Here is a 110,501-nt window from a genome sequence, read left to right as displayed (position 1 = left end):
GTCAGGGTGACGAGCGCGGAGGCCGCCGCCAGCTTCGCGCCCCGGGACGCGCCGCCGATCAGGCCCGGCGCGAACAGCAGGCCCGCCGCGGCCACGAAGCCGAGGCCGCCGGTGGCCTGGCTTTCCTGCAGGTCGAGCGCCAGCGCCCCGGCGGCGACCGCAAGCGGCGTGGCGAGCGCCTCCGCCGCGCCCCAAAGCGTCAGCTTCCGCGCCCGCGCATCGCTGAAACGCTCCCAGAGGCTCGCCGCGATCAGCAGGCCGAGCAGGGCCTGCGCGAAGAAGGTCTTGAAGATGAAGGACGCGAAGAAATAGATCGCGCGGCCGGAATTGACCGCGCTCATCTCCCGGATGTCGCCGACGTAAGCCGAGACGATTCCGGTCGACGCCTCCAGCGCCGCCAGCGCCACGGCTGCGAGCGCGAGCCCCAGCGCCGCGATCTTGCGCCAGTCCGCTCGGAACACGGCCAGCGCCAGAACCGGCGCGAGGATCACGCCGAGCGTCACGATCTTCAGGAAGAAGCCCAGCAGCAGCGCATAGGCCATAAGGCCGCCGTCCACCGCCGCCGACCGCGTCCCCCGGCCGAAGACGAGCGCGAACCAGACCAGCGCCAGCCCGCTCGCCAGCCGGTTGTAGCTGGCGTGGAACGAGATCCCGTAGAAGTCCGACATGAACAGGTCGATGGGCGCCAGCGTCACGAGCGCGGTCAGCCCCAGCAGGGCGAGCGCGGCGACGCGGCCCGGCGCCCGCGCCATTGCGGCGATCAGCAGCGGCGCCAGCAGCAGAAAGCCGACCAGCTGCGCGCCCATGAGCGGCGGCAGGCCCGGCCAAAGCCGCGTGGCCCACAGATAGCCGAGATAGGGCTGGACCCCGGTCGGAAGGTGAAACTCCGCGTGGGGCGCTAGGCCGGCGGCGAGGCGGCGGGCGCCGTCCTCCAGAAACAGCAGATCGTTCGCGACCGCGCCGGCGGAGATGTGCGGGAAGAGGCTCCAGACCGCGCCGTAGACGACAGCGACCAGGGCGACCGCCAGCGCCGCCCATGGCGCGCGCGCGCCGTTCGAGATGTCACGCATGGTCCACGCCGTCCGGCCTCCGGGGAGCCCGAGTGGCGCGCTCCTCATGGGCGCCATCGTAACGGTCCCGAATGGCCGGACCGTAAACGGACCGGTTCAGGCCGACGGCGGCTTGCGCACGTCCTTGATGTCGGTGAAGGCGACGTTGCCCCAGCGCTCCTGCGCCCGGTTCATCTGGAAGGCCGAGCCCGCCAGCAGCACCGGATCGCCGTCGAGGTCCTCCGCGAGGCTGGAGCGGTTTCCGGCCAGGAACTCGTCCAGATCGCTCTTCTTCGCCGCCGAAACCCAGCGCGCCAGCGCGAACTGGCTCTGCTCGAACCCGACCTCCACGCCGTATTCGCTTTTCAGCCGGTCGGTCAGCACGTCGAGCTGCAGCGGGCCGACCACGCCCACCAGCGCCGGCGAGCCGTCGAACGGACGGAACACCTGCACCACGCCCTCCTCCGCCAGCTCCTGCAGCGCCTGCTTCAGCTTCTTGGCCTTCATGGCGTCCTCGAGCCGAACCCGGCGCAGGATCTCCGGCGCGAAGCTCGGCACGCCCAGGAAGGCGATGTCCTCGCCCTCGGTCAGCGTGTCGCCGATGCGCAGCAGGCCGTGGTTGGGGATGCCCACCACGTCGCCGGCGAAGGCCTCCTCGGCCAGCTGCCGGTCCTGGGCGAAGAAGAACTGCGGCGCGTGCAGGCCGATGGTCTTGGCGGTGCGCGTCAGCCGGGCCTTCATGCCGCGGGTGAGCTTGCCCGAGCACAGCCGGGCGAAGGCGATGCGGTCGCGGTGGTTCGGGTCCATGTTGGCCTGAACCTTGAAGACGAAGGCGGTCATGCGCTCCTCCTCCGGCTTCACCGCCCGCTTGTCCGCCTCAAGCCCCTGCGGAGCGGGCGCGAGATCGGCGAGGCCGTCCAGCAGGTCGCGCACGCCGAAATTGCGCAGCGCGGAGCCGAAGAACACCGGCGTCAGATGGCCCTCCCGGAACGAGTCCAGTTCGAACGGCTTCAGCGCCCCGCGCGCCAGCTCCAGCTCCTCCTGCGTCTCCGCGGCCCGCTCCGGCGACACGAGGCCCGCGAGCGAATCCTCGCCGGTGCCCGCCACGTCGCCGCCGCCATCCACCAGCCGGATGCGGCCGGTGGCGAGCTCGTAGGTGCCGGCGAAGTCGCGGCCGCGGCCGATCGGCCAGGTCAGCGGCGTGGCGTCGAGCGCCAGCGTCTTCTCGATCTCGTCGAGGATCTCGAACGGATCGCGGCTCTCGCGGTCCATCTTGTTGATGAAGGTGACGATCGGGATGTCGCGCAGGCGGCAGACCTCGAACAGCTTGCGGGTGCGCGCCTCGATGCCCTTGGCGGCGTCGATCACCATCACCGCGGAGTCGACCGCGGTCAGCGTGCGGTAGGTGTCCTCCGAGAAGTCCTCGTGGCCCGGCGTGTCGAGCAGGTTGAACACGCAGTCGCGGTACTCGAACGTCATCACAGAGGTGACGACCGAGATGCCGCGCTCGCGCTCGATGCCCATCCAGTCGGACTTGGTGCGGCGGCGTTCGCCCTTGGCCTTGACCTGCCCCGCGAGCTGGATCGCGCCGCCGAACATCAGCAGCTTCTCGGTCAGCGTGGTCTTGCCCGCGTCCGGATGGCTGATGATGGCGAAGGTGCGCCGCCGCGCGACCTCGCGGGCGAGCGGGGTCGAGGGGGCGGACAAGGCGGCGTCGGTCATGGAGGGATCGTCAAGCGCTCGGCGGCTGGGTGTCGGGGCGCGGCGACTGAGGCCCCCTCGCGCCGGTCTCAAGCCGCCGTCGCGCCGGGCCGGACCGCGCCGGCCGGGGCCGATGCCTCGCATGCGCGGGCGCGGGACGCAAGCCGCGCATGGCCTCTAGAGCGCGCAGCTTGTTTTCCAACCCTGTCCCGGAACGAAACATAGGCGTGGACGTTTTAACCCCCGAGAACAGTGAATTCGGGGTCTTCAAAATGTTGTCCTATCTCGACGGAGACGACGGCGACGTCGTCACCGTATACTCCCGTCTTGTGGCCATCGGAGGACTATGCGTCGGAGAAAACGGCCACTGGCACTGGGCGTTGTTCGCTCTCCGGCGCATGGACTTCGACGACGGAGCGCATGTTGACCCTTTGGGCGGCATGGCCACGTCTCGCGAACACGCGCTCGCCGCTCTGGTGGCGCGCTGGAATCTCTGGCTGAACGACTCCGGCCTCGTCATCGCGGAACCGCTCCCAAGCTAGGTCCGTCGCCGTCGTCCCCCTCGCTTTCGGCGAGCGCCGACAGTTCGCTGTCACCCACGGCGTCCAGCCGAAACACGAACACGGTTCGCGGCTCTTTTCTCCCCTGCAGGTTGGCCTTGAGCGCCAGCGCTTCGGACGCCCGCTCCACCGTGTGGCAGGACCGTGAGCCGCCGGGCTCCATGACGATGAAGGGCATCGGGCTCCCGCTCCAGCCAGACGTATGCGGGACCACAATTAGAGCGCTTTTTAAGTTTGGCAGAGGCCGGATCTGAAACTTTAGCCGCAACCCGCACGAAAATCAGATCGATCGCCTCGTGCGGGACGCGGCCCGGCCGTCAGTTTTTCTCGCCGGCCACCTTGTCGAGACGCGCGCGCATCTCCGCCATTTCCCGGCGCAGTTCGTCCAGGTCGCCCGCCTTGTCTTCGGCGCGGGCCGGGGTCTCGGCCGCGGCGGGCTCCGCCTGTCCGGGGAACGCCGTGAACATGCGGAACGCGCGCTCCATCATGGCGGCGTTGACGCGCATCTGCTCCTCGACCGCGCTCTGGAACGACGCGCCGCCGAAGGCGCCGAGGGTCGCGCGCATCTTGTCCTGGTCGCGGGTCAGAGCGCCCATGGACAGCTCCAGATACTTCGGCACGAAGCTCTGCACGCTGTCGCCGTAGAAGCGGATCAACTGGCGCAGGAAGGTGATGGGGAGAAGGTTCTGCCCCTTGTTTTCCTGCTCGAAGATGATCTGCGTCAGGACCTGATGGGTGATGTCGTCGCCGCTCTTGGCGTCGACCACATGAAAGTCCTCGCCCTTCTTGACCATAGCGGCGAGGTCTTCGAGCGTGACGTAGGTGCTCGTGCCCGTGTTGTAGAGTCGCCGGTTGGCGTATTTCTTGATGGTGATCGGATCCGACGTACTCGACATGTTGGCGCCTTGCTTGAGGCTTCTGGCGCCGGCGTTCTTGGCCGGCGTTCTCGGCCTGTCCTCCCGCGCCGCGGCGCATGCTGTCATGGCCGGGGCCATTCAAGGGTAAGGCGAAAATCGGGCGGCCGCCAGATTTTTGTGCAGTGCGGAGGACTCTTAGACCTGTGTCGCATGGGTTTCCGCCGCTCCGGCTAGGCCTTTGGGCGAGGTCTCGCGCAAATCGACATAGGTTGTCTTGACGCCGTCAAGCCCCGGTTCCGATAACTCGACCACCCCGCCGCGATCTTGCGGCGCAGCGACCTGACATGAAGCCCGGAGGACTGAGCATGGCCGAGACCGACGTCGTCATCGTGGGAGCCGCGCGCACCCCGGTCGGCTCCTTCAACGGCGCCTTCGCCACCGTCCCCGCCCATGAGCTCGGCAAGGTCGCGATCCAGGCCGCGCTGGAGCGCGCCGGCGTCGAGGCCGGCCAGATTTCCGAGACCATCCTCGGCCAGGTGCTGACCGCCGGACAGGGCCAGAACCCGGCCCGGCAGGCGTCGATCGCCGCCGGCATCCCGATCGCGGCTTCGGCCTGGGGCCTCAATCAGGTCTGCGGCTCGGGCCTTCGCGCCGTGGCGCTCGCCGCCCAGGCGATCCGCAACGGCGACAGCGAATTCGTCGTCGCCGGCGGCCAGGAGAGCATGAGCCTGTCCAACCACGCCGCGCATCTGCGCTCCGGCACGAAGATGGGCGACCTGAAGTTCATCGACACCATGATCAAGGACGGCCTGTGGGACGCCTTCAACGGCTACCACATGGGCACCACCGCCGAGAACGTGGCCCAGCAGTGGCAGATCACCCGCGAGCAGCAGGACGAGTTCGCCGTCGCCTCGCAGAACAAGGCGGAAGCCGCCCAGAAGGCCGGCCGCTTCGCGGATGAGATCGCCCCGGTCACCGTGGCCTCCCGCAAGGGCGACGTGGTGGTGGACCAGGACGAGTACATCCGCCACGGCGCGACCCTCGACGCCATGACCAAGCTGCGTCCCGCCTTCTCCAAGGACGGCACCGTCACCGCCGGCAACGCCTCCGGCCTCAACGACGGCGCCGCGGCGCTGGTCGTCACCTCCGCCGCCAAGGCTGCGGCCCAGGGCCTGAAGCCGCTCGCCCGCATCGCGAGCTGGGCCCAGGCCGGCGTCGACCCGTCGGTGATGGGCTCCGGCCCGATCCCGGCCTCGCGCCTCGCGCTGCAGAAGGCCGGCTGGTCCATCGACGACCTCGACCTGATCGAGGCCAACGAGGCCTTCGCCGCGCAGGCCTGCGCGGTGAACAAGGACCTCGGCTGGGACGTCGCCAAGGTGAACGTGAACGGCGGCGCCATCGCCATCGGCCATCCGATCGGCGCCTCGGGCGCGCGCGTGCTGGTCACGCTGCTGCACGAGATGATCAAGCGCGACGCCAAGAAGGGCCTCGCGACGCTGTGCATCGGCGGCGGCATGGGCATCGCCCTCACCGTGGCGCGCGACTGACGCCTTGCACGCTTCGGCCGGCCGCGACGCGGCCGGCGCTGGTCCGGACGCTTCAACGGGCGGCGACGACGGCGCCCGAACGATCACATATGTTTCTGGGAGGATAGAATGGCTCGAACGGCGCTCGTCACCGGCGGCACCCGCGGCATCGGAGAGGCGATCTCGATCGCGCTGAAGAAGGCCGGCTACAACGTGGCCGCCACCTACGCCGGCAACGACGAGAAGGCGAACGCCTTCAAGGCCGAGCACGGCATCGCCGTGTTCAAGTGGGACGTGGCCGATCCGGAAGCCTCCGCCGCCGGCGTCGCCAAGGTCGAGGCCGAGGTGGGCCCGATCGACGTGCTGGTGAACAACGCCGGCATCACCCGCGACGGCATGTTCCACAAGATGACGTTCGAGCAGTGGCGCGACGTGCTCAGCACCAACCTCGACTCCATGTTCACCGTCACCCGTCCGGTGATCGACGGCATGCGCGAGCGCGGCTTCGGCCGCATCATCAACATCTCGTCCATCAACGGCCAGAAGGGCCAGATGGGCCAGGCGAACTACTCCGCCGCCAAGGCGGGCGTGATCGGCTTCACCAAGGCGCTGGCGCAGGAGAACGCCAAGAAGGGCGTCACCGTCAACGTGATCGCGCCGGGCTACATCGCCACCGACATGGTGATGGCGGTGCCGGAGAAGGTGCGCGAGAGCATCATCGCCACCATCCCGGCAGGCCGTCTGGGCGAAGCGGACGAGATCGCGGAAGCCGTGGTCTATCTGGCGAGCGACAAGGCCGGCTTCATCACCGGCTCCACGCTGACCATCAACGGCGGCCAGTACATCGCCGGCTGACGCCGCGCGGGATCTGACGACCGACGAAAAAGCCGCGGCGCCTCATGGACGCCGCGGCTTTTTCATATTCCAAGAGTCCGTATGGAAGAGCGCGCCAGCGTCATGCCCAAGCGTGTCTCAGGCATGACGGGAGCTTCAATCCCGCGCTGCGGCGATGTCCGAACAGGCTCCGAGCCGGCGCGGCGCCGGCGGGATCGCCTTACTTGGCGATCAGGACCACCACGCCGCGGCCGGCCTTGGAGTCGAGTTCGGCGGCGGTGAGCTTGCCGTCCTTGTTCTTGTCCGCGGCGGCGAAGCGCTTGCGGGCGATCGACAGCCACTCGTCGACCTCGAGGGTCTTGTCGCCGTCCTTGTTGGCCTTCTTCCAGTCGGAGGCGGTCAGGCGGCCCTTGGTCTCGTCCGGCTCGAGGGTCGAATCCCCGTCCGGGTTGATCTCATTGTAGAGCTTGGCGGAGAGGTGGATCACCTCGGCGAGCTCCAGCGTGTCGTCGCCGTCCTTGTTGTAGGTCTTCAGCACATCGGCGCCCGAGGGGATGGTCTGCGCCATGGCGGGAGCCACGGCGAACAGCAGGGCGGCGCCGGCGAGCAGGCTCAGAGTTTTCATGACAGGCTCCAAAAATAATAAGACATTCCGCGCTTTGGCCGACGGCCTCGGTAATCGCTATCTAAGGCAAGCTAAAAAATAAGAAAAGAATAAAAGATCATATGACGCCCGGTCGCTCCTGCGCGCGGCGTCGTTCGGCCGGACGCGCACCGCTATGGCCGGCGCAACGGAAAACGGCGGACGCCATGGTGAGACGCCCGCCGTTCGACCCGCTCAAACAGTCGCTTCAGATCGTCAATCCGCCTCGCCGGCCTCCGCAAGCGCGCTGGCCTGCTCCACCCAGCGTTCGCGGCTGACGCGGCCGGGGGGCGTCATCTTGGCGTCGAGCGCCGCGCGCTCCTCGTCGGTCAGGCGGGCGAGCTGCCAGAAGTGGAAGATGCCCGCCTCGTTCAGCAGCTGCTGCAGCTTCGGGCCGACGCCGTCGATCCGGGTCAGGTCGTCCGCATGCCTGCCGGGCTCGGCGGGCGCGGGTTTCGCGGCCACGGCGGCGGCGGCCGTCTCCGGGAACAGATCCGGCGCCGCCGCGTCCGCGGGCGTCACGGGTTCGGCCGGCTGGGGCGCCGGCTTCGCCGCGGGCTGGGCGCGGGCGAGCCCCGGCTCGTTCGACAGGATGAAGTCGTGGATGCGCGGCGCGATCTCGGCCCGGAAGCGCGAGCCGTTGAACACGCCGTAATGGCCCACCTTTTCCTGCAGGTAATGGGCGCGCTTGTCGTCGGAGAGGCTGGAGCACAGCGTGTGCGCCGCCTTGGTCTGGCCGACGCCGGAGATGTCGTCGCGCTCGCCCTCCACCGTCATCAGCGCGCAGCGGGTGATCTTCGAACAGTCCACCGGCTTGCCGCGATGGGTCATCTCGCCCTTCGGCAGGGCGTGGCGGATAAACACCGTGTCCACCGTCTGCAGGTAGAACTCCGCGGTGAGGTCCATGACGGCGAGATACTCGTCGTAGAACTCGCGGTGCTTCTCGGCGGAGTCGCCGTCGCCCTCCACCAGGTGGTTGAAGAAGTCGTTGTGGGCAGAGAGATGCCGGTCGAGGTTCATGGACACGAAGCCGGTGAGCTGCAGGAAGCCCGGATAGACCTGCCGCATCACGCCCGGATGCGGCCAGGGCACCATGGTGATGACGTTGGAGCGGAACCAGTCGATGCCGCGGTCGATCGCCACCTGGTTAACCGCGGTCGGGTTCTCCCGGGTGTCGATCGGCCCGCCCATCAGCGTCATGGAATGCGGCGTATAGGGGTCGTTCTCCGCCTCCATGCGGGCGATCGCCGCCAGCACTGGCACCGCCGGCTGGCACACCGCCATCACGTGGCAGTCGCCCTTCAGGAAGTGGAAGATGGAGATCAGATAGTCGATGTAGTCGTCCAGATCGAACGCGCCCTCGCTCAGCGGCGTCAGCCGGGCGTCGGTCCAGTCGGTGATGTAGACCTCATGGTCGGGCAGCATGGCCTCCACCGTGCCGCGCAGCAGCGTGGCGTAATGGCCGGACATGGGCGCCACGATCAGCAGGTTCGACTGCTTGCGGGCGCCGCGCGGCAGCGCCCGGTCGAAATGGACCAGATTGCAGAACGGCCGGCTCCACACGGTGCGTTCGGTCACCACCACGCGTTGACCTCGCACCAGCGTGGTGGGCAGGCCGAACTCCGGCTTGCCGTAGCGCCGGGTGGCGCGCTCGAACACCTCGCACAGAGCGCTGACCTTGCGCCCCCACGGTGTCTGCGACAGCGGATTGCCCGGGCTCTTGAAGTAGCTGCGTCCGGCCTCCGCCATGGCGCGGGCGGGCCCGAGCGAACTTTGCACCGCCTCATACATCCAGTAGAGCGGCATGGCGGCGGCTGAGCCGCCCCAGTCGGTGGAGACTGGCGCGCCGCCGAACTGACCGATGCCGCTTTCCGTGGTTCCACGCACCATGGGAGTGATCCTTCGCGATGCTGCGGCGCAATAGCCCTTGCGCCGACGATTCCGCCGATCCGCCGTCGCGTCAATGGTCCCATCGTCTCCCGACGGTGCGCGCGGCGCCCAAGCCCCGTATAGCAAACCCGGTATAGACCGCCGCTTCGCCCCTGCAGAAAGACGTCCCGTGGCCTCGACCGCTTCCTCCCAAGACCCGCGCCTTGTCGTCCGCCACGGCCTGAGGCTCGACACGCTGGTGCGGCTGCGCTGGCTCGCGGTGGCCGGCCAGAGCGCGGCGGTGGTCGTGGTGCATGGCGGGCTCGGCTTCCCGCTGCCGATCGGCGCCTGCTTCGCCGCCATCGCGCTGTCCGCGGCGCTCAACGTGGCGCTGCGGCTGCGCTACCCCACCACCCATCGCCTGACCCCGAACGAGGCGGCGGCGCTGCTTGGCTACGACGTGCTCCAGCTCGCGGCGCTGCTGTTCTTCACCGGCGGGCTGGAGAACCCGTTCGCGGTGCTGTTCCTCGCCCCCGTCATGATCTCCGCCACCGCCCTGCCGCCGGCGACCACCGCCTCGCTCGGCGTCCTCGTCATGGGCGCCGCCACCGTGATCTCGGTCTGGCGCTGGCCTCTGCCCTGGAGCGCGCCGGAGCCGCTGGCGATCCCCGAGCTCTATGTGGCCGGCATCTGGACCGCGCTGCTGCTGGCGCTGTGCTTCATCGGCGTCTACGCGTGGCGGGTGGCCGAGGAGGGCCGCGAGCTGAGCGAGGCCCTGACCGCGACAGAGCTGGTGCTGGCGCGCGAGCAGCACCTGTCGGCGCTCGACGGACTCGCCGCCGCCGCCGCCCACGAACTCGGCACCCCGCTCGCCACCATAGCTCTGGTGTCCAAGGAGCTGGAGCGGGCGCTCACCCCCGGCCCTCACGCCGAGGACATCGCCCTGCTGCGGGAGCAGGTGGCGCGCTGCCGCGACATCCTCAAGAAGCTGACCTCGCTCGACGAGCACGACGCGCCGTTCGACCTTCTGACCATGCGCCATCTGCTCGAGGAGATCGTGGCTCCGCACCGCAACTTCGGCGTCGCGCTGGAGGCGGCGTTCGAGGGCGAACCCGATTCGGCGCCGTCCTGGCGGCGGAACCCGAGCGTGCTCTACGGCCTCGGCAACATCGTGGAGAACGCGGTGGACTTCGCCGAGAGCCGGGTGCGGCTGGCCGTGCGGTGGGACGAGCGCGAAGTGGCGATCGAGGTGGCCGACGACGGGCCGGGATTCGCGCCCGAGGTGCTGTCCCGGCTTGGCGAGCCTTACGTCTCCACCCGCTCCTCCGACCACGGCCACGACGCCGAGGCGGGCGGGCTGGGCCTGGGCTTCTTCATCGCCAAGACCCTGCTGGAGCGCTCGGGCGCGCAGCTCGATCTCGGCAACGCCGCCGCGCCCGAAAACGGCGCGGTGGTGCGCGTGACCTGGCCCCGCGCGCGTTTCGAAGGCGGAGCGGCCAATGGCGACCAAGCCTTCGCCGACGCGCGCCGTTGACGCGGAGGGCCAGTGTTGCTAGGAGACCGGCACTCGCGGCGGGCGGATGAGCTCGCCGCTCGTCGTTTGTTCGAGACGCCGCGCCAGGATCATCCGGCCCGCCGCGTCCGTGACCTGAAGGATCAAGACGCCCATGGCCAACACGCCGTCGGCCAAGAAGGCCGTTCGCAAGATCGCCCGCCGCACCGCCGTCAACGGCGCCCGCCGCAGCCGCATGCGCACCTTCCTGCGCAAGGTCGAGGAGGCGATCGCCTCCGGCGAGTCCGGCGCCGCCCTCACGGCGCTGCGCGCCGCCGAGCCGGAGATCATGCGCGCCGCCCAGAAGGGCGTGCTGCACAAGAACACCGCCTCCCGCAAGGTGTCCCGCCTCGCGGCCCGGGTGCGCGCCCTGAGCGCGTGATCGGCTGAAATCATCGCCCGCTGAAAAGCCCGGCCTCGCGCCGGGCTTTTTGCGTTCGTCCCGCGCGCAGCGCGACCTCGGCGCGCTGCGGCATGCCAGAATCCGGCTTGACTCGGGGAATCCCGCATCACGCCGATCACGGCCGCCGACGCCTTCGGCCCGAACAGAAATACGTTACGTTTCTCAAAGGCTTACTGGCAAGACGTCGGAGAGATGACGGAATCCCGACACCATGAGGACGGATTCCGAAGCGCCCGATAAAGATTCTGCGGGGGGCCCGAGAGCTGCTTCGCGCCGCCCCGTCAATGCGATTTTGCTGGCTATGCAGAGGTTTGAGAGCCGGCCTTGAAACCGCCTCCCTTCCGCCCGCTCCGACCGCGACCGATTCGCTCATCGGCAGCCATTGCGCCCCCCGGACCCCCTGTGTATCTTCCAATCCATGGAGACGCCTTAACTACTTTTTCACTTCGGGAAAGCAGAAAGCGCAGTTCTCACAAGAGAAAACAAAGATAGCGCCTCTAAGACTCAAGCCATCCTCGTTTTCTCACCCACACAATTTGTCTGAATAGCCTGGACGGCGATAAAGATCGGCATCGGTCTTTTGCGCCCGGCGACGCTTTCGCAGTCACCTCGTACGATGGAGCGTCGGACCCTCAGTCCGGCGAGGGCCTTTCATGTCTCAAGCGCGCGGTTCCTACGCTGGCGACGTGTCCCCCCAGGACGCCTGGACGACGATCAGCGCGGAGGCCTCCGCGGCGCTTGTGGACGTGCGCACCAGCGCGGAATGGTCCTTCGTCGGCGTGCCGGACCTGTCGTCGCTCGGCAAGCGCGCCGTGCTGCAGGAGTGGCAGACGTTCCCCACCATGCAGATCGATCCGGACTTCGCGGAGAAGACCGCCGCCGCGCTGAAGGCCGCGGGCCTCGACGAGACCTCGCCGGTGTTCTTCCTGTGCCGCAGCGGCGCCCGCAGCCAGGGGGCGGCGGCGGCCCTGACCGCGCTCGGCTGGACCCGCGCCTACAACGTGGTCAACGGCTTCGAAGGCCCGCTCGACGGCGAGCGCCAGCGCGGCCATGTGGGCGGCTGGAAAGCCGACGGCCTGCCCTGGATCCAGAACTGACGCGGCGCCGACGCGCCGCCGGTTCCCTTTCGCCCTTCCGATCGATCGTCGACCCTTTTACCCCCGGAGAGGTCCGATGCTCCCTGCTTCGTCCGAACGTTTCTCGACCTCCCCGGCCGCCGAGGACGGCGCCCAGCATGAGGCCGCCTGGCGTCGGGCGACCGAGCGGCTGCGCGCCGAATATGGCGAGGACGTCTACACCAGCTGGTTCGGGCGCATCGCGCTCGACCGGGTCGAGGACGGCGTGGCCCATCTGTCGGTGCCGACGCGCTTCCTGAAGAGCTGGATCCAGTCGCATTACGTGGACCGCATCACCACGGTGCTGGCCGAGGAGGCCGCGGAGGTGGCGCGCATCGCGCTCGGCGTGCGGGTGGCCGCGCCGAAGCTCGCGGCGAGCGCCGGCGACGTGGTGGTGGCGCCCGCGCCCCGCTTCGAGCCGGAGGAGCGCGCGTCCTCGCCGGCCGCGGCCGGCTCCGCCGCGCCTTCGGCCGCGCGCGAGGGCCGGCGCCTGGACGGCTCGCCGCTCGACCGCCGCCTGACCCTCGACACCTTCCTGGTCGGCCGCTCCAACCAGCTCGCCCACGCCGCGGCGCTGCAGATCGCCCGCGCCCGGCCCGGCGATCCGGTCACCTTCAACCCGCTGGTGATCCACGCCGCCGTCGGCCTCGGCAAGACCCACCTGCTGCAGGCGACCGCCCATGCGGTGGAGACCTCCGGCCGCCGCGTGACCTATCTCACCGCCGAGAAGTTCATGTTCGACTTCGTGGCGGCGCTGAAGGCCCAGACCGCGCTCACCTTCAAGGAGCGGCTCCGGGCGATCGACCTGCTGATCATCGACGACCTGCAGTTCCTGCAGGGCAAGACGGTGCAGCAGGAGTTCGGCCACACGCTGAACGCCCTGCTCGACGGCCGCCAGCAGGTGATCGTCGCCGCCGACCGCGCTCCGTCCGAACTCGAAAGCGTGGACGAGCGGCTGCGCTCGCGGCTCGCGGGCGGGCTGACGCTGGAGATGGGCTCGCTCGACGAGGAGCTGCGCGCCAAGATCCTGATGGAGCGGGTCGCGGCGGCCAGGGCGCTGCACCCGAAGTTCGACGTGCCGGCGGAGGTGATCGCCTTCGTCGCCCGCACCGTCACCGCCAACGGCCGCGACCTGGACGGCGCCGTCAACCGCCTGCTCGCCCACAACACCCTGACCGGCGCGCCGATCAGCGTGGAGATGGCCGAGATCGCCCTGCGCGACCTGGTGCGGCAGGTGGAGCCGAAGCGGGTCAAGATCGAGGACATCCAGCGCATCGTCGCCAAGCACTACAACGTCAGCCGGGCGGACATCCTGTCCTCGCGCCGCACCCAGACGGTGGTGCGGCCGCGTCAGGTCGCCATGTACCTCTCCAAGCAGATGACGCTGCGCTCGCTGCCGGAGATCGGGCGCCGGTTCGGCGGCCGCGACCACACCACCGTGCTGCACGCGGTGCGCAAGATCGACGGCCTCGTGGCCACGGACCAGACGCTTGCGGACGAGATCGAACTGCTGAAGCGGCTGCTGCTGGACTGATCTCAAGGACGGTCCGCGGGCCTTCGAAAGGCGCGTTCGGACCCGCCTTTCGGCGCGTTGACTTCGCAGGCGCAGCACGCCTACTGTCCGCCGCGTTCCCCGCCGCCGCCCCCCTGATCGGGCGGGTTTTCGGGGCCCGCGCCGGCTGCGGCGCCGCGGCCCCGGGCAGAGCCACACACGTTCCGAGGTCATCGACGCGATGAAGGTACTCGTCCCCGTCAAGAGAGTGGTCGACTACAACGTCAAGATCCGCGTCAAACCGGACGGGTCGGGCGTCGAGCTGGCCAACGTCAAGATGTCGATGAATCCCTTCGACGAGATCGCGGTCGAAGAAGCGCTGCGCCTGAAGGAAGCCGGCAAGGCGACCGAGGTGGTGGTGGTGTCCATCGGCCCGGCCCAGGCCGCCGAGACCATCCGCACCGGCCTCGCCATGGGCGGCGACCGCGGCGTCCTCGTGAAGGTCGACGGGACCGTCGAGCCGCTGGCGGTGGCGAAGATCCTCGCCAAGGTGGTGGAGGAGGAGCAGCCCGGCCTCGTGATCCTCGGCAAGCAGGCGATCGACGACGACTGCAACCAGACCGGCCAGATGCTGGCCGCGCTGCTCGGCTGGCCCCAGGGCACCTTCGCCTCCAAGGTGGCGCCCGAGGGCGACGCCGTGTCCGTCACCCGCGAGGTGGACGGCGGCCTGCAGACCGTGTCGCTCAAGCTGCCGGCGGTGGTGACCACCGACCTGCGCCTCAACGAGCCGCGCTACGCCTCGCTGCCCAACATCATGAAGGCCAAGAAGAAGCCGATCGCCGAAAAGGCGGCGGCCGACTACGGCGTGGACGTGGCGCCGCGCCTCACCGTGCTGAAGACCTCCGAGCCGCCGAAGCGGCAGGCGGGCGTGAAGGTGGGCTCGGTCTCCGAGCTGGTGCAGAAGCTGAAGACCGAAGCGGGAGTGATCTGAACCATGACGACCCTGCTTCTGGCCGATCATCACGAAGACGCGCTCGGCGACGCCACCGCCAAGGCGCTCACCGCCGCCATCGCGCTCGGCGCGCCGGTCCACATCCTCGTGGCCGGCAAGGCCCCCAAGGGCGCGGCGGACGCCGCGGCCAAGCTCTCCGGCGTCGAGAAGGTGCTCGTCGCCTCGGGCGACCAGTACGCCCACGGCCTGGCCGAGCCCTTCGCCGAGCTGATCCTCGGCCTGATGGGCGCCTATGACGCGCTGGTGGCCTCGTCCTCGACCACGGGCAAGAACATCCTGCCCCGCGTGGCGGCCAAGCTCGACGTGATGCAGATCTCCGACATCACCAAGGTCGAGGCGCCGGACACCTTCGAGCGCCCGATCTACGCCGGCAACGCGCTGCAGACGGTGAAGACTTCGGACCCCAAGAAGATCATCACGGTTCGCACCTCCGCCTTCCAGGCGACCGGCGACGGCGGCTCGGCGGCGGTCGAGGACGTGGCCGCGGCCTCCGACCCGGCGCTGTCCGCCTTCGTGGGCGAGGACCTCACCCAGTCGGACCGGCCCGAGCTCGGCTCGGCCAAGGTCATCGTCTCCGGCGGCCGCGCGCTCGGCTCCAAGGCCAAGTTCGAGGAGGTGATCGAGCCGCTCGCCGACGCCTTCGGCGCCGCCATCGGCGCGAGCCGCGCCGCAGTGGACGCAGGCTACGCCCCGAACGACCAGCAGGTGGGCCAGACCGGCAAGATCGTGGCGCCCGACCTCTATGTGGCGCTGGGCATCTCCGGCGCGATCCAGCACCTCGCCGGCATGAAGGACTCCAAGGTCATCGTCGCCATCAACAAGGACGAGGACGCGCCCATCTTCCAGGTGGCGGATTACGGGCTGGTGGCGGACCTTTTCACCGTCGCTCCCGAGCTGCAGGCGGAAATCGCCAAGGCCAAGTGACGCCCGCCTTCCGAGGCGCTAGAACTGGCATGCCTGCGGCGCTGGATTCTTGTGCGCCGCAGCACATAATCAGGTTCCGGCCGCGCTGCGGCCGGAACGGCATGATGGACGGAACGGCCAGGCGGTGAAGATGGCGACGGAGATTCGCAAGATCGGCGTGATCGGGGCCGGACAGATGGGCAGCGGCATCGCCCATGTGTGCGCCCTCGCCGGGGTCGACGTGCATTTCAACGACATCTCGGCCGACCGGCTCGCCGCCGCCCGCGAGGTCATCGACGGCAACCTGAAGCGTCAGGTCTCCAAGGGCGCCATCAGCGACGCCGACCGCGCGGCGGCGCTCGAGCGCATCGTCACGGCGCCCACCTACGCCGATCTCGGCGCCTGCGATCTGGTGATCGAGGCCGCCACCGAGGACGAGCAGATCAAGCGCAAGATCTTCTCGGAGCTGTGCCCGGCGCTGAAGCCGGAGACGATGGTGGCCACCAACACCTCGTCCATCTCCATCACCCGGCTCGCCGCCTCCACCGATCGGCCCGAGCGCTTCATCGGCATCCACTTCATGAATCCGGTGCCGCTGATGCAGCTCGTGGAGCTGATCCGGGGCATCGCGACCGAGGACGAGACCTTCGAGAGCGCCAAGGCGCTGATCGACCGGCTCGGCAAGACCGTGGCGGTGTCCGAGGACTTCCCCGCCTTCATGGTCAACCGCATCCTGCTGCCCATGATCAACGAGGCGATCTACACGCTCTACGAGGGCGTAGGCTCGGTGGACGCCATCGACACCGCCATGCGGCTCGGCGCCAATCATCCCATGGGCCCGCTGCAGCTCGCCGACTTCATCGGCCTCGACACCTGCCTGTCGATCATGCAGGTGCTCTACGAGGGCCTCGCGGACTCCAAGTACCGCCCCTGCCCGCTGCTGGTGAAATACGTCGAGGCCGGCTGGCTCGGCCGCAAGACCCAGCGCGGCTTCTACGACTACCGCGGCGCGGAGCCGGTGCCGACGCGCTGATTCGGGCTTTTGGAATCGGCGGTATTTACGGACCCTTCTTAACGGGGCGTTAAATCCCGAAGGGCCATGGTTCCGGCGTCACGACCGGAGATCGCTCCCATGGACGTCAGCTCGCTCGCCGCCTCGGCCGTCGCCTCGAAGTCGCAGCAGACCCGCGACGGCTTCTCCATCGCCGCGCTGAAGATCGCGAACGAGCAGCAGCAGATGGTCGCGAATCTGGTGGCGCAGGTCGCCGAGACCAGCAAGGCCCAGACGCCGGCCGGCGTCGGGTCGGTCGTCGACGTGATGGCGTGACGGCCGCCCCGAGCGCTTAAGGTCAGGCCACGAACTTGAGGCCAAGCACGCCGGCCACGATCAGCCCGATGCAGGCGAGCCGCAGCGGCTCCACCGGGTCTCCGAACAGGATCATGCCCACGATGGTCGCGCCCGCGGCCCCGATTCCTGTCCACACCGCGTAGCCGAGTCCGATCGGCAGCGTCTTCAGGGCGAGGCCCAGCAGCGTCAGGCTGCAGGCGAGCGCGACCGCCGTCACCACGGTCGGCCCGAGTTTGGTGAAGCCTTCGGAGTATTTCAGGCTGGTGGCCCAGACGATCTCCGTCAGGCCCGCGAGCAGCAGATAGGTCCATCCCATGGGGTGGATCTCCGGTCACGTTGTCTGGGGACGTCCCCGTGAAGAGCAGGAGCCGCGCGGCGCCGTCGCCTGCGCGGAACGCGGGCATCCCCCCAAAAATACGATCTTGCCGAAGACAAGGCTTGTGAAGGGACGTTCGCTTTCGCTAGCGTAGGACATCGTTTCTTCACAAGAAAGCTGGCATGGCACGAAAATCCGCCACCGCCGCCGCGCCGGCCTTCGAGGACGCCGCTCCCGCCGCCCAGGACGACATCTACGTCACGGGCTCGGGCGCGCCGGCCGCCGCCGAACGGCGCACGCTCGAACAGGCGATCGGGCTGCAGATCCGCCACCACCGCAAGCTGATGGGCCTGACGGTGGCGGAGCTCGCCAGCGCCGCCACCGTGTCCACGGGCATGCTGTCCAAGATCGAGAACGGCCAGATCTCGCCGTCGCTGTCGACGCTGCAGACGCTGGCCTCCGCGCTCAACATGCCGATCAGCCTGCTGTTCTCGGAGTTCGAGGAGCGGCGCGACTGCTCCTACGTGCCGTCGGGGCAAGGCGTGGTGATCCAGCGCCGCGGCACCAAGGTGGGGCACAACTACGAGTTGCTCGGCCACATGCTGGGCGGGGCCATCGCCTGCGAGCCCTACCTCATCACCCTCACCGAGGACGCCGCCCCCTACACCGCCTTCCAGCACGAGGGGACGGAGCTGATCTACATGCTGACGGGCGAGGTGATCTACGCCCATGCGGGCAACAGCTACCACCTGAAGCCCGGCGACACGCTGCTGTTCGACTCCGGCGCGCCCCACGGTCCGGAGAAGCTGGTGGTCAAGCCCATGACCTATCTTTCGGTCATCATGTACGACAAGGACTGACGGCGAACCGGATTGGTCCGCCGTTGTCGTCGCCTCCTCCCGAGCGCGGCGCGGAGCAGGTTTGCGGCGCCGACCAAGTTTCCTCTCAAGAATTATTTTTTCACGCAGATTGACGCCGCCACGCGGCGGAGATAGCGTCCTCCCTAACGAGCCCGAGGGGCTGCAGGAGATGGGAGCGCCAGCGTCATGTGCGGCATTGTCGGACTGTTTCTGAAGGACAAGTCGCTTGAGCCGCAGCTCGGCGAACTGCTGAGCGGCATGCTCGGCACCATGTGCGGCCGCGGGCCGGACTCGGCCGGCTTCGCCGTCTACGGCGAAGGCGAGAAGGGCGAGACCAAGCTCACCCTGCGCGCGGCCGAGGGCTACGACTTCAAGGCGCTCGCCGCCAAGCTCGGCGACGGGATCGACGTGGTCGCCCGCGCCACCCACGCGGTGCTGACCGTGCCGGCCGGCCGCGAGGCCGAGATCCGCGCCCAGCTCGCCGAGGTCGCGCCCGACGTGACCGTGGTCGGCGCCGGCGCCCGCATGGAGCTCTACAAGGAGGTGGGCATGCCGACGGACGTGGCCGTCCGCTTCGACCTCGCCAAGATGTCCGGCACCCATGGCGTCGCCCACACCCGCATGGCGACCGAGAGCGCGGTGACCACCAACGGCGCGCATCCGTTCTCCACCGGCCTCGACCAGTGCCTGGTGCACAACGGCTCGCTGTCGAACCACCGCACCGTCCGCCGCAACCTGGAGAAGGCCGGAGTGAAGGTGCAGACCGAGAACGACAGCGAGGTGGCCGCCGGCTACCTGACCTGGCGCATGAAGGAAGGCCGCACGCTCGGCGAGGCGCTCGAGGACTCGCTGAACGACCTCGACGGCTTCTACACCTTCGTGGTGGGCACCGAGAGCGGCTTCGGCGTGCTGCGCGACCCCATCGCCTGCAAGCCCGCCGTCATGGCCGAGACCGACCAGTATGTGGCCTTCGGGTCCGAATACCGGGCGCTCGCCGGCCTGCCGGGCATTGAGAACGCCAAGATCTTCGAGCCGGAGCCGGCCAAGGTCTACTTCTGGGACCGCGCCGCGGCCTGACGACGACAACACCGAACCGGGGGCGCCGCTCATGAACGCGAGCACGCAAAGCCATTCCTTCGATCTCGCCGCGGCCACCGTCCGCGATCTGAACGCCGCCCTGCACGCGCTGAAGGACGGATCCAACGCCTCGCTGTGGCGGGTGTCGAACCCGCGCGGCCTGCACGCCATCGCGGCCGGCCTCGACGCCCCCGTGACCGTCGAGATCGACGGTCCGGTCGGCTACTACTGCGCCGGCATGAACAAGCAGGCGACGGTGATCGTGCGCGGCAACGCCGGCGTCGGCGTGGCCGAGAACATGATGTCCGGCCGCGTCGAGGTCGAGGGCGACGCCAGCCAGGCTGCCGCCGCCACCGCCCATGGCGGCCTGCTGGTGGTGCGCGGCTCCGCCGGCGCCCGCTGCGGCATCTCCATGAAGGGCGTCGACATCGTGGTCGGCGGCTCCATCGGCCACATGTCGGCCTTCATGGCCCAGGCGGGCACGCTCACCGTGCTGGGCGACGCGGGCGAGGCGCTCGGCGACTCCATTTACGAGGCGCGGCTCTACGTGCGCGGCTCGGTGACGAGCCTCGGCGCCGACTGCGTCGAGAAGGAGATGCGCGACGAGCACAAGGCCCAGGTGTTCGAGAAGCTGAAGTCCGCCGGCCTCGACGGCCAGGTCGATCCGTCCGACTTCAAGCGCTACGGCTCGGCCCGCACGCTCTACCACTTCCACGTCGACAACGCGTCCGCCTACTGAGGAGCTGAGGCCATGAACGAGCACGTCAAGGCCCCGGCGGCCCCCCGCACCCTCCCCCGCGAGAGCGCGACCTTCGACGCCTACACCCTGTCCGAGATCCGCCGCGCGGCGGCGACCGGCATCTACGACATCCGCGGCGCCGGCGCGAAGCGGAAGCTGCCCCACTTCGACGACCTGCTGTTCCTCGGCGCGTCCATGTCGCGCTACCCGCTGGAAGGCTATCGCGAGAAGTGCGGCACCGGCGTGGTGCTGGGCGACCGCTTCGCCAAGAAGCCGATCGAGCTGAAGATTCCGGTCACCATCGCCGGCATGAGCTTCGGCTCGCTCTCCGGCCCGGCGAAGGAAGCGCTCGGCCGCGGCGCCAGCGCCGTCGGCACCTCCACCACCACCGGCGACGGCGGCATGACCCAGGAGGAGCGCGGCCACTCGAACAAGCTGGTCTATCAGTACCTGCCGTCGCGCTACGGCATGAACCCCGACGACATCCGCAAGGCGGACGCGATCGAGGTGGTGGTCGGCCAGGGCGCCAAGCCCGGCGGCGGCGGCATGCTGCTCGGCCAGAAGATTTCGCCCCGCGTCGCCAAGATGCGCACCCTGCCCGAAGGCATCGACCAGCGCTCCGCCTGCCGCCATCCCGACTGGACCGGCCCGGACGACCTCGAGATCAAGATCGAGGAGCTGCGCGAGATCACCGACTGGGAGAAGCCGATCTACGTCAAGGTCGGCGCGGCGCGTCCCTATTACGACACCGCGCTTGCGGTGAAGGCCGGCGCCGACGTGGTGGTGGTGGACGGCATGCAGGGCGGCACCGCCGCCACGCAGGAGGTGTTCATCGAGCATGTGGGCATCCCGACGCTGGCCGCCATCCGTCAGGCGGTGAAGGCGCTGCAGGAGCTCGGCATGCACCGCAAGGTGCAGCTCATCGTCTCCGGCGGCATCCGCAACGGCGCGGACGTGGCCAAGGCGCTGGCGCTCGGCGCCGACGCGGTGGCCATCGGCACCGCGGCTCTGGTGGCGCTCGGCGACAACGACCCGAAGTGGGAGAGCGAGTACGAGGCTCTCGGCTCCAAGGCCGGCGCCTATGACGACTGGCACGAGGGCCGCGACCCGGCGGGCATCACCACCCAGGATCCGGAGCTGATGAAGCGTCTGGACCCGATCATCGCCGGCCGCCGCCTCGCCAACTTCCTCTCGGTCATGACGCTTGAGGCGCAGACCATCGCCCGCGCCTGCGGCAAGAGCCACGTCCACAACCTCGAGCCCGAGGATCTGGTGGCGCTGACCATCGAAGCCGCCGCCATGGCGCAGGTGCCGATCGCGGGGACCGACTGGATCCCGGGCCTCACCGGACGCTTCTAAGAACGACAACGATAAAAGGCCCGTCGAATGCAGCCGTCGGGGCCAACCCCGGCGGCGACGGAGCCGCCGGGGATGAAACAGATCAGGAGACGGCTGTGAACTTTCAACATCGACCCCAAAACGGGGCGATCGAGGGGACCGCGATGGCGATCGATCTTCAGGAGGCTGCGCGAGACCGCGGCATCAAGTACTTCCTGATCTCTTACACTGACCTTTTCGGCGCCCAGCGCGCCAAGCTGGTTCCTGCGGGCGCGATCGGCGACATGCAGAAGGCCGGCGCCGGCTTCGCCGGCTTCGCCACGTGGCTCGACATGAGCCCCTCGGACAGCGACCTGTTCGCCAAGCCCGACCCGAACAGCCTGATCCAGCTGCCGTGGAAGCCGGAAGTGGGCTGGCTGGCCTCCGATCTCTGGATGGACGGCAAGGAGGTCGAGCACGCCCCGCGCAACACGCTGAAGCGGCTGATCGCCCGGTCCGGTCACGAGATGAAATCGGGCATCGAGCCCGAGATGTTCCTGGTCAACGCCGACGGCACCCAGATTTCGGACCTCTCCGACACCGCCGAAAAGCCCTGCTACGACCAGCAGGCCCTGATGCGGCGCTACGACGTCATCACCGAAATCTGCGACGCCATGGTCCAGCTCGGCTGGAAGCCCTACCAGAACGACCATGAGGACGCGAACGGCCAGTTCGAGATGAACTGGAACTACGGTCCGGCGCTGCAGACCGCCGACCAGCACGCCTTCTACAAGTTCATGGCGCGGTCGATCGCCGAGAAGCACGGCCTGCGCGCCACCTTCATGCCCAAGCCGTTCGTGAACCTCACCGGCTCCGGCTGCCACGCCCACGTGTCGCTGTGGGACGGCAAGACGAACCTGTTCGAGGATCCGGCCGGCGAGCTCGGCGTCAGCGAACTGGGCTACCACTTCATCGGCGGCCTGATGCACAACACCGACGCCATCTGCGCGCTGACCAACCCGACGGTGAACTCCTACAAGCGCATCAACGCGCCCCGGACGGCCTCCGGCGCGACCTGGGCCCCGAACTCGATCACCTACACCGGCAACAACCGCACCCACATGATCCGCATTCCGGATGCGGGCCGGTTCGAGTTCCGCCTCGGCGACGGCGCGGCGAACCCCTATCTGCTGCAGGCGGCGATCCTGGCGGCCGGCCTCGATGGCATCGAGAACAAGCGCGATCCCGGCAAGCGCCTCGACATCAACATGTACACGGACGGCCACACCGTCACGGACTGCAAGAAGCTGCCGCTCAACCTGCTCGACGCGATCCGGACGTTCGAGTCGTCGCCCGCCACGAAGGCGATGTTCGGCGAGGAGTTCGTCGCCGCCTACGCCAAACTCAAGACGGTGGAGTGGAACAACTACGCCCGCCACCTGACCCAGTGGGAGCGCGACAACACGCTCGACTGCTGACGTTCCGCCCCGAACGTCCGCAGCCTCCGAGGGCGCCGGAGCCGATCCCAGCGGCTCCGGCGCTTTTTTCGCGCGCGAAGCCGTTCGCGAAGCCGTGACGACGCCTGATTCGACTCTTCGCCGCATTGGCGCCACAGTTTCGCCATGGGCCGGGGGGCTTTGCGTCAAGAGGCGTCGTCGTCATGTTCAAGCGTGCTCTCGCCTTCGCCGCCGTGGCTTTGGGCCTCGCCGCCGCAGCCCCGGCGGAAGCCACCGTGGTGGCCCAGATCAGCCTGTCGAAGCAGCGCATGGACGTGGTGGTGAACGGCGCCCGCGCCTACTCGTGGCCGGTCTCCACCGCCCGCCGCGGCTATGTCACCCCGACCGGCTCCTACCGCCCGACGCGCACCGCCCGCATGTGGCATTCCCGCAAGTACGACATGTCGCCGATGCCCTATTCGGTGTTCTTCCGAGGCGGCTACGCCATCCACGGCACCTCCTACGTGCGCTCGCTGGGGCGGCCCGCCAGCCACGGCTGCGTGCGGCTGCACACCGCCAACGCCGCCATCCTCTACAATCTGGTGCAGCAGAAGGGGTTTGGAGCGGCGCGGGTGGTCATCCGGCCCTGACGGGAGCGGGACGGACCCCGTCGTCCCACGCGGGCGTGGAGCGCAGCACGCCGTTCGCCACCAGCCCCGCCGACCCGTTGAAGACGCGCGTATCGTCCGACCGCAACATGCGTCGCTGGTCGGTCTGCAGCGAGCCGTACCGCGAATAGGACTGCGACCCGGAGGCGTACTGGCGCTCGCCGGCGACGCGGACGGCGCGCTCGAACACGTCGGGCCGAAACTTGTAATGCAGCAGCGCCATGCTCACGGACGAGACGGTCGCCGGCGAAGCGAAATGCGACATGTGGACCTGCTCGACGGCGCCGCCGCCCCGCAGGCCGGAACACTTCGTCAAAAGCACGGCCGGGCCGTCCATGAACCTGCGGCGCGGTCCCCCGCGATGCGCCACATAGGGGCAGGACGTCGCGGGCGCCGGCTCGGGCGGAAGATCGTAGAACGTGGACGCCGCGACGAAATCCTCCGCCTGCAATTGATCCGTCGTCTCCGGAAACATGTCGAGCATGAAGCCGGCGAGCACCTCGGAGCCCTCGGCCTGCATATGGCGCCAGAGCATGGCGATCGGCCGGGTCTCATAATGCGGGTAGACCAGGTGCTCGTCCGCATCGACGCGCAGACACAGCGTGCGGACGTAGTCCGGCCGGCCGATCAGGGGGTTGGTCCAAGCATTGCCCGATTCCGCGCGCCGGAAGGGAGCATAGGTGCGATACAGCTCCACATCCGGTTGCGCGAGCAGATGCTCGAAGCTCCCGTCCGTGGAGCCGTTGTCGATCATCACGAACCGTTCGATGCCCAAGGCCCGGTAATGCTGGAAGAAGGCCGGCAGCATCACCCGTTCGTTGCGCAACTGACAGACCACCGCCACCTCCGGCGGAGCCCCGGGCGGCATGCGCACGCAGTCGAGTTCGTCGGTCCTGTCGTTGTGGGCGTGCATCCGCCGCCGCCGCCAGTACGCCCGCCGCGCCGCCTCCACGTCGCCCCTGCGAACGGCCATCCATTCGAGCAGTTCGCCCATGATCGCGGGCGCATGGGGCCAGTCGCGCACGCTGATCGCAAGCTGACCGGCCATCGTCTCCGCTTCGGCCAGAAGGCCCGCCTCGATCAGAGCCGTGGCGAGGCGCACCCGCGCGGCCAGTCCGGCGGGGCTGTCCGGATGGGCCGCAAGCCCATCCATCGCCTTGCGGGCGGCGCTCAGGTTTTCGTCCGGGGAACTGACCTGCCGGCTGAGAACGCCGAGAAGGATCTCCTGCCGTCCGGCGTCGCCTGCGGCGGCGAGGAGCCGGCGACGCAGCTCCTCGGTGAAGAACCACACCCGCGACCGGAACAGGTTGGAGATCAGGCCGCGATAGACGTCGTCCGAAAGGGGTAAAGCCGCCAGTTTCCCGACGAAGACCACGAAAGCGTCGTCGTCGCCATACTGCAGGAGGAGACGCGCTTCGCTCCCGAGCAGCCGCATGTCGTCGGGATGTCGCGCGGCCGCCTCCGCGAGCGCGGCCCGCGCCGACGCCTCGTCGAAGTTCTTCAGATGAACCTGCACCTGCCCGAGCAATCCGCGCGGATTCTGCGGCTGGAGCCGAGCGAGCAGAACATAGTCCGCCAGAGCTTCGGCGAACCGCCCGACAATCGCCGCCCGCCGGGCGCGGACGGCGCGCAGCCTTATCTCGATCTTGCGACTGGGGGCGGTCTGAAGAGCCGCCTCCAGCACGTTCAGGACCGCGGCGTGCTCGCCCAGCAGGCCCTGCAGCCGCGCTTCCTCCCAAGCGCCGAGACAGTCGCCCTCGCGCGTCACCTGCAAACGACGATAGACGGACAAGGCGTCCGGGATGCGGCCGGACTGCTCCAACGCGAGGCCAAAGGCGCCCAGATCCTCTCCCACGAGGCCGAACAGCTCGTCGCAGCGACGCCAGATCCGAACGGCCTCGTCGAAGTCCCCCCGCCCGGCCGCACAGGCGGCTTCGAGCGCGAGGCGTTGCGGGTTCCCTTCCGGCGTGTCCGAAAAGGTTGCAAGGATGTCCTGAGCCCGCGCGAAGTCGCCGTCCCGTACGGCCGCCTCGATCGTGTCCATCCGCGGATCGCGCCCTGCCGTCCCGCTCATTGCGTCCATCCCTCACGTCCCCTTAGCGCAAGCGAAACGGCGATCCGCGCCAGAGGCGCGACGCTCAGCCGAACGCCGCCTCGTAAATCTCGGGCCTGAAGCCCACAAGCAGCCGCCCGGCGCCTTCGACCACGGGGCGCTTGATCAGGGTGGGATGCGCCGCCATCAGCGCCAGCGCCCTGGCCTCGTCGAGGCCCGCCTTGTCGTCGTCCGGGAGCTTGCGGAAGGTGGTCCCGGCGCGGTTCAGCAATGTCTCCCAGCCGACCTCGCCCGCCCATGCGGCGAGCCGCTCCGGCGACGCGCCCTCGGCCTTGAAGTCGTGGAACGTGTAGGCGACGCTGCGCGCGTCGAGCCACGCCCGCGCCTTGCGGACCGTGTCGCATGTCTTGATGCCGTAAAGCTCGACCACCCCGGACCTCCCCTTCCCGCAAAGGAGCGCGACCTTGACCGACGGAGGCCCTGCCGCGCAACCCGGCGATGCGGTCCATCTCGACGCGCTGCTCGTCGGCGCGCTGGCGCCGCTCGGCCCCCGCGCCGCGCCGAGCGGGATCGCCAAGCGCCCGACGGACCGTCCGCTTGCGCTCGGGGCCTGTGGCTTCGAGGGCGACGCGCAGGGCGACCTGCGCGTCCATGGCGGCCCGGACAAGGCCGTGCACCACTATCCGTTCGAGCACTACGCCGCCTGGACCGCGGAGATCGGACCACATCCGCTGCTGACGGCGCCCGGCGCCTTTGGCGAGAACCTGTCCACCCGCGGCCTCACCGAGGCGACCGTCGCGCTCGGCGACGTGTTCCGGCTCGGAACCGCGCTGGTCGAGGCGTCGCAGGGACGGCAGCCGTGCTGGAAGCTCAACGCCCGCTTCGCGCGGCCGCGGCTCGCGGCCGAGGTGCAGGCGAGCGGCCGCACCGGCTGGTACTACCGGGTGCTGGAGCCCGGCGTCGTCGCGCCCGGCGACGCGCTGAGGCTGGTGGAGCGCCGGGCGCCGGACTGGCCGCTCGCCCGGCTATGGCGCATCCTCTACGTGGAGGTCCTGAACCGGGACGAACTCGCCGCCATGGCGGCGCTGCCGGGCCTGCCCGACGGCTGGCGCCGCCACGCCGAACGCCGCCTCGCCTCCGGCCGGGTGGAGGACTGGGGCCCGCGGCTCGACGGCGCGTGAACGGCGTCAGCGGCGATAGTCGTCCTCGAGCCGGACGATGTCGTCCTCGCCGAGGTAGCTGCCGGTCTGCACCTCGATGATCTCGAGCGGGATCACGCCCGGATTGGCGAGACGGTGGGCGACGCCGATCGGCACATAAACCGACTCGTTCTCGTGCAGCATCCGCTCCTCGCCGTTCAGCGTCACCTGAGCGGCGCCCCGCACCACGATCCAGTGCTCGGCGCGGTGGATGTGCCGGTGCAGCGACAGCCGGCGCTTCGGCTTCACGGTGATGTGGTTGACCTGGAAGCGGGGGCCGTCGTCGATCACCTGGAACGAGCCCCAGGGCCGGTGCGACAGCACGCTGCGCACCGCCGTCGGCTCGCCCCGGCGCGTGAGTTCGGCCACCAGCGTCTTGATGCCGTCAGCCCGGTCGCGGGTCGTCACCATCACCGCGTCCTGGGTCGCCACCACCACGGCGTCGGTCATGCCCACCACCGCGGTCATGGGCTTTTCGGAGCGCACGTAGCAGTTGGAGCTGTCGATGGCGGCCGTCGGCCCCACGAGCGCGTTGCCGGCGTGGTCGTGGGGCGCGATCTCCCACAGCGCGGCCCAGCCGCCCACGTCCGACCAGCCGAAGTCGGCGGGCGTCACCGCCGCCAGCGCCGTGCGCTCCATGACCGCGAAGTCGATCGACTTCGCCTCCGCCAGCCCGAAGGCCGCGGCGTCGAGCCGGAGAAAGTCGAGATCCTTGACCGCCTTGTCCGCGGCGAGGCGGGCGGGACCCGCAATCTCCGGCGCATAGCGATCGAGTTCGTTGAGCAGCGTGCGGGCGAGACAGAGGAAGTTGCCGGAGTTCCAGAGGCAGCCGTCGGCGAGCAGCGCTTCCGCGCGCGTCCGGTCCGGCTTCTCCTCGAAGGCCGCGACGTCCCGCACGCCCGGCGCCCCGTCCAGCGGCGCGCCGGGGCGGATGTAGCCGTAGCGGGACGTGGGCTCGGTCGGCGGCGCGCCGAAGGTGACGATGCGCCCGCCCTGCGCCGCGGGACGCCCGGTCTCCACGGCGGCGCGGAACGCCGCGTCGTTCAGGATAACATGGTCTGAGGCGAGCACGAGGATGACCTGATCGTGCCCCTGAAGTTCGGCGAGCCGGGCGGCGGCGGCGATGGCCGCGGCGGAGTCCTTGCGGGCGGGTTCAAGCGCGATGGTGGCCGTGACGCCGATCTGCGCCATCTGCTCCGCCACGATGAAGCGGTGCTCGGCGTTGGCGACGATGATCGGCGGGGCGAAGCGCGCCGGGTCCGCCACCCGCAGCACCGTGTCCTGCAGCAGCGTGCGCTCGCCCGCGAGCGCGAGGAACTGTTTCGGGTAGCTTTCGCGCGAGGCGGGCCACAGCCGGGAGCCGGAGCCGCCACAGAGCACGACCGGAATGATTCGGCTTTCCGACACGACGGCTCCTGGTCTCGATACGGGATCAGGATAGAGCAGGACGGTTCAGCCAACGAGCGTCGGGCGCGGCGACGGCGCCCGCATCTCGTCACATGTTTAATGCGCCGACGCTTCGGCCTTGTCGTCTGGGGACGCGTCCTTCGCGCCCTCGGCCTCCAGCCGCTCGGGCAGAGCAAGGATGATGGCCTTCAGGTCGGGCTCCGGAACCGCCTCCGCCGCCTCGTCGACGGTCATCCAGCGGCGCTCGCGCTCGTCGCGTTCCGGCCAGTTTTCGAGCAGTTCGGTGACCGCCATCGGGAACACCTCGATGCGCAGCGAGGTCGAGCGCCCGAAATTCATGCGCTTGGCGTAACGGAACACGCCGAGCGACGGTTTAAGACCCTGCCCGTAGATGCCCGCCTCTTCGAATCCTTCGCGCACGGCCGCGCCGAGCGCGGTGCGCCCCTTCATCGGCCAGCCCTTCGGGATGATCCAGCGCTTCGACCGGCGCGAGGTGACCATGAGAACCTGCAGCCCGTCGTCGGACACGCGGAAGGGCAGCACCCCGTATTGATCGGGCTCGATCTTCTTGTTTTTCGAGCTCTTGGCCATTCCCGTATCAGACACCTCTCAGCCTACAACGGCGCCGCGCCGCGCCCCGAAGGTCCGCCGCGCCCCCGGCCGTCGCCGCGAGCCCGGTTTCGCGGACGTCCGCATGGAGGAACGTCCATACGTCCCCAACGTTTCATACGAACGACACGGCCGCGCCGTTCCGGCCCCTGGAGACCATATGCAGATTCGCCTTCATGGTCAGATCGCGATCGTCACCGGAGCAAGCTCCGGGATCGGCTGGGCCACAGCCTTGTCGCTCGCGCGCGCAGGCGCTCGCGTGGCCGTGAATTACCATTCCGGCGCCGGAGCCGCCAGCGCTTTGGTCGACCAGATCACCGCGGAGGGCGGGCAGGCCTTCGCCTGCGGCGCGGACGTGTCCGAGCCTTCCGAGGTGGAGCGGCTGTTCGCGGAGACCGTGGAGCGCTGGGGGGCGGTGGACATTCTGGTGGCGAATTCCGGCCTGCAGCGGGACGCCGCGGCCGTGGACCTCACGCTGGACGACTGGCGCAAGGTGATCGACGTGAACCTCACCGGCCAGTTCCTGTGCGCCCAGGCGGCCCTGCGGCGTTTTCGCGCGCAAGGGCGGCGGGACGTGTCGCGGGCGCTCGGCAAGATCGTGTGCGTCAGCTCGGTGCATGACGTGATCCCCTGGGCAGGGCATGTGAACTACGCCGCCTCCAAGGGCGGGGTCGCCATGCTGATGAAGACTCTGGCGCAGGAGACCGCCGGCGAGGGCGTGCGGGTGAACGCGGTGTCGCCGGGCGCCATCGCCACCCCGATCAACGCCGAGGAGACCCAAGGCCCCAACGCCGACAAGCTGCTGGAGCTCATCCCCTACGGCCGCATCGGCGACGTGGAGGATGTGGCCAACGCCGTGACCTGGCTCGTGTCCGATCTCGCGGACTACATGGTCGGCGCCACGCTTTACGTGGATGGCGGCATGACCCTCTATCCCGGCTTCCGCGACAACGGCTGATCGCCCCGCGTCGTCGCTTCCGCCTCATAGGCGCCGCGCTTCCGCCATGCTAAGGGCGATGCCATGGGAACGGCTTCGCGCAGACGAGGGTTCGGGTGGCTGCGGCGCTTCGGCGTCGTCGCGCTGGCCTATCTCGTCGTCGCGCAGGCGGCGCTGGCGAGCGTCGCGCCCCATCACGGCGCCCATGACGCGCTCGATCCGTTCTCGATCCTGTGCTCGGCCGCGGACCATGGCGACGCCGCGAGCGAGCAGCACGCGCCGGCGGAGAAATCCCGCCTCGCCTGCTGCGGCATAGGCTGTCTCGGCTCCGCCCATTTCACGCCGGCCCCAGCCGCGCCGGACACGACGCTGCGCTACCCGTCCGACATCCGGGCCACCTCGCCCACGGCCGCAGTCGAGAGCGCTCCGCGGCGCGACAGGGAACGGGTCCGAAGCCCACGAGGGCCACCGGCGACGGCGTGATCGCGGCCGTTTGCGGCCGCACGCCTGTCTTCGCCCTGTCCTGACCTGTTCCGCGACGCGCGCCGGCTTCTCCGAAGCCCCGGGCGGCGTCGCGCCCCTCCGGGGTTGTTTCTTCCATGCTTCGCACCCTGCTGCTGGCCGGCGTCGCCTCCGTCTGCGCGCCCGCCTTCGCTCACGCCCAGTCCGCCGAACCCGAGATCCCGCTGCCGGAGCTCAACGTGGAGGGCGCGGGCGCCCGCGCCCTAAGCCTCACCTCCCCCGGCCTCGACGCCACCCGGCGGGAGCTTGAGCGCACGCCCGGCGCCGTCGAGGTGATCGACGCCGAGACCTACAAGCGCACCTCCCCCGCCCTCACCGTCAAGGACGCGCTGGACTACACGCCGGGCGTGTTCGCCCAGCCCAAATGGGGCGACGACACGCGGCTCTCGATCCGCGGCTCCGGCCTGTCGCGCAACTTCCACCTGCGCGGCGTCCAGCTCTATCTGGACGGCGTGCCCATCAACACCGCCGACGGCTATGGCGACTTCCAGGAGATCGACCCGTCCGCCTACCGGCTGGTGGAGGTCTACAAGGGCGCCAACGCGCTGCGCTTCGGCGCCAACGCCCTTGGCGGCGCCATCAACTTCGTCACCGCCACGGGCCGCGATCCGATCGCGAGCGTGGCGCAGGGCGGGATCGACGTGGGCTCCTTCGGCCATGTTCGGACGCAGGCGAGCTCCGGCGGCGTGCATGGAAACGCGGACTACTTCATCACCGGCTCCTGGCAGCGGGCGGACGGATTCCGCGACCACAGCGACGGCGACGCCGCCCGGGTGAGCGCCAACATCGGCTACCGGCTGTCGGAGGACGTGGAGACGCGGTTCTATCTCAACGCCAACACGGTGGATCAGAACATCCCCGGGGCTGTGACCCGAGAGCAGGCGCTGAAGAACCCGAAGCGGGCCAACTCCGGCAATGTCGCGCAGGACTACGAGCGCAACATCGACACGCTGCGCTTCGCCAACAAGACCACGTTCCGCCTGAGCGACGCCACCTCGGTCGAGGCCGGCGCCTTCGTGGTCAGCCGCCATCTGGAACACCCGATCTACCAGTGGCTCGACTACAAATATTTCGACTACGGCGGCTTCGCCCGCGTGACCGACGAGCGCGAGATCGCCGGCCACGCCAACCGGCTGGTGGCGGGCCTCAACCTGCACAACGGCGAGAACGACGCCCGGAACTATGTGAACGTCGGCGGGAGCAAAGGCGGCAAGCGTTCAGACGCCGAGCAGACCTCCAGGAACGTCTCGGCCTACGCCGAGAACACCTTCTTCGCGGCGCCGACCGTCGGGCTGGTGACCGGCATCCAGTTCCTCTACGCCAAGCGCAGCCAGAAAGACCGCTTCTTCGACGACGCGCTCTACAACCCGTCCGACACGCGGGCGGACGATTCCGGCTCAAAGAGCTTCTCCGAGTTCAGCCCGAAGATAGGCCTTTTGTGGAACATCGATCCCACATGGCAGGCGTTCGCCAACGTCTCGCGCTCGGTGGAGGCTCCAAGCTACGGCGAGAACAGCTTCGCAAGCGCCGCGCTGGCGAAGCCGCAGAAGGCCTGGACCTACGAGATCGGCACGCGCGGCGCGCGTGAGGACTTCACCTGGGACGTCGCGCTCTATCGCATGGAGATCAAGGACGAGTTGCAGTGCCAGGACGGAACCAATCTCGGCTCCTGCACGGTCGTCAACCTCGATAAGACCGTGCATCAGGGCGTCGAACTCGGCTTCGGCGCCGCGGTGTGGAAGGGTCTGTTCGTGAAGGGCGTCGACGCCAGCCTCGTCGCCAAGGGCGATGCGGGCGCGCCGGCGGAGGTCGACAAGCTCTGGCTGAACGTCGCCTACACGTTCAACGATTTCTACTTCGACGGCGACCAGAAAGTCTCGGCCGGCGGCCCGTCCACCCCCAAGACGTCCATCAAGGGCAACGACCTGCCCGGCGCCCCGCGCCATTACGTGCGCGCGGAGCTGCTCTACAAGCATCCGTCCGGCGTCTACGCCGGGCCGAACGTGGAGTGGGTTCCGGAGGCCTACTACGTCGACAACGCCAACACCCAGAAGACCAAGGCCTACGCGCTTCTCGGAGCGAAGGTGGGCTATGACGCCGGCGGCGCCCTTTCGGCCTATGTTGAAGGCCGAAACCTGACCAACGAAAAATACATTTCGAGCGCCAGCATCACCGAGCGCGCGGCGCTCAACTCGCCGCTCTACGAGCCCGGAACCGGACGCGCCGTCTACGCCGGCGTGAAGTACCGCTGGTGAGCGCCGCCCCCGCCCTCGCCGGCCCCAACCCCGTTCAGGAAAGCCCGACGATCATGACACGGACCTGCGCCCTCGCCGCCCTCGCCTTCGCCGCGCTCGTCGCGGCGGGGGCGCCGCTTTCCGCCCATGAGTACAAGGCCGGGGCGATCGCGATCGACCATCCCTGGTCCCGCGCCACGCCCAAGGGCGCCAACGTGGCCGGCGGCTACCTGACGCTGCGCAACACCGGCGCCGAGGGCGACCGGCTGGTGTCGGTGACCTCCGACATCGCCGGCCGCACGGAGATCCACCAGATGTCCGTCGCCAACGGGACCATGACCATGCGGCCCCTGCCCGACGGCGTGGACGCGCCGGCCCATGGCGAGGTGGCGTTCAAGCCCGGCGGCTATCACGTCATGTTCTTCGACCTGAAGCGCCCGCTCGCGAAGGGCGAGCGCTTCGCCGGCCGCCTCACCTTCGAGAAGGCCGGATCGGTGGACGTGGAGTTCGCCGTGGAGGCCATCGGCGCCACGGCGCCGGGCAAGGATGCGCCCGCGAACGCGGGGGCGAAGGACGGCCATGACCACTGACCGCAGACAGGACATTACGAGCATGACCCGCGCCCTCATCCGCGCCGCCGCCGTGGCGGCCCTGCTGGTCCCCGCCGCCGGCGCCAGCGCCCATGTGACGCTGGAGACCCGCGAGGCGCCGGTGGGCGCCGGCTACAAGGCGGTGTTCAAGACGCCCCACGGCTGCAAGGGCGCGCCCACCACCACGCTCCGGGTGAAGATCCCTGAGGGCGTGATCGCCGTGAAGCCGATGCCCAAGCCCGGCTGGACGCTGAAGACCGTGAAGGGGCCTTACGCCAGGACCTACGACTTCTACCACGGCGCCAAACTCAGCGAAGGCGTGGTCGAGGTGATCTGGAGCGGCGGCGAGCTGCCGGACGAGTTCTACGACGAGTTCGTGGTCTCCGGCTTCCTGGCGCCCGACCTGCCGGCCGGCGAGAAGCTGTACTTCCCTGTGGTGCAGGAGTGTCCCGGCGGCGCGGCCGAGCGCTGGATCGAGATCCCGCAGGCCGGCCAGTCCGGCGCGGAGCTGGACAAGCCGGCTCCCGGCGTGACGCTGCTGCCCAAGCGGTGACCGGACGCCGGCGCCTGACGCTCATCGCCGTCGCGGTTCGCGCCGCGGCGGCGTTCGGCCTGCTGGCGGGGATGATCGGCGCGGCCCACGCCCATGCGGCGCTGATCCGGGCCGACCCCGCCGACGGCGCCGTGCTGGCGCAGGCGCCGGCCCGGCTGACGCTGACCTTCAACGAACCGGTGGCCCCGCTCGCGCTCAGGCTGGTGGGGCCGGACGGCGCGGCGCAGGCGCTTCAGGCGCAGGCGGACGGCGCCAAGGTGACCATCGGCCTGCCGGCTCCGCTCGCCGCGGGCGCGCATCTTCTGAGCTGGCGCGTGGCGTCCGAGGACGGCCATCCGATCGGCGGGACCACGTCGTTCGCCATCGGCGCCGGCGCGGCGTCGCCGCAGGCCTCCCCCACCGCGAAGACCGGCGACGCCGCGCTCGCCGGCGCCATCTGGGCCGCCCGCGCCGCGCTGTGGCTGGCGCTGCTGTTCGGCGCCGGCGCCGCCTTCGCCCGCGTCTGGCTGGCCGACGGCCAAGGCGCGGACCGCATGGTCTTCGGCCTCGCGGCGCTCGGCCTCGTCGCCGCGCCGCTGTCGCTCGGGCTTCAGGGGCTCGACGCGCTGGGGCTTCCGCTCGACGCGCTGCTCCGGCCGGAGGTCTGGGCCGCCGGCGGCGCCACGACTTACGTCCGCACCGCGCTCCTCGCCGGGCTGGCGCTGCTGGCCGCCGCCGGCTCGCTCGTGGTCCGCGGCGGGTCCGCCGCCGGTCTCGCCACGCTCGGCCTTCTCGGCGTCGGCGCGGCGCTCGCCGCCAGCGGCCATGCGGCCACCGCCGCGCCCCGCTGGGCCACCCTGCCCGCCGTGGCGGCGCATGGCGTCGCCGCCGCGGTCTGGGCGGGCGCGCTGCTCGTGCTGGCGACGCGGTTCTCCAGGCCCGCGCTGGCGCGGTTCTCCCGCGCGGCCCCGGCGACGGTGGCGGCGCTGGTGCTCGCCGGGACGCCGCTCGCCGTGATCCAGCTGGGGAGCATGGCGGCGCTGTGGGGCTCGGATTACGGCCGGCTGCTGCTCGCCAAGCTCGGCCTCGTGGGGGTGCTGCTGGCGCTCGCGGGCTGGAACCGCTTCCGGCTGACGGAACCTGCGCTCGCCGGCGAGCCGGCCGCGCAACGGCGCCTCGGCCGGATCGCGCTCGCCGAGGCGGCGCTGGTCGCCGCCATCCTCGGCGTCGCGGCGGGCTGGCGCTTCACCCCGCCGCCCCGCACCTTCGCGGCCGTCGAAGCCGCTCCGGCGCAGGTCACGCTGGCGGCCTCAGGGCTGGAGGCCCTGGTCACGGTGGCGCGGCCGCGCGTCGGCGGTTCGCCCATGACGATCGCCTTGCGCAAGGCGGGCGGGGCGCCGCTCGATCCGAAGGCGGTGACGCTCGTCCTGTCGCGCGCGGACGCCGGGCTGGAGCCGATCCGGCGCGACGCCGCCCGCACGGGCGACGGCGCCTGGGAGGTGGCCGAGGCGCCGCTCGCCGTCGCCGGCCGCTGGCGGCTGCGCCTCGACCTGCTGATCGACGACTTCACCCTGACGCGCCTCGACGGCGAGCTGGTCGTCGCGCCCTGAGGCTCAGAGGCTTTCGAGCAGGCGCTCGGCGCTGGACATGTCGGCCTTGCCCGGCTGGTCCTCAACCGCGAGATAGGTGACGACCATGTCGTCCAGCACCATGGCGTAGCGCTTGGAGCGGATGCCGAGGCCGCCGGCGGTGGCGTCCAGCTCCAGCCCGATCGCCTTGGCGAAATCGGCGCCGCCGTCGGAGAGGAAGACGATTCTGTCCTTGGCGCCGGTGGCCTCGGCCCAGGCGTTCATGACGAACACGTCGTTCACGGCGGTCACCGCCACCACGTCCACGCCCTTGGCCTTCAGCTCGTCGAGCCGGGCCAGATAGCCGGGCAGATGGTTCTTGTGGCAGGTGGGCGTGAAGGCGCCGGGCACCGCGAACAGCACCGCCTTCTTGCCCGCGAAGATCTCGTCCGCCATCACCGTGCCGGGGCCGTCGGCGCCGTAGGTGCGGAAGGTGGTGTTGGGCAGGCGGGAACCGACCTCGATGGCCATGGGCGTGTCTCCTCTGGGCGGCCCCAAGCGGGCGCGGCCGGAGACTTAAGGCGTCCGCACGAGAGCGTCGAGGGGCGCCGCCACCTCGATCGCCCGCCCCTTCACGGCGAGCGTGAGCCGCAGGCCCGATTGCGGCAGCGCCCCCGTGAACGGAATGCGGAACCGCGCTTCGCCGGCGGGCGCGTCCGGCACCGGCTGCGGCGAGGGCGCGAAGCCGCCGTCTCCGGTCTCCGCGAACAGGTTCGCCCCGGGCGCGGGGGCCTTCGCCGTCACCTCGATCTCATCGTTCGCCCGGCGGCGGATGGCGGCGATGGCGAGGCCGTCCGCCTCGGCGCCGAAGGCGACGCGCTTCGGCGCGCTCGCCAGCGCCCGATGCACCGCGGCGGCCGCGGGGCCGGGGAAAAATCCGTCGGGCGCCAGCTCCAGCGCGGCCTGCGCCTGGGCCGGCACGCACACCTTCTCGCACACGCCGTAATCCGCGGTCACCGCCAGCCGCACGGGCGCGCCGGGCGTCTTCGGCCGCACCTTCAGCGGCAGCAGCACCTCGCCGTGGTAGACATTGGCGACGCCGGCCTCGTCGGTCATGCGTTCGGGCGCCGGAAACACCACGGTCACCTCGCCCACGTTCTCGGAGCGGGAGAAATCGAACTGGGGCGGCACGCCGCTGTCGCCGGGCTGGCGCCAGTAGGTCTTCCACCCCGCCTCGAGCCGGATGGCGAGGCCGACGATCCGCGCGCCGCCCTCCCCTTCGCCGGCGTCGACCAGACGCAGCGCGGAGGCGCCGTCCTCGATCCACGGGCTCGCGGGCTCGGCCCCGGCGGACGGGGCGAGCAGGAGCGCGACGGCGAAGAGAACGGAGAAACAAAGACGCGGCATGGCCGGCGGACCCTACTCCCCCCGCCTGCGCACGCCAAACGCAACTCGCCGTGACGCGTCCCGCCGGTCGTCCGCCTGCGGCGAAATTCCAGCGCGGCGCCCGCTTTCAAAATCAGGGCGCCGGCCCTACTCTTTTGTCATGCCGCACATTCTTCGCCAGCCGAAACCGGATCGAAGCGCCAAGTCGGGTTATCTCGACGGGCAGGTTCTGGTGGCGATGCCGGGCATGGAGGACGACCGCTTCTCGCGCACCGTCATCTACGTCTGCGCCCATTCGCCGGAGGGCGCCATGGGCATCGTGGTGAACAAGCCGGCCCCGCACATCACCTTCCCGGACCTGCTGGTGCAGCTCGACATCATCCCGGACGGCGACGAGATCCGCCTGCCCGAGCGGGCCGGCGACGTGCCGGTGATGCGCGGCGGTCCGGTGGAGTCCGGCCGCGGCTTCGTGCTGCACTCGGCCGACTTCATGATCGAGGATTCGACGCTGTCGATCGACGACGGCATCTGCCTGACGGCGACGCTCGACATCCTGAAGGCCATCGCCCGCGGCGACGGGCCGAGCAACGCGCTGCTGGCGCTCGGCTACGCCGGCTGGGCGCCGGGCCAGCTGGAGAACGAGATCCAGGCCAACGGCTGGCTCAACTGCCCGGCCGACAGCGATCTGGTGTTCGACCTCTCGGTGGACACCAAATACGAGCGTGCGCTGGCCAAGATCGGCATCGACCTCGGCAAGCTGTCGGCGGACGCCGGCCACGCCTGAGCGGCCGGGCGCTCACCGCCGCCCCAGCGCGCCCTGCATCACCCGCCGCGCGACGCCTTCGGGCGCGAGGCCCAGCATGCGATCGCAGTCCTCGGCGCTGCGGGCCGGACCGAAGGCGTAGCCCTGCGCGAAGGCGCAGCCGAGATGGAACAGCTCCACCGCGTCGCTGTCGGTCTCCACGCCCTCCGCCACCACCTCCATGCCGAGATCGTGGGCGAGGTGGACGATGGAGCGCAGGATCACAGGCCGCTGTCCGTTGGACGTGGGCCGCACCAGCGACTTGTCGATCTTCAGCACGTCGAACGGGAAGCGCTGCAGATAGGCGAGGCTGGAATGGCCGGTGCCGAAATCGTCCAGCGACAGGCCGGCGCCCAGCTCCCGCAGGCGCAGCAGCATCTGGGCCGCATGCTCCGGGTTCTCCATCACCAGGCTCTCGGTCAGCTCGATCTTGAGCGAGCCGTAAGGCAGCGCGTGTCGGCCGAGCACGTTCTGGATGTCCTGCGCCAGATCCTGCCGCAGGAACTGCCGGCTCGACACGTTGACCGACATGAACAGCGGCGGCTCGCCCGGCACCCGCTCCTGCCAGCGGGCGAGCTGGCGGGCGGCCTCGTCCAGCGCGAACAGGCCGAGATCGACGATCAGCCCGGTCTCCTCGGCGATGGCGATGAACTCGTCCGGCGGCCGGCGGCCGTAGCGGGGATGCTCCCAGCGCAGCAGCGCCTCGAAGCCCGCGATCGAGCGATCCTCCAGCCGCACGATGGGCTGGTAGTGCACCCGCATCTCGCCCCGCTCCAGCGCCCGGTTCAGCTCGCCCGCGATCAGCACCCGGTCGGAGGCCGCCGCCCGCATGGTGGGCTTGAACACCTCGATGTGGTCGCCGCCGAAACGCTTGGCGTGGTACATGGCCACCTCGGCGTTCTTCAGCAGCTCCTCGCCGTTGCCGCCGGCGCGGGCGTCGGCCAGCACCAGCCCGATGGAGGCGGTGAGGAACAGCTCCCGCCCGCCGAAGCTGATGGGCGAGCGCAGCGTGCGCTTCAGCGCGTCGGCGAAGGCGGTGATGGCCTCCACCTCGCGCTCGGACACCAGCAGCACGCCGAACTGGTCGCCGCCGAGGCGCGCCAGCGTGTCCTGCGGCTTCAGCAGCCGGGACAGGCGCCGCACCACGGTGATGAGGATGGTGTCGCCGGTGGCGACGCCGACGCTCTCGTTGATCTTCTTGTAGCGGTCGATGTCCAGCACCATGACCGTGGGCTTGAGCGAGGCGTCGCCCTGCGCGTAGGCCAGCGCTGCATCAAGCCGGTCCACGAACAGCTCGCGGTTGGGCAGCCCGGTCAGGTTGTCGTGGACCGCGTTCTGCAGCAGGCGCTCTTCGGTGGTCTTGGCGTCGGTGACGTCCAGCAGCGTGCCGACGCAGCGGATCACCTCGCCGTCGGCGCCCACCACCGGCCGGGCGCGCAGCGTGAACCAGAGGTAGTGGCCGTCCTGGCTGCGCAGACGGAAGGTCTCCACCAGACGGCCGCGGCGCTCCTCCACCAGCGCGTCGAGCCCGGCGCGGAAGCGGTCCCGGTCGGCCACATGCACCACGTCGAGCCAGTGCGCCGCCGGCGCCTCCAGCGCGCCGCGCTTCAGGCCGAGCAGGTGTTCGAGATCGTGGCCCACATGGATGCGGTCCGCGTCCACGTCCCAGTCCCACACCACGTCGCCCGAGCCGGTGATGGCGAGCGCTCGGCGCTCCACGTCGGAGGCCTGCCCCGGCGCGACCGCCCCGCCCGAAAAGGCGTGCTGCATCACCGTGAACCCGATCAGCAGCACGATCAGCACCAGCCCGCCGAGCAGCGAGGCCGGCGCGAGATCGGTGGCGAGCCCGCCGCCGATGGCCGCCGCCGCCGCCACCGACCAGGCCACGAACAGCGCCCAGGTGGGGGCCAGCATCACCGCGCGGTCGTAGCCCTGCGCCGCGAACCAGACCACGATGCCGAAGCCGATGAAGGCGACCGCGCCCAGCGACATGCGGGCGATGCCGGCCGCGACCGGCGCGTCGTAGGTGGCGAGCCACACCAGCGCCAGCAGGAAGGCGAACCACGCCCCCATGACGTGGCTGTAGCGCACATGCCAGCGGTTGAGGTTGAGATAGGCGAACAGGAACACCAGCATGGTGGCCGCGAGCCCCGCCTCGCTCGCCGCCCGCAGCACCCGGTCGGAGTCGGGGCCAAGCTCGAACACCTTGCGCCAGAAGCCGAAATCGACCCCGAGATGCGCCAGCACCGCCCAGGCGAGCGCGGCGGCGGCCGGGAACATCACCGACCCCTTGACCACGAACAGGATGGTCAGGATCAGCGCCAGCAGGCCGGCGATGCCGAGCATGATGCCGCGATAGAGCGTGTAGGAGTTGACCTTGTCCTTGTAGGCGTCCGGCTCCCACAGGGTGAGCTGCAGCAGCTTAGGGGAGGACAGCTCGACCACGTAGGTCACGGTGGCGCCGGGATCGATCGTCAGCGCGAACACGTCGTCGGCGTCGGCGTGCTGGCGCTCCGGCCGCACGCCCTGGCTCGCGGTGACGTTCTGGATGCGGTCCTCGCCCAGGTCCGGCCAGAACACGCCGGAGCCCACCAGCCGGAAATGCGGCGCCACCAGCAGGCGGTCGAGCTGCTGGTCGCCGTCGTTCCGGAGCGCGAACACCGCCCATTGCCGGCCGTCGCCCGTCCGCTCGGACCGCACCTCGATGCGGCGGACGATGCCGTCCGCGCCGGGGAAGGTGGCGACCTGGATGCGGTCGGCCTGCCCCATGGGGCGCTCGATCGCGCCCAGCAGGTCGACGGCGTCCTGATCCTCCGTCACCGACAGCGGCTGCAGCGCCGCCGCGGGCGACGCCCAGGCCAGACCGAGAACGACGAGGAGAAGCGCCTGAAGGAGGGCGCGGACCATACGCAACGCTTGGGATCTCCCGAACGCCGGCCGCGCCGGCCCGCCCACGGCCAAAGCCGGAGGGGCGGCGTTGTTCCTTGCCGCGCCGCCCCGGAAGGGACCGCGCGGCGGCGACACGTTAGACCAGCCGCGGCCCGCGCAGAAGCGCGTAGAGCAGATGATCCTGCCAGATTCCGTCGATGCAGAGATACTGCCGGGCGCAGCCTTCGCGCTCGAATCCGATCTTCTCCAGCAGCCGGATCGAGGCGGCGTTGCGGGGCAGGCAGGCGGCCTCCAGCCGCCTGAGCTTCAGCCCGTCGAACACGAACGGCGTCAGCGCCCGCATGGCCGCGGTCATCAGGCCGCGGCCCGCATAGGGCTGCCCCATCCAGTAGCCGACCGAGCAGGCCTGCGCCACCCCGCGCCGCACCTGGCTGAGCGTCACCCCGCCCACCAGCGCGCCGTCCGGGCCGAACACGAAGAACGGATAGGCCTGATCCTGCTCCATCTCCCGGGCGTAGCGCTTGAGCCGGCGGCGGAAGGCGTTGCGGGTCAGGTCGTCCGTCGGCCAGATCGGCTCCCACGGCCGCAGGAAGTCCCGGCTGAGCGTGCGCAGATCCGACCAGGCCTGATGGTCGCCCATCTGGGGCGTGCGCAGCGTCACCCCGTCGCCGACCAGCGTCGGCACGGAGTCGGCGACCGAGAGCGTCCGGAAGAACGCCATCCTTCCCGCCGCCCCCCTCTTCAGGCCGCCGGCCGCCGGCGCGGGCCGAGCCGCTCCGCCAGCCGCTCCGCCGACAGCAGCTTTCGCGTGGGGCCGAGCGCCGACAGCGTGTAGGGCGTCGCCAGCATGCGGGCGCCGGCGGCGCGGGCGGCGTCCACGTCCACCGCCTCGATCTTCGCCACGATCTCGTCCGGGTCGAGCGGGCGGCCATGGGCGAGCTGGTGCCGGGCGTGGTGGTCGGCGCGGGCCGTCGGCTGCTCCAGCGACATCAGCAGCCCCGCCTTCATCTGCGCCTTGGCGCGGGCGACCTCGCGCTCGGTGGCGTCCTCCGCCGCGCCGACGAGCACATCGAGCAGCACCGGCAGGATCTCCGCCGCGTCCTGCGGCCCGAGCGCCGCATAGGCCCCGAACAGGCCGGCGTCGGCGTAGCCCCAGTGGAAGGCGTGCACCGAATAGGCGAGGCCCCGGCGCTCGCGCACCTCCTGGAACAGGCGGGACGACATGCCGCCGCCCGCGAGATTGGCGAACACCTGGGCGGCGTAGGCGTCCGGCGCGTCGTAGGGCCGGCCCTCGAAGGCGATGGCCACATGGATCTGCTCGAGGTCGCGCTTGTCGCGCCGCAGGTCGCCGCCGCGATAGACGGCCGGCGCGGGCGTCTCGCCGGCGCCTTCGGGCAGGCGCGCGAACAGGCGGGCGACGTCCTCCACCACCCGATCGTGCTCGACCGCCCCGGCCGCCGTCACCACGCCGGCGCCGGCGCGGTAGCCGCGGGCGAGAAACCCTGAGAGCTTGTCCCGGTCGAGCCCGCGCACCGTCTTCGGCGTGCCGAGGATGGAGCGGCCGAGCGGCTGGTCCGGGAAGGCGGTCTCCTGCAGCAGGTCGAACACCAGATCGTCGGGCGTGTCCTCCACCGCGCCGATCTCCTGCACGATGACGCCCTGCTCCCGCTTCAGCTCCTCGGGGTCGAAGGCGGGCTCGGTGACGATGTCGGCCAGGATGTCGAGCGCGAGGCCCACGTCGGCCGCGAGCGCGCGGGCGGAGTAGGACGTCTGCTCCACGCCGGTGGCGGCGTTGAGGTCGCCGCCCACCTGCTCGATCTCCTCCGCGATGGCGAGCGCCGAGCGCCGGGCCGTGCCCTTGAACGCCATGTGCTCCAGCAGATGGGCGAGGCCATGCTCGTCCTCCCGCTCCGCCCGCGCGCCGGCGCCGAAGGTGACGCCCACCGCCGCGGTGCCGAGCTCCGGCATGGCGTCGGTGACGACCGCGAGGCCCGACGGCAGCGTCGTGACGCGGGCGCTCATGGCCGGACTCCGCGCGCGCTCTCACCTCTCCCCGGCTGGGAGAGGTCGCGAGGCGCAGCCTCGCGGGTGAGGGGGAGCAGCCTCATCGGCAGGAGATGGCGCCCCCTCACCCGGCCCTGCGGGCCGACCTCTCCCCGCCGGGGAGAAGGGGTGAAGACCGGAGCCTGGTTCAACAGGAACGGCGTCGCCAGGGCGCTCATGCCGCGGCGGTCTTGGCCACGCGGGCGCGCTCCGCCACGAAGGCTTCGATCGCCGAGACGTCGTTGGGCAGGCGGGTCAACCGCTCGGGCCGCTCCAGCAGGTCCGCGAGATGGACCGGCAGGCCGGGCCGCACGCCCGACGCCGCCTCGACCGCGTCCGGGAACTTGGCCGGATGGGCGGTGGACAGCACCACCTGCGGGACGGCGGGATCGCGCTCCGCCTTCTCCGCCACGGCGTAGGCGACCGCCGTGTGGGTGTCGAGCAGGTAGCCGGAGGTCTCCAGCACGCGGCGGATGGTGGCCTTGACCTCGTCCTCGTCGGCGCGGCCAGCGTCGAATTCGCCCCGGATCGCGTCCAGCGCCGCGGCCGGCAGGGTAAAGGCGCCCGACTGGCCGAGCGACGCCATGGCCGCCCGCACCGCCGCCGAATCGCGGCCGAGCGCGTCGAACAGCAGCCGCTCGAAGTTGGACGACACCTGGATGTCCATGGAAGGCGACGTGGTGGGGGCGACGCCGCGCACCTCGTAACGCCCGGTCTCCAGCGTGCGGGCCAGGATGTCGTTGACGTTGGTGGCGATCACCAGCCGGCGGATCGGCAGGCCCATGCGCTTGGCCACATAGCCCGCGAACACGTCGCCGAAGTTGCCGGTGGGCACCACGAAGTCGATCTCGCGCGCCGGCGCGCCGAGCGCGGTGGCGGCGGCGAAGTAATACACCGCCTGCGCCAGCACCCGCGCCCAGTTGATGGAGTTCACGCCCGCCAGCGCCAGCCGGTCCCGGAAGGCGTGGTGGTTGAACATGGCCTTCACATGGGCCTGGGCGTCGTCGAACGAGCCGTCGATGGCGATGGCGTGGACGTTATCGTCCGGCACGGTGGTCATCTGCCGGCGCTGGACCTCGCTCACCTTGCCGTCCGGCATCAGGATGAACACGTCGAGCCGCGACCGGCCCCGGAACGCCTCGATCGCCGCGCCGCCGGTGTCGCCGGAGGTGGCGCCGACGATGGTGGCGCGCAGGCCGCGCTCGGCGAGCGCATGGTCCATCAGCCGGGCGAGCAGCTGCATCGCCACGTCCTTGAAGGCGAGCGTCGGCCCGTGGAACAGCTCCAGCACGAACCGGTTCGCGCCGGTCTGGACCAGCGGCGTCACCGCCTCGTGGCGGAAGGCGCCGTAAGCCTCGTCGATCATGCGCTTCAGCGCGTCCGCAGGGATGGCGTCGCCCACGAACGGCGCAATCACCCGGTAGGCGATCGCGGCGTAGGGCCGTCCGGCGAGATCGGCGATCTCGTCGCGGGAGAGCGTGGGCCAGGTCTCGGGCACGTAGAGGCCGCCATCGCGGGCGAGGCCCGCCAGCATGGCGTCGACGAAGCCGAGCCGGGGCGCGTCGCCGCGGGTCGAGACATAGGCAGGCGCCATGTTCGGAGCGTCTCCGGAAAACCGTGTCGTTGAGCGAGCGGCCAAATTAGGCCGGGCGCCGCCGTCCCGCAAGGACGGCGGCGCCCGGCCTTTGGCCTGAAACCGAGGCCGAAAAACGGCGAAGGCCGGGATCGCTCCCGGCCTCGGTCGTCGTCAGCCCTGAAGCCTGCGGCGTCAGCCGTGCACGGCCTTGAGCTGGCGGAAGTGGGACAGCCGGATCTCGGCCTTGAGACGCTCGTCGTCGGTCTTGGCCTCGACCACATCCTCCTGGGCGTCGGCGATCAGCACGTCGATGCGGGAGGCGTCGAGCTGGTCGAGCGGCGTCGCCTCGTCGGCGAGGATGGTGAGGCCCTTCGGGTTCACGTCGGCGAAGCCGCCGCGCACGAACAGCTTCTGCGGCTCGCCGCCTTCGGTCTTGTAGACCTTCACCACGCCCGGCTTCAGCACCGACATGAACGGCGCATGATGCGCCAGCACGCCGAACTCGCCCTCAACGCCCGGCACCACCACGTGCTGGACATCCTCGGAGATGAGGAGCTTTTCCGGCGACACCAGTTCGAAGGGGAAGCTGTCCATCGTTCCGTTCTCTCAAGCTCTGGCGGTCACCCGCGGCGGCGGTCGGCCATGAAGCCCACGCCGAAACCGAGCAGCGCGCCGATCGCGGCGCAGATGCCCACATGCTGCGCCTGGCCGGACGTCAGGGTCCGGTCGCCGGGCGCGGCCGCCTGATCGCCCTGCACCTCGACCTTGAGGCCGAGGAAGCTCACCTCGGCCGCTTCAGGCCGTGTGATCCAGCCGGCGAGACCGCCGACCACGAGACCGATCAGAAGAAACACAACCTTGCCGTTCATGGGACACCTATCTCACAAAGTGCGGCCGATCAGACCGCGCGCTTCATGTTATAGGGCCCGTCCTTCCGCCGGGCAGGCCGGCGGAAGGCTCAAGCCGCAGGGAAGCTCAGCCTTCGGCGAGCTTCTTGGCCTTCTCGATCGCTTCTTCGATCGTGCCGACCATGTAGAACGCCGCTTCCGGCAGGTCGTCGTACTTGCCGTCCACCAGGCCCTTGAAGCCCTTGATGGTGTCGGCGAGCTGCACGAACTTGCCGGGGAAGCCGGTGAACACCTCGGCGACGTGGAACGGCTGGGACAGGAAGCGCTCGATCTTGCGGGCGCGCGCCACCGTCAGCTTGTCCTCTTCCGAGAGCTCGTCCATGCCCAGGATGGCGATGATGTCCTGCAGCGACTTGTAGCGCTGCAGCGTCTCCTGGACGCGGCGGGCGGTGGAGTAGTGCTCCTCGCCGATGATCTGCGCGGACAGGATGCGCGAGGTCGAGTCGAGCGGGTCCACGGCCGGGTAGATGCCCTTTTCGGCGATCGAGCGGTTGAGAACCGTCGTGGCGTCGAGATGGGCGAAGGAGGCGGCCGGGGCCGGGTCGGTCAGGTCGTCGGCGGGCACGTAGATCGCCTGCACCGAGGTGATCGAGCCCTTGGTGGTGGTGGTGATGCGCTCCTGCAGCGCGCCCATGTCGGTGGCGAGCGTCGGCTGATAGCCCACCGCCGACGGGATGCGGCCGAGCAGAGCCGACACTTCCGAACCGGCCTGGGTGAAGCGGAAGATGTTGTCCACGAAGAACAGCACGTCCTGGCCCTGATCGCGGAAGTGCTCGGCGATGGTCAGGCCGGAGAGCGCGACGCGGGCGCGGGCGCCGGGCGGCTCGTTCATCTGGCCGAACACCAGGGCGCACTTGGAGCCCTCGCCGCCGCCGGCCTTGTTCACGCCGGACTCGATGAACTCGTGGTAGAGGTCGTTGCCCTCGCGGGTGCGCTCGCCGACGCCGGCGAACACGGAGTAACCGCCGTGCGCCTTGGCGACGTTGTTGATGAGCTCCTGGATGAGCACCGTCTTGCCGACGCCCGCGCCGCCGAACAGGCCGACCTTGCCGCCCTTGGCGTAAGGCGCGAGCAGGTCCACGACCTTGATGCCGGTGACGAGGATTTCGGTCTCGGTGGCCTGCTCGGCGTAGGACGGCGCCGGCTGGTGGATCGGGCGCAGGCCCTCGTTGGCCACCGGGCCGCCTTCGTCGATCGGCTCGCCGACCACGTTCAGGATGCGGCCCAGCGTGCCGGCGCCCACCGGCACCGCGATCGGCGAACCGGTGTCGCTGACGCTCTGGCCGCGGACCAGGCCTTCGGTGGAGTCCATGGCGATGGTGCGCACGGTGGACTCGCCGAGGTGCTGGGCGACTTCGAGCACCAGACGGGACTGGTTGTTCTGGGTCTCGAGCGCGTTCAGGATTTCGGGCAGATGGCCGTCGAACTGGACGTCGACGACGGCGCCGATGACCTGGGTGATGCGGCCGACATGAGCGGTCATGGTTGTCAATCCTCGTCCGAAAATCAGAGCGCTTCGGCGCCGGAGATGATCTCGATCAGCTCCTTCGTGATCTGCGCCTGTCGGGTGCGGTTGTAGTTCAGGGTCAGCTTCTTGATCATTTCGCCGGCGTTGCGCGTCGCCGAGTCCATGGCGGACATGCGGGCGCCCTGCTCCGAGGCGGCGTTCTCGAGAAGCCCCTTGAAGATCTGGATCGCAACGTTCTTCGGCAGCAGATCCTCGAGGATCTCCTCCTCGGACGGCTCATATTCGTAGATCGCGCCGCCGGTCGCCTCGGCGCCCGCCTCGACCGCCGGAATCTCCGCCGGAACGATCTGCTGCGCGGTCGGAACCTGGCTGATCACCGAGCGGAAGCTCGAGAAGAACAGCGTGGCCACGTCGAACTCGCCGGCCTGGTAGAGCGCCAGCACCTTGGCCGCGATGGCCTCGGCGTCCGCATAGCCGACCTGCTTGTTGGCGCCGAGCTCGATCACCTCGCGGATGCGGGGACCGAACTGGCGGCGCAGCACGTCCGCGCCCTTGCGGCCGACGCACAGGAACTGCACGTCCTTGCCTTCGGCCAGCAGCTTGTTGGCCCGATCCCGCGCCAGACGCGAGATCGACGAGTTGAAGCCGCCGCACAGGCCGCGCTCGGCGGTGGCGACCACCAGCAGGTGGCGCTGCTGCGAGCCGGTGCCCGACAGCAGCAGCGGGGCGCCCGGCGCGTCCTTCAGGCTCGTCGCAAGGTTCGAGAGCACCCGCTCCATGCGCTGGGCGAAAGGCCGGGCGGCCTCAGCCGCGAGCTGGGCGCGACGGAGCTTGGCCGCCGCGACCATCTGCATGGCCTTGGTGATCTTCTGCGTCGCCTTCACAGAGGCGATGCGGTTTCGTAGCTCCTTGAGGCTCGCCATAACGTCGCCTTAGGCTCCCTTGGTGCGCGCGGCGGGCGTTACGAGTAGGTCTTCGCGAAGGAGTCGAGAGCGCTCTTCAGCTTCTCGGTGTTCTCCTTCGTGAGCTCCTTCTTCGTGCGGATCTCCTCAAGGATGTCCTTGTGGTTGGCGTAGAGATGGTCGAGCAGGCCGGTCTCGAAGCCGCGGACCTTGGAGACCGGCAGCTTGTCCAGATAACCGTTGGTGCCGGCGTAGATCACCACCACCTGCTCCTCGACCTTCAGCGGCGAGAACTGCGGCTGCTTCAGCAGCTCGACCAGACGGGCGCCGCGGTTCAGCAGGCGCTGGGTCGAGGCGTCGAGGTCGGAGCCGAACTGGGCGAAGGCGGCCATCTCGCGGTACTGCGCGAGCTCGCCCTTGATCTTGCCGGCGACCTGCTTCATCGCCTTGATCTGGGCCGATGAACCGACGCGCGACACCGAGATGCCCACGTTCACCGCCGGGCGCACGCCCTGGTAGAACAGGTCGGACTCGAGGAAGATCTGGCCGTCGGTGATCGAGATCACGTTGGTCGGGATGTAGGCCGACACGTCGTTGGCCTGGGTCTCGATGACCGGCAGGGCGGTCAGCGAGCCGGCGCCGTTGTCGTCGTTCAGCTTGGCCGCGCGCTCCAGCAGGCGGGAGTGCAGGTAGAACACGTCGCCGGGATAGGCCTCGCGACCGGGCGGACGGCGCAGCAGCAGCGACATCTGGCGGTAGGCGACGGCCTGCTTGGAGAGATCGTCATAGACGATCAGGGCGTGCATGCCGTTGTCGCGGAAGAATTCGCCCATGGCGCAGCCGGCGAAGGGCGCCAGGAACTGCATCGGGGCCGGGTCGGACGCGGTCGCCGCCACCACGATCGAGTACTCGAGAGCGCCCTGCTCCTCCAGCACCTTCACGAACTGGGCGACGGTGGAGCGCTTCTGGCCGACGGCCACATAGACGCAGTAGAGCTTCTGCTTCTCGTCGCCGGAGGCGTTGATCGGCTTCTGGTTCAGGATGGTGTCGAGCGCGACGGCGGTCTTGCCGGTCTGGCGGTCGCCGATGATCAGCTCGCGCTGGCCGCGGCCGACCGGGATCAGAGCGTCGATCGACTTGATGCCGGTCTGCATCGGCTCATGCACGGACTTGCGCGGGATGATGCCCGGCGCCTTCACGTCCACGCGGCGGCGCTCCGCGTACTCGATCGGGCCCTTGCCGTCGATCGGGTTGCCGAGCGCGTCGACCACGCGGCCGAGCAGGCCCTTGCCCACCGGCACGTCCACGATGGCGCCGGTGCGCTTGACCGTGTCGCCTTCCTTGATCTCGCGGTCGGAGCCGAACACCACGACGCCGACGTTGTCGTTCTCGAGGTTCAGCGCCATGCCGCGGGCGCCGCTCGGGAACTCGACCATCTCGCCGTACTGGACGTTGTCGAGGCCGTAGACGCGGGCGATGCCGTCGCCGATGGAAAGAACCTGGCCCACCTCCGAAACTTCAGCTTCCTGGCCGAAGTTCTGGATCTGATCCTTGAGGATCGCGGTGATCTCGGCGGCGCGAATGTCCATCAGCCGACCTCTTTCATTGCAAGTTTGATGGCGTTGAGCTTGGTCTTGAGCGAGGCGTCGACCATGCGGCTGCCGAGCCGCACGATGAGTCCGCCGAGAATCTGCGGGTCGACCTTCACGTCGAAGTCGACCGTCTTGCCGGTGATGCCGGCGAGCGCCTGCGAAAGGGCCTCGCGGCGCGCGTCCGTCAGCGGCTCGGCCACGGTGACCTCGGCGGCGACGACGCCGTTGTGGGCCGCGACCAGAGCGCGGAACGCCTTGATGATGCCTTCGATCGCAAACAGGCGGCGGTTGCGCGCCACGAGGCGGACGAAGTTCGAGGCGAGGCCGGCGACGCCGGCGCGGTCGAGCACGGCGCCGATGGCCTTCTCCTGCTCTTCCGACGAGAACACCGGGCTGCGGACCAGACGCCGCAGGTCCTCGCTCTCGGCGAGCAGCGCCGTCACCTTGTCCAGATCGCCCGCGATCGCGTCGATCTGGTTCGCCTCGCGGGCGAGATCGAAGAGAGCGGAAGCGTAGCGTCCCGCCATTCCGGACACGATGGTGTCTTTACCTGCCACCGAGCGTTCTCTCGCTGGTTGGAGCTGGGGCCGAACCGGAGCGAACGCCCCGAACCCTCCCGGAAATGCCGACTGTCCCCCAGCCGGCGCGGCCTGTCCGCAAGGGAGCCCCCCACGAAACGGCGGTTGACTAACACGGCTATCCAACCCGCGCAACATCATGGCGCCTCTGTGGCGAAGCCTCGAAAACCGGTGGTAATCATGGGCTTACGGCGTGGACGCCCCACCTCCCCCGGCGGATCGTCCGAAGGACCTGATCCGACACGATGTCACACCGGGGCGATGGCCGGCGCGAGCCTCGCGCGTCAGACGAAGCTCTGGGGGTCCACGTCAACCGCCACGCGCACCCCGCCGCGCGGGCCCGGCGCCGCGGCGAGCCAGGCGCGCAGATAGGCCGGCAGATCGATCTCCCTCGGAGCCTGGGCCAAGAGGCGCATGCGATGGCGGCCCCGCAGCACCGCGAGCGGCGCCTCCGCCGGCCCGAGCACCCGCACCCCGTTGGAGCGCGGCGCGGCGCGGGCGAGCGCCCTGGCGTGGGCCTCCGCCGCCTCCCGCTCCGGGGCCGAGACGATCAGCGCGGCGAGTCGGCCGAAGGGCGGCATGGCCGCCGCGCGGCGCTGGTTCGTCTCCAGCCGGTAGAAGCCTTCCCGGTCGCCGGAGATCAGCGCCTTCACGACAGGGTGATCGGGCTCGTGGGTCTGGAGCAGCGCCCGGCCCGGCCTCTCGCCGCGTCCCGCGCGCCCCGCCACCTGCTCCAGCATCTGGAAGGTGCGCTCGCTGGCGCGGGGATCGGCCCCGCCGAGCGCGAAATCGGCGTCCACCACGCCGACCAGGGTGAGTTTGGGGAAGTTGTGGCCCTTGGTCACCATCTGGGTGCCGACAATGATGTCGGCCTCGCCCCGCTCGATGGCGTCGAGTTCGGCCAGCAGCGCCTCGCCGCCGCCGGCGAGATCGCTGGACAGCAGGCTGACCCGCGCCTGCGGGAACAGCGCCCTGGCCTCGTCGCGGATGCGCTCCACGCCGGGGCCGCAGGCCACGAGCTGGCCCGCCGTCCCGCAGGAGGGGCAGGCTTCGGGCGTCGCTTGCGTGTGGCCGCAATGGTGGCAGACGAGCCGCGCGCGGAAGCGGTGCTCCACCAGCCAGGCGGAGCAGTTGGGGCATTGCAGCCGGTGGCCGCAGGCCCGGCACAGGGTGAGCGGCGCGTAACCGCGCCGGTTCAGGAACAGCAGCGTCTGATCGCCGGCCTCGAGCGTCTCGGTCATCGCGGCGACGAGGCGGGGGCTGAGCCAGGCGCCCTTCGCCGGCCCAGCCGTGCGCAGGTCCACCGCCGAGATCGCCGGCAGCGACCGGCCGCCGAAGCGGTCGGGCAGAATCAGCCGGGCGTAGCGGCCGCGCTCGGCGTTGACGCGGCTCTCCAGCGACGGCGTGGCGGAGGCGAGCACCACCGGCGCGTTCTCGTAGCGCCCGCGCAGCACCGCCATGTCGCGGGCGTTGTAGAGCACGCCGTCCTCCTGCTTGTAGGCGGGGTCGTGCTCCTCGTCGACGACGATGATCCCGAGCTCCCGGAACGGCAGGAACAGGCCCGAACGGGCCGCCACCACCGCCCGGACCTCGCCGGAGGCCACGCCCCGGCGCACCGCCGCGCGGGCCTTTTCGCCCACGCTCGCGTGCCACACCGCAGGACGCGCCCCGAAGCGGTCGGCGAAGCGGTCGATGAAGGCGGCGGTGAGCGCGATCTCGGGCGCCATGACCAGCGCCTGCCGGCCAGCTTTGAGGGCGGCGGCCACCGCCTCCAGATAGACCTCGGTCTTGCCGGAGCCGGTGACGCCGTCGAGCAGCGCCACCCCGAAACGCTCTCCCGCGGCCAGAGCCGCCAGCATGTTCGCGGCCTCAGCCTGGGCGGGCGACAGCGCGGGACCGGACCGGAAGGGATCGGGCGAGGGGAGCGGCGGGGGCGGCGGCAGCTCGGCCTCGGCCAGGGCGCCCTCCTTCACGAGGCCGTCCACGACCCCGGCCGAGACGCCCGCCAGCTCCGCAAGCTCCCGCTTCGGCCGCGCCCGCCCGTCGGCGGCGACGGCCAGAGCCCGCTCCCGCGCCGGCGTCATCCGCGCCGGATGGGAGCCGGTCGCCCGCACGCCGACTTTGGGCTTTCGCGGCTCCTCGCCCAGGGTCAGGCCCCGCAGCGCCATGCGCAGCACCTGCCCCCGGGGCGCGAGCGTGTAGGCGGCCACCCGGTCGAGGAAGCGCCGCATGGGCCCGGCCATGGGGGCGATGTCCAGACGCGCGCGCAGCGGCTTGAGCTTCGCCGGATCGACGTCGGCCGGAGCGCCGTCCCACACCACTCCCACCTCGACGCGGGCGCCCAGCGGCGCGAGCACGAAGGTTCCGGGCGCGGGCGCGGCGTCGAGGCCGGCCGGAACCGCATAGGTCAGCGCCCGGTCGAGGCCGACCGGCAGCAGGACCTCGACGGCTGAGGGCGACGGCATGGGCGCAGGGCGTCCTTGTGGGAAGGTTTGCGGGATCAGGAGCCCTCTTCGGCGCGAAGGGCGGCGCACGTCAAGCCGCCCCCGTCCTTCTCACGGCATGGGGCGCATGCGCGTGAACCAAACCGGCGGTTTCGCCTTGCGTCCCGCGCGGGCCTCCGCCACTTGAGGGCGGAACGCTCCCCTTCAAGGCTCCGCGAAAGGCCAAACCCATGAAGTTCTTCGTCGACACCGCCGACGTGACCGAAATCCGCGAGCTGGCGGCGACCGGCCTGCTCGACGGCGTCACCACCAACCCGTCGCTGATCCTGAAGGCCAACCGGCCGTTCAAGGAGATCATCGCCGAAATCTGCGAAGTCGTGGACGGCCCTGTCTCGGCGGAGGTCGCCTCCACCGACTACGACGACATGCTGCGCGAGGGCCGCAGCCTCGCCAAGATCGCCCCGAACGTCACGGTCAAGGTGCCGCTGACCTGGGACGGCCTGCGGGTGTGCAAGACGCTCTCGGACGAGGGCACCATGGTGAACGTGACGCTGTGCTTCAGCGCCGCCCAGGCGCTGCTGGCCGCCAAGGCCGGCGCCAGCTTCATCTCGCCCTTCATCGGCCGTCTGGACGACACCGGCATCGACGGCATGGAGCTGATCCAGGACATCCGGACCATCTACGACAACTACCCGGAACTCCCGACCGAAATCCTCGCCGCCTCGATCCGCAACGCCAACCACGTCAAGGCCTCGGCGCTCGCCGGCGCGGACGTGGCCACCATCCCGCCGTCGGTGATCAAGAGCCTGGTCAAGCACCCGCTGACCGACAAGGGGCTGGAGCAGTTCGTGGCCGACTGGGCCAAGACCGGCCAGAGCATCGACTGAACAAGACGGTTAAACGCAAGCACGAGAGGCAAGGGAATATCCTCGCCTCTCGTTCTTGCTGGACTGAATGCGCCGAAACAAAAACGTCCGCGCTCCAATCCTTTTCAATGTCGCGGCAAGCGAACTTCGCCGGTCAGCCCAAGCCGAACATGCGCTTCAACCGGCGACCGAAGCCGGGCGCTTCGTCCTGCTCATCCGCCCGCGCAGCGCCTATGGCCTTGTTTATCAAAGCCATCTCCTTACGAAGCTCCTTCGCTGACCGCGTGAAGTAGTCGATCTCTTCGTCATTAATATTGTACGTCCGCCACTTGATGTCCGCGTCGCCGATAGGCGTCCTGCGGCGCTGGCTGGATGGCTTAACGCCGGCGTTGCCTCGGGCGATCTTTTCCGCGAACTCCGTCCGGGATTTTGTGCCGAAGTGAGCCATCGCCGCCGGAGAGTGCACCACACGAGCGCTTTTGCTCTTTTCCTCTTTTCCATCCGGGCGGAGAGCAGAAACGAACTGGGTGCCGTCCGCGTTGACGTAGCGCCCCTTCGAATAGGTTATGTGGATCGCTGGCCGGCCAAACATGCTCCGCCGCGCCAGTGATTTAACCCACTTGTTCGCCTCACTCTGTGAGACGGCGCCCTTTGTGAACCGCTCGGTCACTGGCGCGTCAATGTAGTCCATCTGGCCGCCGGAACCGAACGCCCGCCAATTTAGAACAACAACTCCGACATCGGCCTCAAGCCTGGAGACATACTCGTCCAGGCTAATACCGTCTTCCAGATGCAGAAATTCGTCGATGTCACAGAACAGCATCCATTCGGACTGGCTCAGGACGACACCTTGGCGATACGCTTCAACCTGCGGCGCGATGTCGGCGCAGTCCGCGTCTCGCACCACACCCTTCCGTATGAAACCCTTTTGCGCGAGTTTCGTCAGAAGATCGAGCGTCCCATCCGAGCTTTCATTATCAAAAATGATGATTTCAGATGCGCCAAGCCGCCTATAATGAGCAACCCATTCAACAATATACTTTACTTCGTTCTTAACGATCGCAATAACGGCGACCTTTGAACCACGAGCATCCGCGCCAGCCATTCAGGCCTCACATAAGGGCAAAACCAACTGGCAAACTTATAAGTTGAATGATGGCTGACATACAAACAGGAAATGGCCTCGGATTTTCTCCGCAACTCGTAAAGCCACGCACGTCCTCAATGCCGAAAGGCCTCATATAAAGTATAATTAAAAATGATCGCTTTATTTTTTCACGTGAAAGACAAAAATCAGCACTCAAAATTCCATAAGGGCCTTAATACGCCGCCGAATACCCTTCGCCGACAGACGAGAGCCCGACTGAATTCGCCACCTCCACAAGAATTCTTTCGCCCGTATAGGGATTAAGCACAGCGGCGCCAATCTTGGGTTCATTGGAACCGACCTGAGCTATTGTGAGCCGGTCGACGGTCGTTTCAATCACAATCGTGTTATCAGTCCGCTTCACAAGGACTCGCAGAGCGCGATTAAGCACATGGCTCGCCGCTGGCCTGACGTAGTGCAGCTTACCCCAGCCCGCCGCGAGCGCGACATGATCCTCAAGATCGTCGTCATAGGTTTTGACAGCGCTCGTTAAGACGACATCGAACGCCTTCGAGCCAATGGTCAGCCTGAGCACGGAGATCAGATTGTCGCCAGGAGCGATCTGCAGCAACGTGTCACCGTCCGCAAGCGCGACAGCGCTGCTTTTGCGTTCAGTCTGCGGCGGCAGCGATGTGCCGATGTCCGGATTTCCAACCATGAACGACGACCGGACGATCGGGTCGATCCGATGGATGACCTGAACCACATACGCGCCGGGCTTGTCGGTAGACACCAGCAGACTGATGGTCGCCTTGCGCTCCGAGTCGACATACGACGCGGCCACAAGTCGGATACCGTCCTTGAACCGCTCCGTCGAATTGGAGCCGTCCAGATTGACGTCGCATTCGGCGAAAATGTTTCGATCGCTCGCCAAGGCCACGCGCAACCGTACCTCGAACCGTCCCTCGCCGCAGATGCGGAACGCAAGGAAACTCGGCTGGCTGCGCCCGATGGTCAGGTCCGCGATCTGATAGCGATGAAGGCCGTTGACAGGCACTTCGAGCAGCAGGCGGGAGCCGTCGGGCTGGGGCTCCTCGACGATGTTCTCGAGCCGCGACAGGGCGATGGCGCGCATGGCGCTGGTGGAGGCGGCCGGGACCTCCTCCGCCTCGACGGCGCGGCCGGGCCGCTCCACCGCCACCGCCCGCCAGCGGGTGACGGCGTTGGGGTCGTCGGTGAGCACGCCGATCACGTGATCGTTGTCGCGCAGGTTGGCCTGCACGATGGTCTCGATGTGCTCCTGCCGGGCCCCGAGGAAGTAGGACGCCGGCGGCGCGATCAGCACGCAGGACGTCACCTTGCCCACCATGCGGGACAGCGTGTCCAGCACCGTGGAGCCGAAGGAGGCCAGGATGACCGGCGTCTCGCGGCGGCCCGCCACCAGCGCCTCGATGCCCTCGGAGGCGCGCACCTCGGCGCCGATGATGAAGGCCATCTTGCGCACCTTGGCCGGGTCCTCCCGGCGGTGCGGCAGGTACACGCACTTCTTCTCCGGCGCGAGCCTTCGAGCGGCCTGACAGGCGGCGAGATAGCTCGCCTCGCTGGTGATGGCGTTCTCCACGTGGCTGCAGCCGGCGATCCAGATCTCGTTCAGGACCGTCGGCTCGCCGCCCTCCAGGAAGCGGTCGTAATAGGTGTTCGGGATGATCGCGTCGCCGTCGGCGAGGCGGCCGCGATAGATCGTGAAATAGGAGAGGTGCGACGGATCGGGATATTTGAGCGGGTCCGGTCCCTTGACCGAGGCGCCCTTGAACGGCGTCGCCCGGAAGATCTCCTTGACGTTCTTCTTGCTCTCGCGGAACGCCATCACCGCCTGCGACACCGAGCCGTCGTCCAGCAGGACGCATTCGGTCTTGCCCAGGTCGAGAGGCGCCAGGAACTGGCGGTAGGACACCGGCCGGTAGTCGCCCAGCACCACCCGGTCGAAGTTCGGGTCCACCACGCTGTAGAAGTCGCTCACCCGCTGCACGAAAGCGCGGCGGCTGACGAAGTCGTCGTACTCCTTGATCGCCGTCGTGTGGGCCTTGCCCTCCTTCGACATGGGCGCGGAGCCGGACTTCACCAGCGGCTCGAACTCGCGCACATGGCGGAAGCCGGCCGCGGCCAGCGCCTGCCGCGTGCGCTCGTTGTCGGTCTCGAGGCGGCTCTTCACCAGCGCCACCCAGCAGGCGTCGCGGTCGAGCGCGGCGTGGTCGGCGTACTGCCGGGCGTGGTTCGCCTGCAGCGGCGACGTGAGAATGAACAGCGTGCGGCTCATCGCGCGGTCTCCCGCACGGCGGCGTAGAAGCTCTCATACCGGCGGGCGATGGCGAGCACCCCGTAGTCCTCGGCGCTGGACAGCGCCGCCTGCCGCAGGCGGTCGTAGCCGGCGTCGTCCACCTGGCTCGCCTTGCGCAGCGCCTCCTTCAGCGTCGCGACCTCCGGCTCGAACAGCCAGCCGGTCTCGCCCTCCTTCAGGATTTCCGCGCCGCCGCCGCGGCTGGAGCCCACCACCGGCACGCCATGGTGCAGGCTCTCGATGAAGATGCGGCCGAACGGCTCGAACCAGATCGAGGGCACCACGCAGTAGCGGATCTGCGCGAAGAAATCGTTCGGGGAGATGTAGCCCGCGAAGCGGGTGTTCTCGTCCTCGAAGCGCTTGCGCAGCTTCCATTCGAAGCCCGGATCGCCGGCGCCGGCGATCAGCGTCGGATGCTTGCGCCCGGTCTGGGCGCGCAGCGCCGTCAGCGCCTCCAGGAACAGCTCCACGCCCTTGGTGTGATGCAGGCGGCCGATGTAGCCGAACTCGTAGGGCCGCTCCGCCCCGGTCGCGGCGGCGATGGGCGCGTCCATTTCGTAGGAGTTGGCGATCACGGTCCGCTGCGGCGTCTCCCGGAACCAGCCCGAGCGCAGATGGGTCTTGAGGATGTGGGAGCTGATGCCGATGACGCCGTCGACCACGTTGGAGCGCTCGCGGCCGGCGACGCGGGCGAGGTTGCAGTCCCGGCACTGCCGCAGGCACGGCTTCTGGTCCACGATCATGCGCCGGTTGCAGAGCGAGGTGTAGCTGCGCAGCGTGTGGACGCAGGGCACGCCGAGGCTCTTGGTCATCTGCCACAGCGAGGTGAGGCGCCCGACCACGGCGGTGTTCACGATGTCCGGCTTGAACGCCTTGATCGTCTCCGCGAGCTGCTTGTCGAGCGGATAGGCCTTCTGCGAAGCGGCGGCGAGGCGCTGGTAATAGGGCTCGGCGTAGATGTTGGGCTCGCTGCCCGGACGGGCGGCGTAGCGGATGACGTGAATGCCGTCCTTGTCTTCGGTGACGGTGGCGTCATGCACGTTCTGGCTGAACACCCAGACGTCGTGCCCGAGCTGCCGCAGACCCCGCGCGAGATAGTAGGTCGATTGCTCCGATCCGCCGATCCCGAGGTCGGGAAACAGGGAGTTCGCCAGCAGAATTTTCATACGTCCCCGCATCGGTCCAGGATCGAAGCGGCCCCCCTGGCGACCAGGAGATCGGCCGTCAACCGTTCGCGTCCCTCGCTCGTTCGGGGCCGGCTGTCCGGCGGAACGCTTCGGCCCCGCCGCGGACGCCCGGCGCCCGGAGCTGTCTCGCTTCGCTGATACACGGTGGCCGCCCGGACGCGCAAGGTTGAGGCGCGCCTCTTTCCGCAGCGCGGCATGCCCAGCCCGTGGCCAGTCCGGGCCGAACCGGCAAGAGCCTGCTGCGCCGCGGCGGAACCGCGGAGACAAAAAAGAGGGGCGCCGCAGCGCCCCTCGCAAACCCTCCAGACGGCCGGGCCGGGTCGGGCGTCACTTCTCGACGAAGGCCTTCTCGATCACGAAATGGCCGGCCTCGCCGTGGTTGCCTTCCTCGTATCCGCCGTCCACCAGCAGCTGGCGGGTGTCGCGGATCATGTCCGGGCTGCCGCACAGCATGAAGCGGTCGTTCTCGATCGACATGTTCGGCAGGCCGATGTCCTCGAACAGCTTGCCCGAAGCCATCAGGTCGGTGATGCGGCCGCGGTTGCGGAACGGCTCGCGGGTCACGGTCGGGTAGTAGATCAGCTTCTCGCGGATCAGCTCGCCGATCAGCTCGTCCTTGGGCAGGTCCTCGGTGATCATCTCGCCATAGGCGAGCTCGTTCACATGGCGGCAGCCGTGGACCAGGATCACCTTGTCGAAGCGGTCATAGGCCTCGGGGTCCTTGATGATCGACAGGAACGGCGCAAGGCCGGTGCCGGTGCCGAGCAGATACAGGTGCCTGCCGGCGATCAGGTTGTCGATGACGAGGGTGCCGGTGGGCTTGCGGCCGACCAGGATGGGATCGCCCACCTTGAGGTGCTGCAGCCGCGAGGTAAGCGGGCCGTCCGGCACCTTGATGGAGAAGAACTCCAGTTCCTCGTCGTAATTGGCGGTGGCCACCGAATAGGCGCGCACCAGCGGCCGGCCCTCGACCTCGATGCCGATCATGGTGAACTCGCCGTTGCGGAACCGGAACGACGGATCGCGCGTGGTGCGGAAGCTGAACAGCGTGTCCGTCCAGTGCCTGACGCTCGTCACCCGCTCTTCGAGATATTTGCTCATCGCTTCTCGTCCGACTTCGTGCTCAGAACCGTTCTAATTTACGTTCCGAAAACGTGTTGAAAGGGCCATTCCGTTCCCGCGCCGTCATATGGCGCGATCCGACGCGAAACGCCATGTCCGATAGCGCATGGGCGCATGCGCCCTGACGGTCGGACGTACGGCTCAGGCCGCGGCGGGGTCGGCGGAGCCGAACACGGCCTCCAGCTTGCCCGGCTTGCCGTCCCAGTCCTTGGCGTCCTCGGGCGTGTCGCCCTTCTCGGTCACATTGGGCCACACCGCGGCGTATTTGGCGTTGAAGGCGATCCAGCCCTCCATGCCGGGCTCGGTGTCCGGCTTGATGGCTTCCGCGGGGCATTCGGGCTCGCAGACGCCGCAGTCGATGCACTCGTCCGGATTGATGACCAGCGTCTCGTCGCCCAGGTAGAAGCAGTCCACCGGACACACTTCGACGCAGTCCATGTACTTGCACTTGATGCAGTTTTCCGTGACCACATACGTCATCGAACGCGCTTTCCCAGTAGATGCGATCCGCCGGCGTCACAGCACGCGCGGAATGTCCTGCCCGTCGAGATTGATGGCGAGGCCCTGCAGGGCCTCCTCGCTGATCTCGCCGCCCATGGCTTTAAGGCTTTCCTCGCGGATCAGCGACATCAGCCCGCGTCGCAGGGCGAGAAATTCCGACGACATGGTCATCGCCGGTTCGCGGGGCCGCGGCAGCGGCACGGCGATCTCCGCCTTCACGGTCCCGGGGCGGGAGGTCATTACATAAATTCTGTCGGAAAGAAAGATCGCTTCGTCCAGATCATGGGTGATGAACAGCACCGAGATCTTGAGCCTCTGCCACATGTTGGTGAGGATCTGCTGCATGATCAGCCGGGTCTGGGCGTCGAGCGCCCCGAACGGCTCGTCCAGCAGCAGGATGCGCGGCCCGGTGGCGAGCGCCCGCACGATGCCGACGCGCTGCTTCATGCCGCCGGACAGACGGTCCGGATAATGGTTCTCGAAGGCCGACAATCCGGCGAGGCCGAGCAGGGTGCGGGCGGCGCGGGCGCGCTCCGCCCGGCCCACGCCCCTCATCTTCAGCCCGAACTCCACGTTCTCCCGCACGGTTTTCCAGGGGAACAGCGAATACTGCTGGAAGATGACGCCGCGGTCGGCGCCGGGCCCCTTCACCGGCTCGCCATCCACCGTCACCGTGCCGCTGGTGGGCTTGAGGAAGCCCGCCAGCGCGTTCAGCAGAGTGGATTTGCCGCAGCCGGACGGCCCGATGATGGAGACGAACTCGCCCGGCCGGATGGTGAGCGACACGTCGGTCACGGCGTCGACCGCGCCTTCGGCGCTGTCGTAGCGCAGGCGGAAGTCCGTCACCTCCACCAGGCCGCCCTTGGGCTTCGGCGCGGACGCGGCGGCCGCCGGAGCCTTGGCTTCGTCACGGCGGAAGAGGGGGATCGCGCTCATCGGGCGGCGCTCCACGGCATGAGCACGCGGCCGAGCAGTCGGATCGCGAAGCTGGAGGCGAGCCCCAGCAGGCCGATGGTGATCATGCCCAGCACGATGTCGGGATACTGCACCAGACTGTAGGCCTCCCAGGTGAAGTAGCCGATGCCAAACTGGCCGGAGATCATCTCGGCGGCGATCAGCGACACCCAGGCCACGCCCATGCCGACCGTCAGCCCGGTGAAGATCTGCGGCAGGGTGGCGGGCAGGTAGACCTCCCGGAACACCGCCGCCTCGCTCGCGCCGAGGCAGCGGGCGGCGCGGCCGAGCACGGGATCGACCGTCGCCATGCCGTGCAGCGTGTTCAGCAGGATCGGGAAGAACGAGCCGAGGAAGGTGATGAACACGATCGACTCCTCGTTCGAGGGCCACAGCATGATCGCCATGGGCACCCAGGCGATCGCCGGGATCGGGCGCAGCACTTCGGAGACAGGGAAGATCATCTCCCGGAGCAGCTTGAACCGCCCCATCAGCAGGCCGAGCGGGATGGCGAGCGCCGCGGCGAGGGCGAAGCCGTAGAGGATGCGTCGGCAGCTGGTGAGGATGTGCGTCAGGAACTGGGAGCTTCCGAGCGCGGCGTCCGCGCTCGCCAGCACGTCCGAGGGCGACGGCACGTTGCCGAACCGGACATAGAGGTTCATCCGGTTCTCGGTCACCACATGCCAGGCCAGCACGAACAGCGCGATGGAGGCCGCGCCCACGAGGCCGGCGCGGATCGCGCCGCCATGGCGGCGCAGCCGGCGGGTCCACGCCGACGGCTGCGCCTCGGGAGCCGCCGCGCCGCCGCCGGGCGCGGCCGGAGGGGGCGCGGCCGGCCCAAGGTCGGGCGGCGGCGCGGCGGAAAGGATCGCGCGGCTCATCGGGCTCACCCTGCGGTCGCGGAGGCGAGCGCCTCCTCGAACGGAACCACCTTGCCGCCGGATTTGGCGGCGTAGGCCTCGGCGTCCTGCTTCAGCATGAAGGGCGCGAGCTCGGCCGCGCCGGTCACGTAGAACGCCTTGTCGGCGAACAGCTTGATGCCGCGGGCGGCGTCGAAGACGTAGGCCACGTTGACGGCGGCGCCTTTGGCCTTCAGGTCGCGCAGGGCGGCGAGCGCGCAGGAGGCGCTGGCGTAAGGGGTGATGTCTCCGTCCTTGACCCAGATCTCGCCGGCCTTGCGCGGTTCGGTGATCGGCTTCTTGCAGAACGGATCCTGGCCCTTGACTTCGTAATTGTCGGTCGCGGCCTTCGCCGCGTCGTAGTCGAGGCCGCGAGCCTTGTAGGCCGCGCGGACGAAACCGTCCCTGACCCAGCCGTCCACGTCGAACGCCCCCTTGATGCGGTCGAGGTTCTGGAGAACCTTCACGTCCTCCTTGGCGGCGTCGATCAGGGGCGCCTTGATGGTGGGGTCGAGGGTCATGATCCCGCCCGGCCCGAGGAAGATGTAGACCACCTCCTTGTCGGTGCCGGTCCATTCCGAGATCTTCTCGGCGGCGCGCTTCGGATCGGCCCTGACCCACTCGTTGGCGTCCATGACGGCCTGCACGTAGGCCTCGACGATCTCCGGATACTTCTCCGCGAAATCGGTGCGCACCACCACGCCGTGCCAGGTGGGCAGGTTGGTCTGCACGCCGTCGAAGATCTTGCGGGCGAAGCCGCGGAACGGCAGCAGCTCCGCGAAGGGCACGAAGTCGGCGTGGGCGTCGATCTTCTTCTCCTTCAGGTTCGTCGTGCCGACCTCGGGGCTCTGGCTGACGAGCTGGAAGAAGTCCCTCGGCATCTTGGCGTCCTGCATCGCCTTCAGCAGCATGCCGTGGGCGGCGGAGCCGAAGGGAACGCTGACGACCTTCCCCTTCAGGTCCTCAAGCGCGAAGTAAGGCGAATCCGAATGCACCACGACGCCGTTGCCGGACCCGTAGATGTTGTAGCCGGCGACGGCGATCAGCGCGGACTTGCTCTCGTTGTTGTTCTGGAAGGTGTAGCCGTTCACCACCAGCGGATAGTCCCCCATGCCGCCGAACTGCAGCTTGTCGGCCATCATGCCGTTGGTGACCGGCGGGCCGGAGGTGAAGTTCTGCCAGTCGAGCTTGATGTCGAGGCCGGCGTACTTGCCGTCCTTGGGCAGACGCTTCTCCAGCAGGCCGAGCTGGCGGATCACCACGCCGGTGGTGACGGTGTTGGTGGTGGTGTCCTGCGTGCCGATGCCGATGGTCAGCGTTTCGGCTACGGCGGGCGGCGCGACCGCGGCGCTGGCGGCGGCCAGGGCGACGGCGGAAACGGCGGCGCGCAAGATGCGGAGTGGCGGCATGGCTCACCTCGCTTGTCAGGGGCATCCGGGACGGCCCGTCTGGCCGGCAAGGGGATGATCCCTTCGAGGTTTGATTTGGAGCAAATCCAGATCGCGGTTCCGGGTTGATTAGTTGCCGAGAAAACCGGCCTGGTGAAAAAGGCGGCGCCGCGACCGGCCGTCGCCCGCCTGTTAAGCGCCTTCGCTGCGGATCTGCGCCAGAACGTCCGGGCGAAGCAGCACGATCTGGGAGCGATGGCTGCGCACCACGCCCTGCTCCCCCAGCCGTTTCAGGCTGATGGTGATCCACTGCCGGGTGGCGCCCACCATGTGCGCCAGGTCCGCATGGGTGAAGGCGGCCGCAATGGCCACGCCCCCCTCCTCGTCCGGCACGCCGTAGAGATCGGCGAGGTGCAGCAGCAGATGGGCGAGCCGCTCGGTGATGGAGCGGGTGCCGAGCATCTGCGCCAGCGCCGAATAGCATTTGCCCTTGAAAGCCACGCCCTCGATCAGGCCGATGGCGAGCGAAGGGATCTGCCGGGCGAGGTCCTTCACCGCCCGGCCGGGCAGATGCAGCACCGAGCTGTTGCTGGCCGCCATGCCCGACCACACATGAACGCCGGCGCCGAACACCTCCGGCCCGCCCACGAAATTGCCCGGATACCAGTAGGCCAGCGTGATCTCGCGGCCCGACGCGGCGGCGTAGAACACCCGGATGCGGCCGGTCTCGATCAGATAGATGCCGTCATGGGCGGTCTCCTGCGCGAACAGTGTGGCGCCGCGATAGAGCACCTTGCGGGTTCCGCGGGCGTAGACCATGGCCTTCTCGGCCTCTGTCAGGTCCGCCAGCAGCGGCCGCATGCCGCGCCCGCCGGTCTCCGCGTCCGCCAGCAGCAGCGCGCCCGCCGCGTCCGCGTCCGGAACGCCGCCGTTCAGCCGGGGCGGCCAGGCGGAGGACGACGAAGAGGGTGATGACTGCATGCCGGCTTCCTCGCAACGGGCGCTGCGCTGCAACAAAGCATAGCATCATTCTAAAGTTCGTCACGGGAATGGCGCGTCACGCGGCGGTGATGCCCGTTCAGCGCAGGCCGCGCTCCGCCGCATCCAGGATGTCCCGCACCCGCGCCGCGAGGTCGGAGAAGGCGAAGGGCTTGGTGATCAGCTCCACCCCGCTGTCGAGCCGTCCGTGATGGACGATGGCGTTGCGGGCGTAGCCGGTGGTGAACAGCACCTTCAGCCGGGGCCTGAGCGTCCGGGCTTCGCGGGCGAGCTGCTCGCCGTTCATGCCGCCCGGCAGCACCACGTCCGAAAACAGCAGGGCGATCGGCTCGTCGGCGCGCCCGAGAACGGCGAGCGCCGAGGCGCCGTCCCGGGCCTCCAGCACGCGGTAGCCGAGATCGCGCAGCGCGCCGGCGGAATAGGCGCGCACGTCGTCGTCGTCCTCCACCACCAGGATGGTTTCGGCGCTCGATCCCACGGGCGCCGGCGTCGCGGACGGGACCGGATCGTCGCCCGGCGCGTCCGCGCCCGTGAAGCGCGGCAGGTAGACGCGCACCGTGGTGCCGTGGCCCGCCTCCGAATAAATCTTCACATGGCCGCCGGACTGCTTGACGAAGCCATAGACCATGGAGAGCCCGAGCCCGGTGCCCTTGCCCACCTCCTTGGTGGTGAAGAACGGCTCGAAGGCGCGCTCCACCGTGGCGCGGTCCATGCCGGCGCCGGTGTCGGACACGCTGAGCGCCACATACTGGCCCGGCCGGACCTCGGCGTGTTCGGCGGCGTAACGGCTGTCGAGATCCACATTGGCGGTCTCGATGGTGAGCTTGCCGCCGCCCGGCATGGCGTCGCGGGAGTTGACCGCGAGATTGATCAGCGCCGCCTCGAGCTGGTTCGGGTCGACCTCCACCCGCCACGCGTCGGCCCAGAGCGCCGTGGTGAGCTCCACCGTCTCGCCGAGCGTGCGCGACAGCATGTCGACCATGCCGGCCACCAGCCGGTTCGGGTCGGTCGGCTGGGGCGCCAGCGGCTGCCGCCTGGAAAAGGCCAGCAGGCGCTGGGTCAGCGTCGCGGCGCGCTGGGCGCCGGTCATGGCGTTGTCGGCGGCGCGGATCAGGCGGGGCGCCTCCGGCGGCAGGTTGCGCTTCAGGATGTCGAGATTGCCGACCACCACCTGCAGCAGGTTGTTGAAGTCGTGCGCCACGCCGCCGGTGAGCTGGCCGAGCGACTCCATCTTCTGGGCCTGGCGCAGCGCCTCCTCCGCCTGCTGACGCTCCGCCACCTCGGCGGCGACCCGCGCCTCCAGGGTCTCGTTCAGCTCCCGGAGCCGGGCCTCGGCCATCTTCAGGTCGTGGACGTCGGTGCAGGTGCCGTACCAGCGGGTGATCGCGCCGGCGGCGTCGCGCACGCATTGCGCCCGGCCCACCACCCAGCGGTATCCGCCGGAACGGTGCCGCAGCCGATACTCGATGTAGTACGGCTCTCCGGTCTCGAGGCTGTGACGCCAGCGCGTCCAGGCGCGCTCCTGGTCGTCCGGATGGAACATGCCGTTCCACGCCTCGCCGTCGGTCGACCCGTAGGGCACGCCGGTGAACTCGTACCAGCGGTCGTTGTAGTAGTCGTGGAAGCCGTCCGGCAGGGTGGACCAGATCATCTGGTCCACCGAATTGGCGATCGCCTCGTAGCGGGCCTCGCTTTCGCTCAGCCGGCGTTCGGCGCGGGCCTGCTCCACCGCGGCCCAGGTGCGTTCGGCGGCTTCGGCGACCATGCCGATCTCGGTCGCCTCCCACGATCGCGGGGCGCAGGAGTGCGCGAAGAACACCGCCCGGAGCCGCCCGGCCTTGACCAGCGGCGCGGCGACGAGCGCGCCCACGGAGATGGCGCGGAACGCCTCGCGCCCCTCCTCGGGCTCGTTGTCCACATCGGCGATGACGAGCGGCTCGCCGGACTTCAGCCGCACGTGCAGATCCGGGCCGAAGCGCGACAGGGCGTGCGCGCCGCCGAAGGCCGGCACCCCGTCGCGCGTCCAGACGCGCACGACCTCGAACGTCGCCTCGTCGTCGGAGAACTCCGCATAGCCCGCCCGGTCGGCGTTGAGCCGCTTGCCCACCGTTTCGGCGGCGGCCGCCTTGATCCGGGAGGGTTCGGACAGCATGCGCAGCCGGTCGCCGAGCTCGATGGCGAAGTTGAGCCGCCGCTCGGTCAGCACCCGTTCGGTGGTCTCGCTGACGATGCAGAGCACGCCGGCGACCGCGCCGTCCTCGTGGTGCAGCGCCTGGTAGGAGATGTCGAAATAGACCGTCTCCTCCCTGCCGAACCGCGCCAGCCGGAACGGCCGGTCCCTGGCCGAAATCGTCTGTCCCGTTTCGCGCACGGAGCGCAGCAGCGGCTCGAGATCGTCCCACAGCTCCGACCAGTTCTCCCGCGCCGGCCGGCCGAAGGCGCCGGGGTGCTTGGAGCCGATGCTGGGAGCGTAGGCGTCGTTGTAGAGCGCCACATAGTCCGGCCCCCAGAACATGACGATCTGCGCCTCAGCCGACATCAGAAGGTCGAGCGCCGCGCGCAGCGCCGGCGGCCAGTCCGCGGCCGGACCCAGCAGCGAATCGCCCCGCGCCGTCTCGCGCGCCAGCAGTTCGGCCGCGGTCTGCGGGAGGGGCGTGCGCGACCTGTGGTCGTCGGATGAGGGCATGGAAATGGCTGAACCCGCGGCGGAGCGATCGGTGCGGAACTAGGCGCGCGCCCGCAAAAGTCACGCGGACCCTCAGGTTTACCGGTTCCGGGCGAGGAAACAAGTTGCCCCGTCGGGCCCGGCTCCGCGGCGACGCGGCCCGGTGAGCAACTAATTGCTGTCCCCCGGACCTGTCTCCCGCGACTTTGAATTCATCCAAACGACACGGGAGACAGCGCGATGGACCATCCCCTCGCCGCTCTGGCCGCCCAGACGCCGCCGTTCGATCCGGCCGACACGCCGGACGAGGCGACGCTGCGCAAAGGCGGTCGCGAACTCGCCCTTACCTGGCGCGACGGCGGCTCCGGCGTCGTGGGCGCCGAGGCCATGCGGCTCGCCTGCCGCTGCGCCTGGTGCACGCGGGCCCGCGTCGAGGACCGTTTCCCGTCCGCCTTCGAGGCGGTGGCGGTGACCGGCGTCGAGCCGCTCGGCGGCTACGCGGTCCATCTGACCTTCTCCGACGGGCACGACCGGGGGATTTTCCCCTGGACCTATCTGCGCCGGCTGGCGACCGAGACCGCCGCCCCCGCCCGCGCGGCCTGACGCCGCCCTCCCCTCCGACAGCGAGATCCGGCCCATGAGCGGCAGCGACCCCAAGACCGAAATCATCGAAACCGACCTGCTCGTCATCGGCGGCGGCACCGGCGGCCCCATGGCCGCCATCAAGGCCAAGGAGGCGAACCCGAAGCTCCGCGTCCTCGTGATGGAGAAGGCCAACGTCAAGCGCTCCGGCGCCATCTCCATGGGCATGGACGGTCTGAACAACGCCGTCGTGCCGGGCTACGCCACGCCCGAGCAGTATGTGAAGGAGATCACCGTCGCCAACGACGGCATCGTCCACCAGAAGGCGGTGATGGCCTACGCCACCGGCTCCTTCCCCATGATCCAGTATCTCGACAAGCTCGGCGTGAAGTTCGAGAAGGACGGCTCCGGCGAGTACAACATGCGCAAGGTCCACCACATGGGGACCTACGTGCTGCCGATGCCGGAAGGGCACAACGTCAAGAAGGTGCTCTACCGCCAGCTCCGCCGCCTGCAGGTGGCGGTGACCAACCGCTACATGGCCACCCGGCTGCTGAAGGGTCCGGACGGCGCGATCGCCGGCGCGGTCGGCGTCAACACCCGCACCGGCGAGTTCCTGGTGGTGCGCGCCAAGGCCGTGGTGCTCGCCTGCGGCGCGGCCGGCCGCCTCGGCCTGCCGGCCTCAGGCTACATGTTCGGCACCTACGAGAACGCGGCCAACTGCGGCGACGGCTACGCCATGGCCTATCACGCCGGCGCCGAGCTCGCGAACCTCGAGTGCTACCAGATCAACCCGCTGATCAAGGACTACAACGGCCCGTCCTGCGCCTACGTCACCGGCCCGTTCGGCGGCTTCACGGCCAACAACAAGGGCGACCGCTTCATCGAGTGCGACTACTGGTCGGGCCAGATGATGCTGGAGTTCTGGCGCGAGCTGCAGTCGGGCAACGGCCCGGTCTACCTCAAGATGGACCACCTCGCCGAGGAGACCATCTCCGAGATCGAGACCATCCTGCACACCAACGAGCGCCCGTCCCGCGGCCGCTTCCACGAGCGCCGCGGCAACGACTACCGCAAGCGCCCCGTGGAGATGCACATCTCCGAGATCGGTTTCTGCTCGGGCCATTCGGCCTCGGGCGTGTGGGTCGACGAGACCGCCCGCACCACCATTCCCGGCCTCTACGCCGTCGGCGACATGGCGAGCGTGCCGCACAACTACATGCTGGGCGCCTTCGTGAACGGCGGCATCGCCGGAGCGGACGCCGCCGAATACTGCGCCGGCGTTGATCTGCCGGCTTACGACGAGGGCTTCCTCAAGGCCGAGCAGGAGCGCGTGCTGGCCCCGACCCGCCGCGGGGACGGGCTGACCCCGTTCGAGATGGAGTTCAAGACCCGCCGCCTGGTGAACGACTATCTGGAGCCGCCGAAGGTGACGGCCAAGATGGAGATCGCCCAGCGCCGCTTCGCGGAGATCCGCGACGACCTGTCCGAGCTGTGCGCCCGCGACCCGCATGAGCTGCTGCGCGCGCTCGAAATGCAGACCATCCTCGACTGCGCCGACATGGCGGCGGCCGCCTCGCTCTACCGCACGGAGAGCCGCTGGGGCTTCTACCACCTGCGCGTCGACCACCCCGAGACCGACAACGAGAACTGGTACTGCCACACCATGCTCTACAAGGACGAGCAGGGCCGCATGTCGCACCGCAAGCGCGAGATCGACCCCTACGTCGTCCCTGTCGAGGAAGAGGAGATGGCCGCCTACCACCAGCTCCGCGTCAAGACGCCCGTCGCGGCCGAGTGAGGACAGACGACCATGCCGATCATCACCCAGGCGAAAAGCGCCGCCGTCGTCGTGGACGAGGCCAAGTGCATCGCGGAGAAGGGCTGCACCGTCTGCGTCGACGTCTGCCCGCTCGACATCCTCGCGATCGATGAGGGCCGCAAGAAGGCTTACATGAAGTACGACGAGTGCTGGTACTGCATGCCCTGCGAGGCGGACTGCCCGACCGGCGCCGTCAAGGTCAACATCCCCTATCTGCTGCGCTGAACCTCCACGTCATGCCCGCCCACAGGCGGGCGTCCACGACTTGGCGGACGCCCGCCCGACGCCGAAATCGTGGACGCCCAACACAGGCCGGGCATGACGGCGGAGCGCTGCGCCGAACCTTTGGAGTTCGCACCATGCCCGTTTTCGACGCTTTCGACGACGATCTCTCGGACCTGAAGGAGCGCGCCGCCGACGCCGACGCCGGCGTCCGCCGGGTCGCCATGATGGAGCTCGCCGAGGAGGTGGGCCCCGAGGCCAAGGTGCTGCTGCTGAAGGGCCTCGGCGATCCGGACGCGCAGGTGCGCGCCGCCGCCGCCAAGGCCCTCGACGAGCATGACGGCCCGGACGTGGTGGAGGGGCTGGTGTCCTCGCTGGAGGACCCGGACGAGGCGGTGCGCCTCACCGCGGCGGAATCGCTCGCCGACAAGAAGGAGCCGGCCTGCGGGCCGCTGCTGATCGAGCGCGCGGAGCATTCCGATCCCTTCGTGCAGGCGGCCGCTCTCCGGGCGCTGCGGGAGATGACCCTGCCCGACGCCCTCGCCGCGGCGCTGAAGGCCCTGCGCAATCCCGCCCCGGAGGTCCGGCGCGAAGGTCTCGGCGTCATCGGCTGGCTGAAGGCCGAGGAGGCCATGCCGGCGCTGATCGCCACCGCCTCCGACGCCGACCCTTCCGTCCGCCGCGCCACCATGTCGGCGCTGGTGTTCGTGCGTCCGGGCGGCCCCGGCGCCTCGACGCTGGTGGCCGGGCTCGCCGATCCGCACTGGCAGGTGCGCGAGGAGGCCGCGGTCTCCTCCGCCAAGATCCGCCTGCCGGAAGCGACCATGGCGCTGATCGGCGCGCTGGACGACGAGGTGTGGCAGGTGCGGATCAAGGCCGCCAACGCGCTCGGCCGTCTGAAGGCCGAAAGCGCGGTGGAGAGGCTCGGCGGCCTGCTCGACAGCGAGATCCCGAACCTGCGCAAGGAGGCGGCCGCGGCGCTCGGCGAAATCTCGTCGCCGGCGGCGATCCCGGCGCTGGAGCGCGCCATGGACGACCCCGACCCGGACGTGCGCAAGCTGATCCGCTGGGCGCTCGGCCGCTGCCAGGCCGCCTGAACCGAACTTGCGCGGGCGCTGCGGCGCCCGCCTTCCTCACCACCTCAGAACGCGCGTCCCGATCGCGGCGCCCGCGCCGCCGACGCCCAGAATGGCGGCGACGTACCAGACCGCCAGGAACAGCGGCGAGTCGTCCGGGCAGTGCAGCGCGTAGAACGTCGCGCCGATCGCCCCCGCCAGCACCCCCGCCGCGAAGCCCAGACGGGCGGGCGAGGCCGGCGCCATCCGCCGGAGCGCCGTCAGCAGGATGGCGAGGGGCGCGGCCGAAAGCGCGGGCGTCATCACCAGACAGAACAGCGCGTTGTGGCCCACCAGCCGGGAGAGCCATTGCCCAGGCGCGGTCGTGACAAGCTCCGCCGCGACCGCGACCAGAAGCACGCCGCCCGCGACAAAGGCGGCGCGGATCGCCGCGGCGGAGGACGCGCCGGGGCGGCCGATCGCCACCGCCGCAAGGCCCGCCGCGCCTGCGATCAGCAGCGTCTCCGCGAACTTGAACAGAAAGCGCGCCGTGCCCGCCGCCTGCGCTACGTCGGGCCGGGGATGCAGCCAGAGGAAGAACGCGGCCGCCGCGGCCGCCGCGGACAAGACGAGGCCGGCCGCCAGCGCCGGACCCGGCCGGGCGGGCGGCGTTCCGGCGTCCGCCGCCAAAGCGGAGATGAGGTCCGAGGTCTTCATTCCCTGATGCTCCGGTAGGCCGCGGACAGCGCAGCGAGCCCCCGGTGCAGGGCGACACGCACCGCGCCTTCGCTGATGTTGAGCCGCCCCGCCACCGCCTTCACGTCCTCGCCCTCCACGGTCAACGCCTCCACCACCTGCCGCTGCCGGCCGCTGAGCACGGCCAGCAGCCGCGCGGCCTCGCGCGACGACAGCTCCTCCGCCGGCTCGGGAGCCGCCAGCGTGTCGGCGAAATCCTCGATCGGAGCCGTCACGCGGCGTCCGCGCCGCCGGAGCGCGTCCACCATCTTGTTGCGGGCGATGGCGGCGACCCAGGGCGCCACCGGCTGGTCGGGCGCCCAGGTGCCGCGCTTGAGGTGGATCGCCAGCAGCGTCTCCTGCAGCACGTCCTCAAGCTCCGCCGCCGCAAGGCCGAGGCCCGCCGCCCGCCGCCGCAGCACCGCCCGAAGGAAACCGGCGAGCTCGGACAGCAGCCGGCGATAGGCGGCTTCGTCGCCGCCGCCCGCCGCCTGCATCAGCTCGTTCCAGTCGTTCGTCCGTTCGATCACCGGCCGCCTCGATGGACCTTACGACCGCAGCCTGCGGCGCGTTACGTCCCCATCGCCGGATATCACGACTTCGTGAACGACGTAACGTCGGCCACGCCCGCGGCGAAACCCTCAACGCGGGCCGACACGGCCGCGCCGACCAAGGAGACCTCCCATGAACCGCAGCATCGCCGCCGCCGCCTTCGCCACCTCGCTCGTGGCCGCCTTCGCCGCCGCCGCCCAGGCCGACGACGCCATGAAGGGCAAGGAGAAGTGCTTCGGCGTCGCCCTGAAGGGCCAGAACGACTGCGCCGCCGGCCCGGGCACCACCTGCGCCGGCACCGCCAAGATGGATCACCAGGGCAACGCCTGGAAGGCCGTGCCGGCCGGCACCTGCGTGACCATGAAGACCCCGAAGGGCATGGGCTCGCTCACCCCAATCAAGTCCTGATCCGCCCGCGCCGCCCCGCGCATCCGCCGGGGCGGCGCCCGCCGTTCACGCCGCCATGAGCCGATCATGATCCGCACCACCCTGCCCGCGACCGCCGGCGTCGGCTTCAAGCCGGAGCATTTCGACGCCCTGCGCGCCGACCGCTTTCCCGGCTTTCTGGAGGTTCACGCCGAGAACTACATGGGCGCAGGCGGTCCGCCGCACGCCATGCTGACGGCGCTGCGCCGGGACCATGCGCTGTCCGTTCACGGCGTCGGCCTGTCGATCGGGGGAGCCGGCCCTCTGGACCGGGATCATCTCCAGCGGCTGCGCGTCCTCTGCGACCGCTATCAGCCGGAGAGCTTCTCCGAGCATCTGGCCTGGTCCACCCATGAGGGCGCGTTCCTGAACGACCTCCTGCCGCTGCCCTACACCGCCGAGACCCTCGCCCGGGTGGCCGAGCATGTGGACGAGACCCAGACCGCGCTTCAGCGGCGTCTGCTGCTGGAGAATCCGGCGACCTACGTCACCTTTGCGGAGAGCGACGTGCCCGAGACCGCGTTCCTCGCCGAGATCGCCCGGAGAACCGGCTGCGGCCTGCTGCTGGACGTGAACAACGTGTTCGTCTCCGCCACCAACCACGGCTGGTCCGCCGAGGCCTATCTGGCGGACTTCCCCGTCGCCCATGTGGGCGAGATTCATCTCGCGGGCCATGCGCAGGACGAGGACGACGCCGGCCGGCCGCTGCTGGTGGACGCCCATGGCGCGGCCGTCGCGAGCGAGGTCTGGGCGCTCTACGAGCGGCTTCTCGACCGGACCGGGCCGCTGCCGACGCTGATCGAATGGGACAACGACGTGCCCGAATGGCCGACCCTCGCCGCCGAGGCCCATCGGGCGCAACAGGCGCTCGACCGCGCCAGCCGGTCCCGGAGGGCGGCGTGAGCCCCGCAGGAGGCGTCGCGCGGGAGCGCGGCTTCGCCCACGCGCTGCTCGATGCTGCGGCCGCGACGCCTGAGGGCCTGATCGGCCGGGACGGCGCTGCGCCCGTCCGCCGCTTCGCCGTCTACCGCAACAACGTGACCGTCGGCCTGATCGATGCGCTGGCGACGCGCTTTCCCGTGGTCCGCGCCATCGTGGGCGAAGCCTGCTTCACGGGGCTGGCGCGGGGCTATGCGCGAGCGAACCCGCCGCGGTCGCCGCTGATGCATCTTTATGGCGCGTCGTTTCCCACGTTTCTCGCCGAAGCGGTCGGGCTGGAGGAACTGGACTACCTGCCCGACGTGTCGCGGCTGGAATCCGCCCGCGTCCACGCCTACCACGCCGCAGACGCCACGCCGCTGGACGTCTCCGCCTTCGCGGCGCTCGATCCCGGCGTTCTCGGTGATCTCCGCCTCAGCCTGCATCCCTCGCTGACGCTGGTCCGCTCGCACCATCCGGTCGCGACCATCTGGGCCATGAACGCGGGCGCGATCCCGCTTGAGCCGATCGGCGACTGGCGCGGCGAGGACGTCGCGGTCGTCCGGCCGCGGCTGGAGGTGGAGGTTCTGCCGCTGTCGCCGGGCGCCGCGACCTTCCTCGACGCCCTCGACCGGGGCGTCGCGTTCGCGGACGCCGCGGTCGAGGGCGTCGAGGCCACCGGCGGTCCTGTCCCCCACGACGCGCTTGTGGGCCTTGCGAGGCTCGTTCAGGCGGGCCTCGTGGTCGGGCTCACGCAGGGGGTGACGCCATGAGCGCCGCGAGGTCCGTCTCCCGCGCCCTGCTCGGCGCTTTCGCCTGGGCGGAAAGCTTCCCCTACGCGGCCCTCGGACTCTGCGCCCGGCTGTTCCCGGCGGCGGTGTTCTGGCGCTCGGGCCAGACCAAGGTGGAGGGCTTCGGCCTGTCCGACAGCGCGGCGTTCCTGTTTCAGGATGAGTACCGGCTGCCGCTGGTCGATCCCGCGACCGCGGCCACGGCGGCGGCTGTGGCGGAGCACCTGTTTCCCGCGCTGCTGGTCGTCGGTCTCGCCAGCCGGCTCTCGGCGCTCGCGCTGCTCGGCATGACCGCGGTGATCGAGATCTTCGTCTATCCCGACGCCTGGCCGGAGCACGGGCTGTGGGCGACGTGTTTCCTGCTGATCGTCACCCGCGGGCCGGGCGCGCTTTCGCTCGACGCCCTGATCCGCCGCCGCTGGGGCGACGGCGGCTGAGGCTTCAGCGCATGGCGTCGGCGAACTGGGCGTCGTGCAGGCGGCGGTAGACGCCGTCGCCCACCACCAGATCCTGATGCCGGCCCTGCTCCACCACGCCGGCGCGGTCCACCACCACGATGCGGTCGGCGTCGCGGATGGTGGTGAGCCGGTGGGCGATGACGAGCGTAGTGCGGCCCTTGGCCAGCTCCGACAGCGACTGCTGGATCGCCCGCTCGGTCTCGGCGTCGAGCGCGGAGGTGGCCTCGTCGAGGATCAGGATCGGCGGGTTCTTCAGGAACATGCGCGCGATGGCGAGGCGCTGCTTCTGGCCGCCGGAGAGCTTCACGCCGCGCTCGCCGATCACGGTGTCGAGGCCGTCGGGCAGGCGCTCGATCATCTCCTCGAGCCGCGCCCGGCGGGTCGCCTCGCGGATCTCCTCCTCGGCGGCGTCGAGGCGCCCGTAGGCCACGTTCTCGCGGATGGTGCCGGCGAACAGGAACACGTCCTGCTGCACCACGCCGATGCGGCTGCGCAGGCTCGACAGCGTCATGTCGCGCACGTCGATCCCGTCGATGGTCACGCGGCCGCCGCTGACCTCGTAGAACCGCGGCAGCAGAGAGCACAGCGTGGTCTTGCCCGCGCCCGAGGGACCGACGAAGGCCACGGTCTCTCCGGCGCGGATGGCGAGGTCGATGTTCGACAGCACCGGCGTCTTGCCCGCGGCGTAGCCGAAGCTGACGTTCTCGAACGCGATGTCGCCGCGCAGCGGGCCGGGATCGACGGCGCCGGGGCGGTCCACGATGTCTGGGCGTGTGTCCATGAACTCGCAGTAGCGGCGGAAGCCGGCGACGCCCTTCGGGTAGGTCTCGATCACCGAATTGATCTTCTCGAGCGGCCGGAAGAACGCGCCCAGCAGCAGCAGGAAGCCGATGAAGCCGCCATGGGTGAGCGACCCCTGGATGACGAAATAGCTGCCCGCCAGCATCACCACCACCTGGGTGAAGCGCATGCTGAGATAGCTGAGCGAGGTGCTGGCCGCGATGATGCGGTAGGCCTCGAGCTTGGTGGCGCGGTAGCCGTCGTTGTCGCGCTCGAACAGGCGGCGCTCGTGGTCCTCGTTGGCGAAGGCCTGCACCACCCGGATGCCGCCCACGTTCTCCTCGATGCGGGCGTTGAACGAGCCGACCCGGCCGTAAAGCTCCCGCCAGTTGCGCGTCATGCGTCCGCCGTAGCGGCCCGTGACCCAGGCCGTCACGGGGGCGACGACGATGGTGATCAGCGCAAGCTCCACATTCACCGCGAACATCAGCGCGAAGGCGCCGATCAGCGTCATCACCGCGATGAACAGGTCTTCCGGGCCGTGATGGGCGACCTCGCCGATCTCCTCCAGATCCTTGGTCAGGCGGCCGATGAGATGGCCGGTCTTCTGGTTGTCGAAATAGCCGAAGGACAGCTTCTGCAGGTGGTCGAAGGCCCGGCGGCGCATCTCGGTCTCGATGTTGATGCCGAGCTTGTGGCCCCAGTAGGTGACGATCACCATCAGGCCGGTGTTGGCGAGATAGATCGTGAACAGCGCGAGCGCCGCCAGCACCACCAGCGTCCAGTCCTGCCGGGGCAGCAGTTCGTCCACGAACAGCTTCACCGCCATGGGGAAGCCCAGCTCCAGCACGCCCGAAACCACCGCCGCCGAGAAGTCCAGCAGGAACAGGCCCCGGTGCGGCCGGTAATAGGCGAAGAAGCGCTTCAACAGATCCATGACGCCAAAGCCCTTGCGGCGGGACGGCTCCTGAACGGCCTCGCCCCGCGAACGTAATCGAACCACGACGCGCGCCCGAAGGCCGCGCGAGCGGATAAGGGCGCGCCCGTGATCCGGACCCGCCTTCCGCTTAGGAGAACGGCCGGAACGGGCCGTCCGCTCAAAAAATCAGGCCCCCGCGCCGGCCCGGCGACGGGTGAGCCGGATCGGCTTATCACTTGATCTGCTGCTTCTCCAGCTTGCGGGCCAGCGTGCGCCTGTGCATGCCGAGCCGCCGCGCGGTCTCGGAGATGTTGAAGCCGGTCTCGATCAGGGTCTCGTGGATGCGCTCCCACTCCAGCGTCTTGATGGAGGTGGCGCGCTCGGTCAGCGGGGCCGCGACGTCGCCCTCGGCGCGGGCGAAGGCGGCCTCGATGTCGTCGGTGTTGGAGGGCTTGGCGAGGTAGTGCCGGGCGCCGAGCTTGATCGCCTCCACGGCGGTGGCGATGCTGGCGAAGCCGGTCAGCACCACGATGTTGGTCTCCGGATCGTGGGCGTGCAGCGCCTGCACGCAGGCGAGGCCGGACGAGCCGTTGGCGAGCTTGAGGTCCACCACCGCGAAGGCCGGCGAGCGCGTCTTCAACAGATCCTGCAGCTCCTCGAGGCTCGCGGCCCGGAGCGCCTCGTAGCCCCGGCGCTCGAACGAGCGCGCGAGCGTCTGCGAGAACTTTGGATCGTCCTCGACGATCACCAGCAGGCGGTCAGCCGTCGTCTCCGTCTCCATGCGCCTTCCCGATCGCGAGCGCCGCGAGCGGCAGCGTCAGCGTGACGACGGCGCCGCCTCCCGGCCGGTTGCCGGCGGTCACCGCGCCGCCGAGCTTGCGCACGACGTTTACCACCAGAAACAGCCCCAGTCCTCTCCCCGGCTTGCCCTTGCTGGAATTGTAGGGTTTGCCGAACTCCGCGAGCGTCGCCTCGGTGAAGCCGGGGCCGTCGTCGTGCACGGTGAGGACCAGGTCGCCGCCCTCGCGCTCCACCGAAACCCCCACCCAGCGGGGCGAGGCGTCCACGGCGTTGTCGATCACCGCGCTCAGCACCTGCTTCAGGGCGGGGTCCGCCACGATCGGCAGGTCGTCGCCGAAACTGTCCTCGTAATCGATCCGGCCCACGGCGCGAGCCTCGCGCCGGTCGTCGACGATGTCGCCGAAGAAGGCGCCGACGGAGGTGACCGTCGGCGCCTCGCCCCGCGCTTCGCCGGCGGACAGCAGGATGCCGGTGACGATGGCCTTGCAGCGCCGCACCTCGGCCCGCATGTCGTCGAGCTCGCCCGCGAGCGCCGGATCGTCGGCGAAGGTCGGCATGCGCCGCCAGTCGGTGAGGATCACGTCCAGCGTCGCGAGCGGCGTGCCGAGCTCATGGGCGGCGCCGGAGGCGAGCAGGCCCATGCGGACGATGTGGTCCTCCTCCGCCGCCTGCTGCCGCAGCTCCGCCAGCCGCACGTCCCGCTGGCTCAGGTTGCGCGCGATCCGGGCGACGAAGGTGGCGAGCAGCGCCGCCACCATGGCGAAACAGGCGAACATGCCGTCGATGTGCAGCGCGAACAGATCGTGGCCGTGCTGGGACGGCAGGTTCAGCGGCTCGTAGAACCGCGTCAGCACCCCGAAGGCGAGCACGGCGAACACGACGATCCCCACCGCGAAGCCGGCCGGCAGCAGCACGACGCCGAGAGTCACCTGCAGCAGGAACAGGAAGGCGAAGGGGTTGGTGGCGCCGCCGCTCAGGTGGAGCTGGACCGCGAGGCCGAACATGTCGAGCGCCAGCGCCACGAACAGCTCCGCCTCGGTCACCGGCGCGAGGCTCTGCAGCCGGAGCAGCGTCAGCACGTTGAGCGCCAGCAGCCCGGCCAGCGTCAGCCCCATGTGGGCGAGCGGCAGCTCGACCCCGAAGCCCAGATGCACGCCGGCGATGGTGGCGATCTGTCCGCCGACCGCGATCCAGCGCAGCTGGATCAGCAGCAGCATGTTCTTGCGGGCGGTGGTGACGTCGGGCGCGGCGCGGTCCAGCAGCGTCAGCGCCCGTCCCAGCCGCCCCATGCTCATGCGTCGCGCGCTCCCGACCGGCCGCGCAGGATGACGATGGCGGCGCCCGCCAGCGTCATCGCCGCCAGCCCGAACCAGGTCAAGGCGTAGACCAGATGGTCGTTGCGGAAGGCGACCACGGTCAGCCCCGCCTTCGGCCAGCCGGCCCGGTCCGGGCCGGCTTCCGCGTCGACGAAATAGGGCGCGGGCCGCGTCAGCCCGCGGGCGGCGGCGATGGCGGCCACGTCGCGGGAACGCCACAGGTCCGCCGCAGGATCGTTCGCGCGCAGGAAGCCGCCATGGGGCTCGCTCAGCCGCATCAGGCCGACCACTTCGGTCTCGCCCTCGGGCGCGGCCGCGCCGCGCGAGGCCGGATCGCGCCGCTCGGAGGTGACGAAGCCGCGGTTGACCAGCACGTCGAAGCCCTCGTGCGTGCGGAGCGGCGTCAGCGTCCAGTAGCCGGCGCCATAGGCGGTGGTCGCCTGGGTGAAGGTCTCGCGCGCATGGTCGAAGCGGCCGACGAGCCGCACCCGGCGGTATTCGTCGGAGGCGGAGAGCTCCGCCCAGCGGTCGGGGCCGGGGGCCGCGACCGGCGCCGCGTGGATGCGGGCCTCGACCCGGGCGATCAGATCAAGCTTCCAGGCCCGGCGTTCCACCTGCCAGACCCCGAGCGCCACGAAGCCGGAGAACAGCGCCAGCGTCAGCGCGCCCAGAGCCGCATGAAAAAAGGGAGAGCGGCGCCGCCGCTCTCCCTTCGCGCTCTCGTCGGAACTCACGCCGGATCGAGGCCCGTCCGCGGTCACCGCGGCTCGGGCGTCTCCGCCGGCCGCATGCCTTCCATGTTCTGCATGTCGTGGGCGCCGCCGGGCATCATGTTGGTGTTCAGGTGGTGCATGACCCAGAACGAGCCCGCCAGCGTGATCACCACCAGCACCGCGGTGAAGATCATGGCCAGCATGTTCCAGCCGCCCTCCGACTTGGAGTTCATGTGCAGGAAGTAGACCATGTGCACCACGATCTGCACCGCGGCGAACACCAGCAGCACCACGGCGGCGGTGGAGGTGGAGCGGAACACGTCCCCCATCACGATCCAGAACGGGATCGCCGTCAGGATGATCGAGAGGAAGAAGCCGGTCAGGTAGCCGCCGAGGGTGGCGTGGCCCGCCCCGCTCTGGCCATGCCCGTGGTCGTCGTGCCCGTGCGCCCCGTGGGCGTTCTCGGCGTGGGTTCCGGCCATCACAGCGTCCCCATCAGATAGACGAAGGTGAAGACGCCGATCCAGACGACGTCGAGGAAGTGCCAGAACATGCTGAGGCACATCAGGCGGCGGCGGTTCTCGAGGATCAGGCCGCGCTGGCCCACCTGCACCATCAGCGTGATCAGCCAGACGCAGCCGAAGAACACGTGCAGGCCGTGGGTGCCGACCAGCGCGAAGAACGACGACAGGAAGGCCGAGCGCTGGGGCGTCGCGCCCTCGTGGATCAGGTGCCAGAACTCATAGAGCTCCAGCCCCAGGAAGCACGCGCCGAACACGCCGGTGACGCCGAGCCAGAACAGCGTGGTGCCCTTGCGGTTCTTCTCCATCTCCAGCATCGCCAGACCGTAGGTGATGGAGGAGAGCAGCAGGAAGGCCGTGTTGATGGCGACCAGCTTCAGGTCGAACAGGTCCGCGCCCGAGGGACCGGCGGCGTAGTTGCGCCCGAGCACGCCGTAGCAGGCGAACAGGACCGCGAAGATGAGGCAGTCGCTCATCAGGTAGGTCCAGAACCCCAGCAGGGTGCCGTTCTCCGGGTGGTGCTCCTCCCGGAGATAGAAGGTCTTGTCGTCGATCGCGGCGGACGCGTGCGCGCTCATGCTGTCAGACTCCCGCGGCGAGGTAGCGCGACCGCTCGGCTTCCGTCTCGGTGACGGTCGCGGCCGGGATGTGGAAGTCGCGGTCGTAGTTGAAGGTGTGCGTGATCGCGGTGACCACCAGCGCCAGGAAGCTCGCGCCCGCCAGCCACCAGATGTGCCAGATCAGGGCGAAGCCGCAGACGGTGCTGATGCCGGCCAGAACGATGCCCGCCCAGGTGTTCTTGGGCATGTGGATCGGCAGGAAGCCGCCCGCGGGCCGCACGTAGCCGCGCTTCTTCATGTCGTGCCAGGCGTCGAGATCGTGCACCACCGGCGTGAAGGCGAAGTTGTAGTCCGGCGGAGGCGAGGAGGTGGACCACTCCAGCGTGCGGCCGTTCCACGGATCGCCGGTCACGTCCTTGAGCGTCTCGCGCTTGATGAAGCTGACGACGATCTGCAGCAGGAACGAGCCGATGCCCACCGCGATCAGGACCGCGCCGAGCGCGGCGATCACGAACCAGATCTGCAGCGACGGGTCGTCGAACTTGGACATGCGGCGGGTCACGCCCATCAGGCCGAGCACGTAGACCGGCATGAAGGCCATGTAGAAGCCGATGGTCCAGGACCAGAACGAAACCTTGCCCCAGAACGGATCGAGCCTGAAGCCCGTGACCTTCGGGAACCAGTAGGCGATGCCGGCGAACAGGCCGAACAGCACGCCGCCGATGATCACATTGTGGAAGTGGGCGATCAGGAACAGCGAGTTGTGCAGCACGAAGTCGGCCGGGGGCACGGCGAGCAGGACGCCGGTCATGCCGCCGATGACGAAGGTCACCATGAAGGAGACCGTCCACAGCATGGGCAGCTCGAACTTGATCCGGCCGCGGTACATGGTGAACAGCCAGTTGAAGATTTTCGCGCCGGTCGGGATCGAGATGATCATGGTCGTGATCCCGAAGAACGAGTTCACGGACGCGCCCGACCCCATGGTGAAGAAGTGGTGCAGCCACACCAGGTAGGACAGGATGGTGATGACCACCGTGGCGTAGACCATGGAGGCGTAGCCGAACAGGCGCTTGCCGCAGAAGGTCGCGACCACCTCCGAGAAGATGCCGAAGGCCGGCAGGATCAGGATGTAAACCTCCGGGTGGCCCCAGATCCAGATCAGGTTCACGTACATCATGGCGCTGCCGCCGAAGTCGTTCGTGAAGAACGCGGTTCCGACGTAGCGGTCGAGCGACAGCAGCGCGAGCGCGGCGGTCAGCACCGGGAAGGAGGCGACGATGAGCACGTTCGAGCACAGCGCCGTCCAGGTGAACACCGGCATGCGCATCATCGACATGCCGGGCGCGCGCATCTTCACGATGGTCACGATCAGGTTCACGCCCGAGAGCAGCGTGCCCACGCCCGCGATCTGCAGCGCCCAGATGTAATAGTCCACGCCGACGCCCGGCGAATAGGCGATGCCCGACAGCGGCGGATAGGCCAGCCAGCCGGTGGCCGCGAACTCGCCGACGAACAGCGAGGCCATCACCAGCGCCGCGCCGGAGGCGGTCATCCAGAAGCTGAAGTTGTTGAGGAACGGGAACGCCACGTCGCGCGCGCCGATCTGCAGCGGCACGAGGTAGTTCATGAAGCCCGTGACCAGCGGCATCGCCACGAAGAAGATCATGATCACGCCGTGGGCGGTGAAGATCTGGTCGTAGTGGTGCGGCGGCAGGTAGCCCTCGGAGCCGCCGAAGGCCATGGCCTGCTGCAGGCGCATCATCAGCGCGTCGGCGAAGCCGCGCAGCAGCATGACGAGCCCGAGGATCACGTACATGATCCCGATCTTCTTGTGGTCGATGGAGGTCAGCCACTCCCGCCACAGGTAGCCCCAGAGGCGGAAATAGGTGAGCGCGCCAAGGACGGCGACGCCCCCGAGAACGACCGCCGCGAAGGTGACGACCAGAATCGGCTCGTGCAGCGGCAGCGCGTTCAGCGAAAGGCGCCCGAACAGGACGCTCTCTTCAACCGGGCTCGGTGTCATCTCGGCCTACTCTGTCATTCCGAAAGGGCGGCGGACGCCGCGGCGTCGGCCGCGGCGGTCTGGAGCGGGGCGACGCGGACGGCGTCGGCGCGCCGCTCGTAAGCGGGCTTCGGGGCCGCGCGCTCGACGGTCAGGCCGTCGCGCGGGGCCTCGGGGGTGCAGGCGGCGGCGACGAAGCGCTTCGGCGGGGCGTGATGGCCGCCCCGGGAGCGCGGCGCGTCGTACTGCAGCGCGAAGACGTTGCGGATGCCCTCCTTGCCGAGGCCGCCCTGGGCGTCGATGCGCATCATGTCCTTCATGCACATCTTGGCCGTGTCGACGCACATGTTGAGGATGGCGTCGTAGAGCCCGCCGTCCACCGAGGCGAACAGCTTCACCGGCTCGCGCACGCTCGGCTTCTCGAGCGCCGTGTAGGTCGCCCGGTCGAGCGTCGCGCCGGAGGCCTTGGCCTTCGCGACCCAGGCTCCGAACTCCTCCTCCGACACGCCGTGGAACTTGAAGCGCATGTCGGAGAAGCCGGCGCCGCTGTAGTTGGCGGAGAAGCCGTCATAGACGCCGGCCGTGTTGATGACCGCGTGCAGCTTCGTCTCCATGCCGGCCATGGCGTAGATCTGCCCCGCCAGCGCCGGGATGAAGAACGAGTTCATCACCGTGGAGGAGGTGATCTGGAAGTTGATCGGCCGGTCCACCGGCGCCGCCAGCTCGTTGACGGTCGCGACGCCGAGCTCCGGGTAGATGAACAGCCACTTCCAGTCGAGCGCCACCGCCTGCACCTGCAGCGGCTTCACGCCTTCCGGCAGCGGCCGCCCTTCGGCGACGCGCGACAGCGGGCGGTACGGGTCCAGCAGGTGGGTGCTGCTCCACGTCACCGCGCCGAGCGCGATGATGATGACCAGCGGCGCCGCCCAGATCACCACCTCGAGCTGGGTCGAGTGGTGCCAGTCGGGGTCGTAGGTCGCCTCCTTGTTCGACTCGCGGTAGCGCCAGGCGAACAGAAGGGTCAGGGCGATGACGGGAACGATGATCAGCAGCATCAGGACCGTGGAGATCACGATCAGATCGCGCTGCTGGGCGGCGATGTCGCCGGAGGGAGACATCACGACCATCTCGCAGCCTGCGAGAAGCAGGACCAGCGGAAGGATGGCGAAACGGCGGAGAAGAGTGCTCAAGGGCCGGCTGTCCGTGTTGGCGGAGCGGGGCAGGTTCAGGGTGCGTTACGCCCCCACCGCCGGCTTCGACATTGGACGCTTTGTCCTATCGGCGCATGACGGCCGTCCGCATAGAGACAATGACGCCTCAGCCTGCGGACGTCTCCGTCCGGACCCATGCGTTTTGGACATCGCCGTTCCGAATTCATGCGTCTTTTGGCGTTGAGGACTGCGGTTCGCCGCGCCATCTTGCCTGTCCGGGATATGTCCCGCGGCGGGCGCGCCCGCACAAAGCAGCGTTGGGATCGATGAGCCAAGACCACGCCCTGTCCTCGACCGCCGAACTGGAACGCCACGCCCGTCAGAGCACCCAGGGCGACCATCACACGGTCACGCCGGGCGAGATCGCCCTCGCCGTCGTCATCGGCCGCACGTCGGAGTTCTTCGACTTCTTCGTCTACGGCATAGCCTCGGTGGTGGTGTTCCCGGCGCTGCTGTTCCCCGAGACCGACCGGCTGACCGCGACGCTGTACTCGTTCGCGATCTTCTCGCTCGCCTTCGTGGCGCGGCCGATCGGCTCCTTCATCTTCATGAACGTGGGCCGCCTGTACGGCCGCGGCGTGAAGCTCACCATCGCGCTGTTCCTGCTGGGCGGCTCCACCGCCTCCATCGCCTTCCTGCCGAGCCACGCCCAGATCGGCGTGGGCGCGGTGTGGCTGCTGGCGGCCGCGCGCATCGGCCAGGGCCTGGCGCTCGCCGGCGCCTGGGACGGACTGGCCTCGCTGCTGTCGCTGAACGCGCCCGCCGGCCGGCGCGGCTGGTTCGCCATGATGCCGCAGCTCGGCGCGCCGCTCGGCTTCCTGCTGGCGGCCGGCCTGTTCGTGTTCTTCCTCAACACGCTGTCGCCCGAGGACTTCCTGTCCTGGGGCTGGCGCTACCCGTTCTTCGTGGCCTTCGCGGTCAACGTGGTGGCGCTGTTCGCCCGCCTGCGCCTGGTGCTGAGCGAGGCCTACAGCCAGCTGCTCGCCACCCGCGAGCTTGAGCCCGCGCCGGTGTTCGGCCTGTTCATGGAGGAAGGCCGCAACGTGCTGATCGGCGCCTTCGCGCCGCTGGCGAGCTTCGCGCTGTTCCACCTCGTCACCATCTTCCCGCTGTCCTGGGCGACCCTGCTCACCGACGGCGACGCGCTGCAGTTCCTGCTGATCGAGATGATCGGCGCCGTGGTCGGCGTGGTCGGCATCGTGGCCTCGGGCCTGATCGCCGACCGCATCGGCCGCCGCACCCTGCTCGGCGTCTGCGCCTCGCTGATCGCGGTGTTCTCGATCGCGACTCCCTTCCTGCTGGACGGCGGCGTGCCCGGCCAGACCGCCTTCATCCTGATCGGCTTCGCCCTGCTCGGCCTCACCTTCGGCCAGTCCTCGGGCGCGCTGACCTCCAACTTCTCCAGCCGCTACCGCTACACCGGCGCGGCCTTCACCGCCGATTTCGCCTGGCTGATCGGCGCCGCCTTCGCGCCGCTGGTGGCGCTCGGCCTGTCGGCCCAGTTCGGCCCGGCGCTGGTCGGCGCCTACCTGCTCTCCGGCGCGGTGTGCTCGCTGGCCTCGCTCGCCATCAACCGCCAGCTGGTGGTCAACGACTGATCGTCCCGCTCCGGACGGCGGCCTGGAACGCCCGCGCCTCGCGCGGGCGTTCGTCGTTTGGGACCATGGTCGCAAGGCGTGCGCTCGGCCTCGCCCTTGTCCGACGTCGCGCGTCCCACAGGTGACCTCCCAGAGGGAGCGCACCCTGAGGAGACGCCCATGTCGATCCGTCCCTATCTGTTCTTCGACGGCCGCTGCGAGGAGGCGATCCTGTTCTACGAACAGGCCGCCGGCGCCGAGCGCCTGACGCTGATGCGCTACGACGAGGCGCCCGACCCGGTTCCGCCGGAGATGCTGCCCGCGATCGGCGGCCGGGCCGTGCTGCATGCCGCGATTCGCATCCGCGGCGCGGAGCTGCTGATGTCCGACGGCGGCGGCTGCGGCGCTCCGCTCAGGGGCCATGAGGGTTTCAGCCTGTCCCTCGCCGCGACGGACGCCGGCGACGCGCGGCGGCTGTTCGACGCGCTTTCCGACGGCGGCGAGGTCCAGACGCCGCTCGGGCCGACCTTCTTCTCGCCGGCCTTCGGCATGCTGAAAGACCGCTTCGGAGTGCCGTGGATGGTGCTCGTCCCCGGCTGAACGCCCCGCCTGTCCAGCGCGGAGCCGGCGGCGTCCGTCAGCCCTTGGCGGGCTCCGGGCTTGCCGGCGCGGCGGCGGGCTCAGGCGTCCCGGGTCCGGCGGCGGACGGCGGCGCCTCCGCCGGCGCCGGCGCATCGTCGCCCTTCGCCGCCTCTTCGGCCGCCGGACGCTCCACGGCTGGCTCAGGCGTCGCTTCGACCTCGGCGGAGGAGGCTTCGGCCGCCGCGACCAGAGGCGTCTCCGGCCGTTCGGTCGGCATGTCGCCCGCCAGATGGTCGCCGATCCCGAGCGAGCGGGTCATGCCGCGGGCGATCTCGCGCTCGCCCATGATGACCTGGTTCGCGCCGAGCTTGGTGAAGTGCTCGATCTCCGCCTGGGCGTGGGCGCGGGCCACGATGGCGAGCGTCGAATTGAGCTTGCGGGCCTTCTCGATCACCTGCCCCGCCTCGAACGCGTTGGGAATGGCGACCACCAGCGTCGCGGCGCGGTCGAGGCCCGCGAGCGCCAGCACGTCGGAGGACGCGGCGTTGCCGGCGATGACCTCCACGCCCATGTCCTTCAGCGCGGCGATGGCCTTTTCCGTGTCCTCGATCACGAGGAACGGCGTTTCGGTGGCGCGCAGCCGCTCGCCCACCAGCGCGCCGACCCGGCCGTAGCCGACCAGGACCACATGGCCGGACAGCTCCGTCGGGGTGGCGGTCACGTCGTCGTCCGAAATCTCGACCGCCTCGTCCGCCTGCGGCTCCTCCGGCGCGGCCTCCGCAGCGACGGCCGCGGGAGCAGGCTCCGCCACCGGCGCGGGCGCCGCTTCCGCCGGCTTCGCCACGTCCGGCGCGGCCGGCGCCGCGGCCACGGGCTCGGCCGCATCCCTGGCGGCGGGCTTCGCCGCAGCGGCGGCCGCCGGCTTGGGCGCGGCGCGGCCGATGCGGCCCTCCAGCCGCGGCTTCAACCGGTCCATCAGCATGAACATGATCGGGTTGAACACGATCGACATCAGCGCGCCGGCCAGGATCAGGTCGCGCCCTTCCTCCGGCAGCAGCTTCAGGCCGACGCCGAGCTCCGCCAGGATGAAGGAGAACTCGCCGATCTGGGCGAGGCTCGCCGAGATGGTGAGCGCGGTGCCGGTGGTGCGCTTGAAGGCGATGACGATCAGGAAGGCCGCGATGGACTTGCCCACCACGATGATGGCGAAGGTGGCGAGCACCGGCAGCGGATCGCGCACCAGGATCCCCGGGTCGAACAGCATGCCCACGGAGACGAAGAACAGCACCGAGAAGGCGTCGCGCAGCGGCAGGCTCTCCTGCGCCGCGCTGTGGCTGAGTTCGCTCTCGGACAGGATCATGCCGGCGAAGAAGGCGCCGAGCGCCAGCGACACGCCGAACAGCTTGGCCGCTCCAAAGGCGACGCCCAGCGCGATGGCCAGCACGCCGAGCCGGAACAGCTCGCGCGAGCCGGTGTGGGCGATGCGGTGCAGCACCCAGGGGATGACGCGCCGGCCCACGATCAGCATCAGCGCCACGAAGGCCGCGACCTTGGCGAGCGTCAGCCCGATCACGCCCCAGATGTTGAGCTCGATCCCGAAGCCGCGGGCGAGCAGCGCCGCGAACGGATCGCCATAGACCGCGGCGGCGGCGCCGTCGCCGCTCGCGATGCTGGACACCGCCGGGATCAGCACCAGCGCCAGCACCATCGCCAGGTCCTCGACGATGAGCCAGCCGACCGCGATGCGGCCGCGTTCGCTCTCCACGAGGCGGCGCTCCTGCAGCGCCTTCAGCAGCACCACGGTGGAGGCGACCGAGAGCGCGAGGCCGAAAACCAGTCCTCCGCCATGGGACCAGCCGAGGCCCATGGCGAGGCCCCAGCCGAGCAGCGTGGCGAAGGCCATCTGCGCCACCGCGCCCGGCACCGCCACGCCGCGCACCGACAGCAGGTCCTTCAGCGAGAAGTGCAGACCCACGCCGAACATCAGCAGGATGACGCCGATCTCCGCCAGCTCCGGCGCGAGCTTCTGGTCCGCCACGTAGCCCGGCGTGTGCGGACCGACGAGCACGCCGGCCAGCAGGTAACCCACGAGCGGCGGGAGCTTGAACCGGTTGGCGACGGCGCCGAGGACGAATGCAAGCACGAAACCCGCGACGATCGTGGAAATCAGCGGCGTCTCATGCGGCATGCGGCGTACTCCTGAGGATATATCGGCGATCAGAGCTGGGACGCCACGAGTATGGACGATTTGTTCGCCGTGACGCGAGCCAAAAGAACAGCCTGGGGAGCGGGTTTTTACGCCTCACCTCGCCCATAGGAGGCGATCGGCCGCCGATGCGCCGTCCACGGGCGCCCGCTGTGCTGCCTCCGGGAGGCCCTATAGAGCGTTTGTGGTTATTTTGTTTACGTATGATTACTGTTTCGTCTTGCCAAAGACGCCGAACAGGATCAGTTCTTTCGAGAGTGAAGAGGAGACTCAATCAATATGACTGATGAGACCGATTTCGTGACGCTGACCGCCGATGTGGTCAGCGCCTATGTGAGCAACAATTCGGTCGCCGCGGCCGATCTGCCGACGCTGATCCAGACCGTCCATGGCGCGCTGACCTCCGCCGCCACCGGCGCGACGAAGGAGCCGGTGGTGGAGCTCACTCCGGCGGTGCCGATCAAGAAATCGGTCGGCCCCGATTTCATCATCTGTCTTGAGGACGGCAAGAAGTTCAAGTCGTTGAAGCGTCATCTGCGCACCGCCTACGACATGACGCCGGCCGATTACCGCGCCAAGTGGGGCCTGCCCGCCGACTATCCCATGGTGGCGCCGAACTATGCCGCCGCCCGCTCCGAACTCGCCAAGAAGGCCGGTCTCGGACAGCAGCGCAGCAAGGCCGCGGCCCCCGCGCCGACTCCCGCCAAGCGCGGCCGCAAGCCCGCCGCCGCCTGACGTCGAAGCCGGGCCCCCGCCCCCGATCACGGCGCTCCCCCGCCGCGCCGTGATCGTCTTCGTCCCGGCCGTCACGCCGCGGCCGCCGTCGCCTGCGCGAACAGGTCGCGCCATTCCGGCTGCGGCGCGAGGCGAAACAGCTCCGGCAGCGCGGCCTCGATCTCGGGCGCGGTCAGCCGCCGACGCTCCTCGCTCCCGTCCGCCCTCCGCACCGTGAGGCGATCGTCGAACAGGGCGTAGCGCTCGGTCTCCGCCACCCGCGCCACCGCGAAGGCGCGGCGGAAGAACGACTGCGGGTGGGTGGAGGTGAACCAGTTGGCGATCTCCACATCGGCTTGCGCCTGCGGCTCCAGCGACGCCGAATAGAGCGGCGCCCAGCCGTCGCCCTCGGCGATCGACAGCGCGATCTCGCGCCCGTCCGGCGCCAGACGGAACGTCCCGAGCCGCGTCTGTTGCGGGCCGCGCGCGTCGAGGCGCAGCGGCGCGGCGGGGACCAGCGCGCCGAAGCCCGCGTCCACCAGATAGCGCCCGCCTTCCGCCTCCACCGAGAGCGTCATGTGGGTGCGTCCCGGCCGGGGCGTATCCGGCCCGCCATGCATGGTGACGCGGGCCAGCAGGGCGTCGACGCGGAAGCCCAGCGCCTCCAGCGCGCGCTTCAGCAGGCCGTTCTGCTCGTAGCAGTAGCCGCCCCGGCGCGCATTGATCAGCTTGGCGTCCACGCCTTGCGGCGAGACGTCCACCACCCGGCCAAGCCGGGCCTCGATGGCCTCGAACGGGATCGCGGCCAGATGGCGGCGGTGCGTCTCGGTCAGAACCGCGAGGGTCGGCGCGCGAGGGCCGTCATAGCCGATGCGGGCGAAGTAGGCGTCGAGGTCGAGCGCGGCCATCACGCGGCCTCCGTGAAGATCTCGGCCGAGCGCGCGGCCTTGAGCGCCTCGCCCCACCAGCGCAGCCGCCCCAGCATGCGCCCCATGGCGCGACGCGGCCGCTCCGGCTCCAGCATCCGGCCGGCGCCGTCGAAGCGGTTCCAGGCGTCCGGCAGCGCGACGCTTTCCGCGACGCCCACCACATGCAGCTCCGCGAACACCAGCCGCAGCTGCTCCACCGCGCGCAGGCCGCCGGACAGCCCGCCATAGGAGACGAACGCGGCGGGCTTCGCGCCCCATTCCACGTCGGCGGCGTCGATCAGCGCCTTAAGCGGCGCGGCGAAGGAGTGGTTGTATTCGGGCGTCACCACCACGAAGCCGTCGGCCCGCGTGAGGGCCTCCCGAAGCGCCGGCTCGTCGTCGAGCGCCGTGCGCGGGTCGGTCACTTCGGTGGTGAAGCCTCCGGCGCGGCGGATCTCCGCCTCGGCCCAGGAGCCGACGGCGTCGCACAGCCGCCCGGGCCGGGCGCTGCCGTAGATCAGGGCGAGATGAAGGGGCGTTCTCATAGGCGCGCTCCGTGCTTGCGTCCGCTGGAGCGTCACGTCATAAAACCTCAAGTTAGGTTGAGGTCAAGCGCCAAAGGGCACGCCCCATGACGACCGCTCGCGCCCGCGCGCCGAAACCGGAGCTCACCGTAGGCGAACTCGCCCGCCGCAGCGGTGTCGCGGTCTCGGCGCTGCACTTCTACGAGGCCAGGGGGCTGATCTTCTCCCGCCGCAACGCCGGCAACCAGCGGCGCTACCCGCGCGAGACCCTGCGCCGGGTGGCGGTGATCCGGGTGGCGCAGAAGCTCGGCCTGCCGCTCGCCACCATCGGGGCTGCGCTCGCCGAACTGCCGGAGGCCCGCGCCCCGAGCGCCGCCGACTGGGCCGCGCTCTCCGCCCGCTGGCGCGCGGACCTCGACGCCCGGATCGCCCGGCTGACGGGGCTCCGGGACGATCTCGACGGCTGCATCGGCTGCGGCTGCCTGTCGGCCTCGGTCTGCCCCTTGCGCAACCCGGACGACCGGCTCGGCGCGGAAGGGCCCGGCGCACGACTGCTCGCGCCCGACTGAACCTTGCCGCGATTTAACGGCTCTCACCCGCTCGTGACGCGCCCTTGCGCTCGAAGCCGGCGGCGTGCACGGCTATATGAGGACCTTATCCGGGCTTTTTCGGCCCGCGCATTTTCACGCCAGACTCGCAGGTCTCATGTTCAGACGCTTGCTCGGAGGTTTCGCCGCAACCATGGCCGCCGCCACCTTCGCCGGATCGCTCGCCGGCCTCACCCCCGCGCCCGCCCAGGCCGATCCCGCCCGCGTCTCGGGCCCGGAGGTCGCGTCCTTCACGCTGGAGAACGGGCTCGAGGTGGTCGTGATCCCCGATCACCGGACGCCGGTGGTGACGCACATGATCTGGTACAAGGCGGGCTCCGCCGACGAGCCGCGCGGCGTCTCCGGCATCGCGCATTTCCTCGAACACCTGATGTTCAAGGGCACCGCGAAGCATCCGGCCGGCCAGTTCTCCAAGACCGTGGCCGAGCTCGGCGGGCAGGAGAACGCCTTCACCTCCTACGACTACACCGCCTATTTCCAGCGGGTGGCGAAGGAGCACCTGAAGACCGTCATGGGCTTCGAGGCCGACCGCATGACCGGGCTGCAGCTCACCGACGAGGTGGTGAACCCGGAGCGCGACGTGATCCTGGAGGAGCGCCGCTCGCGCATCGACGGCGATCCGGGCTCGCAGCTGTCCGAGGCGGTGGCTGCCTCGCTGTTCGTGAATCACCCCTACGGCACGCCGATCATCGGCTGGGAGCACGAGATGGAGAAGCTCTCCCGCGCCGACGCCATCGCGTTCTACGAGCGCTTCTACACGCCGAACAACGCCATCCTGGTGGTGGCCGGCGACGTGGAGGCCGACGAGGTGCGCCGCCTCGCCGACGACACCTATGGCAGGATCGCCCGCCGGGCCGACGCCGGCCCGCGCCAGCGCCCGACCGAGCCCGAGCCCCGCGCCGCGCGCCGGGTGACGCTGTCCGATCCGCGCGTGACGCAGCCTTCCATCTCCAAGCAGTTCCTGGCGCCGTCCTACGAGACCGCCGCCGGCCACGAGGCCTATGCGCTCGATCTCGCGGCGCAGATCCTCGGCGGCGGCGTCACCAGCCGCATCTATCAGGCGCTGGTGGTGGAGAAGGGCGTCGCGGCCAGCGCCGGCGCCTGGTATCAGGGCGACGCGCTCGACGACGGCCGCTTCGCAGTCTACGCCAGCCCGCGCGGCGACGCCGGCCTGAAGGAGGTGGAGGCCGCGCTCGACGAGACCGTGGCCCGCTTCGCCGCCGAAGGCCCGTCCGAGGCCGAGCTCGCCCGCGCCAAGACCCGGCTGATCGCAGACACCATCTACGCCCAGGACAGCCAGGCCACGCTCGCGCGCATCTACGGCGCCTCGCTCGCCACCGGCGGCGCCATCAAGGACGTGCTGGAGTGGCCGGATCGCGTCCGCGCCGTCACCGCGAACGAGGTGCGCGACGCCGCCCGCGCGGTGCTGGTGGCGCGCCGCTCGGTCACCGGCGAGCTTCTGAGCGCCAAGGCGGCGCCCGCCGCCCCCGCCGCCGAGGCGCGTCCGTGATCGCCCGCATCGCTTCGCTCTTCCGCCGCTCCCCCTTCTCCGCCGCCAAGGACACGATCGCCGCCATCATGGTCACCGCCGCCACCCTCGCCGTCTCCGCCCCCGCCCGAGGCGCCGACATCCAGCGCGTCGTCACGCCCGCCGGCGCGGAGGCCTGGCTGGTGCAGGAGAACGCGGTGCCGCTGGTGGCGGTGGAGATCGCCTTCCGCGGCGGCTCGGCCCAGGACCCGGACGGCAAGGAGGGCCTCGCCAGCCTGATGTCGACGCTGTTCGACGAGGGCGCGGGCGAGATGAGCGCCTCCGCCTTCCAGCAGCGGCTGGAGGAGACCGCGATCGAGCTGTCCTTCAGCTCCAACCGCGACGGCCTCACCGCGAGCCTGCGCACGCTGCCCGAGAACATCGACGAGGCGTTCCGGCTGCTCGGCCTCGCCCTGTCGAAGCCGCGCTTCGACGACGACGCGGTCAACCGCATGCGGGGCCAGCTCTCCGCCCAGATCCGCCGCAACGCGCTCGATCCGGACGACCTCGCCGGGCGCTCGTTCTTCGCCGCCGCCTTCCCCGGCCACCCCTACAGCCGGCCGTCGCGCGGGACCGTGACCAGCCTCGCCGCCGTCACCCGCGACGATCTGGTCGCGGCCCACAAGCGGCTGATGGCGCGGGACAATGTGGTGATCGGCGTGGTGGGCGCCATCACGCCCGAGCGGCTCAAGGGTCTGGTGGACGGCGCGCTGGCCGGTCTGCCGGAGAAGGCCGGTCTGAAGCAGGTGCCGACCGTCGCCCCCGCCGGCGCCGGCCGCGCCGAGGTGACCGAGCTCGACGTGCCCCAGACCTCGATCATCTTCGGCCGCCCCGGCCCGCTGCGGGACGACGACGACTTCATCGCGGCCTATGTGGTGAACCACATCCTCGGCGGCGGCACGTTCTCGTCGCGGCTGTTCAACGAGGTGCGGGAGAAGCGCGGCCTCGCCTATTCGGTCTACAGCTACCTGCAGCCCTTCGACCACGGCGGCCTGCTGCTGGGCGGCGTCGCCACCCGCAACGACCGCGCCGGCCAGTCCATCGACCTGATCCGGGCCGAGTTCGCCCGCATGGCCAAGGACGGCCCGACCCAGGAGGAGCTGGACAGCGCCAAGCGCTATCTGATCGGCTCCTACGCGCTGCGGTTCGACACCTCGTCCAAGGTGGCGAACCAGCTCGTGCAGCTGCAGCTCGACCACCTCGGCATCGACTACATCACCCGCCGCAACGATCTGGTGTCGGCCGTGACGCTCGATCAGGTGAAGGCGGCGGCGCGGAAGCTGCTGGGCGACGGCTCGCTGCTGGTGGTCGCGGTGGGCAAGCCCGCCGGCCTCGACGGCGCCGAGACCCGCCCCGCGCCCCAGCCCGAAGCCCTGCGCTGACGAAAAACGCCGCCCCGAGGATCTCTCGCCGGGGCGGCGTCACAGCGAAGACAATCTTCCGGTAAATCCCGTCAGGCTTCCCGCCGGACGGCCTGCCCGACAGCGCGGCTCACAGCCAGCCCATCAACTCCCGCCGCACCACGTGCTCGATCACGCGCATGCCCTCGGGGCTGTCGTTCAGGCACGGGATGGCGGCGAAGTTCTCGCCGCCGTTGTGCGTGAAGATTTCAGCGTTCTCGCCGGCGATCTCCTCCAGCGTCTCCAGGCAGTCGGCGGTGAAGCCCGGCATGCAGACGGCGAGGTTCTTGACGCCCTGCTTCGCCAGCGCCTCCACCGTCTTGTCGGTGTAGGGCTGGAGCCACTCCTCCGGCCCGAAGCGGGACTGGAAGGTGATGCGGAACCGCTGCTCGTCGAGCCCCAGCGCCTCGCGCATCAGCCGCGCGGTCTTCTGGCACTGGCAGTGGTAGGGGTCGCCCTTGGCGAGGTAGGACTGGGGCACGCCATGGAACGAGGCCAGGATCACCTCGGGCTCGAAGGCGAGCTTGGCTAGCTCCGCCTTCAGCGAGGCCGTCGCCGCCTCGATGTAGACCGGATCGTCCGCCCAAGGCGGCGCCACCCGCAGCACCGGCTGCCAGCGCATGGTCTTCAGCGCGTCGAACGCCTTGTCGCACACGGTGGCCGAGGTGGCGGCGGCGTATTGCGGATAGAGCGGCACCAGCAGCAAGCGGTCGCAACCCTGCTTCTGCAGCGCCTCGATGCGCGAGGCCATGGACGGGTTGCCATAGCGCATGGCCCAGTCGATCACGAGCTTCGGCGCGGCGTCGGCGAGCGCGGCCGCGAGCTTTTCGGACTGGGAGCGGGTGATGGTGCGCAGCGGGCTCTCGTTGCGCTCCCTGTTCCAGATGGTGTCGTAGTCCTTGCCCTTCCGGCCTGGCCGGGTGGTGAGGATGATCCCGTTCAGCAGCGGCCACCAGATCAGGCGCGGGGTCTCGATCACCCGGCGGTCGGACAGGAACTCCTTGAGGTAGCGCCGCATGGACCAGTAGTCGGTCGCGTCGGGCGTGCCGAGATTGACCAGCAGGACGCCGATGCGCCCGCTCTTCACGGGCGGATGGTCGGCGGGCAGGCGGACGGCGCGCGGGTCGCTCGCAGGCGCGGGGGCGTTCATCGGACGGGGCGGACTCCACGAAAAGACGGCCGGAACATAGTCTTCCGCGCGCAAGTGTACAGACGTCAGGAGGCGGCTCAGGCCCCGCCGTTCCCGAGCCCCCGCCGCCGCAGGGCGTCGCCGTCGAGCAGCGGCTCCCACCAGCCGCGGTTGTCGAGATACCAGCGCACGGTCCGCTCCAGCCCGGCCTCGAAATCCTCCCGCGGCCGCCAGCCCAGCTCGCGGACGATGCGGGACGAATCGAGCGCGTAGCGGCGGTCGTGGCCCGGCCGGTCCGCCACGAAGCGGATCAGGCTCTCCCGGGGCGCGGCGGCCGGCGCCAGCCGGTCCAGCGCGGCGCAGACGGCGCGCACCACCTCGATGTTGCGCCTCAGGCCCGCGCCGCCCACGCCATAGGTCGCGCCGGGCGTGCCCCGTTCGAGCGCCAGCGCGAGCGCCCGGGCGTGGTCCTCCACATGGAGCCAGTCGCGCACGTTGTCGCCCTGGCCGTAGACCGGCAGTTCGCGGCCTTCGAGGCCGCGCAGGATCATCATAGGAACCAGCTTCTCGGGAAACTGCCGGGGGCCGTAGGTGTTGGCGCCGTGGGTCACGAGGACCGGCAGGCCGTAGGTGACGCCCCAAGCCCGCGCCAGATGGTCCGCGCCGGCCTTGGTGGCGGCGTAGGGCGAGTTCGGCCGGTAGGGCGCGGTCTCGTCGCAGACCTCGGCGCCGTCGAGCGAGCCGAACACCTCGTCGGTGGAGACCTGCAGCAGGCGGAACCCCGCCTGCTCCGCGGCTCCGAGCCCGCGCCAGAACCGCAGCGCCTCCTGCAGCAGGGTGAAGGCGCCCACGAGGTTGGTCGCCACGAAGGCGCCCGGCGCGTCGATGGAGCGGTCCACATGGCTCTCCGCCGCCAGATTGACGATCGCGGTCGGCCCGTGACGTTCGAGCGCCGCGCGGACCGCCTCCGCGTCGCGGACGTCGACCCGCTCGAAGGCGTAGCGGGGCGAGGCCTCGGCCGCGAGGAGCGAGCGCGGATTGGCGGCGTAGGTCAGGGCGTCGAGGTTGATCACCTCCGCCGCCGTGGCGTTCAGCAGGTGCAGGATCAGGGCCGAGCCGATGAAGCCCGAGCCGCCGGCGACGACGATGCGCGCGCCCTCGAAACGATCGGCCATGACGGAAGCCTCAAAGGCGCGGAATGCGGGAACGTTCCGCAGAAAGCGCCGGTCGGGCGCCCCGCGTCAACCCGCGCCGCTCGCCCCCGTGGCGAGCAGCCCCGCCAGCATGAGCGCGCCGAAAGCGAGCACCACAAGCGCCGCCAGCGCCTCGAAGCCGGCGACGATCGCCGCCCCCGGCCCCGGCCGCGCGGCGGCGAGCCGGAGCGCCGCCGCCTTGGCCCCCACTGCGAAGGCGGCGATGGCGGCCACTGTGAGCGCCGTGCCCGCCGCCATGGCGAAGGTGGCCGCGATCCCCGCCCAGGCGACGCCCTGAGCCATGGCGAAGGCCAGCACCACCAGCGCGCCGGTGCAGGGGCGCAGGCCGATGGCGAGCGCCGCCGCGACGCCCCGCCGCCAGTCGGGCCTGTCGCCCTGCACCAGCTTCGGGTCGACGCCATGCTCATGGGCGCAGTCCGGCCCGTGCACATGGGCGGGGAGGCCCCTGAGCGCACGGAGAAAGCCCGCGCCCTTGCGGAACGTGAGAACCAGCCCCACGGCGAGAATGGCGGCGTAGCTCGCCGCCTCCAGCCACCAGGTCGCCGCGCCGATCGCCATGCTGGTGGCGCCGATGACCACCGCCAGCAGTCCGATCGCGCCGATTGCGGTCGCCGCCTGCGCCAGCGCCGCCAGCGTGGAGAGCGCGACGCCCCGGCGCAGCCCCTCGCCGGTCGCGACCAGATAGGACGAGATCACCGCCTTGCCGTGGCCCGGCCCCGCGGCGTGGAACACCCCGTAAGCGAAAGAGAGCCCGGCCAGCGCCAGGAAGGCCGAACGGTCGGTCTTCACCGCCCGGATCGCCTCCGACAGCGAACGGTAGAACGACGACTGCCACGCGCCGATCCAGCCGAGGACCGTGCCGGCCTCGGGCGCGCCGCCGGGCCCATCTGGGCGGCCGACGCCGAACGGCCCCGCCGCCCCCTGCGCCGCCGCGTCGCCGGCGGCGAGCGCGAGCGCGAGCGCGCACAGGCCGAGCATGAGGGCGAGCGCCGACGCCCGCCGGCGGAATGCGATCCCGAGCACGGTCAGCGGCAGGAGACGGAGATGGCGTTGGAGAACTGGGCGCCGAAGTTGGAGCCCGGCGACAGGCCGGTGAAGAAGCTCTCGGACAGCGTCTTGCCGGCCGCCTCGCTCGGCGGCTTCGGCCGCTCGAAGTCCAGCGCGCAGCCCGCCGGCGCGTCGATGAGCTTCGCCGGCTGCTCCTGGGCGAACTCGAACGCCACGAAATAGGTCGGATCGTAGACCTCGACCTTCAGGGCCGCCCCCTTGTCCGGCGCGTCGGCCTTCACCGGCAGGGTGAAGCGCAGCGTCAGGTCCTTGCCGTTCATCTCGAGCCAGTAGTCCACCGGTTCGGCGAACGTGACCTTCTTCTCGCCGTTCTTCGAGAAGGTGAAGAAGCCGAACTCCTTCAGCGAGGTGACGTTGACCTCCGCCAGCGGCGCCAGCTCCTCCCGGCTCAGCTTGCCGTCGCCGTCGGCGTCGAGCCCCTGCGTCGCGAAGGAGGCGAACATCTCGTCGAAGGTCCAGGCGTGGCGGATGGCGCTCATGCGGCCGTCGGGCCCGTAGACGATCTCGCTGCGGGCCGTGACCCACACATGGGGATGGGCCGAGGCCGGCGCGGGGGCCAGCGCGGCGGCGGCGAGGCCGGCCGCGAGGCCGGCGGACAGGAGGCGTCGGGTCATGGCGGCCATCCTCTGCGAAACCGGCCGGCTTGTCGCCCGGCGATGCGGCCGAAACAGGGCCGGCGCGCTCACCCTGCGAACACGAAGCGGTCGACGATGCGGAAGCCGTGGCCGGGCAGGTCCTCCACGAACAAGGCGACGGCCTCGACCCGGATGGTGGCGAAGGCCACATGGTCGGCGTAGAGCCGGGACAGACCCTTGACCACCCGCGGCGCCAGCCCGTCCGCCACCGGCCCGGCCAGCGTCATGTGGAAGTGGAAGTCCTCGAACACGTAAGGGTAGCCCCAGCGCTCCAGCGCCGCCTTCTGACGTTCGGTCAGCGGCGCCTGCTGGCGGCGGGCCAGCTCCTCCGCGTCGGGAGCGGCGCGGAAGGGCTCGAACGCCTCCACGCAGGCGCCCGCGAGCGCGTCGAGTTCCGCGGAACGCCCGGAAGGCTGCAGCGCCACATAGGCGCCGAGGCGCGTCACCTCCAGCTCGGGCAGCGCGAAGGCCGCGCGCGTGGCGGCGAAGGCGCGGCCGGCGGCGACGAGATCGTCCTCGGTCACGCCGTCCTGCAGATGGAACGGCGCCTTCAGCGTGGCGTGGAAGCCGTAGCGGCGCGGGGCGGCGGTCATCGCCGCCCAGTCCGCCGGCGCGACGCCCTCCGGCGCGATCACCGGCGCGGAGCCGCCCGAGGCGGCGTCGTAGCCGAGCACGCCCGAACCGAAGGACCACAGCGGGCTCTCGGGGGCGGGGGCGTAATAGATGGCGTAACGGGCGGTCACATCACCCTCCGTCCGGCGACGGTCGCTTCACGCACCACGGGCGCGCCGCCGGCGAACGCCACGCGAATCAGGTCCGCCCGAAGGCCTGGCTTCAGCCGCCCCCGGTCGGCCAGCCCCAGCATGTCCGCCGGGCCGGAGGTGACGTAGCCGATCGCTTTCGCGAGACCCGCGCCGTCGTCGCCCCCGAGCCGCTCCACCGCCTGCAGCAGGCTCGACGGCACGTAGTCCGAGGACAGGGCGTCCAGCAGCCCCTCCTCCGCCAGCTCCGCCACCGCCACGCCGCCGGAATGGGAGCCGCCGCGCACCACGTTGGGCGCGCCGGCGACGGTGGCGAGGCCGGCGTCGCGCGCCGCGCGGGCGGCCTCGCGGGTGGTCGGGAACTCGGAGATGGCGCAGCCGTCGGCCCTGGCCTCGCTCACGTCCTCCGCCGTGGTGTCGTCATGGCTCGCCAGCGCCACGCCCCGGGCGCGCAGCAGCGCCGCCGCGGCCGGGCGGTTCATGGCCACATTGGCGCGGCCCACCTCCATGCGCTGGCGCAGCAGCTCGTCCGCGCCCTCGCGGGACAGGCCGCTGCCGGTCATGAAGCGGCGCAGGTCGTCCAGATTGCGCCATTGGCGCTGGCCGGGCGTGTGGTCCATCAGCGAGGCGAGCGCCAGGAGCGGCGAGCCGACCCGCGGCTCCAGCACCGGCATCAGCTCGGCGTCGGTCAGCTCGCAGCGCAGGTGCAGCCGGTGGTCGATGCGGAACAGGCCCCGCGCGACGCCCTGCTCCAGCGCGTCGATCATCTGGTCGAAGATCGCGCGGCGGTGGTCCTGCCCGCCGTCGTAGCCGCCGGCGCAGACCGCGTCGTAGACGGTGGTGACGCCCGCCGCCGCCATCTGGGCGTCATGGGCGAGCGCGGCCGCCAGCGGATTCGGCCAGATCACGCCCGGGCGCGGGAGAAAATGCTTTTCCATGTTGTCGGTGTGGACCTCGATCAGGCCCGGCGCCAGCAGGTCGCCGTCCAGGTCGATCGCGCCCGCCGCATGGGAGCGGCCCCCGGACACGTCGCGGATGACGCCGTCGCGATGGACCAGCGTGCCGGCGACGACCTCATGGTCGAGCGCCAGCCGGGCGTTGGTGAGAATGACGTCCATGGCCCTGCCGCAGAGTTCCGTCCGGCGCCGCTAGATAGACCCGCCCGGCCGGAAAGGAAACCGGCGCCGCCGATCATCGCCCCAGCGCCACCGCCCCGACGCGGGGGTCCGCCGCGGCCTCCGCCCGGCCCGAGGCCGAGAGGATCACCAGTCCGGCCGCAGGACCGTCCAGCGCGTCGCGGGGCTCCACCCGGTAGCCGAGACGGTCCAGCCTATCCGCGTCCTCGCCGTCGAAGCCGGGCTCGAGCCGCAGCGCGCCGCCCGAGACGCAAGCCCGCGGGGCCGTCAGCGCCGCATGCGCCGACCGGCCGAAGCGCCATGCCCTGAGCGCGACCTGCGCGCTCGCCAGCCCGTCCGCCGAGGCGAGCCCGAGACAGCGTCCGGCGGTCTCGATCAGCAGCGGCGCCGGCGGGCGGGGGGTGCGGGCGTAAGGCGCGAGCGCGTCGGGCGAGGCGGGATCGAGCGCGAAGGCCGCGCCGCGATTGTGCAGCAGCACGCCGGTCGCCTTCGACACGCAACCGGAGCCGAACAGGCCGAAGAGCCCCATGGCGCAGAGCGCCAGCCGCCCGGACGAATCGACCGCGGCCAGAACGACCTCGCCGCCGGGAGCCTCGTCCCCCAGCGCGGCGGCCCGGCGGAGGTCGAGGAGCCCGGCCTCTTCGTCGAACCTCTGCGGAGACAGCGGCCCGTCCTCCGCCAGCGCGCGCGACCGCGCGGCCGCCGCCAGAACCGCCTGCACGAAGCCCGCGTCGCCGTCGGACCTCGGCGGCGCGCGGTCGAGCAGCGCCAGCGCCGTCCTCAGCCGCCGCCCCGGCGCGAAAGCGAAACCCAGCGCGCGGTCCGGCCCCATGGGCTGAACCGCCGGCGCCGAGACCGTGGCGCGGCGGGCGCGCAGATCCTCGCGGGTCAGCGGCGCGCCCATGCGCTCCAGATCGGCGGCGAGCTCCCGGCCCACGTCGCCGTCGTAGACATCCGCGAGACCGGCGCGGGAGAGATGATCCAGCGTGTCGGCGAGCCGGGGCTGGATCAGCGGCGCGCCCGGCTTCAGCCGTTCGCCGTCCCCGTCGAGAAAGCCGCGGGCGAAGCCCGGCGCGGCGGCGAGATCGGGCGAAACGGGCGCGAGAGCCAGATCGTCGGAGACGGGAACGCCCTCGCGGGCGAGCCGCGCGGCTTCGCCCAGCAGCAGGTCGAGCGGCAGGCGCCCGCCCGCGGCCGCGGCCATCTCCAGCGCCACGCGCCAGCCCTCCACCGCGGCCGGCGCGGCGAGCGCGGCCCATGGCCCGGTCGCCGGGATGGCGTCGAAGCCCGCGCGCTCGTAGGCGCGGCGGTGTGCGCCGGCGCCCGCCCGGCCGCAGGCGTCGAGCGCGAAGACCTTCCCCGAAGGCTCCCGGATCAGCCACGCCGCGTCCGAGCCGAGCGCGGCCCGGTGCGGGCAGGCGACCGCGGTCGCCGCCGCCATGGCGACCACCGCCTCATGGGCGGTCCCGCCCTCCGCCAGCGCCATCCGCCCGGCTTCCGCCGCGGCGCGGTGCGGCGCGAGGACGACGCCCCGGTCCGATGTGGCCGTTTCGCTCATGCCGTCTCCCCGTGCTGCGCCCGCCCGAGGTAGCGGGACGGACCCGCGCGGGCAAGCGGCGCTCGACTGCGCCGCGCGACGTGCTACAACGCGGCCCGACGGCGTGACGAGAAGGTTGAAGACCCGTGTCCGACATCCAGACCACGGCCCAGGGCCCCATCGACATGAAGCGCGCGATCACGCTGGCGGCCGCCACGATCCTGATCGCGGCCCAGACCATCGCCGCGTCGGTGGCCGGCGGCTGGGCCATCGCCGGCTTCCTCGGCCTCGGCGAGATCGGCGCCTACGCGCTCGAAGGCGGCGGGTTCCTGCTGGGGGCCTGGCTGGTGGTCAAGTTCGTGCGCGCCGCGCTCCACAACGAGCCCCTGCGCCGCCCGCTCTGACCGCTCGTTTCACGAGCGCGGCGGGCCGTCCTCCCCGTTCCGGGCGTAGCCCAAGAGGCCTGCGCCGGCCGAGCCCCAGCCCGGCCGATCGCGCCGTCGCACGGGCGGCGGAAGACTCTCCCGCCGCCTCGCCCCTCCGTCAGCGCGGCTGGTCGACGTCGCGCACGGCGCCGCGGGCGGCGCTGGTGGTGAAGGCGGCGTAGGCCCTCAGCGCGCGGGAGACCTTGCGCGTGCGCGCCTTCGGCTTCCAGGCCTCGGCGCCGCGGGCGATCTCGGCCTGCTTGCGCTCGGCCACCACCTCGGGCGCGACGGCCAGACGGATCGAGCGGTTGGGGATGTCGATCTCGACGATGTCGCCGTCCTGCACCAGCGCGATCAGGCCGCCTTCCGCCGCCTCCGGCGAGACGTGGCCGATGGAGAGCCCCGAGGAGCCGCCGGAGAAGCGGCCGTCGGTGACGAGAGCGCACAGCTTTCCGAGGCCCTTCGACTTCAGATAGCTGGTCGGATACAGCATCTCCTGCATGCCGGGGCCGCCGCGCGGGCCCTCGTAGCGGATCACCACCACCTCGCCGGCCTTGACCTTGCCGGTCAGGATGCCGCTCACCGCGTCGTCCTGGCTCTCGAACACCTTGGCGGGGCCGGAGAACTTCAGGATCGACTCGTCGACGCCGGCGGTCTTCACGATGCAGCCGTCCTCGGCCAGATCGCCGGTCAGCACCGCGAGGCCGCCGTCCTGGCTGAAGGCGTGCTCCGCGTTGCGGATGACGCCCGCCTCGCGGTCCAGGTCCAGCTCCTTCCAGCGCTGGTCCTGGCTGAAGGCCACCTGGGTCGGCACGCCGCCGGGCGCCGCGCGGTAGAATTTGCGCACGCTCTCGCTCGTGCTCTCGACGATGTCCCAGCGGGACAGCGCCTCGGCCATGCTGGCGCTGTGCACCGTCGGCAGGTCCACATGCAGCAGGCCGGCGCGGGCCAGCTCGCCCAGAATGCCCATGACGCCGCCGGCGCGGTGGACGTCCTCCATGTGCACGTCGTTCTTGGCCGGCGCCACCTTGCACAGCACCGGAACCTGGCGGGACAGGCGGTCGATGTCGGCCATGGTGAAGGGCGCCTCGGCCTCGTAGGCCGCCGCCAGCAGGTGCAGCACGGTGTTGGTGGAGCCGCCCATGGCGATGTCCAGCATCATGGCGTTCTCGAACGCCTTGAAGCTCGCGATGGAGCGCGGCAGCACGCTGGCGTCGTCGCCCTCGTAATAGCGGCGGGCGAGGTCGACGATCAGGTGCCCGGCCTCCACGAACAGGCGCTCGCGGTCGGCGTGTGTGGCGAGCGTGGAGCCGTTGCCGGGCAGCGACAGGCCGAGCGCCTCGGTGAGGCAGTTCATGGAGTTGGCCGTGAACATGCCCGAGCAGGAGCCGCAGGTGGGGCAGGCCGAGCGCTCGATGATCTTGACGTCCTCGTCCGCCACGCGGTCGTCGGCGGCGGCGACCATGGCGTCCACCAGATCGAGCGCCACCTCCTTGCCGTTGAGCGTGACCTTGCCGGCCTCCATCGGGCCGCCGGAGACGAACACGGTGGGGATGTTGAGGCGCAGGCTCGCCATCAGCATGCCGGGGGTGATCTTGTCGCAGTTGGAGATGCAGACCAGCGCGTCGGCGCAATGGGCGTTGGCCATGTATTCGACCGCGTCGGCGATGAGTTCGCGCGACGGCAGGCTGTAGAGCATGCCGTCATGGCCCATGGCGATGCCGTCATCCACCGCGATGGTGTTGAACTCCTTGGCGACGCCGCCCGCCTTCTCGATCTCCCGCGCCACCAGCTGGCCGAGGTCCTTCAGATGCACGTGGCCGGGCACGAACTGGGTGAAGGAGTTGGCCACCGCGATGATCGGCTTGCCGAAGTCGCTGTCCTTCATGCCGGTGGCGCGCCAGAGCCCGCGGGCTCCGGCCATGTTGCGGCCGTGCGTCGTGGTGCGGGAGCGATAGGCGGGCATTGGCTTGTCCTCGAATGGCGCGACCGCGGCCGGCCGTCGTGTCCGGCCGCGCCGCTCAAGCGCTTGCGTTCTATGTCTCACGGGCGGCGACGCCCGCGCAACGCGACCGACGTCGGGGCCGGTCCTACCAGTCCACGCTGCGGTCGATGCGGACCACGAAGTTGCGCCAGGGCGCGGGCTCCGCGATCCGCTCGTAAAGCGCGATGGCGGCGCTTCCCTCCGGAACCATCCACCGCAGATGCACCCAGTCCCGCGCCTCGCCGATGGCCGCGATGTGGGCCACGAGCCGGCTCGCCACCCCGTGGCCGCGCGCCGCGGGGCGCACGTAGAGATCGTCGAGCTGGCCGGCCCGCCGGGCGCTGATCGCCTCCGGCAGGTCGTAATAGAGGCCGAAGCCCACCAGTTCGCCGTCAAGCTCGGCGCCGGCGATCTCCACCACCCGGTCCGCCAGCAGCCGGCGGACATACGGCTCGTCGATCGCCGCCGCCGGCCCGTGCATCAGCGCCGCCGAATATTCGGCGACCAGCGGCGTCAGCCGGGAGGCGTCGGCGGCGTCCAGCCGGGGCAGGACCATCAATCTCATAAGTTGCATCACCAGATAACTTCAATTGACAGATACGCCGACCCGGTAAATGTTCTTTTTATGTTCATGGAGTGACACAATGGCCAAGAACACTGGAGAAGGTCACCGCAACGGCGCCGTGACCGCACGCACGCAATTTGAGCGCCCCGATGGACACTGGCAAAAGCGCGACGAGCGCACTGGTCAGTTGATGGAAGTGAAGCAGTCGGAGGGCCCGTTCAAGGGCGTGGCGAAAGAACCTGACGGCCGCGATACTTCTAAATCCCCTGAAGAATAAACGGTGCGCTCGTCTAAGGGCGGGCGCACCGTTCGTTTTGCTCAGCGCCAGTCGCGCACGTCCACGAAGCGGCCGGCGACGGCGGCGGCCGCCGCCATGGCGGGCGACACCAGATGGGTGCGGCCCTTGAAGCCCTGCCGGCCCTCGAAGTTGCGGTTCGAGGTGGAGGCGCAGCGCTCCTCCGGGGCCAGCTTGTCCGGGTTCATGGCGAGGCACATGGAGCAGCCCGGCTCGCGCCAGTCGAAGCCCGCGGCCCGGAACACCTTGTCCAGCCCCTCAGCCTCCGCCTGCTCCTTCACGAGGCCGGAGCCCGGAACCACCATGGCGTTGACGTTGGCGTTGACGGTCTTGCCCTCGATCACCTTGGCGGCGGCGCGCAGGTCCTCGATCCGGCCGTTGGTGCAGGAGCCGATGAACACCCGGTCGATCGCGATGTCGGTGATCCGCTCGCCGGCGTTCAGGCCCATATAGGCCAGCGCCCGCTGCAGCGCGGCGCGTTTGATCTCGTCCGCCACCTCGGCCGGGTCCGGCACGCGGCCGGTCACCGACACCACGTCCTGCGGGCTGGTGCCCCAGGAGACGATCGGCGGCAGGTTGGCGCCGTCGAGCCGCACCTCGCGGTCGAAATGCGCGCCCTCGTCGGTGACGAGCGTGTCCCAGTAGCGGCGCGCCGCGTCCCAGGCCGCACCCTTGGGCGCGCGCTTGCGGCCCTTCACATAGGCGTAGGTCTTCTCGTCGGGCGCGATCAGGCCCGCGCGGGCGCCGCCCTCGATCGACATGTTGCAGACCGTCATGCGGCCTTCCATGGAGAGCGAGCGGATCGCCTCGCCGGCGTATTCCATCACGTAGCCGGTGCCGCCGGCGGTGCCGATCTCGCCGATGATGGCCAGGATCACGTCTTTGGCGGTCACGCCCTCCGGCAGCTCGCCGTCGACCGTGATGCGCATGTTCTTGGCCTTGGTCTGGATCAGCGTCTGGGTGGCGAGCACGTGCTCCACCTCCGAGGTGCCGATGCCGTGGGCCAGAGAGCCGAAGGCGCCGTGGGTCGAGGTGTGGCTGTCGCCGCAGACGATGGTCATGCCCGGCAGGGTGAAGCCCTGCTCCGGCCCGACCACATGCACGATGCCCTGACGCACGTCGAAGGCGTCGTAATATTCGATGCCGAACTCGCGGGTGTTCTCGGCCAGCGCCGCGATCTGCGCCGCGGATTCCGGGTCCGGGTTCGGCAGCGCGCGGTTCGAGGTCGGCACGTTGTGGTCGACGACGGCCAGCGTCTTCTGCGGCGCATGGACCTTGCGGCCGGCGACGCGCAGGCCCTCGAACGCCTGCGGGCTCGTCACCTCATGCACCAGATGGCGGTCGATGTAGAGCAGCACGGAGCCGTCCGGCTGGCGGTCGACCACATGGTCGTCGAAGATCTTGTCGTACAGGGTGCGCGGTGCGGCGGCGGTCATGATGCGCCTCGGGTCAATCAGCGGAATCGGAAAACGGCGGAGAGTGCGTCGCGGCGAGCGCGGCGCGGTCGGGAATCAGCCGCGCCGAAGTCGCGTGCTGATGGCCGACAGGCGCGCGTGGAACCGCGACGGCAGACGCACATGGTCGGCGAGACCCGCGAAGGTCTCGCTCGTCCGCGCTACGATCCGCCGTCCGTGCCTGCTCATGAGGCGACATATGGTCCAATTTGGAACCAGTTGCAATTGCGCCGCTCGCAGGGGAGCCCTGAGCGCATAATGGGCGCCGGCAAGGACCGCCCTTCCTGTTCCGGGGCCGCCCGACTGTGCGTTTCGCGCGTTCGGCCTTATAGCGACGGATGCGCGGCGCACGGCGCTGCGCGAGGATGGGAACCGCCCGCCATGACCGCTCCGACGCCCGGCTCCGTCGCCGACGCCACGCCCCGCAACTGGGTGGACGAGCGCGCCCCCGCCGCGTGGCGGCCGTATCTCCGGCTCGCGCGCGCCGACCGGCCGGTGGGCTCGTGGCTGCTGTTCTGGCCCTGCGCGTGGTCGGTGGCGCTGGCGGCGGTCGCCGGAGGCTTCGCGCCGAACCTCTGGCACATCGCGCTGTTCGCCGTGGGCGCGGTCGCCATGCGCGGCGCCGGCTGCACCTACAACGACCTCGTGGACCGGGACATCGACGCGCAGGTGGCCCGCACCCGCTCCCGCCCCCTGCCCTCAGGCCAGGTGACGGCCAGGGCCGCCGCCGTGTTCCTTGCGGCGCAGATCCTGATCGGTCTCGCCGTGCTTCTGGCGCTGCCGCCTTTCGCGATTCTGGTCGGGGCCTGCTCGGTGCTGCCGGTGGCGCTCTACCCGTTCATGAAGCGGATCACCTGGTGGCCTCAGGCCATGCTCGGCGTCTGCTTCGGCTGGGGCGCGCTGATGGGCTGGGCCGCGGCCTTCGGCCGGCTCGACGCCGCGCCGCTCGCGCTGCACGCCGCCGCCTTCGTCTGGATCATCGGCTACGACACCATCTACGCCCATCAGGACAAGGAGGACGACGCGCTGGTGGGCGTCGGCTCCACCGCCCTGCTGTTCGGCGCGCGCACCCGGCCGATCGTCGCCACGCTTTACGCCGCCGCGGCGCTGCTGATCGGGGTCGCGATCCTCCTCGCGGGCGGCGGCTGGCTGTCTTACGCCGGGCTCGCAGGCTTCGCCGCCCACTGCGCCTGGCAGATCGCGCGGCTCGACATCTCCAACCCGGCGCTGTGCCTGACGCTGTTCAAGTCGAACCGCGAGGCGGGCGCGCTGCTCTTCGCGGGACTGGCGCTGGACGCGATCACGCGCCTGTGAATACAGGCGCTCACGACTTCGTTACTGCAGTGTAAACAATTTTTCCTCCGAGTGGCACGCGCTCTGCGTGGGCTCTGCGGGCGGCGGAGCGCGGGGCTTCGTCGCGGATCACGCACGAACCCGGGGGTTCCCTGATGGATAACGCTGCGCTTCTCGCGAAAATCGAGGCGTTGGAGGCGTCGGTCGCTCTGACCAAGACGGTCAACGCCGAAGTCTTCTACTGGTGGTGCACGGCGCTGATGATCGCCATCCACGCGGGCTTCCTCGCCTATGAAATGGGCGCCTCACGCGCAAAGAACGCGCTGGCCTCAGGCCTTAAGAACCTGCTCGCCTTCGCCTTCCTGGTCCCGGCTTTCTATTTCTTCGGCTGGTGGATCTATCTCGCCTTCCCGACCGGCTTTTCCATCTCGGAGGCGTCCTCCGGCGGCGTGGTCTGGGGCGAATCCATGGGCCCGAACCTCGGCGACAACGCCTCGGGCATCTTCTGGGCCGCCTTCACGCTGTTCGCCGCCACCACCGCCTCGATCATGTCAGGCGCCGTGATCGAGCGCATCCGCATGTCGGCCTTCACCATCCTCGCCGTCATCCTGGGCGCGTTCGTCTGGATTCTTGGCGCCTCCTGGGGCTGGCACCCGGAAGGCTGGCTCACCTCGACCTTCGGCCTGCACGACATCGGCGCCGCCGGCTGCGTGCACATGGTGGCGGGCTTCTTCACGCTCGGCGTGCTCATCAACCTCGGGCCGCGTCTCGGCCGCTTCAACGCCGACGGCACGGTCAACCACATCTCCGGCCACAACATGCCCATGTCGCTGATCGGCCTGATGCTGATCGTGATGGGCTTCTTCGGCTTCCTCGGCGGCTGCATCCTCTACAACGGCGGCACGTGGATGACGATCTACAACACGCCGACCACGCTCTCCGCCTTCGCCTTCAACACGCTGATGGGCGTGGCCGGCGGCATGATCGGCTCCTACCTCGTCACCCGCGATCCGTTCTGGATGATGTCCGGCGCGCTGATCGGCGTGATCTCCTCGGCGCCTGGCCTCGACGTCTACTACCCGCCGCTCGCCTTCCTGATCAGCTTCATCGGCGGCTGCGTCATCCCGAAGCTCGCCGACATGCTGCTGACCCGCTTCAAGATCGACGACGCGGTCGGCGCCGTGGCGGTCCACGGCCTCGGCGGCGTCTGGGGCCTGCTGGCGGTCGGCCTCTTCGCCGCCGGCTACCCCAACGTGAACGGCCCGGCGATCTCCTTCGGCGGCCAGTTCATGAGCATGATCGTGTTCGCCCTGCTCGGCTTCCTGCCCGGCTTCGCGGCGTCCTACGTGCTGAAGATGCTCGGCATGCTGCGCACCGACCCGAAGGTGGAGCTCGCGGGCCTCGACGTGGCCGAGGTTCCGGTCAAGGCCTATCCGGAAGCCTCCACCATCCCGGCCTTCACGGGCGGCGAGGCGCTGAGCCCGGCCGAGTGACCCTGCGGCCGACGTCATCGAACCGGGCGCTCCGGCGCCCGGCCTTTTCCGACGGGACTCCAGTTTAAGAGGATTGGACGATGAACTCCGCCCCGATCGCCACCTGGGAAGGCGCGAAAGCCTACTTCACCTTCGCCGACCAGCCGGCCGTGCTGATGCTGATCTCCGCGCTCGCGCTCGCCGCCTGCGTGGGCGTGCTGGTCTCGATGGTGCGCCACGAGACCGACTGCGTGAAGAAGCTGCCGAACTGAACGACGAAGGGGCGGCGTCGCCGACGCCGCCCCTTCTGATCGTTCGAACCGCCCGCAAGGCGTCAGCTCCGCGCGATGATCTCGCGTTCGCCGCGGGCCACCTTGGCGTCCGGCGCCAGCTTCGCCGGGCGCCGCCTGGTGAGGAAGCGCGGGCGGCGGCCCGCCAGCAGGCTGTGCCGGCGGCGCGGCCGCGGGCGGCCCACCTCGACGGCGCCGAGCCGCTCGGTGGTCGTCACCCGCCGTCCGTCCAGATCCTCGATCAGCAGCGGCAGGTTCAGCGCCCGGCTCCAGCCGCGCCACGCGGCGAGACCGTCGCCGTCCGGCGCGCAGTCGTAGAGCGGCACGTCGAAGCCGCGGTCGCGATGGGCCAGCACCACCTCGATGCGGTCGGCGTCAGGCTCAAGCCCGGGCGCCGCCCGCAGCGCAACGCCCGAAAAGGTCGAAAGAGGCACCGCGATCCGCATCGACACGCTCCGCACCATCCTGTCCACAAGCACGCGATCACCGTCCAGCGTCACGCGGCGTTCGCCGCCGTCCGCCGCGGCGTCCGGCGCCGCGAGACGGAGCGGCAGCGCGAAGGGATCCGGCCGGACGGCCGATCCCGTTCCGACGCGCGGAAACGCGCCGGCTTCGGTCTGTCGCACCACTGTTTCAGTCTCCCTGAAGACCCGGTTGTTGGGGGTTCTTCGTCTGAGACGGACTTTTTCACGCCGGATCGCCACGCCCGCTTAACAGGGCTGGTGAATGTTTTCTTGATCCGGGATCTGCGCGCCTTCGTCTGGTCTTATGCTGAAGATCTTCTTTCCGCCTCTCACAGCATTTGAATGAACGCGGTCCCGCGCCGGCCCGCGTTGCGACCGTCGTGCGACACTGCCCGCCCATCACCCGACTTGCGCTCGGGCCTTGATCTGGACACTTTGCGGGGGCGTTTCTCCCCTCGACCCCGCGCCCGACGCCCGCCAGCCCTCAGGACCTCGCACAGCCGTGTCTTCGCCCTCCGCGCCGCTCGACCTCACCGCCCTCGCCCGCCACGTCTCGGACGTCGTGCGTGAAGGCGGAGCGATCGCGGCGCGCCTGTTCGACGGCGGGGGCGCCAAGCGCTGGACCAAGGGCGACGACAGCCCGGTGACCGAGGCCGACATCGCCGTCGACCGCTTCCTCGCCGACCGCCTGCCGCCGCTGGTGGCCGGATCCGGCTGGCTGTCGGAGGAGACCGCCGACACGCCGGAGCGGCTCGACCGCCGGCACGTCTGGGTGGTCGACCCCATCGACGGCACCCGCGCCTTCGTGGAGGGCGTGCCCGAATGGGTGGTGTCGGTGGCGCTGGTGGAGGACGGCCGCCCGGTGCTGGGCGTGGTGCACAATCCGGTCAGGGACGTGACCCATGTGGCGACGCTCGGCGGCGGCGCAACGCTGAACGGCGACGCCATCGTCGTGTCCGATTCCGCCTCGCTCGACGGCGCGCGGGTCGGCGGCACGCGCGCGCTGATCACGCCGCTGCGCGCGCACGGCGTGGTGGAGGGCGACTGGATCTACGCGCTGGCCAACCGGCTGGTGCGCGTCGCCGACGGCGCGCTGCACGCGGCGCTCGCCCGCCCCGCCGCCCACGACTGGGACATCGCCGCGGCCCACGTCATCCTGCGCGAGGCCGGCGCGAAACTGACCGATTTCGACGGCGCCGAGCCGAGCTACAACCGGCGCTCCACGCGGCAGAGCGCGCTGGTGGCCGCCGCCCCCCAGCGCCACGCGGCCCTCATCGCCGCCATCGCCGCCGACCCCATTCTCGTCGCCGCCAAGGACGGACCCAAATGACCGACGCCAAGCCCAAGCAGCTTCTTCACCTCGTGTTCGGGGGCGAGCTCGACGACGTGTCGGGCATTTCCTTCACCGACCTGTCGCAGGTCGACGTGGTGGGCGTGTTCCCGGACTACGAGAGCGCGCGCGTGGCGTGGAAGGCGAAGGCCCAGGCCACGGTGGACAACGCCCAGGTGCGCTACTTCATCGTGCACCTGCACAGGCTGCTTGAGCCGGACACGGTCAAGGCCTGAGCCCCGCGCGGCGCAGAGCCCCTCATGCTGAAGCGCATCGGCCGCTCCGTCGCGGCCCAGGAGACCGCGGGCGCGCTGCTCGCGGGCTACATCCGCCTTGTGCGCGCCACAAATCGATGGACTTTCGAGCCGGCTGACTTTCAGGACCGTCTCGTGCCCCATCTCCCCGTCATCGTCGCGCTCTGGCATGGCCAGCACCTCATGGTGCCGGCCATGAAGCGCGGGGACATGCCGGCCCGGACGCTGGCCTCCCGCCACGTGGACGGCGGCGTCAACGCCATCGCCTGCCGCCATTTCGGCATCGGCGCCGTGCGCGGCTCGGGGGCTGCGGGGTCCGCCGCCCGCAAGGCCTCCCGCCGCGGCGGCGCGCAGGCGCTGCGCGCCATGCTGGACGCGCTGGCGACCGGCGACAGCATGGTGTTCACCGCCGACGTGCCCAAGGTGTCCGGCCGCGCCGGCGAGGGCGTGGCCCTGCTGGCCAGGCTGTCCGGCCGCCCGGTGTTCCCCTTCGCGGTGGCGACTAGCCGCGCGCTGGAGTTCGACAGCTGGGACCGCGCCTCGCTCAACCTGCCGTTCGGGCGCGGAGCCGCGGTGCTGGGCGAGCCCATCCGCGTCGCCCCCGACGCCGACGCCGACGCGCTGGAGAGCGCGCGGCTTCGTGTGGAGCAGGGGCTCGACGCCGCGCACGCGCGCGCCTACGCTCTGGTCGGGCGGACGTGGAGACGGCGCGGCGAAGCCGCGTCCAGCGGAGCTACCCCCAGCGATGCCTGACCGCCGCCCGCCACGGGTGACCGCGCCCCTCGCGCTCTATCGCCAGGGCCTCGTCGCGCTCAGCCCTTTCGCGCGCGCCCTGCTGCGCCAGCGCGCCAGCCGCGGCAAGGAGAACCGCGAGCGTCTCGCCGAACGGCGCGGCCTCGCCAGCGCCGAGCGCCCGGACGGCCCGCTGGTGTGGCTGCACGGGGCGAGCGTCGGCGAGTTCAACGCCCTTCTGCCGCTGATCCAGCGCCTCACCGCCCGAGGCTACTGGGCGCTGTGCACCACCGGCACCGTCACCTCGGCGGCGGTCGCGGCGAGACGCCTGCCCGAAGGCGCCATCCACCAGTTCCTGCCGCTCGACGTGCCGGCCTATGTGGACCGCTTCCTGGCGCACTGGCGCCCCGATCTGGCGCTGTTCGCGGAAAGCGAGATCTGGCCGAACCTGCTGCGCGGCGCCCGTTCCCTCGGCGCGCCGGTGGTGCTGGTCAACGGCCGCATGTC

General features: G+C 70.0%; 107 protein-coding genes (2 of these 107 cut by a window edge). 49 read left to right on the top strand and 58 right to left on the bottom strand.

Translation table 11 applies throughout. From position 1 onward, the window contains the following. Together PKE85_RS15915 and PKE85_RS15910 are read right to left on the bottom strand one after the other, a co-directional pair. On the bottom strand, positions 1–1,070 hold the 5' portion of the coding sequence (locus PKE85_RS15915) for a hypothetical protein (protein ID WP_271205745.1). It extends 598 nt beyond the left edge of the window; only the first 1,070 of its 1,668 coding nucleotides appear in the window; the start codon lies at positions 1,068–1,070; its stop codon lies off the left edge, out of view. Positions 1,071–1,166: 96 nt separating this feature from the next. Then, entirely contained in the window at positions 1,167–2,771 is a 1,605-nt protein-coding gene (locus PKE85_RS15910; RefSeq protein ID WP_271205744.1) for a peptide chain release factor 3, read from the bottom strand. A gap of 206 nt (positions 2,772–2,977) precedes the next feature. On the opposite strand from PKE85_RS15910, the gene PKE85_RS15905 reads away from it, so the two are divergent. Next, positions 2,978–3,292 (top strand): hypothetical protein, encoded by a 315-nt coding sequence (locus PKE85_RS15905; protein WP_271205743.1) that lies wholly within the window; start codon positions 2,978–2,980, stop codon positions 3,290–3,292. Here the strand turns inward: PKE85_RS15905 and PKE85_RS15900 are convergent. Continuing rightward, the gene (locus PKE85_RS15900) at positions 3,267–3,488 is read right to left on the bottom strand and encodes a hypothetical protein (protein WP_271205742.1); all 222 of its coding nucleotides are present in this window, start codon (positions 3,486–3,488) and stop codon (positions 3,267–3,269) included. The genes PKE85_RS15905 and PKE85_RS15900 overlap by 26 nt on opposite strands. 139 nt (positions 3,489–3,627) lie before the next feature. Next, positions 3,628–4,206: a polyhydroxyalkanoate synthesis repressor PhaR gene (phaR, locus tag PKE85_RS15895; protein ID WP_271205741.1), complete on the bottom strand. Its 579-nt coding sequence runs from the start codon at positions 4,204–4,206 to the stop codon at positions 3,628–3,630. A gap of 326 nt (positions 4,207–4,532) precedes the next feature. Here phaR and PKE85_RS15890 point away from each other — a divergent pair, with 326 nt between their 5' ends. Together PKE85_RS15890 and phbB are read left to right on the top strand one after the other, a co-directional pair. After that, a complete protein-coding gene (locus PKE85_RS15890; protein ID WP_271205740.1) occupies positions 4,533–5,714 on the top strand; it encodes an acetyl-CoA C-acetyltransferase in 1,182 nt (393 codons plus the stop codon). Positions 5,715–5,822: 108 nt separating this feature from the next. Continuing rightward, on the top strand, positions 5,823–6,548 hold the full coding sequence (gene phbB / locus PKE85_RS15885) for an acetoacetyl-CoA reductase (protein ID WP_271205739.1): 726 nt from the start codon (positions 5,823–5,825) through the stop codon (positions 6,546–6,548). Between the two features lie 199 nt (positions 6,549–6,747). On the opposite strand, the gene PKE85_RS15880 is transcribed toward phbB, so the two are convergent. After that, positions 6,748–7,152, bottom strand: a complete 405-nt coding sequence (locus tag PKE85_RS15880; protein ID WP_271205738.1) for an EF-hand domain-containing protein — start codon at positions 7,150–7,152, stop codon at positions 6,748–6,750. A 234-nt stretch (positions 7,153–7,386) separates the two neighbouring features. Continuing rightward, positions 7,387–9,060: a polyhydroxyalkanoate depolymerase gene (gene phaZ, locus PKE85_RS15875; RefSeq protein WP_428981367.1), complete on the bottom strand. Its 1,674-nt coding sequence runs from the start codon at positions 9,058–9,060 to the stop codon at positions 7,387–7,389. Positions 9,061–9,229: 169 nt separating this feature from the next. On the opposite strand from phaZ, the gene PKE85_RS15870 reads away from it, so the two are divergent. The 8 genes from PKE85_RS15870 (at position 9,230) to PKE85_RS15835 (ending at position 16,843) form a co-directional block, all read left to right on the top strand. Further along, the gene (locus tag PKE85_RS15870) at positions 9,230–10,573 is read left to right on the top strand and encodes an ActS/PrrB/RegB family redox-sensitive histidine kinase (RefSeq protein WP_271205737.1); all 1,344 of its coding nucleotides are present in this window, start codon (positions 9,230–9,232) and stop codon (positions 10,571–10,573) included. Between the two features lie 133 nt (positions 10,574–10,706). After that, positions 10,707–10,973: a 30S ribosomal protein S20 gene (gene rpsT, locus PKE85_RS15865; RefSeq protein WP_271205736.1), complete on the top strand. Its 267-nt coding sequence runs from the start codon at positions 10,707–10,709 to the stop codon at positions 10,971–10,973. Positions 10,974–11,647: 674 nt separating this feature from the next. After that, a complete protein-coding gene (locus PKE85_RS15860) occupies positions 11,648–12,091 on the top strand; it encodes a rhodanese-like domain-containing protein (RefSeq protein WP_271205735.1) in 444 nt (147 codons plus the stop codon). Positions 12,092–12,167: 76 nt separating this feature from the next. Next, entirely contained in the window at positions 12,168–13,643 is a 1,476-nt protein-coding gene (gene dnaA / locus PKE85_RS15855; protein ID WP_271205734.1) for a chromosomal replication initiator protein DnaA, read from the top strand. Positions 13,644–13,842: 199 nt separating this feature from the next. Next, positions 13,843–14,592: an electron transfer flavoprotein subunit beta/FixA family protein gene (locus PKE85_RS15850; protein ID WP_271205733.1), complete on the top strand. Its 750-nt coding sequence runs from the start codon at positions 13,843–13,845 to the stop codon at positions 14,590–14,592. 3 nt (positions 14,593–14,595) lie between these two features. After that, positions 14,596–15,537, top strand: coding sequence for an electron transfer flavoprotein subunit alpha/FixB family protein (locus PKE85_RS15845; protein ID WP_271205732.1), 942 nt, complete (start codon positions 14,596–14,598; stop codon positions 15,535–15,537). 130 nt (positions 15,538–15,667) lie between these two features. Next, entirely contained in the window at positions 15,668–16,549 is an 882-nt protein-coding gene (locus PKE85_RS15840; RefSeq protein WP_271205731.1) for a 3-hydroxybutyryl-CoA dehydrogenase, read from the top strand. A gap of 99 nt (positions 16,550–16,648) precedes the next feature. After that, entirely contained in the window at positions 16,649–16,843 is a 195-nt protein-coding gene (locus tag PKE85_RS15835; protein ID WP_271205730.1) for a hypothetical protein, read from the top strand. A 22-nt stretch (positions 16,844–16,865) separates the two neighbouring features. On the opposite strand, the gene PKE85_RS15830 is transcribed toward PKE85_RS15835, so the two are convergent. Further along, positions 16,866–17,180 carry a DMT family transporter gene (locus PKE85_RS15830; RefSeq protein WP_271205729.1) on the bottom strand — a complete coding sequence of 105 codons (315 nt, stop codon included), beginning with the start codon at positions 17,178–17,180 and terminating at the stop codon, positions 16,866–16,868. Positions 17,181–17,362: 182 nt separating this feature from the next. Here PKE85_RS15830 and PKE85_RS15825 point away from each other — a divergent pair, with 182 nt between their 5' ends. From PKE85_RS15825 to PKE85_RS15800, 6 genes are all read left to right on the top strand, one after another. Then, positions 17,363–18,040, top strand: a complete 678-nt coding sequence (locus PKE85_RS15825) for a helix-turn-helix domain-containing protein (RefSeq protein WP_271205728.1) — start codon at positions 17,363–17,365, stop codon at positions 18,038–18,040. A gap of 186 nt (positions 18,041–18,226) precedes the next feature. Further along, entirely contained in the window at positions 18,227–19,117 is an 891-nt protein-coding gene (locus tag PKE85_RS15820; protein WP_271205727.1) for a class II glutamine amidotransferase, read from the top strand. Between the two features lie 31 nt (positions 19,118–19,148). Next, complete coding sequence (locus PKE85_RS15815; RefSeq protein ID WP_271205726.1) at positions 19,149–19,856, top strand: GltB/FmdC/FwdC-like GXGXG domain-containing protein; 708 nt, start codon at positions 19,149–19,151, stop codon at positions 19,854–19,856. Between the two features lie 12 nt (positions 19,857–19,868). After that, a complete protein-coding gene (locus PKE85_RS15810; RefSeq protein ID WP_271205725.1) occupies positions 19,869–21,215 on the top strand; it encodes an FMN-binding glutamate synthase family protein in 1,347 nt (448 codons plus the stop codon). Positions 21,216–21,358: 143 nt separating this feature from the next. Continuing rightward, positions 21,359–22,651 (top strand): type III glutamate--ammonia ligase, encoded by a 1,293-nt coding sequence (gene glnT / locus PKE85_RS15805; protein WP_271205724.1) that lies wholly within the window; start codon positions 21,359–21,361, stop codon positions 22,649–22,651. Between the two features lie 182 nt (positions 22,652–22,833). Continuing rightward, a complete protein-coding gene (locus PKE85_RS15800) occupies positions 22,834–23,259 on the top strand; it encodes a L,D-transpeptidase (protein ID WP_271205723.1) in 426 nt (141 codons plus the stop codon). Here the strand turns inward: PKE85_RS15800 and PKE85_RS15795 are convergent. Then, entirely contained in the window at positions 23,246–25,321 is a 2,076-nt protein-coding gene (locus tag PKE85_RS15795) for a glycosyltransferase family 2 protein (protein ID WP_271205722.1), read from the bottom strand. The two genes, PKE85_RS15800 and PKE85_RS15795, sit on opposite strands and share 14 nt — an antisense overlap. 94 nt (positions 25,322–25,415) lie before the next feature. Beyond that, positions 25,416–25,760 (bottom strand): arsenate reductase, encoded by a 345-nt coding sequence (locus PKE85_RS15790; RefSeq protein WP_271205721.1) that lies wholly within the window; start codon positions 25,758–25,760, stop codon positions 25,416–25,418. A 34-nt stretch (positions 25,761–25,794) separates the two neighbouring features. On the opposite strand from PKE85_RS15790, the gene PKE85_RS15785 reads away from it, so the two are divergent. Continuing rightward, positions 25,795–26,511, top strand: coding sequence for an MOSC domain-containing protein (locus PKE85_RS15785; RefSeq protein WP_271205720.1), 717 nt, complete (start codon positions 25,795–25,797; stop codon positions 26,509–26,511). 6 nt (positions 26,512–26,517) lie between these two features. Here PKE85_RS15785 and PKE85_RS15780 read toward each other — a convergent pair whose 3' ends face one another. Then, on the bottom strand, positions 26,518–27,936 hold the full coding sequence (locus PKE85_RS15780) for a mannose-1-phosphate guanylyltransferase/mannose-6-phosphate isomerase (RefSeq protein WP_271205719.1): 1,419 nt from the start codon (positions 27,934–27,936) through the stop codon (positions 26,518–26,520). Positions 27,937–28,032: 96 nt separating this feature from the next. Further along, positions 28,033–28,527 carry an NUDIX hydrolase gene (locus tag PKE85_RS15775; RefSeq protein WP_271205718.1) on the bottom strand — a complete coding sequence of 165 codons (495 nt, stop codon included), beginning with the start codon at positions 28,525–28,527 and terminating at the stop codon, positions 28,033–28,035. Between the two features lie 178 nt (positions 28,528–28,705). On the opposite strand from PKE85_RS15775, the gene fabG reads away from it, so the two are divergent. The 6 genes from fabG to PKE85_RS15745 all read left to right on the top strand — a co-directional run bounded on the left by fabG (position 28,706) and on the right by PKE85_RS15745 (position 34,970). Beyond that, positions 28,706–29,503, top strand: coding sequence for a 3-oxoacyl-ACP reductase FabG (fabG, locus tag PKE85_RS15770; RefSeq protein WP_271205717.1), 798 nt, complete (start codon positions 28,706–28,708; stop codon positions 29,501–29,503). A gap of 63 nt (positions 29,504–29,566) precedes the next feature. After that, entirely contained in the window at positions 29,567–29,965 is a 399-nt protein-coding gene (locus PKE85_RS15765) for a hypothetical protein (RefSeq protein ID WP_271205716.1), read from the top strand. A gap of 116 nt (positions 29,966–30,081) precedes the next feature. Next, the gene (locus PKE85_RS15760; protein ID WP_271205715.1) at positions 30,082–32,259 is read left to right on the top strand and encodes a TonB-dependent receptor family protein; all 2,178 of its coding nucleotides are present in this window, start codon (positions 30,082–30,084) and stop codon (positions 32,257–32,259) included. Then, positions 32,256–32,828: a copper chaperone PCu(A)C gene (locus PKE85_RS15755; RefSeq protein ID WP_271205714.1), complete on the top strand. Its 573-nt coding sequence runs from the start codon at positions 32,256–32,258 to the stop codon at positions 32,826–32,828. The genes PKE85_RS15760 and PKE85_RS15755 overlap by 4 nt, the downstream gene beginning before the upstream one ends. Positions 32,829–32,850: 22 nt before the next feature. Further along, positions 32,851–33,381, top strand: coding sequence for a YcnI family copper-binding membrane protein (locus PKE85_RS15750; protein ID WP_271205713.1), 531 nt, complete (start codon positions 32,851–32,853; stop codon positions 33,379–33,381). Next, positions 33,378–34,970 (top strand): copper resistance CopC/CopD family protein, encoded by a 1,593-nt coding sequence (locus PKE85_RS15745; RefSeq protein WP_271205712.1) that lies wholly within the window; start codon positions 33,378–33,380, stop codon positions 34,968–34,970. The genes PKE85_RS15750 and PKE85_RS15745 overlap by 4 nt, the downstream gene beginning before the upstream one ends. A 3-nt stretch (positions 34,971–34,973) precedes the next feature. Here the strand turns inward: PKE85_RS15745 and PKE85_RS15740 are convergent, their stop codons facing one another. Beyond that, positions 34,974–35,459, bottom strand: a complete 486-nt coding sequence (locus PKE85_RS15740) for a peroxiredoxin (RefSeq protein ID WP_271205711.1) — start codon at positions 35,457–35,459, stop codon at positions 34,974–34,976. A 45-nt stretch (positions 35,460–35,504) separates the two neighbouring features. Then, positions 35,505–36,335, bottom strand: coding sequence for a protein-disulfide reductase DsbD domain-containing protein (locus PKE85_RS15735; protein ID WP_271205710.1), 831 nt, complete (start codon positions 36,333–36,335; stop codon positions 35,505–35,507). A gap of 139 nt (positions 36,336–36,474) precedes the next feature. On the opposite strand from PKE85_RS15735, the gene PKE85_RS15730 reads away from it, so the two are divergent. After that, on the top strand, positions 36,475–37,098 hold the full coding sequence (locus PKE85_RS15730; protein WP_271205709.1) for a YqgE/AlgH family protein: 624 nt from the start codon (positions 36,475–36,477) through the stop codon (positions 37,096–37,098). A gap of 12 nt (positions 37,099–37,110) precedes the next feature. Here the strand turns inward: PKE85_RS15730 and PKE85_RS15725 are convergent, their stop codons facing one another. From PKE85_RS15725 to PKE85_RS15675, 11 genes are all read right to left on the bottom strand, one after another. Further along, complete coding sequence (locus PKE85_RS15725) at positions 37,111–40,029, bottom strand: EAL domain-containing protein (RefSeq protein WP_271205708.1); 2,919 nt, start codon at positions 40,027–40,029, stop codon at positions 37,111–37,113. Positions 40,030–40,141: 112 nt separating this feature from the next. Next, complete coding sequence (locus tag PKE85_RS15720; protein WP_271205707.1) at positions 40,142–40,726, bottom strand: GNAT family N-acetyltransferase; 585 nt, start codon at positions 40,724–40,726, stop codon at positions 40,142–40,144. Positions 40,727–40,746: 20 nt separating this feature from the next. Beyond that, on the bottom strand, positions 40,747–42,027 hold the full coding sequence (locus tag PKE85_RS15715; protein ID WP_271205706.1) for a M16 family metallopeptidase: 1,281 nt from the start codon (positions 42,025–42,027) through the stop codon (positions 40,747–40,749). A gap of 196 nt (positions 42,028–42,223) precedes the next feature. After that, positions 42,224–43,642, bottom strand: coding sequence for a threonine synthase (gene thrC, locus PKE85_RS15710; protein ID WP_271205705.1), 1,419 nt, complete (start codon positions 43,640–43,642; stop codon positions 42,224–42,226). Positions 43,643–43,816: 174 nt separating this feature from the next. Next, positions 43,817–44,218, bottom strand: a complete 402-nt coding sequence (locus PKE85_RS15705) for a F0F1 ATP synthase subunit epsilon (RefSeq protein WP_271205704.1) — start codon at positions 44,216–44,218, stop codon at positions 43,817–43,819. Between the two features lie 26 nt (positions 44,219–44,244). After that, entirely contained in the window at positions 44,245–44,493 is a 249-nt protein-coding gene (locus tag PKE85_RS15700; protein ID WP_271205703.1) for a hypothetical protein, read from the bottom strand. 106 nt (positions 44,494–44,599) lie between these two features. After that, the gene (gene atpD, locus PKE85_RS15695; protein ID WP_271205702.1) at positions 44,600–46,015 is read right to left on the bottom strand and encodes a F0F1 ATP synthase subunit beta; all 1,416 of its coding nucleotides are present in this window, start codon (positions 46,013–46,015) and stop codon (positions 44,600–44,602) included. Positions 46,016–46,038: 23 nt separating this feature from the next. Beyond that, the gene (locus PKE85_RS15690; RefSeq protein ID WP_271205701.1) at positions 46,039–46,923 is read right to left on the bottom strand and encodes a F0F1 ATP synthase subunit gamma; all 885 of its coding nucleotides are present in this window, start codon (positions 46,921–46,923) and stop codon (positions 46,039–46,041) included. A gap of 38 nt (positions 46,924–46,961) precedes the next feature. Then, entirely contained in the window at positions 46,962–48,491 is a 1,530-nt protein-coding gene (gene atpA, locus PKE85_RS15685) for a F0F1 ATP synthase subunit alpha (RefSeq protein WP_271205700.1), read from the bottom strand. Then, a complete protein-coding gene (locus PKE85_RS15680; protein WP_271206084.1) occupies positions 48,491–49,021 on the bottom strand; it encodes a F0F1 ATP synthase subunit delta in 531 nt (176 codons plus the stop codon). The genes atpA and PKE85_RS15680 overlap by 1 nt, the downstream gene beginning before the upstream one ends. Positions 49,022–49,356: 335 nt before the next feature. Beyond that, a complete protein-coding gene (locus PKE85_RS15675) occupies positions 49,357–51,537 on the bottom strand; it encodes a primosomal protein N' (RefSeq protein WP_271205699.1) in 2,181 nt (726 codons plus the stop codon). A gap of 209 nt (positions 51,538–51,746) precedes the next feature. Between PKE85_RS15675 and fsa the strand changes: the two genes are divergently transcribed. After that, positions 51,747–52,403 carry a fructose-6-phosphate aldolase gene (gene fsa, locus PKE85_RS15670; RefSeq protein ID WP_271205698.1) on the top strand — a complete coding sequence of 219 codons (657 nt, stop codon included), beginning with the start codon at positions 51,747–51,749 and terminating at the stop codon, positions 52,401–52,403. A gap of 133 nt (positions 52,404–52,536) precedes the next feature. Here fsa and PKE85_RS15665 read toward each other — a convergent pair whose 3' ends face one another. The 10 genes from PKE85_RS15665 to PKE85_RS15620 form a co-directional block, all read right to left on the bottom strand. Further along, on the bottom strand, positions 52,537–53,487 hold the full coding sequence (locus PKE85_RS15665) for a glycosyltransferase family 2 protein (protein ID WP_271205697.1): 951 nt from the start codon (positions 53,485–53,487) through the stop codon (positions 52,537–52,539). Positions 53,488–53,701: 214 nt separating this feature from the next. After that, positions 53,702–55,786, bottom strand: a complete 2,085-nt coding sequence (locus tag PKE85_RS15660) for a hypothetical protein (RefSeq protein WP_271205696.1) — start codon at positions 55,784–55,786, stop codon at positions 53,702–53,704. After that, positions 55,783–56,973 (bottom strand): glycosyltransferase, encoded by a 1,191-nt coding sequence (locus tag PKE85_RS15655; protein WP_271205695.1) that lies wholly within the window; start codon positions 56,971–56,973, stop codon positions 55,783–55,785. Before PKE85_RS15655 ends, PKE85_RS15660 begins: the two co-directional genes overlap by 4 nt. A gap of 348 nt (positions 56,974–57,321) precedes the next feature. Beyond that, a complete protein-coding gene (locus tag PKE85_RS15650; RefSeq protein WP_271205694.1) occupies positions 57,322–58,095 on the bottom strand; it encodes a ferredoxin--NADP reductase in 774 nt (257 codons plus the stop codon). Between the two features lie 162 nt (positions 58,096–58,257). Further along, positions 58,258–58,596, bottom strand: a complete 339-nt coding sequence (gene fdxA / locus PKE85_RS15645) for a ferredoxin FdxA (protein ID WP_271205693.1) — start codon at positions 58,594–58,596, stop codon at positions 58,258–58,260. 36 nt (positions 58,597–58,632) lie between these two features. Further along, on the bottom strand, positions 58,633–59,553 hold the full coding sequence (locus tag PKE85_RS15640) for an ABC transporter ATP-binding protein (protein ID WP_271205692.1): 921 nt from the start codon (positions 59,551–59,553) through the stop codon (positions 58,633–58,635). Beyond that, a complete protein-coding gene (locus PKE85_RS15635; protein WP_271205691.1) occupies positions 59,550–60,452 on the bottom strand; it encodes an ABC transporter permease in 903 nt (300 codons plus the stop codon). The genes PKE85_RS15640 and PKE85_RS15635 overlap by 4 nt, the downstream gene beginning before the upstream one ends. Positions 60,453–60,457: 5 nt before the next feature. Further along, positions 60,458–61,879 (bottom strand): ABC transporter substrate-binding protein, encoded by a 1,422-nt coding sequence (locus PKE85_RS15630; RefSeq protein ID WP_271205690.1) that lies wholly within the window; start codon positions 61,877–61,879, stop codon positions 60,458–60,460. Between the two features lie 171 nt (positions 61,880–62,050). After that, a complete protein-coding gene (locus PKE85_RS15625; RefSeq protein WP_428981366.1) occupies positions 62,051–62,839 on the bottom strand; it encodes a Crp/Fnr family transcriptional regulator in 789 nt (262 codons plus the stop codon). Between the two features lie 97 nt (positions 62,840–62,936). After that, positions 62,937–65,543, bottom strand: coding sequence for an ATP-binding protein (locus PKE85_RS15620; protein ID WP_271205689.1), 2,607 nt, complete (start codon positions 65,541–65,543; stop codon positions 62,937–62,939). Positions 65,544–65,762: 219 nt separating this feature from the next. Between PKE85_RS15620 and PKE85_RS15615 the strand changes: the two genes are divergently transcribed. The 4 genes from PKE85_RS15615 (at position 65,763) to PKE85_RS15600 (ending at position 69,245) form a co-directional block, all read left to right on the top strand. After that, the gene (locus PKE85_RS15615) at positions 65,763–66,125 is read left to right on the top strand and encodes a DUF971 domain-containing protein (protein WP_271205688.1); all 363 of its coding nucleotides are present in this window, start codon (positions 65,763–65,765) and stop codon (positions 66,123–66,125) included. A 34-nt stretch (positions 66,126–66,159) separates the two neighbouring features. Continuing rightward, positions 66,160–67,905 carry a fumarate reductase/succinate dehydrogenase flavoprotein subunit gene (locus PKE85_RS15610; RefSeq protein ID WP_271205687.1) on the top strand — a complete coding sequence of 582 codons (1,746 nt, stop codon included), beginning with the start codon at positions 66,160–66,162 and terminating at the stop codon, positions 67,903–67,905. Positions 67,906–67,917: 12 nt separating this feature from the next. Next, positions 67,918–68,151, top strand: a complete 234-nt coding sequence (locus PKE85_RS15605) for a 4Fe-4S dicluster domain-containing protein (protein WP_271205686.1) — start codon at positions 67,918–67,920, stop codon at positions 68,149–68,151. 134 nt (positions 68,152–68,285) lie between these two features. Beyond that, complete coding sequence (locus PKE85_RS15600) at positions 68,286–69,245, top strand: HEAT repeat domain-containing protein (RefSeq protein ID WP_271205685.1); 960 nt, start codon at positions 68,286–68,288, stop codon at positions 69,243–69,245. A gap of 36 nt (positions 69,246–69,281) precedes the next feature. On the opposite strand, the gene PKE85_RS15595 is transcribed toward PKE85_RS15600, so the two are convergent. Continuing rightward, the gene (locus tag PKE85_RS15595) at positions 69,282–69,920 is read right to left on the bottom strand and encodes an NrsF family protein (RefSeq protein ID WP_271205684.1); all 639 of its coding nucleotides are present in this window, start codon (positions 69,918–69,920) and stop codon (positions 69,282–69,284) included. Next, positions 69,917–70,468 (bottom strand): sigma-70 family RNA polymerase sigma factor, encoded by a 552-nt coding sequence (locus tag PKE85_RS15590; protein ID WP_271205683.1) that lies wholly within the window; start codon positions 70,466–70,468, stop codon positions 69,917–69,919. The genes PKE85_RS15595 and PKE85_RS15590 overlap by 4 nt, the downstream gene beginning before the upstream one ends. 154 nt (positions 70,469–70,622) lie before the next feature. On the opposite strand from PKE85_RS15590, the gene PKE85_RS15585 reads away from it, so the two are divergent. From PKE85_RS15585 to PKE85_RS15570, 4 genes are all read left to right on the top strand, one after another. Next, a complete protein-coding gene (locus PKE85_RS15585) occupies positions 70,623–70,898 on the top strand; it encodes a BufA1 family periplasmic bufferin-type metallophore (protein WP_271205682.1) in 276 nt (91 codons plus the stop codon). A gap of 66 nt (positions 70,899–70,964) precedes the next feature. Then, positions 70,965–71,819: an MNIO family bufferin maturase gene (gene bufB / locus PKE85_RS15580; RefSeq protein WP_271205681.1), complete on the top strand. Its 855-nt coding sequence runs from the start codon at positions 70,965–70,967 to the stop codon at positions 71,817–71,819. Further along, complete coding sequence (locus PKE85_RS15575; protein WP_271205680.1) at positions 71,816–72,607, top strand: HvfC/BufC N-terminal domain-containing protein; 792 nt, start codon at positions 71,816–71,818, stop codon at positions 72,605–72,607. The genes bufB and PKE85_RS15575 overlap by 4 nt, the downstream gene beginning before the upstream one ends. Next, positions 72,604–73,062: a DoxX family protein gene (locus PKE85_RS15570; protein WP_271205679.1), complete on the top strand. Its 459-nt coding sequence runs from the start codon at positions 72,604–72,606 to the stop codon at positions 73,060–73,062. The genes PKE85_RS15575 and PKE85_RS15570 overlap by 4 nt, the downstream gene beginning before the upstream one ends. 4 nt (positions 73,063–73,066) lie before the next feature. Here the strand turns inward: PKE85_RS15570 and PKE85_RS15565 are convergent, their stop codons facing one another. The 8 genes from PKE85_RS15565 to cyoA all read right to left on the bottom strand — a co-directional run bounded on the left by PKE85_RS15565 (position 73,067) and on the right by cyoA (position 81,825). Next, positions 73,067–74,794, bottom strand: a complete 1,728-nt coding sequence (locus PKE85_RS15565; RefSeq protein WP_271206082.1) for an ABC transporter ATP-binding protein — start codon at positions 74,792–74,794, stop codon at positions 73,067–73,069. 220 nt (positions 74,795–75,014) lie between these two features. After that, the gene (locus PKE85_RS15560; protein ID WP_271205678.1) at positions 75,015–75,563 is read right to left on the bottom strand and encodes a response regulator transcription factor; all 549 of its coding nucleotides are present in this window, start codon (positions 75,561–75,563) and stop codon (positions 75,015–75,017) included. Then, positions 75,541–76,878, bottom strand: coding sequence for an ATP-binding protein (locus PKE85_RS15555; protein ID WP_271205677.1), 1,338 nt, complete (start codon positions 76,876–76,878; stop codon positions 75,541–75,543). Before PKE85_RS15555 ends, PKE85_RS15560 begins: the two co-directional genes overlap by 23 nt. Further along, positions 76,875–77,633 carry an SURF1 family protein gene (locus PKE85_RS15550; RefSeq protein WP_428981365.1) on the bottom strand — a complete coding sequence of 253 codons (759 nt, stop codon included), beginning with the start codon at positions 77,631–77,633 and terminating at the stop codon, positions 76,875–76,877. Before PKE85_RS15550 ends, PKE85_RS15555 begins: the two co-directional genes overlap by 4 nt. A 23-nt stretch (positions 77,634–77,656) precedes the next feature. Further along, positions 77,657–78,094: a cytochrome o ubiquinol oxidase subunit IV gene (cyoD, locus tag PKE85_RS15545; protein ID WP_271205676.1), complete on the bottom strand. Its 438-nt coding sequence runs from the start codon at positions 78,092–78,094 to the stop codon at positions 77,657–77,659. Next, positions 78,094–78,711: a cytochrome o ubiquinol oxidase subunit III gene (cyoC, locus tag PKE85_RS15540; protein ID WP_271205675.1), complete on the bottom strand. Its 618-nt coding sequence runs from the start codon at positions 78,709–78,711 to the stop codon at positions 78,094–78,096. Before cyoC ends, cyoD begins: the two co-directional genes overlap by 1 nt. A 4-nt stretch (positions 78,712–78,715) precedes the next feature. Beyond that, entirely contained in the window at positions 78,716–80,719 is a 2,004-nt protein-coding gene (gene cyoB / locus PKE85_RS15535; protein WP_271205674.1) for a cytochrome o ubiquinol oxidase subunit I, read from the bottom strand. 14 nt (positions 80,720–80,733) lie between these two features. Then, positions 80,734–81,825 (bottom strand): ubiquinol oxidase subunit II, encoded by a 1,092-nt coding sequence (gene cyoA, locus PKE85_RS15530; RefSeq protein WP_271206080.1) that lies wholly within the window; start codon positions 81,823–81,825, stop codon positions 80,734–80,736. 350 nt (positions 81,826–82,175) lie between these two features. Between cyoA and PKE85_RS15525 the strand changes: the two genes are divergently transcribed. Both PKE85_RS15525 and PKE85_RS15520 read left to right on the top strand, forming a co-directional pair. Then, the gene (locus PKE85_RS15525; protein WP_271205673.1) at positions 82,176–83,507 is read left to right on the top strand and encodes an MFS transporter; all 1,332 of its coding nucleotides are present in this window, start codon (positions 82,176–82,178) and stop codon (positions 83,505–83,507) included. 159 nt (positions 83,508–83,666) lie between these two features. Then, on the top strand, positions 83,667–84,086 hold the full coding sequence (locus tag PKE85_RS15520; RefSeq protein ID WP_271205672.1) for a VOC family protein: 420 nt from the start codon (positions 83,667–83,669) through the stop codon (positions 84,084–84,086). A 37-nt stretch (positions 84,087–84,123) separates the two neighbouring features. Here the strand turns inward: PKE85_RS15520 and PKE85_RS15515 are convergent, their stop codons facing one another. Beyond that, complete coding sequence (locus PKE85_RS15515) at positions 84,124–86,256, bottom strand: cation:proton antiporter domain-containing protein (RefSeq protein WP_271205671.1); 2,133 nt, start codon at positions 86,254–86,256, stop codon at positions 84,124–84,126. Positions 86,257–86,553: 297 nt separating this feature from the next. On the opposite strand from PKE85_RS15515, the gene PKE85_RS15510 reads away from it, so the two are divergent. Then, positions 86,554–87,009: a Ros/MucR family transcriptional regulator gene (locus tag PKE85_RS15510; protein ID WP_271205670.1), complete on the top strand. Its 456-nt coding sequence runs from the start codon at positions 86,554–86,556 to the stop codon at positions 87,007–87,009. Between the two features lie 71 nt (positions 87,010–87,080). Here PKE85_RS15510 and PKE85_RS15505 read toward each other — a convergent pair whose 3' ends face one another. Further along, positions 87,081–87,896 (bottom strand): arylamine N-acetyltransferase family protein, encoded by an 816-nt coding sequence (locus tag PKE85_RS15505; protein ID WP_271205669.1) that lies wholly within the window; start codon positions 87,894–87,896, stop codon positions 87,081–87,083. Then, on the bottom strand, positions 87,896–88,441 hold the full coding sequence (locus PKE85_RS15500; RefSeq protein WP_271205668.1) for an NADPH-dependent FMN reductase: 546 nt from the start codon (positions 88,439–88,441) through the stop codon (positions 87,896–87,898). Before PKE85_RS15500 ends, PKE85_RS15505 begins: the two co-directional genes overlap by 1 nt. 86 nt (positions 88,442–88,527) lie before the next feature. Here PKE85_RS15500 and soxR point away from each other — a divergent pair, with 86 nt between their 5' ends. The 3 genes from soxR to PKE85_RS15485 all read left to right on the top strand — a co-directional run bounded on the left by soxR (position 88,528) and on the right by PKE85_RS15485 (position 91,938). Then, entirely contained in the window at positions 88,528–88,989 is a 462-nt protein-coding gene (gene soxR / locus PKE85_RS15495) for a redox-sensitive transcriptional activator SoxR (protein WP_271205667.1), read from the top strand. A gap of 172 nt (positions 88,990–89,161) precedes the next feature. Next, a complete protein-coding gene (locus tag PKE85_RS15490; protein WP_271205666.1) occupies positions 89,162–90,538 on the top strand; it encodes a M16 family metallopeptidase in 1,377 nt (458 codons plus the stop codon). A gap of 68 nt (positions 90,539–90,606) precedes the next feature. Then, positions 90,607–91,938, top strand: coding sequence for a M16 family metallopeptidase (locus PKE85_RS15485; protein WP_271206079.1), 1,332 nt, complete (start codon positions 90,607–90,609; stop codon positions 91,936–91,938). Positions 91,939–92,047: 109 nt separating this feature from the next. Here PKE85_RS15485 and hemH read toward each other — a convergent pair whose 3' ends face one another. The 7 genes from hemH to PKE85_RS15450 all read right to left on the bottom strand — a co-directional run bounded on the left by hemH (position 92,048) and on the right by PKE85_RS15450 (position 99,457). Continuing rightward, the gene (gene hemH, locus PKE85_RS15480) at positions 92,048–93,106 is read right to left on the bottom strand and encodes a ferrochelatase (RefSeq protein ID WP_271205665.1); all 1,059 of its coding nucleotides are present in this window, start codon (positions 93,104–93,106) and stop codon (positions 92,048–92,050) included. Between the two features lie 77 nt (positions 93,107–93,183). Then, the gene (rfbB, locus tag PKE85_RS15475; protein WP_271205664.1) at positions 93,184–94,260 is read right to left on the bottom strand and encodes a dTDP-glucose 4,6-dehydratase; all 1,077 of its coding nucleotides are present in this window, start codon (positions 94,258–94,260) and stop codon (positions 93,184–93,186) included. Between the two features lie 66 nt (positions 94,261–94,326). Beyond that, a complete protein-coding gene (locus tag PKE85_RS15470) occupies positions 94,327–95,322 on the bottom strand; it encodes a nickel/cobalt transporter (RefSeq protein WP_271205663.1) in 996 nt (331 codons plus the stop codon). Between the two features lie 2 nt (positions 95,323–95,324). Further along, positions 95,325–95,981, bottom strand: a complete 657-nt coding sequence (locus PKE85_RS15465) for a DUF1007 family protein (protein ID WP_309299082.1) — start codon at positions 95,979–95,981, stop codon at positions 95,325–95,327. Positions 95,982–96,049: 68 nt separating this feature from the next. Beyond that, positions 96,050–96,745 (bottom strand): DUF1045 domain-containing protein, encoded by a 696-nt coding sequence (locus PKE85_RS15460; protein ID WP_271205661.1) that lies wholly within the window; start codon positions 96,743–96,745, stop codon positions 96,050–96,052. After that, positions 96,742–97,881: an alpha-D-ribose 1-methylphosphonate 5-triphosphate diphosphatase gene (locus PKE85_RS15455; RefSeq protein ID WP_271205660.1), complete on the bottom strand. Its 1,140-nt coding sequence runs from the start codon at positions 97,879–97,881 to the stop codon at positions 96,742–96,744. The genes PKE85_RS15460 and PKE85_RS15455 overlap by 4 nt, the downstream gene beginning before the upstream one ends. A gap of 73 nt (positions 97,882–97,954) precedes the next feature. Further along, positions 97,955–99,457, bottom strand: coding sequence for a gamma-glutamyltransferase (locus PKE85_RS15450; RefSeq protein WP_271205659.1), 1,503 nt, complete (start codon positions 99,455–99,457; stop codon positions 97,955–97,957). A gap of 125 nt (positions 99,458–99,582) precedes the next feature. On the opposite strand from PKE85_RS15450, the gene PKE85_RS15445 reads away from it, so the two are divergent. Continuing rightward, positions 99,583–99,840 (top strand): hypothetical protein, encoded by a 258-nt coding sequence (locus PKE85_RS15445; RefSeq protein ID WP_271205658.1) that lies wholly within the window; start codon positions 99,583–99,585, stop codon positions 99,838–99,840. Between the two features lie 139 nt (positions 99,841–99,979). On the opposite strand, the gene ilvD is transcribed toward PKE85_RS15445, so the two are convergent. Together ilvD and PKE85_RS15435 are read right to left on the bottom strand one after the other, a co-directional pair. Further along, positions 99,980–101,827: a dihydroxy-acid dehydratase gene (gene ilvD, locus PKE85_RS15440; RefSeq protein WP_271205657.1), complete on the bottom strand. Its 1,848-nt coding sequence runs from the start codon at positions 101,825–101,827 to the stop codon at positions 99,980–99,982. A gap of 124 nt (positions 101,828–101,951) precedes the next feature. Beyond that, on the bottom strand, positions 101,952–102,410 hold the full coding sequence (locus PKE85_RS15435) for a GNAT family N-acetyltransferase (RefSeq protein WP_271205656.1): 459 nt from the start codon (positions 102,408–102,410) through the stop codon (positions 101,952–101,954). A gap of 79 nt (positions 102,411–102,489) precedes the next feature. Here PKE85_RS15435 and PKE85_RS15430 point away from each other — a divergent pair, with 79 nt between their 5' ends. Beyond that, on the top strand, positions 102,490–102,687 hold the full coding sequence (locus PKE85_RS15430) for a hypothetical protein (RefSeq protein WP_271205655.1): 198 nt from the start codon (positions 102,490–102,492) through the stop codon (positions 102,685–102,687). A 41-nt stretch (positions 102,688–102,728) separates the two neighbouring features. Here the strand turns inward: PKE85_RS15430 and leuC are convergent, their stop codons facing one another. Beyond that, positions 102,729–104,141, bottom strand: coding sequence for a 3-isopropylmalate dehydratase large subunit (leuC, locus tag PKE85_RS15425; RefSeq protein WP_271205654.1), 1,413 nt, complete (start codon positions 104,139–104,141; stop codon positions 102,729–102,731). A 399-nt stretch (positions 104,142–104,540) separates the two neighbouring features. Between leuC and ubiA the strand changes: the two genes are divergently transcribed. The 3 genes from ubiA to PKE85_RS15410 all read left to right on the top strand — a co-directional run bounded on the left by ubiA (position 104,541) and on the right by PKE85_RS15410 (position 107,196). Next, positions 104,541–105,473: a 4-hydroxybenzoate octaprenyltransferase gene (gene ubiA, locus PKE85_RS15420; protein WP_271205653.1), complete on the top strand. Its 933-nt coding sequence runs from the start codon at positions 104,541–104,543 to the stop codon at positions 105,471–105,473. 134 nt (positions 105,474–105,607) lie between these two features. Then, on the top strand, positions 105,608–106,945 hold the full coding sequence (locus PKE85_RS15415) for an ammonium transporter (RefSeq protein ID WP_271205652.1): 1,338 nt from the start codon (positions 105,608–105,610) through the stop codon (positions 106,943–106,945). A gap of 80 nt (positions 106,946–107,025) precedes the next feature. Continuing rightward, complete coding sequence (locus PKE85_RS15410; RefSeq protein WP_271205651.1) at positions 107,026–107,196, top strand: hypothetical protein; 171 nt, start codon at positions 107,026–107,028, stop codon at positions 107,194–107,196. A 62-nt stretch (positions 107,197–107,258) separates the two neighbouring features. Here the strand turns inward: PKE85_RS15410 and PKE85_RS15405 are convergent, their stop codons facing one another. Then, positions 107,259–107,843 carry a DUF6101 family protein gene (locus tag PKE85_RS15405; protein WP_271205650.1) on the bottom strand — a complete coding sequence of 195 codons (585 nt, stop codon included), beginning with the start codon at positions 107,841–107,843 and terminating at the stop codon, positions 107,259–107,261. 337 nt (positions 107,844–108,180) lie between these two features. Between PKE85_RS15405 and PKE85_RS15400 the strand changes: the two genes are divergently transcribed. The 4 genes in view from PKE85_RS15400 to PKE85_RS15385 are tightly spaced (at most 24 nt apart) and all read left to right on the top strand, a layout consistent with a single transcriptional unit that may run on beyond the window. Continuing rightward, complete coding sequence (locus PKE85_RS15400) at positions 108,181–109,008, top strand: 3'(2'),5'-bisphosphate nucleotidase CysQ (protein WP_271205649.1); 828 nt, start codon at positions 108,181–108,183, stop codon at positions 109,006–109,008. Further along, entirely contained in the window at positions 109,005–109,244 is a 240-nt protein-coding gene (locus tag PKE85_RS15395; RefSeq protein ID WP_271205648.1) for a DUF4170 domain-containing protein, read from the top strand. Before PKE85_RS15400 ends, PKE85_RS15395 begins: the two co-directional genes overlap by 4 nt. Before the next feature lie 24 nt (positions 109,245–109,268). Continuing rightward, positions 109,269–110,015, top strand: a complete 747-nt coding sequence (locus PKE85_RS15390; protein ID WP_271205647.1) for a lysophospholipid acyltransferase family protein — start codon at positions 109,269–109,271, stop codon at positions 110,013–110,015. After that, positions 110,008–110,501 carry the 5' end (the start) of a 3-deoxy-D-manno-octulosonic acid transferase gene (locus PKE85_RS15385; protein ID WP_271205646.1) on the top strand. 811 nt of this gene lie beyond the right edge of the window, so the window shows 494 of its 1,305 coding nt (coding positions 1–494); it begins with the start codon at positions 110,008–110,010; its stop codon lies beyond the right edge, outside the window. Before PKE85_RS15390 ends, PKE85_RS15385 begins: the two co-directional genes overlap by 8 nt.

Source organism: Methylopila jiangsuensis, assembly GCF_027922305.1.
In the GTDB taxonomy this organism is placed as follows: domain Bacteria; phylum Pseudomonadota; class Alphaproteobacteria; order Rhizobiales; family Methylopilaceae; genus Methylopila; species Methylopila jiangsuensis.
The sequence above is the reverse complement of the archived record's forward strand: the minus strand, read 5'-3'. Positions and strand labels throughout refer to the sequence as shown.

Excerpts from the sequence above, each read along its gene's own strand:
- PKE85_RS15910 (WP_271205744.1), bottom strand. The coding sequence starts at position 2,771 with ATGACCGACGCCGCCTTGTCCGCCCCCTCGACCCCGCTCGCCCGCGAG.
- PKE85_RS15900 (WP_271205742.1), bottom strand. The coding sequence starts at position 3,488 with ATGCCCTTCATCGTCATGGAGCCCGGCGGCTCACGGTCCTGCCACACG.
- phaR (WP_271205741.1), bottom strand. The coding sequence starts at position 4,206 with ATGTCGAGTACGTCGGATCCGATCACCATCAAGAAATACGCCAACCGG.
- PKE85_RS15890 (WP_271205740.1), top strand. The coding sequence starts at position 4,533 with ATGGCCGAGACCGACGTCGTCATCGTGGGAGCCGCGCGCACCCCGGTC.
- phbB (WP_271205739.1), top strand. The coding sequence starts at position 5,823 with ATGGCTCGAACGGCGCTCGTCACCGGCGGCACCCGCGGCATCGGAGAG.
- PKE85_RS15880 (WP_271205738.1), bottom strand. The coding sequence starts at position 7,152 with ATGAAAACTCTGAGCCTGCTCGCCGGCGCCGCCCTGCTGTTCGCCGTG.
- phaZ (WP_428981367.1), bottom strand. The coding sequence starts at position 9,060 with ATGGTGCGTGGAACCACGGAAAGCGGCATCGGTCAGTTCGGCGGCGCG.
- rpsT (WP_271205736.1), top strand. The coding sequence starts at position 10,707 with ATGGCCAACACGCCGTCGGCCAAGAAGGCCGTTCGCAAGATCGCCCGC.
- PKE85_RS15860 (WP_271205735.1), top strand. The coding sequence starts at position 11,648 with ATGTCTCAAGCGCGCGGTTCCTACGCTGGCGACGTGTCCCCCCAGGAC.
- dnaA (WP_271205734.1), top strand. The coding sequence starts at position 12,168 with ATGCTCCCTGCTTCGTCCGAACGTTTCTCGACCTCCCCGGCCGCCGAG.
- PKE85_RS15850 (WP_271205733.1), top strand. The coding sequence starts at position 13,843 with ATGAAGGTACTCGTCCCCGTCAAGAGAGTGGTCGACTACAACGTCAAG.
- PKE85_RS15845 (WP_271205732.1), top strand. The coding sequence starts at position 14,596 with ATGACGACCCTGCTTCTGGCCGATCATCACGAAGACGCGCTCGGCGAC.
- PKE85_RS15840 (WP_271205731.1), top strand. The coding sequence starts at position 15,668 with ATGGCGACGGAGATTCGCAAGATCGGCGTGATCGGGGCCGGACAGATG.
- PKE85_RS15835 (WP_271205730.1), top strand. The coding sequence starts at position 16,649 with ATGGACGTCAGCTCGCTCGCCGCCTCGGCCGTCGCCTCGAAGTCGCAG.
- PKE85_RS15830 (WP_271205729.1), bottom strand. The coding sequence starts at position 17,180 with ATGGGATGGACCTATCTGCTGCTCGCGGGCCTGACGGAGATCGTCTGG.
- PKE85_RS15825 (WP_271205728.1), top strand. The coding sequence starts at position 17,363 with ATGGCACGAAAATCCGCCACCGCCGCCGCGCCGGCCTTCGAGGACGCC.
- PKE85_RS15820 (WP_271205727.1), top strand. The coding sequence starts at position 18,227 with ATGTGCGGCATTGTCGGACTGTTTCTGAAGGACAAGTCGCTTGAGCCG.
- PKE85_RS15815 (WP_271205726.1), top strand. The coding sequence starts at position 19,149 with ATGAACGCGAGCACGCAAAGCCATTCCTTCGATCTCGCCGCGGCCACC.
- PKE85_RS15810 (WP_271205725.1), top strand. The coding sequence starts at position 19,869 with ATGAACGAGCACGTCAAGGCCCCGGCGGCCCCCCGCACCCTCCCCCGC.
- glnT (WP_271205724.1), top strand. The coding sequence starts at position 21,359 with ATGGCGATCGATCTTCAGGAGGCTGCGCGAGACCGCGGCATCAAGTAC.
- PKE85_RS15800 (WP_271205723.1), top strand. The coding sequence starts at position 22,834 with ATGTTCAAGCGTGCTCTCGCCTTCGCCGCCGTGGCTTTGGGCCTCGCC.
- PKE85_RS15795 (WP_271205722.1), bottom strand. The coding sequence starts at position 25,321 with ATGGACACGATCGAGGCGGCCGTACGGGACGGCGACTTCGCGCGGGCT.
- PKE85_RS15775 (WP_271205718.1), bottom strand. The coding sequence starts at position 28,527 with ATGGCCAAGAGCTCGAAAAACAAGAAGATCGAGCCCGATCAATACGGG.
- fabG (WP_271205717.1), top strand. The coding sequence starts at position 28,706 with ATGCAGATTCGCCTTCATGGTCAGATCGCGATCGTCACCGGAGCAAGC.
- PKE85_RS15765 (WP_271205716.1), top strand. The coding sequence starts at position 29,567 with ATGGGAACGGCTTCGCGCAGACGAGGGTTCGGGTGGCTGCGGCGCTTC.
- PKE85_RS15760 (WP_271205715.1), top strand. The coding sequence starts at position 30,082 with ATGCTTCGCACCCTGCTGCTGGCCGGCGTCGCCTCCGTCTGCGCGCCC.
- PKE85_RS15750 (WP_271205713.1), top strand. The coding sequence starts at position 32,851 with ATGACCCGCGCCCTCATCCGCGCCGCCGCCGTGGCGGCCCTGCTGGTC.
- PKE85_RS15740 (WP_271205711.1), bottom strand. The coding sequence starts at position 35,459 with ATGGCCATCGAGGTCGGTTCCCGCCTGCCCAACACCACCTTCCGCACC.
- PKE85_RS15735 (WP_271205710.1), bottom strand. The coding sequence starts at position 36,335 with ATGCCGCGTCTTTGTTTCTCCGTTCTCTTCGCCGTCGCGCTCCTGCTC.
- PKE85_RS15730 (WP_271205709.1), top strand. The coding sequence starts at position 36,475 with ATGCCGCACATTCTTCGCCAGCCGAAACCGGATCGAAGCGCCAAGTCG.
- PKE85_RS15720 (WP_271205707.1), bottom strand. The coding sequence starts at position 40,726 with ATGGCGTTCTTCCGGACGCTCTCGGTCGCCGACTCCGTGCCGACGCTG.
- PKE85_RS15715 (WP_271205706.1), bottom strand. The coding sequence starts at position 42,027 with ATGAGCGCCCGCGTCACGACGCTGCCGTCGGGCCTCGCGGTCGTCACC.
- thrC (WP_271205705.1), bottom strand. The coding sequence starts at position 43,642 with ATGGCGCCTGCCTATGTCTCGACCCGCGGCGACGCGCCCCGGCTCGGC.
- PKE85_RS15705 (WP_271205704.1), bottom strand. The coding sequence starts at position 44,218 with ATGGACAGCTTCCCCTTCGAACTGGTGTCGCCGGAAAAGCTCCTCATC.
- PKE85_RS15700 (WP_271205703.1), bottom strand. The coding sequence starts at position 44,493 with ATGAACGGCAAGGTTGTGTTTCTTCTGATCGGTCTCGTGGTCGGCGGT.
- atpD (WP_271205702.1), bottom strand. The coding sequence starts at position 46,015 with ATGACCGCTCATGTCGGCCGCATCACCCAGGTCATCGGCGCCGTCGTC.
- PKE85_RS15690 (WP_271205701.1), bottom strand. The coding sequence starts at position 46,923 with ATGGCGAGCCTCAAGGAGCTACGAAACCGCATCGCCTCTGTGAAGGCG.
- atpA (WP_271205700.1), bottom strand. The coding sequence starts at position 48,491 with ATGGACATTCGCGCCGCCGAGATCACCGCGATCCTCAAGGATCAGATC.
- PKE85_RS15680 (WP_271206084.1), bottom strand. The coding sequence starts at position 49,021 with ATGGCGGGACGCTACGCTTCCGCTCTCTTCGATCTCGCCCGCGAGGCG.
- PKE85_RS15675 (WP_271205699.1), bottom strand. The coding sequence starts at position 51,537 with ATGCCGTCGCCCTCAGCCGTCGAGGTCCTGCTGCCGGTCGGCCTCGAC.
- fsa (WP_271205698.1), top strand. The coding sequence starts at position 51,747 with ATGAAGTTCTTCGTCGACACCGCCGACGTGACCGAAATCCGCGAGCTG.
- PKE85_RS15665 (WP_271205697.1), bottom strand. The coding sequence starts at position 53,487 with ATGGCTGGCGCGGATGCTCGTGGTTCAAAGGTCGCCGTTATTGCGATC.
- PKE85_RS15660 (WP_271205696.1), bottom strand. The coding sequence starts at position 55,786 with ATGAGCCGCACGCTGTTCATTCTCACGTCGCCGCTGCAGGCGAACCAC.
- PKE85_RS15655 (WP_271205695.1), bottom strand. The coding sequence starts at position 56,973 with ATGAAAATTCTGCTGGCGAACTCCCTGTTTCCCGACCTCGGGATCGGC.
- PKE85_RS15650 (WP_271205694.1), bottom strand. The coding sequence starts at position 58,095 with ATGAGCAAATATCTCGAAGAGCGGGTGACGAGCGTCAGGCACTGGACG.
- fdxA (WP_271205693.1), bottom strand. The coding sequence starts at position 58,596 with ATGACGTATGTGGTCACGGAAAACTGCATCAAGTGCAAGTACATGGAC.
- PKE85_RS15640 (WP_271205692.1), bottom strand. The coding sequence starts at position 59,553 with ATGAGCGCGATCCCCCTCTTCCGCCGTGACGAAGCCAAGGCTCCGGCG.
- PKE85_RS15635 (WP_271205691.1), bottom strand. The coding sequence starts at position 60,452 with ATGAGCCGCGCGATCCTTTCCGCCGCGCCGCCGCCCGACCTTGGGCCG.
- PKE85_RS15630 (WP_271205690.1), bottom strand. The coding sequence starts at position 61,879 with ATGCCGCCACTCCGCATCTTGCGCGCCGCCGTTTCCGCCGTCGCCCTG.
- PKE85_RS15625 (WP_428981366.1), bottom strand. The coding sequence starts at position 62,839 with ATGCAGTCATCACCCTCTTCGTCGTCCTCCGCCTGGCCGCCCCGGCTG.
- PKE85_RS15620 (WP_271205689.1), bottom strand. The coding sequence starts at position 65,543 with ATGCCCTCATCCGACGACCACAGGTCGCGCACGCCCCTCCCGCAGACC.
- PKE85_RS15615 (WP_271205688.1), top strand. The coding sequence starts at position 65,763 with ATGGACCATCCCCTCGCCGCTCTGGCCGCCCAGACGCCGCCGTTCGAT.
- PKE85_RS15610 (WP_271205687.1), top strand. The coding sequence starts at position 66,160 with ATGAGCGGCAGCGACCCCAAGACCGAAATCATCGAAACCGACCTGCTC.
- PKE85_RS15605 (WP_271205686.1), top strand. The coding sequence starts at position 67,918 with ATGCCGATCATCACCCAGGCGAAAAGCGCCGCCGTCGTCGTGGACGAG.
- PKE85_RS15600 (WP_271205685.1), top strand. The coding sequence starts at position 68,286 with ATGCCCGTTTTCGACGCTTTCGACGACGATCTCTCGGACCTGAAGGAG.
- PKE85_RS15595 (WP_271205684.1), bottom strand. The coding sequence starts at position 69,920 with ATGAAGACCTCGGACCTCATCTCCGCTTTGGCGGCGGACGCCGGAACG.
- PKE85_RS15585 (WP_271205682.1), top strand. The coding sequence starts at position 70,623 with ATGAACCGCAGCATCGCCGCCGCCGCCTTCGCCACCTCGCTCGTGGCC.
- bufB (WP_271205681.1), top strand. The coding sequence starts at position 70,965 with ATGATCCGCACCACCCTGCCCGCGACCGCCGGCGTCGGCTTCAAGCCG.
- PKE85_RS15570 (WP_271205679.1), top strand. The coding sequence starts at position 72,604 with ATGAGCGCCGCGAGGTCCGTCTCCCGCGCCCTGCTCGGCGCTTTCGCC.
- PKE85_RS15560 (WP_271205678.1), bottom strand. The coding sequence starts at position 75,563 with ATGGAGACGGAGACGACGGCTGACCGCCTGCTGGTGATCGTCGAGGAC.
- PKE85_RS15555 (WP_271205677.1), bottom strand. The coding sequence starts at position 76,878 with ATGAGCATGGGGCGGCTGGGACGGGCGCTGACGCTGCTGGACCGCGCC.
- cyoD (WP_271205676.1), bottom strand. The coding sequence starts at position 78,094 with ATGGCCGGAACCCACGCCGAGAACGCCCACGGGGCGCACGGGCACGAC.
- cyoC (WP_271205675.1), bottom strand. The coding sequence starts at position 78,711 with ATGAGCGCGCACGCGTCCGCCGCGATCGACGACAAGACCTTCTATCTC.
- cyoB (WP_271205674.1), bottom strand. The coding sequence starts at position 80,719 with ATGACACCGAGCCCGGTTGAAGAGAGCGTCCTGTTCGGGCGCCTTTCG.
- cyoA (WP_271206080.1), bottom strand. The coding sequence starts at position 81,825 with ATGGTCGTGATGTCTCCCTCCGGCGACATCGCCGCCCAGCAGCGCGAT.
- PKE85_RS15525 (WP_271205673.1), top strand. The coding sequence starts at position 82,176 with ATGAGCCAAGACCACGCCCTGTCCTCGACCGCCGAACTGGAACGCCAC.
- PKE85_RS15520 (WP_271205672.1), top strand. The coding sequence starts at position 83,667 with ATGTCGATCCGTCCCTATCTGTTCTTCGACGGCCGCTGCGAGGAGGCG.
- PKE85_RS15515 (WP_271205671.1), bottom strand. The coding sequence starts at position 86,256 with ATGCCGCATGAGACGCCGCTGATTTCCACGATCGTCGCGGGTTTCGTG.
- PKE85_RS15510 (WP_271205670.1), top strand. The coding sequence starts at position 86,554 with ATGACTGATGAGACCGATTTCGTGACGCTGACCGCCGATGTGGTCAGC.
- PKE85_RS15505 (WP_271205669.1), bottom strand. The coding sequence starts at position 87,896 with ATGGCCGCGCTCGACCTCGACGCCTACTTCGCCCGCATCGGCTATGAC.
- PKE85_RS15500 (WP_271205668.1), bottom strand. The coding sequence starts at position 88,441 with ATGAGAACGCCCCTTCATCTCGCCCTGATCTACGGCAGCGCCCGGCCC.
- soxR (WP_271205667.1), top strand. The coding sequence starts at position 88,528 with ATGACGACCGCTCGCGCCCGCGCGCCGAAACCGGAGCTCACCGTAGGC.
- PKE85_RS15490 (WP_271205666.1), top strand. The coding sequence starts at position 89,162 with ATGGCCGCCGCCACCTTCGCCGGATCGCTCGCCGGCCTCACCCCCGCG.
- PKE85_RS15485 (WP_271206079.1), top strand. The coding sequence starts at position 90,607 with ATGGTCACCGCCGCCACCCTCGCCGTCTCCGCCCCCGCCCGAGGCGCC.
- hemH (WP_271205665.1), bottom strand. The coding sequence starts at position 93,106 with ATGAACGCCCCCGCGCCTGCGAGCGACCCGCGCGCCGTCCGCCTGCCC.
- rfbB (WP_271205664.1), bottom strand. The coding sequence starts at position 94,260 with ATGGCCGATCGTTTCGAGGGCGCGCGCATCGTCGTCGCCGGCGGCTCG.
- PKE85_RS15465 (WP_309299082.1), bottom strand. The coding sequence starts at position 95,981 with ATGACCCGACGCCTCCTGTCCGCCGGCCTCGCGGCCGGCCTCGCCGCC.
- PKE85_RS15455 (WP_271205660.1), bottom strand. The coding sequence starts at position 97,881 with ATGGACGTCATTCTCACCAACGCCCGGCTGGCGCTCGACCATGAGGTC.
- PKE85_RS15450 (WP_271205659.1), bottom strand. The coding sequence starts at position 99,457 with ATGAGCGAAACGGCCACATCGGACCGGGGCGTCGTCCTCGCGCCGCAC.
- ilvD (WP_271205657.1), bottom strand. The coding sequence starts at position 101,827 with ATGCCCGCCTATCGCTCCCGCACCACGACGCACGGCCGCAACATGGCC.
- PKE85_RS15435 (WP_271205656.1), bottom strand. The coding sequence starts at position 102,410 with ATGAGATTGATGGTCCTGCCCCGGCTGGACGCCGCCGACGCCTCCCGG.
- PKE85_RS15430 (WP_271205655.1), top strand. The coding sequence starts at position 102,490 with ATGGCCAAGAACACTGGAGAAGGTCACCGCAACGGCGCCGTGACCGCA.
- leuC (WP_271205654.1), bottom strand. The coding sequence starts at position 104,141 with ATGACCGCCGCCGCACCGCGCACCCTGTACGACAAGATCTTCGACGAC.
- ubiA (WP_271205653.1), top strand. The coding sequence starts at position 104,541 with ATGACCGCTCCGACGCCCGGCTCCGTCGCCGACGCCACGCCCCGCAAC.
- PKE85_RS15415 (WP_271205652.1), top strand. The coding sequence starts at position 105,608 with ATGGATAACGCTGCGCTTCTCGCGAAAATCGAGGCGTTGGAGGCGTCG.
- PKE85_RS15410 (WP_271205651.1), top strand. The coding sequence starts at position 107,026 with ATGAACTCCGCCCCGATCGCCACCTGGGAAGGCGCGAAAGCCTACTTC.
- PKE85_RS15395 (WP_271205648.1), top strand. The coding sequence starts at position 109,005 with ATGACCGACGCCAAGCCCAAGCAGCTTCTTCACCTCGTGTTCGGGGGC.
- PKE85_RS15390 (WP_271205647.1), top strand. The coding sequence starts at position 109,269 with ATGCTGAAGCGCATCGGCCGCTCCGTCGCGGCCCAGGAGACCGCGGGC.